General features: G+C 68.0%; 107 protein-coding genes, 1 tRNA gene and 3 pseudogenes (1 of these 111 running past the window's edge). 41 read left to right on the top strand and 70 right to left on the bottom strand.

The features are described 5' to 3' along the window. The 4 genes from ACZYX4_RS13345 to ACZYX4_RS13330 form a co-directional block, all read right to left on the bottom strand. On the bottom strand, positions 1-418 hold the 5' portion of the coding sequence (locus tag ACZYX4_RS13345; protein WP_463876616.1) for a glycoside hydrolase family 65 protein. The gene continues 1913 nt to the left of window position 1, outside the view; only the first 418 of its 2331 coding nucleotides appear in the window; the start codon lies at positions 416-418; its stop codon lies off the left edge, out of view. Between the two features lie 99 nt (positions 419-517). Further along, the gene (locus ACZYX4_RS13340; protein WP_463876614.1) at positions 518-1255 is read right to left on the bottom strand and encodes an HAD family hydrolase; all 738 of its coding nucleotides are present in this window, start codon (positions 1253-1255) and stop codon (positions 518-520) included. 492 nt (positions 1256-1747) lie between these two features. Continuing rightward, a complete protein-coding gene (locus tag ACZYX4_RS13335; RefSeq protein ID WP_463876612.1) occupies positions 1748-2380 on the bottom strand; it encodes an alpha/beta hydrolase in 633 nt (210 codons plus the stop codon). Between the two features lie 9 nt (positions 2381-2389). Beyond that, on the bottom strand, positions 2390-3610 hold the full coding sequence (locus tag ACZYX4_RS13330) for a beta-ketoacyl-[acyl-carrier-protein] synthase family protein (protein ID WP_463876610.1): 1221 nt from the start codon (positions 3608-3610) through the stop codon (positions 2390-2392). 371 nt (positions 3611-3981) lie between these two features. Between ACZYX4_RS13330 and ACZYX4_RS13325 the strand changes: the two genes are divergently transcribed. The 5 genes from ACZYX4_RS13325 to ACZYX4_RS13305 all read left to right on the top strand — a co-directional run bounded on the left by ACZYX4_RS13325 (position 3982) and on the right by ACZYX4_RS13305 (position 9123). Further along, complete coding sequence (locus tag ACZYX4_RS13325) at positions 3982-4245, top strand: DUF6458 family protein (protein ID WP_463876608.1); 264 nt, start codon at positions 3982-3984, stop codon at positions 4243-4245. Positions 4246-4923: 678 nt separating this feature from the next. Further along, positions 4924-5727 (top strand): DeoR/GlpR family DNA-binding transcription regulator, encoded by an 804-nt coding sequence (locus ACZYX4_RS13320; RefSeq protein WP_463876606.1) that lies wholly within the window; start codon positions 4924-4926, stop codon positions 5725-5727. Continuing rightward, positions 5724-6710, top strand: a complete 987-nt coding sequence (locus tag ACZYX4_RS13315) for a 1-phosphofructokinase family hexose kinase (RefSeq protein ID WP_463876604.1) — start codon at positions 5724-5726, stop codon at positions 6708-6710. Before ACZYX4_RS13320 ends, ACZYX4_RS13315 begins: the two co-directional genes overlap by 4 nt. Positions 6711-6712: 2 nt before the next feature. Next, positions 6713-8788, top strand: coding sequence for a PTS fructose transporter subunit IIABC (locus ACZYX4_RS13310; RefSeq protein ID WP_463876602.1), 2076 nt, complete (start codon positions 6713-6715; stop codon positions 8786-8788). Positions 8789-8844: 56 nt separating this feature from the next. After that, entirely contained in the window at positions 8845-9123 is a 279-nt protein-coding gene (locus tag ACZYX4_RS13305) for an HPr family phosphocarrier protein (RefSeq protein WP_463876600.1), read from the top strand. 433 nt (positions 9124-9556) lie between these two features. On the opposite strand, the gene ku is transcribed toward ACZYX4_RS13305, so the two are convergent. Further along, positions 9557-10549 carry a non-homologous end joining protein Ku gene (gene ku, locus ACZYX4_RS13300; protein WP_463876598.1) on the bottom strand — a complete coding sequence of 331 codons (993 nt, stop codon included), beginning with the start codon at positions 10547-10549 and terminating at the stop codon, positions 9557-9559. 40 nt (positions 10550-10589) lie between these two features. On the opposite strand from ku, the gene ACZYX4_RS13295 reads away from it, so the two are divergent. Further along, positions 10590-13148, top strand: coding sequence for an ATP-dependent DNA ligase (locus ACZYX4_RS13295; RefSeq protein ID WP_463876596.1), 2559 nt, complete (start codon positions 10590-10592; stop codon positions 13146-13148). Between the two features lie 102 nt (positions 13149-13250). Here the strand turns inward: ACZYX4_RS13295 and ACZYX4_RS13290 are convergent, their stop codons facing one another. After that, positions 13251-13508 (bottom strand): hypothetical protein, encoded by a 258-nt coding sequence (locus ACZYX4_RS13290; protein ID WP_463876594.1) that lies wholly within the window; start codon positions 13506-13508, stop codon positions 13251-13253. 96 nt (positions 13509-13604) lie between these two features. Continuing rightward, the gene (locus tag ACZYX4_RS13285) at positions 13605-13838 is read right to left on the bottom strand and encodes a hypothetical protein (protein ID WP_463876592.1); all 234 of its coding nucleotides are present in this window, start codon (positions 13836-13838) and stop codon (positions 13605-13607) included. A gap of 397 nt (positions 13839-14235) precedes the next feature. On the opposite strand from ACZYX4_RS13285, the gene ACZYX4_RS13280 reads away from it, so the two are divergent. Next, complete coding sequence (locus ACZYX4_RS13280) at positions 14236-15849, top strand: MFS transporter (protein WP_463876590.1); 1614 nt, start codon at positions 14236-14238, stop codon at positions 15847-15849. 213 nt (positions 15850-16062) lie between these two features. Here the strand turns inward: ACZYX4_RS13280 and ACZYX4_RS13275 are convergent, their stop codons facing one another. The 5 genes from ACZYX4_RS13275 to ACZYX4_RS13255 all read right to left on the bottom strand — a co-directional run bounded on the left by ACZYX4_RS13275 (position 16063) and on the right by ACZYX4_RS13255 (position 19848). Continuing rightward, the gene (locus ACZYX4_RS13275; protein WP_463876588.1) at positions 16063-16845 is read right to left on the bottom strand and encodes an SDR family NAD(P)-dependent oxidoreductase; all 783 of its coding nucleotides are present in this window, start codon (positions 16843-16845) and stop codon (positions 16063-16065) included. Positions 16846-16873: 28 nt separating this feature from the next. Further along, a complete protein-coding gene (locus ACZYX4_RS13270) occupies positions 16874-17404 on the bottom strand; it encodes a hypothetical protein (RefSeq protein WP_463876586.1) in 531 nt (176 codons plus the stop codon). Positions 17405-17524: 120 nt separating this feature from the next. Further along, complete coding sequence (locus ACZYX4_RS13265; protein ID WP_463876584.1) at positions 17525-17869, bottom strand: GNAT family N-acetyltransferase; 345 nt, start codon at positions 17867-17869, stop codon at positions 17525-17527. After that, positions 17866-19203: an acyltransferase family protein gene (locus tag ACZYX4_RS13260; protein ID WP_463876582.1), complete on the bottom strand. Its 1338-nt coding sequence runs from the start codon at positions 19201-19203 to the stop codon at positions 17866-17868. The genes ACZYX4_RS13265 and ACZYX4_RS13260 overlap by 4 nt, the downstream gene beginning before the upstream one ends. Positions 19204-19590: 387 nt before the next feature. Further along, positions 19591-19848 carry a metal-sensitive transcriptional regulator gene (locus ACZYX4_RS13255; protein ID WP_018774886.1) on the bottom strand — a complete coding sequence of 86 codons (258 nt, stop codon included), beginning with the start codon at positions 19846-19848 and terminating at the stop codon, positions 19591-19593. A 284-nt stretch (positions 19849-20132) separates the two neighbouring features. Between ACZYX4_RS13255 and ACZYX4_RS13250 the strand changes: the two genes are divergently transcribed. The 4 genes from ACZYX4_RS13250 (at position 20133) to ACZYX4_RS13235 (ending at position 22497) form a co-directional block, all read left to right on the top strand. Beyond that, the gene (locus tag ACZYX4_RS13250) at positions 20133-20876 is read left to right on the top strand and encodes an SGNH/GDSL hydrolase family protein (RefSeq protein ID WP_463876678.1); all 744 of its coding nucleotides are present in this window, start codon (positions 20133-20135) and stop codon (positions 20874-20876) included. A 96-nt stretch (positions 20877-20972) separates the two neighbouring features. Then, positions 20973-21182 carry a dodecin gene (locus tag ACZYX4_RS13245; protein WP_463876580.1) on the top strand — a complete coding sequence of 70 codons (210 nt, stop codon included), beginning with the start codon at positions 20973-20975 and terminating at the stop codon, positions 21180-21182. A 436-nt stretch (positions 21183-21618) separates the two neighbouring features. Next, positions 21619-21882 carry a GlsB/YeaQ/YmgE family stress response membrane protein gene (locus tag ACZYX4_RS13240; RefSeq protein WP_463876579.1) on the top strand — a complete coding sequence of 88 codons (264 nt, stop codon included), beginning with the start codon at positions 21619-21621 and terminating at the stop codon, positions 21880-21882. A 120-nt stretch (positions 21883-22002) separates the two neighbouring features. Next, a complete protein-coding gene (locus tag ACZYX4_RS13235) occupies positions 22003-22497 on the top strand; it encodes a hypothetical protein (RefSeq protein ID WP_463876577.1) in 495 nt (164 codons plus the stop codon). On the opposite strand, the gene ACZYX4_RS13230 is transcribed toward ACZYX4_RS13235, so the two are convergent. The 5 genes from ACZYX4_RS13230 to ACZYX4_RS13210 form a co-directional block, all read right to left on the bottom strand. Beyond that, the gene (locus ACZYX4_RS13230) at positions 22498-23328 is read right to left on the bottom strand and encodes a putative protein N(5)-glutamine methyltransferase (RefSeq protein WP_463876575.1); all 831 of its coding nucleotides are present in this window, start codon (positions 23326-23328) and stop codon (positions 22498-22500) included. A gap of 238 nt (positions 23329-23566) precedes the next feature. Continuing rightward, on the bottom strand, positions 23567-24589 hold the full coding sequence (locus ACZYX4_RS13225) for a PHP domain-containing protein (protein WP_463876573.1): 1023 nt from the start codon (positions 24587-24589) through the stop codon (positions 23567-23569). Between the two features lie 293 nt (positions 24590-24882). Beyond that, positions 24883-25143, bottom strand: coding sequence for a hypothetical protein (locus ACZYX4_RS13220; RefSeq protein ID WP_463876571.1), 261 nt, complete (start codon positions 25141-25143; stop codon positions 24883-24885). Positions 25144-25177: 34 nt separating this feature from the next. Then, positions 25178-25702 carry a MarR family winged helix-turn-helix transcriptional regulator gene (locus ACZYX4_RS13215; RefSeq protein WP_463876569.1) on the bottom strand — a complete coding sequence of 175 codons (525 nt, stop codon included), beginning with the start codon at positions 25700-25702 and terminating at the stop codon, positions 25178-25180. A gap of 934 nt (positions 25703-26636) precedes the next feature. Beyond that, a tRNA-Lys gene (locus ACZYX4_RS13210) sits at positions 26637-26709 on the bottom strand. Between the two features lie 235 nt (positions 26710-26944). Here ACZYX4_RS13210 and ACZYX4_RS13205 point away from each other — a divergent pair. The 3 genes from ACZYX4_RS13205 (at position 26945) to ACZYX4_RS13195 (ending at position 29625) form a co-directional block, all read left to right on the top strand. Continuing rightward, the gene (locus tag ACZYX4_RS13205) at positions 26945-27601 is read left to right on the top strand and encodes a hypothetical protein (RefSeq protein WP_463876567.1); all 657 of its coding nucleotides are present in this window, start codon (positions 26945-26947) and stop codon (positions 27599-27601) included. A 388-nt stretch (positions 27602-27989) separates the two neighbouring features. After that, entirely contained in the window at positions 27990-28607 is a 618-nt protein-coding gene (locus ACZYX4_RS13200; protein WP_463876565.1) for a DUF47 domain-containing protein, read from the top strand. A 4-nt stretch (positions 28608-28611) separates the two neighbouring features. Continuing rightward, positions 28612-29625: an anion permease gene (locus ACZYX4_RS13195; protein ID WP_463876676.1), complete on the top strand. Its 1014-nt coding sequence runs from the start codon at positions 28612-28614 to the stop codon at positions 29623-29625. A 31-nt stretch (positions 29626-29656) separates the two neighbouring features. Here ACZYX4_RS13195 and pstB read toward each other — a convergent pair whose 3' ends face one another. From pstB to pstS, 4 genes are all read right to left on the bottom strand, one after another. Continuing rightward, complete coding sequence (gene pstB / locus ACZYX4_RS13190) at positions 29657-30436, bottom strand: phosphate ABC transporter ATP-binding protein PstB (RefSeq protein ID WP_463876563.1); 780 nt, start codon at positions 30434-30436, stop codon at positions 29657-29659. Between the two features lie 55 nt (positions 30437-30491). Then, a complete protein-coding gene (pstA, locus tag ACZYX4_RS13185) occupies positions 30492-31601 on the bottom strand; it encodes a phosphate ABC transporter permease PstA (protein ID WP_463876561.1) in 1110 nt (369 codons plus the stop codon). Next, entirely contained in the window at positions 31602-32534 is a 933-nt protein-coding gene (gene pstC, locus ACZYX4_RS13180) for a phosphate ABC transporter permease subunit PstC (RefSeq protein WP_463876559.1), read from the bottom strand. 142 nt (positions 32535-32676) lie between these two features. Beyond that, positions 32677-33795 carry a phosphate ABC transporter substrate-binding protein PstS gene (gene pstS / locus ACZYX4_RS13175; protein WP_463876557.1) on the bottom strand — a complete coding sequence of 373 codons (1119 nt, stop codon included), beginning with the start codon at positions 33793-33795 and terminating at the stop codon, positions 32677-32679. Between the two features lie 255 nt (positions 33796-34050). Between pstS and ACZYX4_RS13170 the strand changes: the two genes are divergently transcribed. The 6 genes and pseudogenes from ACZYX4_RS13170 to ACZYX4_RS13145 all read left to right on the top strand — a co-directional run bounded on the left by ACZYX4_RS13170 (position 34051) and on the right by ACZYX4_RS13145 (position 40639). Next, positions 34051-35178, top strand: coding sequence for an FUSC family protein (locus tag ACZYX4_RS13170; RefSeq protein WP_463876555.1), 1128 nt, complete (start codon positions 34051-34053; stop codon positions 35176-35178). A 65-nt stretch (positions 35179-35243) separates the two neighbouring features. After that, positions 35244-36617 carry a DNA repair protein RadA gene (radA, locus tag ACZYX4_RS13165; RefSeq protein WP_463876553.1) on the top strand — a complete coding sequence of 458 codons (1374 nt, stop codon included), beginning with the start codon at positions 35244-35246 and terminating at the stop codon, positions 36615-36617. Between the two features lie 130 nt (positions 36618-36747). Next, positions 36748-37065 (top strand): SHOCT domain-containing protein, encoded by a 318-nt coding sequence (locus ACZYX4_RS13160; protein WP_463876551.1) that lies wholly within the window; start codon positions 36748-36750, stop codon positions 37063-37065. Then, on the top strand, positions 37065-38579 hold the full coding sequence (locus ACZYX4_RS13155) for a multicopper oxidase family protein (RefSeq protein WP_463876550.1): 1515 nt from the start codon (positions 37065-37067) through the stop codon (positions 38577-38579). Before ACZYX4_RS13160 ends, ACZYX4_RS13155 begins: the two co-directional genes overlap by 1 nt. A 128-nt stretch (positions 38580-38707) precedes the next feature. Further along, positions 38708-39998, top strand: a pseudogene (locus ACZYX4_RS13150) (HAD-IC family P-type ATPase); the annotation flags it as partial. 5 nt (positions 39999-40003) lie between these two features. Further along, the gene (locus ACZYX4_RS13145; protein ID WP_463876548.1) at positions 40004-40639 is read left to right on the top strand and encodes a class I SAM-dependent methyltransferase; all 636 of its coding nucleotides are present in this window, start codon (positions 40004-40006) and stop codon (positions 40637-40639) included. Positions 40640-40831: 192 nt separating this feature from the next. Here ACZYX4_RS13145 and ACZYX4_RS13140 read toward each other — a convergent pair whose 3' ends face one another. Beyond that, positions 40832-41602 carry a sigma-70 family RNA polymerase sigma factor gene (locus ACZYX4_RS13140; protein WP_463876546.1) on the bottom strand — a complete coding sequence of 257 codons (771 nt, stop codon included), beginning with the start codon at positions 41600-41602 and terminating at the stop codon, positions 40832-40834. Positions 41603-41678: 76 nt separating this feature from the next. Between ACZYX4_RS13140 and ACZYX4_RS13135 the strand changes: the two genes are divergently transcribed. The 3 genes and pseudogenes from ACZYX4_RS13135 to ACZYX4_RS13125 all read left to right on the top strand — a co-directional run. Then, positions 41679-41918, top strand: coding sequence for a YgaP family membrane protein (locus ACZYX4_RS13135; protein ID WP_463876544.1), 240 nt, complete (start codon positions 41679-41681; stop codon positions 41916-41918). 86 nt (positions 41919-42004) lie between these two features. Then, positions 42005-42589 carry a lactoylglutathione lyase family protein gene (locus ACZYX4_RS13130; RefSeq protein WP_463876674.1) on the top strand — a complete coding sequence of 195 codons (585 nt, stop codon included), beginning with the start codon at positions 42005-42007 and terminating at the stop codon, positions 42587-42589. A gap of 75 nt (positions 42590-42664) precedes the next feature. Beyond that, positions 42665-42897, top strand: a pseudogene (locus ACZYX4_RS13125) (AAA family ATPase); the annotation flags it as partial. 86 nt (positions 42898-42983) lie between these two features. Here ACZYX4_RS13125 and ACZYX4_RS13120 read toward each other — a convergent pair. Both ACZYX4_RS13120 and ACZYX4_RS13115 read right to left on the bottom strand, forming a co-directional pair. Then, a complete protein-coding gene (locus tag ACZYX4_RS13120; protein ID WP_463876542.1) occupies positions 42984-44171 on the bottom strand; it encodes a fatty acid desaturase family protein in 1188 nt (395 codons plus the stop codon). Between the two features lie 11 nt (positions 44172-44182). Beyond that, complete coding sequence (locus tag ACZYX4_RS13115; RefSeq protein ID WP_463876540.1) at positions 44183-45256, bottom strand: ferredoxin reductase; 1074 nt, start codon at positions 45254-45256, stop codon at positions 44183-44185. Positions 45257-45354: 98 nt separating this feature from the next. Between ACZYX4_RS13115 and ACZYX4_RS13110 the strand changes: the two genes are divergently transcribed. Further along, entirely contained in the window at positions 45355-46557 is a 1203-nt protein-coding gene (locus ACZYX4_RS13110; RefSeq protein ID WP_463876538.1) for a PucR family transcriptional regulator, read from the top strand. Here ACZYX4_RS13110 and ACZYX4_RS13105 read toward each other — a convergent pair. The 4 genes from ACZYX4_RS13105 to ACZYX4_RS13090 form a co-directional block, all read right to left on the bottom strand. Further along, positions 46554-47153, bottom strand: coding sequence for a hypothetical protein (locus tag ACZYX4_RS13105; protein WP_463876536.1), 600 nt, complete (start codon positions 47151-47153; stop codon positions 46554-46556). The two genes, ACZYX4_RS13110 and ACZYX4_RS13105, sit on opposite strands and share 4 nt — an antisense overlap. 114 nt (positions 47154-47267) lie before the next feature. Next, a complete protein-coding gene (locus ACZYX4_RS13100; RefSeq protein ID WP_463876534.1) occupies positions 47268-47516 on the bottom strand; it encodes a hypothetical protein in 249 nt (82 codons plus the stop codon). Positions 47517-47700: 184 nt separating this feature from the next. Further along, the gene (locus ACZYX4_RS13095) at positions 47701-49116 is read right to left on the bottom strand and encodes a protein kinase domain-containing protein (RefSeq protein WP_463876532.1); all 1416 of its coding nucleotides are present in this window, start codon (positions 49114-49116) and stop codon (positions 47701-47703) included. A 183-nt stretch (positions 49117-49299) separates the two neighbouring features. Next, positions 49300-50913 carry a peptide chain release factor 3 gene (locus ACZYX4_RS13090; protein WP_463876530.1) on the bottom strand — a complete coding sequence of 538 codons (1614 nt, stop codon included), beginning with the start codon at positions 50911-50913 and terminating at the stop codon, positions 49300-49302. 451 nt (positions 50914-51364) lie between these two features. Between ACZYX4_RS13090 and disA the strand changes: the two genes are divergently transcribed. Further along, the gene (gene disA, locus ACZYX4_RS13085; RefSeq protein WP_463876528.1) at positions 51365-52441 is read left to right on the top strand and encodes a DNA integrity scanning diadenylate cyclase DisA; all 1077 of its coding nucleotides are present in this window, start codon (positions 51365-51367) and stop codon (positions 52439-52441) included. A 51-nt stretch (positions 52442-52492) separates the two neighbouring features. On the opposite strand, the gene ACZYX4_RS13080 is transcribed toward disA, so the two are convergent. Next, the gene (locus ACZYX4_RS13080) at positions 52493-53140 is read right to left on the bottom strand and encodes a hypothetical protein (RefSeq protein ID WP_463876526.1); all 648 of its coding nucleotides are present in this window, start codon (positions 53138-53140) and stop codon (positions 52493-52495) included. Between the two features lie 318 nt (positions 53141-53458). Here ACZYX4_RS13080 and ACZYX4_RS13075 point away from each other — a divergent pair, with 318 nt between their 5' ends. Next, positions 53459-54295 (top strand): HhH-GPD family protein, encoded by an 837-nt coding sequence (locus ACZYX4_RS13075; RefSeq protein WP_463876672.1) that lies wholly within the window; start codon positions 53459-53461, stop codon positions 54293-54295. Positions 54296-54448: 153 nt separating this feature from the next. On the opposite strand, the gene ACZYX4_RS13070 is transcribed toward ACZYX4_RS13075, so the two are convergent. After that, positions 54449-56053 (bottom strand): HNH endonuclease signature motif containing protein, encoded by a 1605-nt coding sequence (locus tag ACZYX4_RS13070; RefSeq protein WP_463876524.1) that lies wholly within the window; start codon positions 56051-56053, stop codon positions 54449-54451. A gap of 242 nt (positions 56054-56295) precedes the next feature. Between ACZYX4_RS13070 and ACZYX4_RS13065 the strand changes: the two genes are divergently transcribed. Further along, positions 56296-56988, top strand: coding sequence for a hypothetical protein (locus ACZYX4_RS13065; RefSeq protein WP_463876522.1), 693 nt, complete (start codon positions 56296-56298; stop codon positions 56986-56988). 10 nt (positions 56989-56998) lie between these two features. On the opposite strand, the gene dhaM is transcribed toward ACZYX4_RS13065, so the two are convergent. From dhaM to ACZYX4_RS13035, 6 genes are all read right to left on the bottom strand, one after another. Continuing rightward, positions 56999-57673: a dihydroxyacetone kinase phosphoryl donor subunit DhaM gene (gene dhaM, locus ACZYX4_RS13060; protein WP_463876520.1), complete on the bottom strand. Its 675-nt coding sequence runs from the start codon at positions 57671-57673 to the stop codon at positions 56999-57001. After that, positions 57670-58296: a dihydroxyacetone kinase subunit DhaL gene (gene dhaL, locus ACZYX4_RS13055; protein ID WP_463876518.1), complete on the bottom strand. Its 627-nt coding sequence runs from the start codon at positions 58294-58296 to the stop codon at positions 57670-57672. The genes dhaM and dhaL overlap by 4 nt, the downstream gene beginning before the upstream one ends. A 2-nt stretch (positions 58297-58298) precedes the next feature. Beyond that, entirely contained in the window at positions 58299-59300 is a 1002-nt protein-coding gene (gene dhaK, locus ACZYX4_RS13050; protein ID WP_463876516.1) for a dihydroxyacetone kinase subunit DhaK, read from the bottom strand. A 144-nt stretch (positions 59301-59444) separates the two neighbouring features. Beyond that, the gene (locus tag ACZYX4_RS13045) at positions 59445-59639 is read right to left on the bottom strand and encodes a hypothetical protein (RefSeq protein WP_463876514.1); all 195 of its coding nucleotides are present in this window, start codon (positions 59637-59639) and stop codon (positions 59445-59447) included. A 147-nt stretch (positions 59640-59786) separates the two neighbouring features. Continuing rightward, entirely contained in the window at positions 59787-60296 is a 510-nt protein-coding gene (locus ACZYX4_RS13040) for an amino-acid N-acetyltransferase (RefSeq protein WP_463876512.1), read from the bottom strand. Between the two features lie 86 nt (positions 60297-60382). Beyond that, positions 60383-62518 carry a S9 family peptidase gene (locus ACZYX4_RS13035; protein WP_463876510.1) on the bottom strand — a complete coding sequence of 712 codons (2136 nt, stop codon included), beginning with the start codon at positions 62516-62518 and terminating at the stop codon, positions 60383-60385. Positions 62519-62643: 125 nt separating this feature from the next. Between ACZYX4_RS13035 and ACZYX4_RS13030 the strand changes: the two genes are divergently transcribed. After that, the gene (locus ACZYX4_RS13030; protein ID WP_463876508.1) at positions 62644-63090 is read left to right on the top strand and encodes a Rieske (2Fe-2S) protein; all 447 of its coding nucleotides are present in this window, start codon (positions 62644-62646) and stop codon (positions 63088-63090) included. Between the two features lie 93 nt (positions 63091-63183). On the opposite strand, the gene ACZYX4_RS13025 is transcribed toward ACZYX4_RS13030, so the two are convergent. The 4 genes from ACZYX4_RS13025 to lysS all read right to left on the bottom strand — a co-directional run bounded on the left by ACZYX4_RS13025 (position 63184) and on the right by lysS (position 68291). Continuing rightward, a complete protein-coding gene (locus tag ACZYX4_RS13025; RefSeq protein ID WP_463876506.1) occupies positions 63184-65676 on the bottom strand; it encodes an ATP-dependent Clp protease ATP-binding subunit in 2493 nt (830 codons plus the stop codon). 426 nt (positions 65677-66102) lie between these two features. Continuing rightward, positions 66103-66429: a histone-like nucleoid-structuring protein Lsr2 gene (locus ACZYX4_RS13020; protein WP_463876504.1), complete on the bottom strand. Its 327-nt coding sequence runs from the start codon at positions 66427-66429 to the stop codon at positions 66103-66105. A gap of 138 nt (positions 66430-66567) precedes the next feature. Further along, a complete protein-coding gene (locus ACZYX4_RS13015; RefSeq protein ID WP_463876502.1) occupies positions 66568-66756 on the bottom strand; it encodes a hypothetical protein in 189 nt (62 codons plus the stop codon). Positions 66757-66758: 2 nt separating this feature from the next. Beyond that, positions 66759-68291, bottom strand: a complete 1533-nt coding sequence (gene lysS / locus ACZYX4_RS13010; RefSeq protein ID WP_463876500.1) for a lysine--tRNA ligase — start codon at positions 68289-68291, stop codon at positions 66759-66761. Positions 68292-68656: 365 nt separating this feature from the next. Here lysS and ACZYX4_RS13005 point away from each other — a divergent pair, with 365 nt between their 5' ends. Further along, a complete protein-coding gene (locus tag ACZYX4_RS13005) occupies positions 68657-69283 on the top strand; it encodes a thymidine kinase (RefSeq protein ID WP_463876498.1) in 627 nt (208 codons plus the stop codon). 58 nt (positions 69284-69341) lie between these two features. Continuing rightward, positions 69342-70175, top strand: a complete 834-nt coding sequence (locus ACZYX4_RS13000) for an alpha/beta fold hydrolase (protein ID WP_463876496.1) — start codon at positions 69342-69344, stop codon at positions 70173-70175. A 104-nt stretch (positions 70176-70279) separates the two neighbouring features. Here ACZYX4_RS13000 and ACZYX4_RS12995 read toward each other — a convergent pair whose 3' ends face one another. From ACZYX4_RS12995 to dacB, 15 genes are all read right to left on the bottom strand, one after another. Then, positions 70280-71782 (bottom strand): DHA2 family efflux MFS transporter permease subunit, encoded by a 1503-nt coding sequence (locus ACZYX4_RS12995; RefSeq protein ID WP_463876494.1) that lies wholly within the window; start codon positions 71780-71782, stop codon positions 70280-70282. Between the two features lie 223 nt (positions 71783-72005). Further along, the gene (panC, locus tag ACZYX4_RS12990) at positions 72006-72905 is read right to left on the bottom strand and encodes a pantoate--beta-alanine ligase (protein WP_463876492.1); all 900 of its coding nucleotides are present in this window, start codon (positions 72903-72905) and stop codon (positions 72006-72008) included. Positions 72906-72920: 15 nt separating this feature from the next. Next, complete coding sequence (locus ACZYX4_RS12985) at positions 72921-73829, bottom strand: Rossmann-like and DUF2520 domain-containing protein (RefSeq protein ID WP_463876489.1); 909 nt, start codon at positions 73827-73829, stop codon at positions 72921-72923. Further along, on the bottom strand, positions 73822-75354 hold the full coding sequence (locus ACZYX4_RS12980; protein ID WP_463876487.1) for a PH domain-containing protein: 1533 nt from the start codon (positions 75352-75354) through the stop codon (positions 73822-73824). The genes ACZYX4_RS12985 and ACZYX4_RS12980 overlap by 8 nt, the downstream gene beginning before the upstream one ends. Before the next feature lie 36 nt (positions 75355-75390). Continuing rightward, positions 75391-75903: a PH domain-containing protein gene (locus ACZYX4_RS12975; protein WP_463876485.1), complete on the bottom strand. Its 513-nt coding sequence runs from the start codon at positions 75901-75903 to the stop codon at positions 75391-75393. Then, positions 75884-76405, bottom strand: coding sequence for a DUF3180 domain-containing protein (locus ACZYX4_RS12970; RefSeq protein WP_463876670.1), 522 nt, complete (start codon positions 76403-76405; stop codon positions 75884-75886). Before ACZYX4_RS12970 ends, ACZYX4_RS12975 begins: the two co-directional genes overlap by 20 nt. Continuing rightward, positions 76405-76932 (bottom strand): 2-amino-4-hydroxy-6-hydroxymethyldihydropteridine diphosphokinase, encoded by a 528-nt coding sequence (gene folK, locus ACZYX4_RS12965; protein ID WP_463876483.1) that lies wholly within the window; start codon positions 76930-76932, stop codon positions 76405-76407. Before folK ends, ACZYX4_RS12970 begins: the two co-directional genes overlap by 1 nt. Continuing rightward, entirely contained in the window at positions 76929-77297 is a 369-nt protein-coding gene (gene folB, locus ACZYX4_RS12960; RefSeq protein WP_463876481.1) for a dihydroneopterin aldolase, read from the bottom strand. Before folB ends, folK begins: the two co-directional genes overlap by 4 nt. A gap of 14 nt (positions 77298-77311) precedes the next feature. Continuing rightward, a complete protein-coding gene (gene folP / locus ACZYX4_RS12955; RefSeq protein ID WP_463876479.1) occupies positions 77312-78253 on the bottom strand; it encodes a dihydropteroate synthase in 942 nt (313 codons plus the stop codon). An 8-nt stretch (positions 78254-78261) separates the two neighbouring features. Beyond that, on the bottom strand, positions 78262-78903 hold the full coding sequence (folE, locus tag ACZYX4_RS12950) for a GTP cyclohydrolase I FolE (RefSeq protein WP_463876477.1): 642 nt from the start codon (positions 78901-78903) through the stop codon (positions 78262-78264). Between the two features lie 9 nt (positions 78904-78912). Further along, a complete protein-coding gene (gene ftsH / locus ACZYX4_RS12945) occupies positions 78913-80982 on the bottom strand; it encodes an ATP-dependent zinc metalloprotease FtsH (RefSeq protein WP_463876475.1) in 2070 nt (689 codons plus the stop codon). Positions 80983-81190: 208 nt separating this feature from the next. Then, positions 81191-81742 (bottom strand): hypoxanthine phosphoribosyltransferase, encoded by a 552-nt coding sequence (gene hpt / locus ACZYX4_RS12940; protein ID WP_463876473.1) that lies wholly within the window; start codon positions 81740-81742, stop codon positions 81191-81193. Between the two features lie 29 nt (positions 81743-81771). Next, positions 81772-82809, bottom strand: coding sequence for a tRNA lysidine(34) synthetase TilS (tilS, locus tag ACZYX4_RS12935; protein WP_463876668.1), 1038 nt, complete (start codon positions 82807-82809; stop codon positions 81772-81774). A gap of 119 nt (positions 82810-82928) precedes the next feature. Then, the gene (locus ACZYX4_RS12930; protein WP_463876471.1) at positions 82929-84047 is read right to left on the bottom strand and encodes a zinc-dependent metalloprotease; all 1119 of its coding nucleotides are present in this window, start codon (positions 84045-84047) and stop codon (positions 82929-82931) included. Between the two features lie 86 nt (positions 84048-84133). Beyond that, the gene (gene dacB / locus ACZYX4_RS12925) at positions 84134-85651 is read right to left on the bottom strand and encodes a D-alanyl-D-alanine carboxypeptidase/D-alanyl-D-alanine endopeptidase (protein WP_463876469.1); all 1518 of its coding nucleotides are present in this window, start codon (positions 85649-85651) and stop codon (positions 84134-84136) included. 153 nt (positions 85652-85804) lie between these two features. On the opposite strand from dacB, the gene ACZYX4_RS12920 reads away from it, so the two are divergent. The 3 genes and pseudogenes from ACZYX4_RS12920 (at position 85805) to ACZYX4_RS12910 (ending at position 88552) form a co-directional block, all read left to right on the top strand. Next, a complete protein-coding gene (locus ACZYX4_RS12920; protein ID WP_463876467.1) occupies positions 85805-86293 on the top strand; it encodes an inorganic diphosphatase in 489 nt (162 codons plus the stop codon). Between the two features lie 148 nt (positions 86294-86441). Next, positions 86442-87753 (top strand): annotated as a pseudogene (locus tag ACZYX4_RS12915) (carboxylesterase family protein). A 37-nt stretch (positions 87754-87790) separates the two neighbouring features. Continuing rightward, complete coding sequence (locus ACZYX4_RS12910) at positions 87791-88552, top strand: DUF429 domain-containing protein (protein ID WP_463876666.1); 762 nt, start codon at positions 87791-87793, stop codon at positions 88550-88552. 24 nt (positions 88553-88576) lie between these two features. Here ACZYX4_RS12910 and ACZYX4_RS12905 read toward each other — a convergent pair whose 3' ends face one another. Next, a complete protein-coding gene (locus ACZYX4_RS12905) occupies positions 88577-90994 on the bottom strand; it encodes a phosphoketolase family protein (protein WP_463876465.1) in 2418 nt (805 codons plus the stop codon). A 445-nt stretch (positions 90995-91439) separates the two neighbouring features. Here ACZYX4_RS12905 and ACZYX4_RS12900 point away from each other — a divergent pair, with 445 nt between their 5' ends. Together ACZYX4_RS12900 and ACZYX4_RS12895 are read left to right on the top strand one after the other, a co-directional pair. Continuing rightward, a complete protein-coding gene (locus ACZYX4_RS12900) occupies positions 91440-91691 on the top strand; it encodes a hypothetical protein (RefSeq protein WP_463876463.1) in 252 nt (83 codons plus the stop codon). Between the two features lie 523 nt (positions 91692-92214). After that, positions 92215-92814: a MarR family transcriptional regulator gene (locus ACZYX4_RS12895; protein WP_463876461.1), complete on the top strand. Its 600-nt coding sequence runs from the start codon at positions 92215-92217 to the stop codon at positions 92812-92814. 42 nt (positions 92815-92856) lie between these two features. Here ACZYX4_RS12895 and ACZYX4_RS12890 read toward each other — a convergent pair whose 3' ends face one another. Next, a complete protein-coding gene (locus ACZYX4_RS12890; RefSeq protein WP_463876459.1) occupies positions 92857-93729 on the bottom strand; it encodes an HAD family hydrolase in 873 nt (290 codons plus the stop codon). A 134-nt stretch (positions 93730-93863) separates the two neighbouring features. Then, positions 93864-95144 carry a serine--tRNA ligase gene (gene serS, locus ACZYX4_RS12885; protein WP_463876457.1) on the bottom strand — a complete coding sequence of 427 codons (1281 nt, stop codon included), beginning with the start codon at positions 95142-95144 and terminating at the stop codon, positions 93864-93866. 78 nt (positions 95145-95222) lie between these two features. Between serS and ACZYX4_RS12880 the strand changes: the two genes are divergently transcribed. Beyond that, positions 95223-96287, top strand: coding sequence for a diacylglycerol/lipid kinase family protein (locus tag ACZYX4_RS12880; protein ID WP_463876455.1), 1065 nt, complete (start codon positions 95223-95225; stop codon positions 96285-96287). Here ACZYX4_RS12880 and ACZYX4_RS12875 read toward each other — a convergent pair. The 3 genes from ACZYX4_RS12875 to ACZYX4_RS12865 form a co-directional block, all read right to left on the bottom strand. Next, the gene (locus tag ACZYX4_RS12875) at positions 96284-96520 is read right to left on the bottom strand and encodes a hypothetical protein (RefSeq protein WP_463876453.1); all 237 of its coding nucleotides are present in this window, start codon (positions 96518-96520) and stop codon (positions 96284-96286) included. The two genes, ACZYX4_RS12880 and ACZYX4_RS12875, sit on opposite strands and share 4 nt — an antisense overlap. Positions 96521-96613: 93 nt before the next feature. Further along, positions 96614-97594 carry a prephenate dehydratase gene (gene pheA / locus ACZYX4_RS12870; RefSeq protein WP_463876451.1) on the bottom strand — a complete coding sequence of 327 codons (981 nt, stop codon included), beginning with the start codon at positions 97592-97594 and terminating at the stop codon, positions 96614-96616. 18 nt (positions 97595-97612) lie between these two features. Next, complete coding sequence (locus ACZYX4_RS12865; protein WP_463876449.1) at positions 97613-97939, bottom strand: rhodanese-like domain-containing protein; 327 nt, start codon at positions 97937-97939, stop codon at positions 97613-97615. 279 nt (positions 97940-98218) lie between these two features. Between ACZYX4_RS12865 and ACZYX4_RS12860 the strand changes: the two genes are divergently transcribed. Both ACZYX4_RS12860 and ACZYX4_RS12855 read left to right on the top strand, forming a co-directional pair. Then, on the top strand, positions 98219-99658 hold the full coding sequence (locus ACZYX4_RS12860) for an amidase (RefSeq protein ID WP_463876447.1): 1440 nt from the start codon (positions 98219-98221) through the stop codon (positions 99656-99658). A gap of 113 nt (positions 99659-99771) precedes the next feature. Next, positions 99772-101241, top strand: coding sequence for a peptide MFS transporter (locus ACZYX4_RS12855; RefSeq protein ID WP_463876445.1), 1470 nt, complete (start codon positions 99772-99774; stop codon positions 101239-101241). Positions 101242-101334: 93 nt separating this feature from the next. On the opposite strand, the gene ACZYX4_RS12850 is transcribed toward ACZYX4_RS12855, so the two are convergent. Beyond that, positions 101335-101898: a DUF4190 domain-containing protein gene (locus tag ACZYX4_RS12850; RefSeq protein ID WP_463876443.1), complete on the bottom strand. Its 564-nt coding sequence runs from the start codon at positions 101896-101898 to the stop codon at positions 101335-101337. 135 nt (positions 101899-102033) lie between these two features. Between ACZYX4_RS12850 and pgm the strand changes: the two genes are divergently transcribed. After that, on the top strand, positions 102034-103695 hold the full coding sequence (pgm, locus tag ACZYX4_RS12845) for a phosphoglucomutase (alpha-D-glucose-1,6-bisphosphate-dependent) (protein WP_463876441.1): 1662 nt from the start codon (positions 102034-102036) through the stop codon (positions 103693-103695). A 25-nt stretch (positions 103696-103720) separates the two neighbouring features. Here the strand turns inward: pgm and ACZYX4_RS12840 are convergent, their stop codons facing one another. Continuing rightward, the gene (locus ACZYX4_RS12840) at positions 103721-104884 is read right to left on the bottom strand and encodes a GGDEF domain-containing protein (protein ID WP_463876439.1); all 1164 of its coding nucleotides are present in this window, start codon (positions 104882-104884) and stop codon (positions 103721-103723) included. 469 nt (positions 104885-105353) lie between these two features. Between ACZYX4_RS12840 and ACZYX4_RS12835 the strand changes: the two genes are divergently transcribed. Next, positions 105354-106691, top strand: coding sequence for a uracil-xanthine permease family protein (locus tag ACZYX4_RS12835; RefSeq protein ID WP_463876437.1), 1338 nt, complete (start codon positions 105354-105356; stop codon positions 106689-106691). A 92-nt stretch (positions 106692-106783) separates the two neighbouring features. On the opposite strand, the gene ACZYX4_RS12830 is transcribed toward ACZYX4_RS12835, so the two are convergent. Next, positions 106784-107302 (bottom strand): hypothetical protein, encoded by a 519-nt coding sequence (locus ACZYX4_RS12830; protein WP_463876435.1) that lies wholly within the window; start codon positions 107300-107302, stop codon positions 106784-106786. 70 nt (positions 107303-107372) lie between these two features. Continuing rightward, positions 107373-108272 (bottom strand): SDR family oxidoreductase, encoded by a 900-nt coding sequence (locus ACZYX4_RS12825; protein ID WP_463876433.1) that lies wholly within the window; start codon positions 108270-108272, stop codon positions 107373-107375. Positions 108273-108446: 174 nt separating this feature from the next. Here ACZYX4_RS12825 and ACZYX4_RS12820 point away from each other — a divergent pair, with 174 nt between their 5' ends. Next, on the top strand, positions 108447-109043 hold the full coding sequence (locus ACZYX4_RS12820) for a DUF6328 family protein (RefSeq protein ID WP_463876664.1): 597 nt from the start codon (positions 108447-108449) through the stop codon (positions 109041-109043). A 106-nt stretch (positions 109044-109149) separates the two neighbouring features. Here ACZYX4_RS12820 and ACZYX4_RS12815 read toward each other — a convergent pair whose 3' ends face one another. The 5 genes from ACZYX4_RS12815 to ACZYX4_RS12795 all read right to left on the bottom strand — a co-directional run. Beyond that, positions 109150-110274, bottom strand: coding sequence for a glycerate kinase (locus ACZYX4_RS12815; RefSeq protein WP_463876431.1), 1125 nt, complete (start codon positions 110272-110274; stop codon positions 109150-109152). A 63-nt stretch (positions 110275-110337) separates the two neighbouring features. Next, the gene (locus ACZYX4_RS12810) at positions 110338-111081 is read right to left on the bottom strand and encodes a glycerophosphodiester phosphodiesterase (RefSeq protein WP_463876662.1); all 744 of its coding nucleotides are present in this window, start codon (positions 111079-111081) and stop codon (positions 110338-110340) included. A 200-nt stretch (positions 111082-111281) separates the two neighbouring features. Beyond that, positions 111282-111530: a hypothetical protein gene (locus ACZYX4_RS12805; RefSeq protein ID WP_463876430.1), complete on the bottom strand. Its 249-nt coding sequence runs from the start codon at positions 111528-111530 to the stop codon at positions 111282-111284. Between the two features lie 172 nt (positions 111531-111702). Continuing rightward, entirely contained in the window at positions 111703-112521 is an 819-nt protein-coding gene (locus tag ACZYX4_RS12800) for an HAD family hydrolase (protein ID WP_463876428.1), read from the bottom strand. A 56-nt stretch (positions 112522-112577) separates the two neighbouring features. Then, a partial coding sequence (locus ACZYX4_RS12795) for a hypothetical protein (protein WP_463876426.1) occupies positions 112578-112760 on the bottom strand: 183 nt, incomplete at its 5' end.

Here is a 112760-nt window from a genome sequence, read left to right as displayed (position 1 = left end):
TCACGGTGGCGCCGGAACGGCACTGCCAGGTGATCCGGCATTCGTAGACACCGGTGGCGAAGTTAACGCTGCGCCGGTAGTCCAGCACGTTGGATTCGTCCAGGCTCAGGGTTTCGCCATCGATGACCACGGTGAAGTTGTTGGCGTCCGGGATGTACAGGATCCGCTGGCCGGTGCGGGCGAAACCGTAGGCGTTCTCGGCGTGTTTGATGTCCCAGATCTCGTGGAAGCCGTTGATAAAGCTGCCCGGCAGCTCGGCGTCAGCGGCAGCCCAGTGCGCACCGCGGATGCCGAGGTGGCCGTTGCCCAGACTAAAGAGCGTCTCCAGCGTGCCGGCGTTGCCGGGGAGGTGGACGGTCTCGACCAGCTGCCAGGGGTCGTTGGGGAACCGTGCGCGGTCCGAGGTGATGAGGGCCATGGTTTTTCCTTCAGGCGGTAAAGAATCAGGTGGTGAAAGACGGTGCGGGACCCTGCATCGCGGGAAACGTAGGGCGGAAACGGAGGGCGGAGGAGGTGGCTAGAGGAGCTCGTCGAGGTCGTTGACCACGAGCGTGGCGCCGGCCTCCAGCAGGGTCTGCCGGCCGGCACCGCGGTCCACGCCGATCACCGAGTGGAAGTTCCCCGCGTTCCCGGCCTGGACACCGGAGACGGCGTCCTCGACGACGACGCACTCCGCACTGGGCAGGCCCAGCAGCCGGGCGGCGTACTCGTAGGTTGCCGGGCTGGGCTTGCCGGGCAGGCCCTCGGCGACGGCGACGACGCCGTCAACCACCACGGGGAAGTAGTCGGAGAGCCCGGCGGCCTTGAGCACCGCCGGGGCGTTGCGGGAGGAGGAGACGACGGCGACCTTGAGCCCGCGGGCCAGCGCGGCGTCGATGAACTGCACGGAGCCTGTGTAGGGCTTGACGCCGCCGGCCTCAACGATGTCGTTGAAGACCTTGTTCTTGCGGTTGCCCAGGCCGTGGACGGTGTTGTTCGCCGGGTCGTCATCCAGCGGGCCTTCGGGCAGGACGATATTCCGGGAGGCCAGGAAGTCACGGACGCCGTTGAACCGCGGCTTGCCGTCGATGTGGTCGAAGTAGTCGCTTTCACGGTAGCCGGGCGCCTCGGGCACGGTCTTGAGGAAGCCGCCGAAGAGCTCCTGCCAGGCGCGTTCGTGCACGACCGCGGTGGGGGTCAGGACGCCGTCGAGGTCAAAGAGAATGGCGGAGGCCCCGGTCCAGCTCGATGGGGTGCTGTTGGAAAGCTCAGTCATGGATCGGTTGTCCTTTCAGACGGCAGTAGCAAAGTAAGTTGGGGCGCACCGGCGGAGAGGGCACCCCCGGAGGGGAAACCCCGGAGGTTTTCAAGCCGCGGGCGCCGGGCCGGGCGCTGTTCAACGACGGCGGAGGCTGTTCCGTCGGACAGCCTCTGTGGTCTCCGGCGAGTGGCTGGATGGGGGATTGACGAGCGGTGGAGACGTTCAATCAGCAGCTTCGCCGCGAACTCGCCCTGATCGGCGGCCGGCCGGGAGCTGTCCGGCAGGTTCCGGAGGACGGTGCAGCCGAAAAGTGCGGCGTCCGGGAGGGTGACACGCGGCGTCTCAGCACGCAGCACAGGGCTCAGCCCTTTCTTCCCCCTGAAGTAAATGGGCCGTGAACACGGCCAACGCTCATTCTAAGCGCTGACAAAATTGGCGCGCAAGTGGATAAATGAATGAAGGTCGTTTATCCCTGTTGCGCCGCAGCCCCGCGGGCCACGTGGGGCTCTACGCCGGGCCGTCCGGGCGCAGCACGTAGTGGCGGAGGAACGCACTGACGTCCACGAGTTCCGCCGCCGAGATCGAGTGGCCCATTCCGGGGTACGTCCGCGCCGTGAGCTGCGTATGCTCGTGGAGCCATGCCTCGGTGTGGTCCGTGGCGGCGTCGTTAATCACAAGGTCGTCCCGGTCCCGGCCCCAGAAGAAGGGCGGGCGGGCCTCGAACGATTGGCTCATCGCCAGGAGCTCGTTTTCCAGGACAAAACCGGACAGCCCGACGACGGCCCGGAACTGCGCTGGCCGCAGCCGCAGCAGGGTGGTGGCCATGGCCATGCCCTGGGAGTAGCCGAACAGGCTGACGCTGCTGTGCTGGGCTTTGACGGATTCGATCCAGCCGAAGACGGCATTGGTCGAGGAGATGACGTCGGCAAAGTCGTGGGTCAGGAAGTAGTCCAGCAGGAACCAGCCGTGGCCGTCCCCGATCTCCTTGGGGCCGCGCAGCGCGGCGCAGGTGAACCCGGACGGCAGGCTCTCAAAAAGCTTCGCCATCCGCGATTCGTCCCGGCCGTAGCCGTGCAGCATCACCAGCAGCGGCGTGCCGGCGCGTTCGTGTTCCGGTTTGGACCAGACGACTGTCTCCATCGGAACAGCCTAGCTTTCGGTGATCACCAGCGCGGCGCTGTGCCCGCCGAATCCGAATGCGTTGGCGATCCCGGCCCTGGCCGGCCGCCCAGCCACCGTTTCGCGGAGGAGATTGAGGTCGATCCCGTCGTCGGGCTGGTCCAGGTTGCCGGTCCCGGGGACGTCCCCGGTCTTCAGGGCCTGGATCATCACGATGGCTCCGAGCGCACCGGCGCCGCCGAGGAGGTGCCCGGTGAGGGATTTCGTGGAAGTGACGGGAACCTGGTTTCCGAGCACGGCCCTGATCGCCCCGGCTTCCAGGCGGTCGCCGACCGGTGTGGACGTCGCGTGCGCGTGGACGAGGCCGATGTCCCGGGGGCCAAGGCCGGCAGCGGCGATGGCCTTTTCCATCACCCGGCGCTGCATGGCCGGATCAGCAGCGACGATGTCGACGGCGTCGGACGTGACCGCGGTTCCGGCCACAACACCCAGGATTTCCGCCCCGCGGGCCCGGGCGTGGTCCTCACGTTCCAGGACCAGGATCGCGGCGCCTTCGGCCAGCACGAATCCGTCCCGGTCCCGGTCGAAGGGCCGCGATGCGGACTGCGGGTCCGCGTTGCGGGTGGACAAGGCACGGATTTGAGCGAAGCCGCTGATGATCAGGCCATTGATGCAGGAATCCACGCCGCCCGCAATCACCACGTCGGCCGCGCCGGCCCGGATCATGTCGGCGGCCTGGGAGATGGCTTCCGCCCCGGAAGCGCAGGCGCTCACCGGGGTGCGCGCCCCTCCTTTGGCACCGACGTCGATGGACACCCAGGCCGCGGGGGCGTTGGTCATGATCCGGGTGAGGGTATGCGGGGAAACCCTGCGCGGGCCGCTGGAATCCAGCGTCCGGGTCTGCTCAAGAGTGGTGTCGAGGCCGCCGTAGCCGGACCCGATCACCACCGCCAGGCGCTCCGGATCAGCCTCCGGGCGGCCCGCCTGCTCCCACGCTTCCCGGGCCGCGATCAGCGCCAGATGCCCGCACCGGTCCATCCTCTTGTATTCGGGGGTGGTGAGCAGCGAGGCGACGTCAACCTTCACCTGGCCGGCCATGCGGACGGGCAGCGCCTGCGCCCAGTCCTCCTCAAGCGCCACGATTCCGGAGCGCCCGGCCAGCAGCCCCGCCCGGGTCTCGGCGGCGGTCCCGCCTACAGGGGTCACGGCGCCCAGTCCGGTGACAACGACTCTGGGGGAAGCTTCAGGCATGGGTACCGGCATTTCTGTGAGAACCGCGAGGGGACCCGCGGCAGTGCGGGGCAGGTGGGCGGGCGTAGCGGGGTCAAGCGGGGGCGGCAGGCATGGGGCTGCAGCGATGCACCCTTTAAGAGTACGTGCGTTCCCCCGCCCCGGGCCGAGCCCGTTTCCCCACCGGGGATCCGCCACGGAAACGGACCACCGCACCCCGGCTCCGCGCCGCCTCTCTCCGGAACCGCCGGGGCGGGGCACGATGCCGCGCGAAAACCTGATCGGAGTGGCGCCGCGCGGATCGTTGAAACAGCACCCATCGGGCTGTAGCGTGACGCTGGACAGCATGCTTAGTAATACCAATCCGTCCCACCGGACACAAGGAGCAAGTCATGAGAATCGGTTCCTCCATCTTCCTCATTGCCCTCGGCGCCATTCTGGCCTGGGCCATCACCCCCGGGCTGATCCCCAACGTTGACCAGACCATGATCGGCTACATCCTGATGGCGGTAGGTGTCATCGGACTGATCGCCTCCCTGGTCCTGGCCTCCCCGGGCCGCAGCCGCACCCGCCGGGTCAGCGAAACCCGCTCCGTCGTCGACCCCAACACCGGCGAGACCATCACCCGCAATGAGAGCCGCGACGCCGCAATCTAGTCCCAGAGCACTACCGCGCACCCGGTGCGCCGCATGAACAACCCGCACGCCGGGCCGGACCCAAGGGTCTGGCCCGGCGTGCTGCGTTTTAGGCGCCCACTGCCCCTCCTCCCCGGGACATGCCCAGCCTGCGGGGCCAATGGTGGACATAGTCCCTATATGCCCCCTCCGCGGCACAAAGAGTGGACATGCCCCCCGGCCCGCGACCCCGGGCACGCGCTCCCCCGGGCCCGCCAACCGCCCGCGCGCACATGCCCAGCCTGCGGAGCCACCGATGGACATGGTGCCAATATGTCCACTCCTCACCGCGAAGAGTGGACATGTCCCGCGGCCCACTGACCGCCCCGCGCACTTGCCCAGCCTGCGGAGCCACCGATGGGCATCGTGCCAATATGCCCATCCCAGGGCGCGAAAATTGGGCATGTCCCGCGGCCCACTGACCGCCCCGCGCACATGCCCAGCCTGCGGAGCCACCGATGGGCATCGTGCCAATATGTCCATCCCAGGGCGCGAAAATTGGGCATGTCCGGCGGGGAGGTGGGGTGGGCATTCTGCGTTCATGTTGTTTTCCATTGACAAAGCCACAGATTCAAAGATAAAGTCAATCAACTCCACTGCCTGTGATGGCAATCACTGAAGTGGCGGGAAGGTCCGCAGTACTGACGCAAGGGAGAGCCCGTGTTCGCCGAAGAACGCCAACAGCTGATCGTGGGACTCATCACTGCCAGCGGCCGCGCCAGTGTCACGGACCTTGCCGAGCGTTTCAGCATCACCACCGAGACTGTCCGCCGGGACCTTGCCGCCCTCGAAGCAGCCGGCAGCCTCCGCCGGGTCCACGGCGGCGCGGTGTCCCCGGACCGCTTCAGCACCAACGAGGAAAGCATTCTGGTCCGCGCCGACCAGCGGCAGCCTGAAAAGACCCGGATCGCCGAGGCAGCCCTTGCGCTCATCCCGCGGGACCGCACCGGAAGCATCCTGATCGACGCCGGATCCACCACGGAGACCCTCGCGGAACTCCTGGCCGCCCGGACGGCAGCGAGCACGGCCATTTCAGGACCCGCAGCCGAACTCGTGGTCATCACCCACTCGCTGCCCGTCGCGGCAAAGCTGTCCGGGGAACCCGGCATCGCCCTGCACCTGCTGGGCGGAAAGGTCCGCGGAATCACGCAGGCCGCTGTTGGCCAGTCCACCGTGGAAGCCGCCCGCCGGATCCGCCCGGACATCGCCTTCATCGGCACCAACGGCATCCACGCAGCCTTCGGGCTGAGCACTCCCGATCCTGAAGAAGCCGCTGTCAAGGCCGCCTTCGTCCAATCAGCGCGCCGCATTGTGGTGCTGGCTGATGCCTCCAAGCTGGACGCCGAAACCCTGGTCCAGTTCGCCTCGTTGAAAGATCTGGACACCTTGATCACTGACACGAAACCCAGCCAGGACCTGGCCGACGCCCTCGCCGACGCCGGAGTCGAGGTGGTGGTCGCATGATTGTCACCCTGACCGCCAACCCGAGCCTGGACCGCACCGTGGCGTTGCCGGGCCCCCTACTCCGCGGCGAAGTGCAGCGGGCCATCTCCGTCCGGCAGGAATCCGGCGGCAAGGGAGTCAACGTCTCCCGCGCCCTCGTCGCCTCCGGCCTGACGACGGTGGCGGTGCTGCCCGGAGCTGAAGCGGACCCCGTCCTCGCCGGCCTCCGGGACGGCGACGTCCCGTTCGCCGCGCTCCCGATCGGCGAGCCGCTGCGCAGCAATGTGGCGCTCACCGAGCCGGGCGGCGTCACCACCAAGATCAACGAACCCGGCCCGGTGCTGAGTGCGGACCAGCAGGAGGCCCTGATCGGGCTGCTCCTGGACCACGCCCGCGGAGCCAGCTGGGTTGTCCTGGCCGGATCGCTCCCACCCGGGGTACCGGCCGACTTCTACGCCACCGCCACCCGGCGGCTGCGCTCCATGGATCACGGCAACGAGGCCCCCCTCATCGCCGTCGACTCCTCCGGCGAACCGCTCGCCGCCGCGGTCTCCGGCGACGCGCTGGGGAAGCCGGATCTCATCAAACCCAACGCCGAGGAACTGGTGGAGCTGGCTGCCGCAGCCGGGTTCGCCACGCACAAGTCCGCCGAGGAACTCGAAGCGGATCCGGAGGCTGCCGCGGTGGCCGCTTCCGCCGTCGTGCGCTCCGGGGTGGGGGCCGTGCTCGCAACGCTCGGCTCCAGGGGTGCGGTCCTCGTGACGGCCGACGGCGCGTGGCTGGCCACGCACCCGCCGGTCACCGCGGTGAGCACGGTAGGCGCAGGGGACTCCTCGCTTGCCGGCTACCTGCTCGCCTCCAGCCAGGGCGCTGCCCCGGCCGATTGCCTCCGTCAGGCTGTAGCCCATGGTGCCGCCGCCGCTTCGCTGCCGGGCTCCACGGTCCCGGCAGTCCACCAAACCACCCCTGATGCCGTAACCATCACGGCCCTGAAGAAGGATTGACAGTGACTCAGCTCATTACGACCGAACTGGTCGAGCTCGACCAGAACCTGGGCAGCACGCCCGAGGACGTGATCCGGCACCTGGCAGGCAAAGTTGCCGCCAACGGACGCGCCACCGAAGTGGAGGGCCTCTTTGCCGACGCCTTCGCCCGGGAACAGAAGACCGCCACCGGCGTGCCCGGCGGCATCGCCATCCCGCACTGCCGTTCGACGGCGGTCACCGAGCCGACGCTGGTCATGGCCCGGCTCTCCCAGCCGGTGGACTTCGGCGCCAAAGACGGCCCCGCGGACCTGATCTTCTTCATCGCGGCACCCGAAGGCGCGGACCAGGAGCACCTCAAGCTGCTCTCCAGGCTGGCCCGTTCCCTGATCAAGAAGGACTTCACCGCGTCCCTGCGTGCCGCCGGCTCGGAGACCGAGGTCGTCGAGCTCGTCGAGGGCGCCCTCGCGGACAAACCCGCAGCCGCAGCAGCCCCGGCAGCGGCCACGGCGGCCACGGCCGCTGCCGCCGGTTCAACCGTGGCCGGTTCAACCGCCGGGCCCGCAACCGCCGGGGCACCCCGGCCCAAGCGCCTCGTCGCTGTGACCGCCTGCCCCACCGGCATCGCCCACACCTACATGGCCGCCGATTCGCTCGTGGCCGCCGCCAAGGAAGCCGGCATCGACCTGCAGGTCGAGACGCAGGGCTCCTCCGGCGCCAAGGCCCTTGACCCGGCCGTGATCGCTGCCGCCGACGCCGTGATCTTCGCCGTGGACGTGGACGTGCGCGGCAAGGAGCGTTTCGCCGGCATGCCCGTCATCAACGCCCCGGTCAAGCGCGGCATTGACGAGCCGGACAAGATGGTCCAGGAGGCCCTCGCTGCCGCGGACAACCCGCACGCCCGCCGCGTCCCGCACTACGGTGAGGAGCAGGCCCAGCAGGGGGCCGAGGAAAAGGGCGAGCATTTCGGCACGAAGCTGAAAAAGGCCCTCCTCACGGGTGTCAGCTACATGATCCCGTTCGTGGCCGGCGGCGGTCTGCTGATAGCCCTTGGCTTCCTGGTGGGCGGCTACGACATCAAAGGCTTCGCAAACACGATCCTGGCTGAGAACAGCATCACTAATCTGCCGACCGAGTACCCGGAACTGGCCTGGGGCCCGCTGGGCGCCTACCTCGGCGCCGTGCTCTTCAAAATCGGCGAGCTCTCGCTGGGCTTCCTCGTCCCGGCACTGTCCGGCTACATCGCTTTCGCCCTGGCTGACCGGCCGGGCATCGCGCCGGGCTTCGTCGCCGGCGCCGTTGCCGGGTTCATGGGCGCGGGCTTCCTCGGGGGCATCGTCGGCGGTCTGCTGGCAGGCTACACGGCACACGCCATCGGCCAGATCAGCGTCCCCCGCTGGCTGCGCGGCCTGATGCCGGTGGTCATTATTCCGTTGGTGGCATCCCTCGTAGCGTCCGGCCTGATGTTCCTGGTCCTGGGCGGCCCGATCGCCGCAATCACCGTGGGCCTCAATGACTGGCTGTCCAGCCTCACCGGCGCCAGCGCCATCGCTCTCGGCGTCATCCTCGGTCTGATGATGTGCTTCGACCTCGGCGGACCCGTCAACAAGGTTGCCTACTCCTTCGCCGTCGCCGGCCTCGGTGCAGCAACCATCGACAACCAGGCACCGTGGCAGATCATGGCGGCCGTGATGGCCGCCGGCATGGTGCCGCCGCTGGCCATGGCCCTCGCCTCCACCGTGTTGAACAAGAGGCTCTTCAGCCTCGCCGAGCAGGAAAACGGCAAGGCGGCCTGGCTGCTGGGAGCCTCCTTCATCTCCGAAGGCGCCATCCCCTTCGCCGCCGCCGACCCGCTCCGCGTCATCCCCGCCAGCATGCTCGGCGGCGCCGTGACGGGTGCCATTTCGATGGCAGCCGCGGTGGGATCGAAGGCCCCGCACGGCGGCTTCTTCGTCTTCTTCGCCATCGACAACTTCCTGATGTTCGTCGTCGCCATCGCGGCCGGCACCGTCGTCACGGCCTTCGCCATCATCGGGCTCAAGCGCTGGGCAGTCAAGAAGCCGGTTGATACGGTGGAAAAGGTTCCCGTAGCCGCCTGAGCCGTCCAGCAAACCTTCCCTAGCTGACATTCCCCCTGCTGAACCAAGGAGCAACAATGACCGAACGTAACGCCACCATCGCCAGCCGCGTAGGGCTGCACGCCCGCCCGGCCGCGATCTTTGCCGAGGCTGCAGGCGAGTTCGAACTCGAAATCACCATTGCCCGTCTGGGCGAACCCGTTGACGAGGCCATGGATGCCGCCAGCATCCTTTCCCTCATGAGCCTGGGCGCGTCCCACGGCGAGGTTGTGGTCCTGCGCGCCGAGGGCGACGGCGCCGACGCCGCCCTCGAACGCCTGGTCCAGATCCTTGAAACGGACCACGACGCCGAATAGCGTTACCGCCCGGCGGTACCGCCGCCGCGTCCAACGCCCGGCCGCACCCCGAACAGGGGCGCGGCCGGGCTTTGGCGTTCCCGGGTCCGCCGGAAAGTCCCTCAGCGAACTTAGTAAATGCTTGTCACGGCCCGGCGGCGCCGCTAGCTTGGAATCCGCGGCACCACCCACTGTGGCCCGCCGCAGGACGATTTCCCGGCCGAAGGAGGCACCCCCGTGACAAACGTGCAGGAAAGCATCGAAGTGGCCGACGCCGCCGGCGAATCCGACGGCCAGCCGCCGAGGTAGCCATGCCGACGAAGCAGAATGCCGCCCGGAGCTCCAATGCCGCAGCCAGGAACGGCCGGCCAGCCGTGGGCCGCAAGAAAAGCGAGCTCATTTCCGCGCTCCGGGACTCCTGATCCCGATGGCCGCGGGCCGGACAGCCGTCCGCTCAGGCTTCCTTTCGCGCGCTCCGCGCGGCGGCCTTCGGGGCGGACGCCTTGGAAGCGGCGATCTTGGCCGGAGTCTTACCTGCGGTCTTACCTGCGGTCTTGCCGGCGGTCTTGGGCGCTGCCTTGGCGGCGGTCCGGGAAGCGGTCTTGGCCGCGGTCGACTTGGCGGCAGGCCTGGCGGGTCCGTCCGCGGATGCTGCCCCTCCCCCGCGCTTCTTCTCCAGGCTCCGTTTGAGTGCCTCCATCAGGTCGATCACCTCGCCGTCGCCGGCCTCGGCCGCCGGGGCGCCAAAGGTCTCCTCGGTGTCCAGCGATTCGCCCTTCTCCAGCTTCGCCTCGATGAGCTGGCGCAGCTGCAGCTGGTAGTCGTCGGTGAACTGGCCCGGTTCGAAGTCCGCCGCCATCGAATCGACCAGCGCGGCGGACATCTCACGCTCCTGGGCGGAGATGCGGACCGTTGTTTCGAGCGAGGGGAAGCTGGCCTCCCGCACCTCGTCGGCCCACAGCAAAGCCTGCAGCACCAGTACGTCGCCGCGGATCCGCAGGGCTCCCAGCCGGGTTTTGTCCCGCAGGGCGAACTGGACGATGGCCACCCGGTCGGTGTCCTCGAGCGCCCGGCGCAGCAGGACATAGGCCTTGGGCGACGTCGAGTCCGGCTCGAGGTAGTAGCTCTTCTCGAACATCATGGGGTCGAGCTGCTCGGCCGGCACAAACTGCACCACGTCGATCTCGTGGCTGTTCTCGGCCGGAATGGACTTGAGCTCCTCCCGGCTGAGGACCACCGTGCGGCCGTCGTCCTCGTAGGCCTTGTCGATGTCCTCGTAGTCCACGATCTTGCTGCAGACCTCGCAACGGCGCTGGTAGCGGATCCGTCCGCCGTCGGCATTGTGGACCTGGTGCAGGCTGATGTCGTGGTCCTCGGTCGCGCTGTAGACCTTGACAGGCACGTTGACCAGCCCGAACGCTATCGCGCCTTTCCAGATGGCTCTCATGGATCAAGTGAACATCACAGTGGCGTGGAGGTGAAGCCCCTTGGCTGAACGGACATCCGCCAGCAACAAGGAACGGGTCCTGGTTGGGGGCCGCGAACTGGTGGTCACCAACCTGGACAAGGTGATGTATCCGGAAACCGGCACCACCAAGGCCGATGTGCTGGCGTACTACGCTGCGGTGGCGTCCGTCCTGATCCCGGCCGCCGCTAACCGCCCGGCCACCCGGAAACGCTGGGTGCACGGCGTCGGGACGGCCGAGACCCCAGGCGAGATGTTCTTCCAGAAGAACCTGGACCATTCGACGCCGGGGTGGGTGCCGAGGGCCTCCATCGCGCACAAGGAACGCACCATCCAGTACCCGCTGGTCAACGACCCGGCCACGCTGGCCTGGCTCGCGCAGATCGCGGCCCTGGAGATCCATGTGCCGCAGTGGCGCGTCGACTCGAACGGGGACGCCCAGCCGCCGGACCGGCTGGTGCTGGACCTGGATCCCGGCGAGGGGGCAGGGCTGGCCGAGTGCGTTGAGGTCGCGAAGCTCGCCCGCGCCATCCTGCAGGATGTGGGCCTGGATCCCGTTCCTGTGACCAGCGGCAGCAAGGGCATCCACCTGTACGCCGCGCTCGACGGCACGCAGAGCTCCGAGCAGATCTCCGAGTTCGCCCACGAACTGGCACGATCGCTGGAAGCCGATCACCCGGAGCTGGCCGTGAGCGACATGAAGAAGACCCTGCGCACCGGCAAGGTCCTGGTGGACTGGAGCCAGAACAGCGCGGCAAAAACCACTATCGTCCCCTATTCCCTCCGCGGGCGGCTCCGGCCCACTGTGGCAGCGCCCCGAACCTGGCGCGAACTCAGCTCGCCGTCCCTTCACCAGCTCGACTACCAGGAGGTCCTGAAACGGGTGAAATCCGGCAAGGATCCTTTCGCCGTTATCTCCGGCAGGGGTCGGCCGGGCGCCCGGCCGGACGGCCATCCGGGCGACTGCGCCGGGGAAGCGCCCGGCGACGGCGGCGGCACCGACCCGCGGCTGGAGAAGTACCGTGCCAGGCGGGACGCGTCCTCGACCCCGGAGCCGTTTACGGCGGAACGGCACCGTTCGGGGGCAGCAAGCACGGGGGCAGCAAGCGGCACCCGCCGGGAGAAGTTCGTCATCCAGGAACACCACGCCAGCCGACTGCACTATGATTTCCGGCTGGAGCGCGACGGCGTGCTGGTGTCCTGGGCGCTGCCCAAGGGGGTCCCCACGTCCAAGACAACCAACCACCTGGCCGTCCAGACCGAGGACCACCCGATGGACTACGCGGACTTCGAAGGCACCATTCCCGGGGGCCAGTACGGCGCCGGGACCATCAGAATCTGGGACCACGGCTCCTACGAGTGCGAGAAGTGGATTGCAGGCAAAGAGGTCATTGCCACCCTCACCGGCCAGGACGACGGCGGTCTGGGCGGCGCCCGCCGGTTCGCGCTGATCCGCACCGGCCGGGACGACGACCAGTGGCTCATCCACCTCATGGACCCGCCGGGGGCGAAGAAGGGCCACGCGCCCCCGCCGGCGCTGGCGGCGGCGAAAGCGGCGGCGGCGGCGCCGGACCGGGACTCCGGCGCCGCGGCGCCGGAGAGTAGGCAGCCCGGGGCCCCGGGCCCGGCAGACTTCACGCCAATGCTCGCCAGCTCCGGAACCACCGCCGACTTGCCGGACAAGGACTGGCAGTTTGAACTCAAATGGGACGGGGTGCGTGCCCTGATCGCCGGGGACGCGGGGAGGATCCGCCTGATCAGCCGCAACGGCAACGACATGTCCGCAGCGTATCCGGAATTGACGGACCGCTCCTGCTGGCCGGAGCGGGATTTCATCGCCGACGGCGAGATCATCGCCGTCGGCCCCTCGGGGCGGCCGGACTTCGGGCTGCTGCAGGGGCGGATGAAACTCACCAAGGCCGCCGATATCACGGGGGCGCAGTCGACGACGCCCGTGCGGCTGATGCTGTTCGACCTCCTGTCCGAGAACGGCACCGACCTGCGCCGGCTCCCGCTCCGCAAGCGGCGCGGCCGGCTGGAAGCATTTTTCCGCACGTCCGGCTGCCCGGTGGAGCTCTCCCCGCTGATCGACGGCGACGTCCTGCACATCCTGGAAAGCGCCGAGGAGCTGGGGCTGGAGGGAGTGATGGCCAAACGCACGGACGGCCGCTACGTCGGGCAGCGCAGCAGGTCCTGGCTCAAGCTCAAGTTCGAACGCACCCAGGAGGTGGTGATCGGCGGCTGGAGGCCGGGCAAAGGCGAGCGCGGTCAATCCGTCGGCTCACTCCTGCTGGGTATCCCTGCCGGTTCCAAGCTGCGCTACGTCGGGCGGGTAGGCAGCGGATTCAGCGCCCGGGAGCTCACGGAACTGCGCCAGCAGCTCGACGCCCTGCCCCGGAAGACCTCTCCGTTCGAGGACGTGCCCGCGGCCGATGCGTCGGACGCGCACTGGGTGAGCGCCAAGCTCGTCGGGGAGGTCAGCTATGGGGAATGGACCGGCAGCGGCAGGCTCCGGCACCCGGTCTGGCGCGGCTGGCGGCTGGATAAGAGCCCGGCGGACGTGGTGATGGAGTCGGACTGAACCCAGTGGGAAGGCAGCGAAAAGCCCGGGCGGCCGTTGCGGGCCGTCCCGGGCTCCCTTGCCGCCGGCGCAGGGCGCCGGGCTTGGTTCAAAAGGCGTTGTTTAGGAGGAGTGCGGGGTGTCGGGCGGGGTGATCCGGTGGACCGCGTTCGCCGCGGCCTCGTGCCCCGGCCGGCCGTGCTGGACGTCGTGCTCCTTGGGATGGCGGTGTTTGCCGCTGCCGTCCGGCCACTGCTTACCCTCGGCTGCAGTGGGCGGGGCCGGCCGTTTCGTTTCCGGCCCCGGCGCCTCGTCTATGGACTCCGCCAGATGAGTGGCAACCTCAGGATCGATCTCGTCTCCGGACTGGTGTTCCGCCATTGCTCTTCCTTCCGCTGTCGAATTACGTCATCGAAATAAGCTGTGAAACGAATTGTCCAACCATCGTAGGTCGGCCGGCGTGCGATGTCTGCAGGGCTACCAGCGGACTTTCTTCTCCGCCGGACCCTGCTTGCCGCTGACGTGCGTGGGTTTGTGGCTGTGGCCGACACTCTGTGAGCCAGCGCCGCCCCGCGACTTGCTCGCGAGCATCTCCTTCTGGGCATCGGTGAGGCGCGACTTGATGCCCTTCCCCTGCCCCTGCGTGTCCTGGGACGTGTCGTCCCCCTCGGCCCCGCCGCTGCCGCTCTTCTTGGTCTCTTTGCCCGTCATGGACTGTTCTCCTTGTGTGGCTCGTCATTTGCACTGCGCTGATCTCAACCCTAAGCGCTTTCCGGATCCCTTGGGTACCCCTTTTTCACGGTGCGGCGGGACCGCGCGGCGGGTGGCCCGGGCCCGACCCAATGGTGCGATTCGGCCCGGATTCCGGCTGCTGGGGGCCCCGCGGGGAAAAAGTTTCCGCAGCCCCCGGTGGCGGCCGGGGTTTCCCTGCAATGGCGCGGTGAAACCGCGGAAAGAAACCCGCCGGCAAGGTCCCTATTGCGGTCGAAATATCGGATGATACGGCACCAAACTCGGAAACACCATAGAAATCGCGTAAAATTGAAGGTCTGCCCAGAGCGGGGCAGCTACAAGTCGCAAGCAAATGACCTCCCTAGGAGCGGCCCACATGCCCCAAAACCGAAGCACGATCGACTCTTCAGCAGGCGTGATGAACGCCGGCGGAACCTACCAGGCTGCACCCGGCGGTACGACAAAACCAAAGCTGCGGACGCGCCGTCGACTCAAAGAGTCCGACGTCAACGTCGTCAACAAGCCAATGCTTAAGAAAGCCCTCGGCGGCACCATCGTGGGTAACACCATGGAATGGTACGACGTCGGTGTGTTCGGCTACCTGATCACCACCATGGGACCGGTATTCCTGCCCGAAGCGGACAAGTCCGTGCAGACCCTGTTCCTGCTGGGCACCTTCGCCGCCACCTTCATTGCCCGCCCGCTGGGCGGAGTCATCTTCGGCTGGCTCGGCGACAAGATCGGCCGCCAAAAGGTCCTCGCCTGGACCCTGATGCTGATGGCTGCCAGCACGTTCGCCGTCGGACTGCTGCCCGGCTACGCCCAGATCGGCATGTGGGCTGCTGCCTTGTTGGTGCTGCTCAAGGTCGTCCAGGGCTTCTCCACCGGCGGCGAGTACGCCGGTGCCACGACCTTCGTGAGCGAATATTCCCCGGACAAGCGCCGCGGGTTCTTCGCCAGCTTCCTGGATATGGGCAGCTACCTCGGCTTCGCGGCCGGCGCCGCCCTCGTCTCCGTACTGCAGCTGACCCTGGGCCAGAGCGCCATGGAGGAGTGGGGCTGGCGGATCCCGTTCCTGCTTGCCGGCCCGCTGGGCCTGATCGCGGTCTACTTCCGTAACAAGATCGAGGAATCCCCCCAGTTCCAGGCCGCCCTGGACGCCCAGGAGGAAAACGCGATGGAGGCCACGTCCTCCGACGCCGCCGCTTCCAAGGGCCCTGTGGGCATCGTCAAGGCCTACTGGCGTTCACTCATCGTCGCCATGATCCTGGTGGCCGCCGCGAACACTGCAGGCTATGCCCTGACGTCCTACATGCCGACGTACCTCACCGAGTCCAAGGGCTACGATCCCGTGCACGGCACCCTGCTGACCATCCCCGTGCTGGTCATCATGAGCCTGTGCATTCCGCTGACCGGCAAGCTGTCCGACAGGATCGGCCGCCGTCCCGTGCTTTGGATCGGCGCGCTCAGTACCGTAGTCATGGCCACCCCGGCGTTTATGCTGATCGGCGTCGGAGAAATCTGGTCCACCCTCCTGGGTCTGGGCATGATCGCCTTCCCGGTGACCTTCTACGTGGCCAACCTGGCGTCGGCCCTGCCTGCGCAGTTCCCGACGGCGAGCCGTTACGGCGCCATGGGTATCGCGTACAACTTTTCCGTGGCCATCTTCGGCGGCACCACACCCTTCTTCGTTGCGGCCCTCATCGGCGCCACCGGCGATGACATGATGCCGGCCTACTACCTGATGGCCACCTCGGCGATCGGCGCCGTTGCGATCTTCTTCCTCAAGGAATCGGCCAACCGGCCGCTGCCGGGCTCCATGCCCAGCGTGGGCACCCAGGCCGAGGCCAGGGAACTCGTCGCGAACCAGGACGAGAACCCGCTGATCGACCTGGTGGAGATGGACATGCCGTTTACTTCGGCTCCGGCAGATTCAGTTGCCGGTTCGACGGCGGCCCGGGACACCGACAAGGTTCCGGCCGGAGCCTAAGCTTGCCCCTCTGGCAGCCCGGCCGGGTTCATCCTGAGCCCAGCCGGCTACTCCGGATTCTGTAGCAAAGTCCCGCCCGTTGAGGCCTGCCTTGCGTGATGACCCATCGGGGAATCACGCAGGGCGGGCCTTAGGCGTGTCCGGCGGCATGCCGCGTTTTGTCCCGTCCGCCCGCGGCAGGGCGCCAGCCGCCGGCGCGCCGCCGCCGCCCGGCTATTTGGCGCGGCGGGGTGGCCCGGCCAGGAGCCGGTCCGGGAGGAGACGCGCGGCGGCGATCAGCACCTTGTGGCGCTTGGTCGGGATGGACACGGCCTTGCCCTTGGCGTTGTCGGCGAGGCCTTCACGCACGACGCGCTCGGCCTGCAGCCAAAGCCAGGGTGGCGCCACCGACTTGTCCATGCCCATCCGGTCGTGGAATTCGGTGTGGGTGAGGCCGGGGCAGACCGCGGTCACGTTCACGCCCCGCGGGGAGTAGGCGAGGTTGGCCGAGCGGGAGAAGCTGAGAAGCCACGCCTTCGCCGCCGAGTAGCTTCCCCGGGGAAGAAACGCCGCCACACTGGCAACGTTGATGATCCTGCCGGAGCGCCGGCTGAGCATGCCCTGCAGCGCGGCGTGCGTCAACCGCATGGGGGTCTCGACGTGCAGCTTGAGGTGCCTGGCTTCCTCCGCGATGTCGTTTACCTCGAAGGGGTGCAGCAGGCCGATTCCGGCGTTGTTGACCAGGATGTCCACCGGACGGGCCGGATCCGCAAGCCGGGCGACGACGGCCGCCACTCCGGCGTCGTCCGCGAGATCGGCGGCGAGGACCTCGGTGCGCACGCCGTACTGATTCTTCAGTTCCTGCGCCCTGGCCTGCAGCCGGGCGGTGTCTCGGGCCACGAGGACCACGTTGTGGCCCTGACCGGCGAGCTGCCGGGCAAATTCCGCACCGATCCCGGCGGTTGCTCCGGTGATCAGTGCCGTGGTGCCAGCCGGCGTCGCGGCTCGTTCAGTCATGGCGCCAGCTTAGCCCGGCTCCCCGGCCTCAGGTCAGGGCCTGGCCCGCAGCCAGTTCGTCTTCCGCGGGGATCGCCCGCCCCGCCCGGATGGCGGCAGGGTCAAGGGTCCCCTCGGAGTATTCGGCGAGCTCCAGGCCGTTGATGGTGTTGAGCCCGGCGGGGATCGGGCCAAGCGGCGGTACCGTCGCGGGCTCCCCCTCGAAGCCGGCGAGGACCTCGCCTCCCGAGCCCACGTGCAGCAGGCAGATCGGCAGGTCCGCGGGTTCCGCCAGCGTGACCCGGAATTGTTCCGACCCGGCCGGGGCCCCGGCGCCGGTCCCGGCAGCAGACACGCTGGCGTCAGCGATGGACCGCAACTGCAGGAGGATCTCCGGGTCGAGGTGGGACGCACCGTGAAGGTTGATAAAGACATCGGTCCCTGCGCCGAGGCGTCCGGCCCGCCGCATGATGTGCAACAGTGAGGAAAAATCTGACTGGGTAAGGCAGCCGGTGACTTCGAGGGTCACGAGGCCGGGATCGGCGTCCACACGGACAAGCACACGCAGCTTATGGTTCACGGGGTACTCCAAAGGGACACGTCCAAGAGCCAACTGCATAACTCCGCTGACGACTTTATTAGCTTGTCGCCCCGGTCACAAAACTGGCCCCACCGTCCAGGCCCGCCGCCGGTCCGGGTTTCAGGCTCCGGCCGGGGGCTGCTCCGGCCAGTCGATGTACTGGTTGTACGAGTCGTGCCGGCGCAGGTAACGGTACATAAAGGGGCAGTTCGGGATGATCCTCTTGCCGGAGGCCACCACGTCGTCGAGCGCGAAGTGGGCCAGCACCTTGGCGAGTCCCTGGCCCTGGAATTGCTCCGCCGTATCAGTGTGGATGAAGTCGATATGGCCGGGCTCGTCGATGAAGCGGACCTGGACGGCCAGTTTCTCGCCGACGTGGAGCTCGTAGCGGTGGAGCTCATCATTCCGGATGGTGGTTACGTTCGGGCTGAACGTGTCTTCAGTGGCTGCCGAGTTCTCCGTCATGGTTCGACATTGGCACTTAAAGGCGGGCGTGGCAATGGCGGACCCGACCCGCCCGAGCCCGGATCGGCCACGAACCGGGCCGGGATCCGCCCCAGCAGCAGGACGGCGAACGCGAAGCACGCCGCGCCCCCGCCGAGTAGTCCCAGCGTGAGCCCGTTCAGTGCGGCGTCGGCTACCGGAATGTAGACGACGGCGGCGGCCAGCACCACGGCGGCCGCCGGGCGGGACCGGGCAGTGGCGGGCGCCGTCGGGCGTTCTTCGAGCCGTCCGAAGAGCACCAGCACCGGCAGCAGCAGGCCGATCAACGCCAGCAGCACGAGCGGACGCCCCCACCACCACCCGGCGGTTCCCCCCGCAGGCTGCGGAAAGTCGGTCAGCAGCAGGAGCCCGGACATCGCGGCGAGCACGGGCAAATGCCAGAGGTAGACGGTCACCGACCGCCTGCCGGCGACACCAATGAACCGCTGCACCCGTCCCCGGGACGCGAGTCTTGACATCACGGGCCGGACGAGCTGCAGGGCGGCGGCCTGCGAGACCCCCAGGAGCAACAGGGTCAGATTGGGCGGGTTAAGGTTCACCAGCATGTTCCCGGAGTACAGTCCCAGCCACACGAGCAGACCCAGGACCAGGTTGCTGCCCAGGATGATGAACACCAGGGCGAGGCGTCCGAGGGCCCGCGGTCCGCCGTCGTCGAGGATGAATCCAAGCTGCTGCACGGCGCACCACAGGAAGACCATGTTCAGGTACGCCAGCGCCGGCATCGTCCCGCGCAGGCAGTCCACCGCCACCACCAGCGAAGTCAGCCCTGCCAGGGTCAACCAGGGTGCCCGGGCATGCAGGCCTGCCAGCAGCGGCAGATTCAGCTGCGCCGCGAGATAGGCGGCCAGGAACCACAGCGGCATGCCCGCTCCGGAAACCAGCAGCTCGATGACCTGGGGGTCCACCCCGCCCAGACGTGCCGCCCAAAGACCGGTGAACATGATCGTGAGCAGGACGGCGGCAGGGCGCAGGAGCCGCAGCATCCGCGCCTGCATGAAGTCGAAAGTACAGCCGCCCCGGGCGCGCAGGCGGCGCCAGGACTGCACCCCGGTCACTCCCCCGACGACGAAAAAGAGCGGCATGACCTGCAGGACCCAGACCACGGGTTCAAACCAGCTCTCGTTTCCGAGGGTGTTGGAGGAGGTCACGGTGCCGTTCGGGTGCAGCACCGGGCTCACCATCATTGTGTGCGCCACCACCACGAGTGCAAGGCAGAAGAATCTGGCGAGATCAATCACCAGGTCGCGGTCCGGCCGGGGGGTTGGGCCGCCCCTTGCATGCTGCCGTGGAACCATGAAGCCCCCCTTGGGACCTGCCGACGCACCCGCCTGGGCTGATGAGCGTCGCCGCTGCCGTGTTTTGCCCCCATTGTCGGCCTTGTCCGGGCCGGCGGCCAGTGCCGTCGGTCCCGGCCTCCGCTTCCGGCCTGAACGTCCGGCGGGAACTAGCGCGAGAGCGTCACCAGGGCCGCGCCGCAAAAGTCCCGGCCGCATGCTGGATTCGGGCGCCCGCGAGCTCGCTGCGGCCCGGATCAGCGACGCAGACCTCAATACCCTTTACGGGGAGCTGGAATCTATGCGCGGGGCGCATGACAAGCACGATGTCGCCGCGTTTGTGGCGGCGGACGCAGGCGGTCAAGGTGCGCGAAATCCAGTCGCACGCGATCGGCCATCGCGGGCGGCTCAGGCGAGCGAGAGGAAGAGCTTCTCGAGTTCGGCCCGGTCCAGGCTGGGGTCTTCCTGCTGCATGCACTGCTGCAGGCCGGTGGCAATGATCGAGAAACCGGCCTTGTCCAGCGCACTGGATACCGCGGCCAGTTGGGTGACGACGCTCTTGCAGTCGCGGCCCTCCTCGATCATCCGCGTGACGGCGGCAAGCTGCCCCTGGGCGCGGCGAAGTCGATTGATGACGGGCTTCATGTCGGTGGGATCGAGTTCCATTTTGTTCCTCCGGTATCAACAGGGCGTCTTTCCATGATATACCCCCCTACGTATCAGGGATGCCCTGCAGGGTATGATCTCCCTCGCTTCCGGCTAGGGACCTAAGTACCTAGTGGAGCCTGCATTTTGGGCGTATTTCTGGGAGTGTGAACGCCGCCGGTTTCCTGGATTCTGGCGCCGGCCCAGCCGGCGCAGGTGGCCCCGCCCCGCGGCGCGGCCCGGACCGGGCCTTGGGCCCGGCTCCGGGGTCCTGGAACGCAGGACTGTGGAGCCGCTACGTCGCGATGGGGGACTCGTTTACCTCGGGGCTCGGGGATCCGGAACCGCTGAGTCCAGGCGGCATGCGGGGCTGGGCGGACCGGATCGCGGAGGAACTCAGCGAGGGAAGGCCTGATTTTCGGTACGCGAACCTCGCTGTCAGCGGCCTGCTCATGCGCGAAATCCTGGACCGGCAGCTCGGGCCGGCGATTGCGCTGCAGCCGGACCTGGTCACGCTCTCGGCTGGCGGAAACGACATTGTCTTCCGCCGGAGCGATCCCGACCGGCTTGCGGCCACTCTCGATGCCGCGGTGGGCACGCTCAGTGCCACCGGCGCCACCGTCGTCCTGTTCACCGGGCCCGACTGGGGCGACACACCGCTGCTGGGACATAATCGCGGGAGGGTCGCGGTCTTCAATGAGAACATCCGGACCATCGCCATGCGCCATCACGGTGTGATCGCTGATCTCTGGGCCTTGCGGCAGCTCTCGGACCCGCAGATGTGGGACCCGGACCGCCTGCACTTCTCGCCGATGGGGCACCACACCATCGCGGCGATGGTGCTCGAATCCCTGAGCGTCCCCCACAGCCTGAGCCCGCTGGTGCCCAAGCCCATGCCGGCCGGAAGCTGGCGGGAAAGCAAGGCCGGAGACCTTGCCTGGTTCACCACCTACCTGCTTCCCTGGATGGTCAAGCGGGTCAGGAAGCGCGCTGACGCCCCGCCGCTGGCGCCCAAGCGTCCCGAGCCGGGGCCGGTCTCCGGAACCTGATGCACGGCCTCCGGCCCCTAGTCCGGCTGCGATCTGTCGGCTAATCTGCAGGAACGGCCCACCGCCGGGTCTCGATGGCGATCACGAGGAGCGAAGTTGTCCAATCACACTTACAGCATTTCTGAAATTGTCGGGACGTCGAACGAAGGCGTTGACGCCGCCGTCCGCAACGGCATCGCCGAGGCGGCCAAGTCCCTGCGTAACCTTGATTGGTTTGAGGTCAAGGAAATCCGCGGACACCTCGAAAACGGCGCGGTCGCCGACTGGCAGGTAACCATCAAGATCGGGTTCCGGCTGGAGCGCTAAGCCGCGGAGGACGAACGCATGGCGTAGACACAGCTGGGCCATCCATTTCTTCGACACCGCGAACATCTACGCCGGCGCCGGCCAGCGAGCCGGCCAGGGAAACCAGGGACGTCGCGCCGGCCTGGCTACAGCACCAGCCCTCCGCGGCCGCACCGACGCCCGCGCGCTCCGGCAGCTGGACGGCATCTTCCCGGGGCACCGGACCGGACTGGAGAATTATGTGTGGTGACGGTCCGGGCACGGCTTGGACCTGCACCGACGGGTCCGGAGGGCCCGAGAAGGGTCGCCGCCGGATGCTCCCCCGCCCGAGGTGGCCCCTTTATGCTAAGTATGATTAGTAATTTTATGCTAAGCATGATTAGTATTAGAGCAGAAGGATGAAGCGCACTCGGCAACCCGGGTGTCTCCTCAACGAAAAGAAGAAGGAACGACAAAAATGGGTTTTCTCGCATTTCTGATTCTGGGCCTTATCGCCGGTGCAATCGCTAAGGCAATCCTCCCCGGCAGACAGGGCGGCGGCATTTTCATCACCCTGCTGCTCGGCGTCGTCGGCGCCCTCCTGGGCGGCTGGATTGGCGGACTGCTGTTCAACGCCGACATCAACGAGTTCTTCTCGCTGTCGACCTGGCTCTTGGCCATCGGCGGTGCGATCATCGTCCTGCTCGTTTACGGCATGATCACCAAGCGCTCGGCCCGCTAAAGCTGACGCGGCCGAAAACCGGTCCCGGGATTCTTCCCGGGGCCGGTTTTTTGGCAGACGCCTCACCACGTTTTAAACGACCACCACATTTTGAGCACCACCAAGGAGCAGGGGTACAGCATGAAAGGCAAAGTTCTTTTTGGAGCCGGAATCGCCGCAGGCTACGTTCTTGGGTCACGGTCCGGGCGGGCAGCCTACGAGAAGCTCAAGGCCCGCGCGGCGGCCCTCTGGGAAAGCCAGCCGGTCCAGGACAAAGTGACCGCGGCGACCGAAGCTGTGAAGGAAAAGGCACCCGAGGTGTCTGAACAGCTCGGCGAGGCTGCCCGGCGCGCCGGGACGGTCATCGGCTCAGCCGTACGCCGTGACGATGCCCCCACCGGAACTGCTGGCGTTGAAAAGTCGAACGACGACGCGGCAGCTGCCGGCATCCCCGCGCACAGCACTCATCCGGAGACCGTGAACCTGGGGACCTCTTCCGCAGCCGCTGCGTCCGCTGCTTCCGACGTGGAGTCCGACCCGGCGCTGAACGACCAGCACGGGCAGGACTGGTCCGACGAAGGCGGGGCCACCCCGGCCGGAGCCGCGACCAACGTCGATCCCGACAAGGTTTCCTAGCTACACCGGTCCAGCCGGCCCGGCCGTCGCGCCACTCGCTGTTCCGATCACCACCGTGGCGTCCAGCTCCCTGGCGCTGGACACCCGGGCCGTGAGTCCGTTGCGGAGGAACAGCTCGGCGGTCCTCGACGCCTGCCGCGGGCTTGTCTCGACCAGCAGGTGGCCGCCCGGCGCCAGCCATTGGGGCGCCGCGGCGGCCACCCGCTGCTGGACCTGCAGCCCGTCCGTGCCGCCGTCGAGGGAAACCCGCGGCTCGTGGAGACGGGCTTCCTGCGGCATGGTGCCGATTTCCCCTGACGGAACATACGGGGCGTTGACTGCGAGGATGTCGACCCGCCCGCGCAGCCGCGCCGGGAGAGGCTCGTAGAGGTCCCCCTCGTGGACGGCGCCGCCGAGCGGAACGATGTTCCGGACTGCGTAGCGCACCGCGGCGGGGTCGATGTCTGCGGCGTGAAGTTCCAGGGGTCCGGCCAGTGCCGCCAGCGCGGTTCCGACCGCCCCTGATCCGCAGCACATGTCGACGACGACGGGCGCGCGCCCCGTGCCGCCGGTGCCGGCCAGGAGCCGACCGGCCTGCTGGACCAGGAAACCGGTGCGGCGGCGCGGCACAAACACACCCGCGTCCATTTCGATCCGAAGCCCGCAGAACTCCGCCCAGCCCAGGATGTGCTCGAGCGGAAGCCCGGAAATGCGCCGCTCCACGAGGGCATCAAGCTGATCCGGCGTCGCGGCGGCAGCGGCCAGCAACCGGGATTCCTCCTCGGCGAAGACGCAGCCCGCAGCCCGCAGCCGCGTGATAACCGAGGGACAGGGCGCGGGAGAAGCCCTCATGCGCCCCCTGTCCGCTGATGGTGCCGGAATCCCATGCTATCGAAGTGGCAGGACGGCACCACCCCACGGATCACTGTACGAACTGACTCACTGTACGAACTGACGACGGCGGCATCCCGGCACGGTACGCGGCAGGGGACATGCCCCTCCCCTGCGCCGGACACTGGGCATAGAGGCACTATGTCCAGCCTTCCCCGCCCCCGGAGGGCATGTCCCCCGGGGAGGGCGGCGCCAGCAGTCAGCGCGTCGACGCGGCCCACTCCAGCAGGCGGTCCAGGGGCCAGGTGGTGACGATCCGCTCCGCCGGCACGCCGTTGCGTTCCGCGCGCTCGGCACCATACTGCAGGAAATCGAGCTGGCCCGGGGCGTGGGCATCGCTGTTGATGCTAAACAGACAGCCGGCGTCGAGGGCCACCTCAATGAGGGCTCCCGGCGGGTCCTGGCGCTCGGGCCGGGCATTGATTTCGACGGCGACGCTGTGCTCCGCGCAGGCGGCGAAGACCTCCTGCGCGTCGAACTCCGACGGCGGACGCGTTCCCCTCCCCCCTTGAATGAGACGGCCCGTGCAGTGGCCGAGCACGTTCATGTGCGGGTCCGTGATCGCGCCGAGCATTCGCCGGGTCATGGTGCGCCTGTCCGAGCGAAGCTTCGAGTGCACGCTGGCGACCACGACATCCAGCCGGTCCAACATCTCCGGGGTCTGGTCCAGGCTGCCGTCCTCGAGGATGTCGGCCTCGATGCCCCGCAGGAGGCGGAAACCGCCGTCGCTGCGGGCATTGATCTCCGCGACGATGTCGAGTTGTCCGGCCAGCCGCTCGGCACTGAGCCCATTGGCGATCCTGAGGTGGGGCGAATGATCGGTCAGCGCGAGGTACTCGCGGCCCAGCAGTCTGGCGGCGCCCACCATGGCCTCGATCGGGGATCCGCCGTCGGACCAGTCACTGTGACTGTGCAGGTCGCCCCGCAGCGAGGCAAGCAGCTCATGGCCTCCCGGCACCAGCGGCCGGGCTCCCCGGCTTCGCAGACCGCGCAGGTACTCGGGCACGTCGCCGTCGAGCGCCTCCCTGATGACCTGGTACGTCCGATCGCCGATCCCCCTGGTCCTCCTGAGCCGGCCGTCCCCGGCCCGGGCTGCCAGGTCCTCTGCCCCGAGCCCGGCAATGATTCCGGCGGCTTTTCGGAACGCCTGGATCTTGAAGGTCGGGGCAAGCTCGCGTTCGAGCCAGAAGGCAATCTCGTTGAGGGCGTCGACGGCATCCATGGCACCATCCTGCACCCCTCGCGGCCACCCGGGACCCCCTCCGACGCTCCGGTGTTGCACCGCTTCGGGCAGCGGGGGCCGCGTCCGGGGGGATGCTGCTGCTCGACCGGTCAACGATCAGGGTGGTCTTCGCCGTGACGGCGCAGACAATGCTGGTCCTTTGCCACGTCGATACCTACCCCAAGAGCCGAACTACGCCCGCCGGACCGAGGACCTACAGGAGTTGGCCTACCGTGACGGGCCGGCCGTCCGGCCGGCAGAGCCGTTCCGCCAGGGCCACAGCTGAGGGCGGGTCAACGGCTGAGCTTGGACAGGACGCTGGGCGTGCGCACGATTCCGTCGAGCTGGAAGCCGCAACCGCAGCGCCAGAGCGGCGGCAGCTCTGCCGCGGCATCGGCCGGCGCGAAGGAGTACACGGACATGGTGGCCGACATAGGCGACTTCCACTCCATTGGCATCCCGCAGTGGACCGGTGCGGCCAGGGACTGCACGGGACGCACGGAGGCGGGGCCCAGTTCAGCCATGGCGCCGCCGGAAAAACGAATATCAGCCATAGTTAGTAAGCATACATATAACTAGTCTGACTAGCTAGTTTGAGGGTGATTCCTCACTGCCGTGGTCAGGGGCCTGGGCGATGGCTTCACTCATCCGCCGCAGGAAACTGACCACGATCCTCGCCTCCTCGGAGCTCAGGCCCTCAGCGACAGCCATCATGTTGCGGTGCATGTCCCCCAGAGTGGCCCGCACCTCCGCATCTGTGGCCACCGTGGGAACAATCACCAGGGAGCGCCGGTCCGTGGGGTGGGGCTCGCGGCGGACGTGGCCGCTGCTCACGAGGCGGTCGATCAACGAGGTGGTGGAGGCCGTGGTGATGCCCAGGACGCGGCTGAGGTCCTTGGGTCCGACCTGCTCGCCATTGGTCTGGGCCCGCAGCAGGTACCTCAGCGCCAGCAGGTCCGTCTCGCCCATCCCCATGGAATCCCGTGTGGAGCGCCGCCGGGCGACTTCCACATTGCGGTATTCACGCAGCGCCTGGAGCACTGCGCCGGGCGGGTCGAGCCTGTCGTCGGGTCTATACCAGTACCCGGAACCGGAAGGGCTGTGCGCGTTCATCCGGTAATCCTAGCTGAACTGATTACTAGTCCAGCGTGGTTTGTGGCCTCCCCGCCACACGCGGGAGATGTCATTAACGGTGCCGGGATGCCGTGTGTTTAGGCAGCAGGCAGGGGGTCCATAGCAGTGCCGGGGACACGACGGTCATCCCGAGCAGGGCCGCCGCCACCCCTTCGGCCCCGGGCAAAGACCTCCACGGCGCAGGCCCCGCGCAGAGGCACAAGGAACAGCACCGCCGCAGGCAAGAGACGACGACCGAGGTCACCGCACCTACGGTGCCGATAAGTACGAGGCGACACAGCCGACCCTCCATCAGGGCGGAACCACACGTACGGCTCTGCCTCAGCAGGCCGCTCCCGGGTCCGTGGCGAAGGTGGCCACCACGTACTGGGTCCCTGCTGATGCGGCCATGACGGCCGAGGTTCAAGGAAAAGTGCAGGTCCCGTCCGTACCGTAACGCCGGGACGTGGCACTCATCGGTGACGGTGCCACACGGCACACCCCAGCGAGGTGCCGCTCCTGAGGCTGGCTCCACAATCCCCCCCATGAAAACTGGAGCCAGCCTGCGGCCAGAGCCGAACAATAGCCCGAAACCCAAAGGCCCGCCCCCGAAAAGGGCGGGGCCTTTGCGTGGGGAACTTAACCGGCCCTACCTGCCCCGGACCTGGAGGGTGTCTACTATCGGGGACCTCACGAGAAGCGGGCTCCTGATGCATCCCGGAGCAGAGGGGATGGCGGCAGATGAGAGGCTCTCTGAACCGCCGGACCCATTCGGCCAACCGGTCAAGGCCACCACTCCCGGCGAGCAGCTATTCGCCGAACCCTCAGTTGCACGCACCCCTTGGACGCCATCCAATTAGCTGGGTTTCCGTTGAGTGGCGGCCTTAAAACAGAAGCAGGTCAGAGGCAATATGCCTCTGACCTGCTCGGCGGGTGGGCCCTGTGGGGATCGAACCCACGACCCACGGATTAAAAGTCCGATGCTCTACCAACTGAGCTAAAGGCCCCAGCCGAAGCCCCGAAACAACGGATGAATCCGCTGTTCAAGGGCCGATCAGCCCAGTCCATTTCTGGACGTTAATACTGTACCCCAGACCGGGGCGGGTTTTTGCACCGGGTGGGGACGACGCCGTCGTGCGCCGTGGCGGAAGTCCGCCGCCGGCCCTGCGCCGTTACCGGGCCGCTGCGGCGCTGACGGTCCACACGCTCGATTCCCCGACAGCACTGGAGTAGCGTGGTGGCATGAGCGAGCAAGCAGGATCCAGCGCCCCCGGACCGCACCGGCACCACAAGCCGAAGCCCTTCGCCCCCATCGACTTTGAGCCCTTCGCGGGCGGGGCCGATCCTGCCCGCATCTCCGAAGCCGCCCATCTCGCCGCCCGCGCCCTCGTACGCCGCGGACGCGACAGCGACGACCCCGTCGTGACCAAACGGCTGGTGAAGCTTGCGGATGAACAGGGCCTGGAAGCCATCGCTGAGATGTGGGCCGAAAGCCCGGCACGCTCGCTCCCGGGGGCCCTCTGGCGCCTGTACGCCATCCGCGCCGCCACGATCCAGGATCCCGAGCGGATCTCCGTCTACTTCAAGGCCGGCAAGGACACCGCGCAGGTATCGCGTGTGGTGGCCGGCGCCGCCGAGCCGCCCGGAGCGGACGAGATGAAGTCGATGGCGGACGCCATCCTGTCCGGAGCGTTCGACGGCGAATTCGACGTCGCGCTGGAACGCTCCGCAGCCTTCTGCCGCGTGGTGGCACTGGGCCAGGCCACCCTCGCGGACGGCGCCGAGCACAGCAACGAGACCCACGCGAGCAAGCTCACCCGGAACTCGCACCTCCTGGTCAAGACCGCCGAGGACCTCGAACATGCTGCCAACGCCTGGCGCCGGGGCGAGCTCGACTGAATCACCCCGCACGCCCCGGAAACCCGATACGCATGCCACCCACGGACTGTCAATGTTGACTTGTGCCGCACCTCGTAGAAAACTAAAAGCGGTGCCGAACCGCGAAACCCCCGGGCTTCAACATCTAGCCGCCTAGAGCGGCCTACCGCCGAGAGGCGTATCCGGTTCGGCACCATTTTCATGCCCTTGCGCACCCCGCGGGCCGGCCGTCTCGGTGCCCCTGTTCCGGCCGTACCGGGCCCACTTCATATTACAAAGGCCGCCGGGGGCTCTTTTCCGGCGTTCTCAAGCCGAACGGTAAAGTAATTCTTATGCGCGGGTCACCACCACCTCAGAGACCCGGCAGCCACCACCCGTGCACCTCCCTCCCGAAGACCGGTAATCACACGTGAAGCTGCGCCTTTTCCCCCAGGAGCCCGCCGGGCTGAACCTCCTTGCCCAGCTGGCAAGCCAGATCGTGCTGGCCACGGGCACCCTTTCCGAGATCCTTGGCGCCCCGGCCAGTGAGAATGCCCGGCTGGTGGAGGACATGCACAACCATGAGGCGAAGGCCGCGGAGCTGCACTTCGCTCTGCTGACCCACATGCGGACCACCTTCGTGAGCCCGCTCCCCCGCGAAGACATGTACGCCCTCTCCCGGCATCTCAATGAAGCGATGGAAAAACTCGACGCCGCCGCCGAGATGGTGTCCCTCTACAACCTGGACCGTCTGCCCAAACGCGCCGCGGAACAGCTGGAAATCATCAGCAGGCAGGCCGAGCTCACCGTCGACGCCATGCGACGGCTGGACAACCTGGACGATCTCGAGGACTACTGGATCGAGGTCCTCCGGCTGGCCAAGCGCGCAGAGAGCTCCCACCGCGTCTGGGTGGCGGACATGCTCAACGAAATGAAGTCGGCGCGGTACGCCCGCACCCGCGACATCGCCGACCAGCTGGTCGACGTCACCCGGGACATGCGGAAGATCGCGACCCAGGTGGGCAGCATCATCGTCAAGGAATCCTGACGTGATGATCTTCCTGTTTGCCCTGGTGGTGGTCTTCGCCGGGGCATTCGCCTTCCTGAACGGCTTCAGGGACGCCTCGGCGGCGGTGGCACTGGCCGTCCGGACCCGGGCCCTCACCCCCACCGTCGCAGTACTGCTGGCCGGATTCTTCAACTTCATCGGCGCCGGGCTGAGCGCCGCCCTGGCCCTCGCGGTCAGCCAAACCTGGGTGCAGCTGCCCGCGGGGGCGAACGGGCTGACCATCCTGGTGGCGGGCCTGGTCAGCGCCGTTCTCTGGGGAACCTACGCCTGGTGGCGGGGCATCCCGTCGTCCTCGACACACGCCCTCGTTGGCGGGCTGGCCGGCGCAGGAATCGCGAGCGTAGCTGTCGGCGGGAACGCCGTCGGGGGCGTTGACACGTCCTTGCTCTTCCAGGTGGTGCTTCCGCTGCTGCTCTCGCCGCTGATTGCGTTCATGGGCGCCTACCTGCTGGTCTGGCCCGCGACGTGGGCCGCACGGTACACACCGCCGAGCGTGGTCAACGGCCGCTCGCGGAGGGCCCAGAGCATTGCAGTGGGCGCCGTGGCGCTGGCCCACGGACTGCAGGACGGCCAGCGCACCAGCGCCGTCCTGATCCTGGCGCTGATGGCGTCCGGGCTGTCCGACGGCAGCGAGATGCCAGTCTGGGTGGCGCTGTTCACCGCGGCACTGTTGACCGCCGGGACCCTGGCCGGCGGCTGGCGGATTTCCTACACCATCGGCTACCGGATGATCCGGATGGATCCTCTGCGCGGCTCCGTGGCGCAGCTGTTCAGCTCGGCCATTCTGCTGGTGGGCGCAGTCGGCCTACAGTGGCCCATCTCCACCTCGCACACGGTCACATCAGCCGTGCTGGGCGCCGGCACCAACCAGGGGTTCCCCGCCACCAACCGGAAAGTCGTGAGCCGCGTGCTGATGTTCTGGGTGATCACGCCGGCAGTCACCGCGGCAGTGGCGTTCGTGCTGGCGCTATCCCTGTCACCGCTCGCGGCACTCTAGCGCGCGGTCCGGTGGTCCCCCGTCGGAGCGCTTATCCGAAGCGGCCGGAAACGTAGTCCTCGGTGGACTTCTCGGTCGGGTTGCTGAACATGGTGTGGGTGTCACCGTACTCGATCAGCCGGCCCGGCTTTCCGGTGCCCGCGATATTGAAGAACGCCGTCTTGTTCGACACACGGGCAGCCTGCTGCATGTTGTGGGTCACGATCACCACGGTGTACTGGTCCTTGAGCTCGTTGATGAGGTCCTCGATGGCGAGCGTGGAGATCGGGTCCAGCGCGGAGCACGGCTCGTCCATCAGGATGACCTGCGGCTCCACGGCGATGGCGCGGGCGATGCAGAGCCGCTGCTGCTGGCCGCCGGACAGGCCGGAGCCGGGCCTGTCCAGCCGGTCCTTGACCTCGTTCCAGAGGTTGGCGCCCTGCAGGGAGCGCTCCACCAGCACGTCGGCCTCCCCCTTGGACATTTTCTGGTTGTTGAGCTTCACGCCGGCCAGTACGTTGTCTCGGACGGACATCGTGGGGAACGGGTTTGGCCGCTGGAACACCATGCCGATCTGCGAGCGGACAGTGACCGGGTCCACGCCGGGGCCGTACAGGTTGTCGCCATCGAGCAACACCTCACCCTCGACCCGGGCACCGGGGATCACCTCATGCATCCGGTTCAGGGAGCGAAGGAAGGTGGATTTGCCGCAGCCGGAGGGTCCAATGAAGGCGGTGACGGACTTGGGCTCGATATTGATGTTGACGTCTGCGACGGCCAGGAATTTGCCGTAGTAGATGTTCAGGTCCTTGACGTCGATGCGCTTAGACATGATGTTCCTTCACTTGCTGGAGGTACGGGCTGAAGTTTTGGTCCCCGGCGCCGGGCTAGCGGCCGGTCTTGGGGGCGAACGTGCGGGCAATAAGGCGGGCGCCGAGGTTGAGCAGCATCACCAGGATGATGAGGACCAGGGCGGCTCCCCAGGCGCGCTGGGAGGACGGATCCGGGTTGGATGGCGAGGTGGGGTTGAGGATCTGCGTGTAGATGAATGTGGGCAGCGAGGCCATCCAGCCGCTGAACACGTTGAAGTTGATCGAGGTGGCGAAGCCCGCGGTGACCAGGATCGGGGCTGTTTCGCCGATCACCCTGGCAATCGCGAGGGTGACGCCCGAGGCGATGCCGGAAATCGCCGTCGGGATGACCACCTTGAGGATGGTCCGCCACTTGCGGACGCCCAATGCGTAGGCCGCTTCGCGGAGTTCGTTCGGGACGATCTTGAGCATTTCCTCGCTGGAGCGGACTACAACGGGGATCATCAGCACGGAGAGCGCGACGGCGGCGACAGCACCGGTTTTGGTGCCCGGCCCGACGATTGCGAAGAAGAACGCCGCCGCGAACAGGCCCGCCACGATCGAGGGGATGCCGGTCATGACGTCCACGAAGAACGTAATGGCGCGGGCCAGCGGGCGGTCGTTGCCGTACTCCACCAGGTAGATGGCACTCAACAGGCCCACCGGCACCGAAATCACGGTCGCCATCGCTGTGATCAGCAGCGTGCCGGTCAGGGCGTGGAAAATGCCGCCGACCACCGGAGTGCCGTTTTCGACACTCTTGTTGTCAAAGGTGCCGGTGACGCCGTTCATCGAGGTGGAAAGGAAGCCGGGCTCCATGAGTCCCGGCAGGCCGTTGACCAGGACAGTCCAGATCACGGAGAACAGGGGCAGCAGCGCAACGAGGAACGCGCCCACTACAAGGCTGGTAGCCAGTTTGTCCTTGGCGCGGCGGGAGCCTTCCACTGCGGCGCTCCAGCCGACGAGGCCGACGGCGAAGATGATCGCCGAGACGATTCCCCAACCGAGGGCGTTGAAGCCGATCAAGGCCAGGACCGCCGCGCCGAGAACCAGGGCGATGCCGAGAACCAGATAGGGTGCCCACCTCGGGAGCTGGCCCTTGGTGAGGGCCGAGCGCTTCTTCACTGGGGTCAGGGTGGCGGTCATTTAGTTGGCTCCCGAGAATTCTTTGTGCCGGCTGATGATCCAGCGCGCGATCATGTTTACGGCGAGGGTGATGACGAACAGGACCAGGCCTGCGGCGATCAGCGTGTTGACCTTCAGGCCGCTGGCCTCGGGGAAGTTCAGCGCGATTTCAGCGGCGATGGTCTGGTTTCCGGACTGGATGAGGCTCGCTGTCAGTGCGCCGGAGGACAGTACGAGCGCGACGGCCATGGTCTCGCCGAGGGCTCGGCCCAGGCCCAGCATGACGGCACTGATGACTCCGGGGCGGCCGAAGGGAAGCACGGCCATCCGGATCATTTCCCAGCGGGTTGCCCCGAGGGCCAGCGCGGCCTCCTCGTGCAGCTTGGGGGTCTGCAGGAAGATTTCCCGGCTCAGCGAGGCGACGATGGGCAGGATCATGACGGACAGCACGATTCCCGCGGTCAGGATGGTCTTTCCCGTGGCCGAGGCCGGGCCCTGGAAGATCGGCAGCCAGCCCATGTTGTCGGCCAGCCAGTTGTAGGCAGGCGAGATCTCCTTGGCCAGGAACGCGGCGCCCCAGGCACCGTAGACCACGGAGGGGATCGCAGCCAGCAAGTCTACCACGTAGCCCAGGCCGGAGGCGAGCTTACGCGGGGCGAAGTGCGAGATGAAGAGCGCTACTCCGATCGCAACCGGCGTCGCGATCACGAGGGCGATGACGGCCGCGATAAGGGTGCCAATGACGATCGGCCAGATGTAGGCGAAAAAGCCTTTGCCACCCTGGATCTCATCCGGGGAGGCCACGAGGGCGGGGAACGCCTGGATGAGGAGAAAGAGCGCCACTCCGAAGAGCACGGCCAGGATCAGGCACCCAGCGGCCATGGTGGCTGCGGAAAAGACCTTATCTCCGGCGCGGCCTGCGCCCCGGGACTTGGTCATGGAGGTGGTGGTCACTTCACGATCCTTCAGATCTTTGTGTACGTCGGACAAACACGTTGGTTCCCTGCCCCGGCATGGCCGTCGATGACGGCCGGACCGGGACAGGGAACCAGAATCAGGCTGGCGTTTACACTAAGCCTGTCAGCGCCAGGAATCCCTAGGACTTGACCTTGATGGACTCAATGGACTTGAGGGCCTTGTCCTGCAGGTCCTTGGACAGCGGAGCGGACTTGGCGGCATCAGCGGCCGCGGTCTGACCGGCGTCGGAGACTACGTAGCTCTCGAAAGCCTTCACGAGGTCCACGGTCTTCTGGTCAGCGTAGGTGCTGCAGACGATGTGGAAGGAAACCAGCACGATCGGGTACGCGCCTTCGATGGTGGTGGCGCGGTCCAGCTTGATGGAGAGGTCGTTGGCGCTGCGGCCCGCAACCGGCTTGCCGGCGTCGACTGCCTTGGCTGCTGCCTCGGCGGAGATCTTCGTGTAGGACTCGCCCACCTTGATCAGCGCGACGCCCAGCTTGCCGCTCACGGCTGAGTCATCGGCGTAGGTCACGGCGCCCGGGGTGTCGGTGACGGTCTTGACCACACCGGAGGTGCCCTTGGCGTTCTCGCCCTGGAGGGTTGCCGGCCAGACACCGGAAGCCTTGTCGGTCCATGCTTCGGGGGCTGCGGCGGCCAGGTAGTCGGTGAAGTTGGACGTGGTGCCGGAGTCATCCGAGCGGTTCACCGGGGTGACCGCGAGGTCCGGCAGCGTGGCGTTCGGGTTCTGGGTGGCGATCGCGGGGTCGTTCCACTTGGCGATCTCGCCGCGGAAGATCTTGGCGACCGTGACGGCGTCGAGGTTCAGTTCCTTGACCTCGGGCAGGTTGAAGGCCACGGCGATCGGGGAGATGTAGACCGGGAGGTTGAGGGCGGCGTCGGGTCCGCACTGGGTGGTGGAGCTGGCGTACTCGTCGTCCTTGAGGTAGGCGTCGGAGCCGCCGAACTGGGCGGATCCGTCCAGGAGTGCCTTGCGGCCCGCACCGGAACCGTCCGGGGAGTACTGCACAGTGGCGCCCTGGTTCGCGGAGGCGAAGTTGGTCTTCCACGCGTCCATGGCAGCACCCTGAGCGGAGGAGCCGATGCCAGTCAGCGTGCCCGTCACCTGGGGACCGGAAGCGGCGGAGGTGGCGGGAGCGGTGCCCGTTGCGTTGTCCGAACCACAGGCGGTCAGCGCGAGAGCGCCGACTGAGATGACAGCGATAGCCGCGTTGCGGCCGAAGCGGAGTGCCTTCACTTAGATGTACCCCTTCCAGGGATTTTCTGAATGCGTGCCGGGCCGGAGAAGACCAGACAGGGATGCGTACGGTTTGTACCTTTATTGAAGGTAGGTGCCCCAGATGAAGAGAATGGCCGACCAAGATGAACGAAGGGTTAACGACGCCGGGACATTGGCTTACATCGGCCGGCCCCCGTTGCGTTAGCCGAGTCACAGCCGTAAGGGGGTTCCCGCGGACGGTCGGACGGCACACCGGCCAATAGACTGGAGCGCATGGCCCCCGCTATTGGATTTTCCGCAAGCGCCCGATTCCTGCGCGGCAGGGTCCGCACGGGTCTGGTCCGGAGCCGGAACTCCCTCGTGCCGGCCATCCAGATGACCGCCTGCGCCGTCGGCGCCTACGCGTTTGCCGAGAACGTGCTGGGCCACAGCGGCCCGCTCTTCGCTGCCACGTCCTCGCTCATTTCCCTGGGCTTTTCCCGGGACCCGCGGCTGCGCCGCGTGATCGAGGTCGGCCTGGGCTGCACCATCGGCATCGCGGTCGGGGACCTGCTGCTGCACTGGCTGGGCGCCGGGATGTGGCAGGCCGCCGTCGTGCTGCTGTTCTCGATCCTGCTGGCAAGGTTCCTGGACAGCGGCACGATTTTCACCACCCAGTTGGGGCTGCAGTCCCTGCTGGTGGTTCTTTTGCCGGCGCCGGCCGGGGGCCCGTTCACCCGCAGCATTGACGCCATTGTGGGCGGCGTGTTCGCCCTGCTCGTGACGGTCCTCATCCCGAAAGACCCGCGCCGCGAGCCCCGCAGCGACGTCAAAAAGCTCCTGCACGAACTCGCCGAGATGCTGCGCGAATGCGCCTCCGCGCTGAGCTACAGCGACTCCACCCAGGCCTGGCATGCGCTCATCCGCGGGCGGAACTGCCAGCCGCTCATCGATGCCATGCGCCAGTCCCTGCGGGCCTCCGGCGAGGTCGCCACCCTGGCGCCGGCCTACCGCCGGCACCGGGACGAGCTGGACCGGATGGAGCAGTCGCTGGACTACATCGACCTTGCCCTGCGTAACAGCCGCGTCTTTGCCCGCCGACTGACCAGCGCCATCAACCATGCGGCACTGTCCGACGACGCCACCCAGAACATCGCCGACGTCCTCCGGGACACGGCCGACGCCGTCGACGAACTCTCCCTGGGCCTGGCGGAAGTGCACGACGGCGCCCGCCGCGCGCACCTGCGGACGGCCCGGACTGAGCTGCGGGAGATCGCCGGCCGGCTGCACCCGCGGCTGCTGGACGTGCAGCGGCTGGAGGGCGAAGCGGTGGTCATGCTGTTCCGCCCGCTGATGGTGGACCTGCTGGAGGCAGCCGGCGTCGACTCCCGGGAAGCCCGGGACATCCTTCCGCCGCTGTAGCCGCCGCTGCGCGGAAGCGTGGGCACGGAAGCGTGCTTGTCGGCGTCCGCCGATAGGGTGGAGCAATGGCTACCAAGACTTCCCGGGCGACCAAAGCGCCGGGCTACAAATGCGCCGAATGCGGCTGGACCACGGCCAAGTGGGTGGGCCGCTGCGGCGAGTGCCAGGCCTGGGGCAGCGTGGAGGAAACCGGCGGCGCCGTAGCGCGCACAACGGCGGCCGCCACCGTGCTGGAGCCGGCCCGCCGGATCGCGGAGGTCGACGCCACCACTGCGGCTTTCCTGCCTACCGGCGTGGACGAACTGGACCGTGTCCTCGGCGGCGGGCTGGTCCCGGGTGCCGTGATCCTGCTGGCGGGCGAACCCGGGGTCGGCAAGTCCACCCTGCTGCTGGACGTCGCGGCCAAGTTTGCCCGCACCGCGCAGGACGTTCTCTACATCACGGGCGAGGAATCCGCCGCGCAGGTCAAGCTCCGCGCGGACCGGATCGACGCCGTCGCCGAATCCCTGTACCTCTCCGCCGAAACGGACCTCGGCCAGGCCCTGGGCCAGGTGGAGAAGCTTGAGCCGCGGCTGCTGATCGTGGACTCCGTGCAGACGCTGAGCAGCGCCGACGTGGAAGGCAGCGCCGGCGGTGTCTCGCAGGTCCGGGAGGTAGCTGCCTCCCTGATCGCCGCGGCCAAACGGCGCAACATGACCACCCTGCTGGTGGGGCACGTGACCAAGGACGGCTCCATCGCCGGTCCCCGGCTGCTCGAGCACCTGGTGGACGTGGTGTGCCAGTTCGAAGGCGAGCGCCACTCCCGGCTGCGGCTGCTGCGGGCGGTCAAGAACCGTTACGGCCCCACGGACGACGTCGGCTGCTTCGACCTGAACGAGGACGGCATTGTGGGCCTGGCCGATCCCAGCGGGCTGTTTGTCTCCCGGACCAAGGAGCCGGTCTCCGGTACCTGCATCACGGTGACCCTGGAGGGGCGCCGCCCACTGCTGGCCGAGGTGCAGTCCCTGCTGGCCGAAAGTTCCAGCTCGCAGCCGCGGCGGGCCACGAGCGGGCTGGACAGTTCCCGGGTGGCCATGCTGCTGGCCGTCCTCCAGCAGCGGGCCGGCTGCCTGCTGAACAAGGACGATTCCTACGTGGCAACCGTGGGCGGGGTGAAACTCAGCGAGCCCGCCACGGACCTCGCCGTCGCGCTGGCCGTGGCCTCGGCGAAGGCCAGGAAACCCCTGCCGGAGCGGCTGATCGCCTTTGGCGAAGTGGGGCTCGCCGGCGAGGTCCGCCCCGTGCCCGGCATCAACCAGCGGATCCACGAAGCCCACCGGCTGGGTTTCACCCATGCCGTGGTGCCCGCGAGCCCCAACGGCCCGGGCCCGGTGCCGGCGGGCTTCTCGGTGCGGGAAGTAGGGCACCTGACCGAAGCGCTGAGCCTGCTGATCAGCTGACGCTGCCCCGCCGCCCCCCGGTCCGGCGTTTCGCCCGAAAGGCGACCTAGGGCCCTATCACTTAACCGGTATCCGGCGGAAGATGGGAGCAGTGGGGGGTAGGGACGGTCACGGGCGAAGGGATCAGGCCATGATGGGTTACTACGGTAACGGCTTCGGCTGGATGTGGCTCTGGGGTCTGTTGTTGCTGGTAGGGATCGCGGTGCTGGTGCTGCTCGCGGTCCGCCTCTTCACCGGCGGAGCCAGCCGCGACCGGCCCGAACAGTACGGGCCCGCCGGGTCCTACGGCGCCCGGCCTTATGGCCCGCCGGGGACTCCCCCGGGTGGCCCGGGTTATCCGGGCGGCAAAAGCCAGGCCCGGCTGATTCTCGATGAACGATTCGCCAGGGGCGAGCTCACCGCTGAGCAGTACCGCGAGAATATGAAAGTACTCGGCGAGGAGCCGTAATGCGGCCGATCAGCCGCCGCGACGCCCTGATAGTGGGCGGCCTGGGCGCTGCGGCCACTGTGGCGGGCGGCGCCGGGCTGTGGTGGTCCTTGAATTCCACGCAGCAGCCCAACGGCGGCGGCAACAGCGGCGGCAACAGCGGGAGCGCTTCGCCCCCGCAGGGTGCCGAGCTGCGCGGTCCCGCCGAACTTCGCAGCGCAGACGGCCGGCTGGAGCTCACCCTTGACGCCGCCCCCGGACGGGTGGAGCTCGGCGGCCGCCAGGCCCGCGCACTCTGTTACAACGGCACCGTCCCGGGCCCCACCCTGCGCCTGCGGCCGGGCGATGAGCTCAACGTCAGGCTCGTCAACGGCCTCAGCGAACCGACGAACCTGCACGTCCATGGCCTCCATGTGTCCCCGCAGGCCGACGCGGACAATGTGTTTATAGCGGTCCTGCCCGGACAGGGCGTTGATTACCGTTACCGGCTGCCGCCGGACCACCCGCCGGGCGTGTACTGGTACCACCCGCATCACCACGGCATGGTCGCGGACCAGATCTTCGCCGGTCTTTTCGGGGCGATCATCGTCGAAGATCCGGAACCCATCCCGGTGAGCACAGAACGGGTTCTGCTTGTCTCGGACACCTCCCTGGACAGCGCCGGGAACATCGCCGCCGTGTCGCCGATGGAACGCATGGCGGGCCGGGAGGGTGGACTGCTCCTGCTCAACGGGCAGAGCGACCCGCTGTTCACTGCCCAGCCAGGCGCCCGGGAGCGGTGGCGGATCATCAACACCTCCGTGGCCCGCTATCTCCGGCTCCGGCTCGACGGCCAGCAACTGCAGCTGCTCGGCATGGACTCGGGACGGTCCCCCGAACCCGAAAGCGTCGACGAACTTCTGCTGGCCCCGGGCAACCGGGCGGACCTGCTGGTGACCGCCGCCGCCGGCGAAGCCGCGCTCCAGGCCCTCCCCTACGACCGTGGCGCCATGCCGGGGATGATGATGGGGCGGGGGGCGGTGCCCGCGCGCGGGGCGGGCACGCTGGCGACCTTCCGGGTCAGCGGCGCCGCCGCAGCCCCGCCCGGCGCCGTCACGTCCCGGCCGGCCCAAGAGGACCTGCGGACTGCCGCCGTCGCCGCACGCCGGCAGATCGTCCTGTCCATGGGTGCGGGACCGGGACGCCGGGGCGGGGGCGGGGGGATGGGCGGCATGGGTTTCACCATCAACGGCCGCGAATACGACGAGGCCCGCACGGACACGACCGTCGCGGCCGGCACCGTGGAGGAATGGACACTCGTCAACACCAGCCCCATGGACCACCCCTTCCACCTGCATGTGTGGCCGATGCAGCTCATCGACGACAACGGCCAGGCCGTCGGTTCTGTAGTGATGCGGGACGTGGTGAACGTGCGGGCGAACGGGCGCGCCACTGTCAGGATCGCGTTCCGCGACTTCAGCGGACGCTCGGTGTACCACTGCCACATCCTGGACCACGAGGACCTGGGCATGATGGGCGTGATCGAGGTCCGATGACCCGGAAACCCCTTGCCGAGTATACCCCCTAGGGGTATGGTAAAGCATGCCGGGCACAGCGTGGCGATGTTCAAAAACAGGTTCTGACTGACCCTGGTCCTGGCTGTACCCGTGGTTTTTTCAGCCCCATGTTCGGGCACCTGCTCGGCTACCAGGCACCGGTCTTTCCCGGCTCCGCGTGGATTCCGCCGGCGCTGGGCACTGCCATCTTCTTCTACGGCGGCGAGCCGTTCCTCAAGGGCGGCCTGACCATGAGCTGAAAAGCCGCAAACCGGGGATGATGCTGCTGATCGCCATGGCCATCACCGTCGCCTTCACCGCATCGTGGGTGACCACCCTGGGGATCGGCGGCTTCGACCTCGACTTCTGGTGGGAACTGGCCCTGCTCGTCGACATCATGCTGCTGGGGCACTGGATCGAAATGCGCGCCCTCGGCTCGGCCCAGGGCGCCCTGGATGCCCTCGCGGCGCTGCTGCCGGACGAGGCGGAACGCCGCACGGAGTCAGGAACCGAAACCGTCAGGGTGTCCGAGCTCAGGAGCGGCGACACCATCCTGGTCCGGTCCCCAGCGAGCACCCCCTGGCCCGCGAGATCGTGGCGGCCGCCCGAGGGCGCGGGCTCCCGGTCCCACAAGCGAGCGGTTTCACGTCCCTGACCGGCCGCGGCGTCCGCGCCACGATCGGCGGCAGGACGGTCCCGGTGGGCGGCCCGGCCCTGCTCCGGGAACTCGGCGCAGCGGAACCCCCAACGCTGGCCGCCGTCACGGCTGCCTGGCGGGACCGGGGCGCGGCGGTGCTCCACGTGGTGGACGGCACCACCGTGCTGGGTGCCGTGAGCCTGGAGGATGCGGTGCGCCCGGAATCCCGCCAGGCGGTCGCGGCCCTGCAGGACCGGGGAATCAAGGTTGCCATGATCACCGGCGACGCCCGGCAGGTGGCCCAGGCCGTGGCCACCGAGCTGAACATCGACGAGGTGTTCGCTGAGGTCCTCCCGGCGGACAAGGACAAGAAAGTCGCCGAACTCCAGTCCCGCGGCCTCAGGGTGGCCATGGTGGGCGACGGCGTGAACGACTCCCCCGCCCTGGCCCGGGCCGAGGTGGGGATCGCGATCGGCGGCGGAACCGACGTCGCGGTGGAGTCCGCCGGTGTGGTCCTCGCCGGGAACGACCCCTGGGCGGTGCTGTCGATGGTGGACCTGTCCCGGGCAAGCTACCGGAAGATGTGGCAGAACCTCGTCTGGGCCACGGGCTACAACATCGTGGCGGTGCCGCTGGCTGCCGGTGTCCTGGCCTTCGCCGGGGTGGTCCTCTCCCCCGCCGCCGGTGCTGTGCTGATGTCCGCCTCCACAATCGTGGTGGCGCTCAATGCCCAGCTGCTGCGGGGCCTGAAACTCAACCCCGCCGATGTCGGCGTAAAGTGACCCCTATGCCGGAGACCAGCCCCCGCCGTTCATCCTTCGGGCAATCCTTTGCCCGCGTCGGTCCGCGGATGGACGCCCGCGGGGCAGCGGAGCACCGCCGGCGCCTCCTGGAAGCGGCACACGGCTCCGTCGTCGAAATCGGGGCGGGCTACGGGGCCACCTTCCCGCTCTACCCCTCCGCGGTGACGGGCGTGCTGGCCCTCGAACCGGACCCCACGCTCCGGGAGCTGGCCCGGGCCGCCGCGGCCAGGGCGCCGGTGCCGGTCACCGTTGAAGACGGCGTGGCGGAGTCGCTGCCGGCGGTGGACGCCTCGGTCGACGTCGTTGTCTCCAGCCTGGTGCTGTGCAGCGTGGCGGACCAGTCTGTTGCCCTGGCGGAGGTGGTCCGGGTCCTGCGGCCGGGCGGCCTGCTGCTGTTCTATGAGCACGTCCGTTCGGCGCACCTCGTGCTGGGGGCCGCCGAGGACCTTCTCACACCGCTGTGGAGCCGGATCGCCGGCGGATGCCATCCGAACCGGAACACCGCCGCCGTGATCGCCGGAGCGGGGCTGACGGTGCAGACCCTGGAGCGCTTCGGCTTCTCGGTCCTTCCCGGCAACCCGCGGGTGGCCCACGTTCTCGGGGTGGCCGGCAAACCCTGAGCGCCCCTCCGCGCGGCATTCCCAGACCCGAAGCCTGGGCCGGGTACACCCCACCAACACCACCGAACTGGTGGAGCGCCTGAACGGTCCAGGACAGCGCAATTACGCGCACCAGGGATCACGGCAAGCCGGTCACGCTGCCCCCATCGCCTGCCGGGTCCGGGGTTTCGGGCCGGTGGACCATGACGAGGTTCAACGGCCATCTTGGTCCTGCAGGGAAGATGCTTCCAGGCGCAGCAGGCGAATGGCATCCGCCAACCCTGCCCCGGTTGCCGGTACTGGTGCGTCACGGGCCAGAGCTGCCCGCAGACCGACGAGGGCCTGGGCCAGCGGCGGGCAATCACGGCAACTTTGGAGGTGCTCGTCAACCGTTTCCATGATTCGGAGCTCCAGAGTCCCGTCAAAATACTGTCCAAGGTGCCCGCGCGCGTCACGGCATTCCTGGCTCTGCCCGTCGATGACGCCGGGCGTCTCGGACAGCGCCTGGATCAGGCGAAGCCTCGCCCGCTGAATCCTCTTATACACCGCAGCGGAAGACCACCCGCTTAATTGCGTGATTTGAGCCGCACTCCATCCTTCACCGTCGTGAAGAACGAGGACCATTTTGTCCTCGACGCCGAGCGTCGACATGGCCGCCCGGAGCCATTGCCGGTTCTCCGCTTTCTCAACGATCCCGGCCGGGTCGCCAACCGTCAGAGAAATCAGATTCAGACCATCCAGGGTTGCGGCCTGTGGAAGGCTTCGGGCCCCAAGATCGGTGGCTCTGTTCATCAGGATCCGGTGGAGCCACGTGGACAGGCGAGCGTCCCCACGAAAAACTTCCCTAGCGCGCCACGCCCGTTCGAGGACGTCTTGAACCAGGTCATCGGGTTCCATGCCCGCAGGAGCCATACGCGACGCCGCACGCCGCAGCCGGGGTAACTCTTCTTCCAGTCCTGCGACGAATTCTTCCGCACTCAGCATTAGCTCGCTCCTACATGTCCACTTCACCGGCCGGCGGCGTCTAACACAGTATCTACCCGAGAAACGGAGAAGGATCATGGAATTTGTAAGCTTCATGCGCGGCACTGCCGGCAGGGCCTTGCGGATAATAGCCGGGCTGGTGCTGGCTGCAGTAGGAATTCTGACCGTCGGCGGCCTATGGGGCACCCTGCTGGCTGTCCTCGGCGGGGTCATGATCGCTGCCGGAGTCTTCAACTTCTGTCTGCTGGCTCCACTCTTCCACGCCGACCTATGGGGCAAACCCAAGCGCACCGACCTCCGGGGCTCGGATTCGTGATCGATAACGACTTCGTCACCCGGCCTGCGACCCCCGGGGGCGCATCCGCTCACTAGCTTGACCTCGACCCGGGCTGTGGGACAGCGATCATCATCGGCTGTCCCACAGCCCACTACACCTCCCCTCACTACAAACCATTCAGAAAGAGGACAGCCAAAACGACCACCAACGCAACCTATCCCCGCTCGTTCTCCCACATCGGACTCAGTGTTCCCGACCTGAAAGCGGCAGTGAAGTTCTACTCCGAAGTCCTCGGCTGGCACGTCGTCATGGAACCGACCACGATCGAAGAAGACGACAGCCCCATCGGTGTTACGTGCACCGACGTCTTTGGCTCCGGATGGCAATCATTCAAAATCGCGCACCTGTCCACAGGCGACCGCGTCGGAGTGGAGATCTTCCAATTCAGGAACTCTGAGCGCCCGGAGAACAACTTCGAGTACTGGAAAACCAGCGTCTTCCAGTACTGCGTCCAGGACCCCGACGTCGAAGGACTGGCAGCAAAAATCGTTGCCGCCGGAGGAAAGCAGCGCATGCCCATCCGCTACTACTACTACACCGGCGAAAAGCCCTACCGCATGGTCTACTGCGAGGATCCCTTCGGAAACCTCATCGAGATCTACAGCCACAGCTATGAACTCACTTACTCGGCAGGCGCCTACGACGCCTGACAATTCCCGATCGCGCCCGAGAATCATGGGCGTGCTTCATCCGAACGAGACGGCCCCCTACCCCTCGATTTGGCTCAACGAGTCCGGCACTACCCGCAGCTTCACAGCCGCCTCGGCTTCTCCGACCGATACCGGGCCCACGGCCGTGAAGAGCTCTTGTTTGTCCTGGACCGCCACTGGAAACGCCTTGGCCGGTCACTGACCCCGAGGACTACACGGATGCCCAAGCGATCGCCGCGATAGAACGGATCACCCGCGGCAACTACCGGCTCCTCGAGCGGCTATTCCCCCAGATCCGGGCGTTCCTCCACGCGGCGTTCCCGCCCGGGCACGCAAAAAGGGCGCCTGCCGCAATGGCAGGCGCCCTTCAGTCAACCCAGTTGAGCCCCGGCGCTTAGGCCTTTTTGGGCGGCAGTGCCAGCTTGAAGACCTTGGCCCAGGTGGAGCCGACCTGCTTCCAGATCGGTCCGGTGGTGTACGGCAAGCCGTAACGCTTGCAGATCTCCTGCACCTTCGGCGCCACCTCGGCGTAGCGGTTGGACGGAATGTCCGGGAAGAGGTGGTGCTCGATCTGGTGCGACAGGTTGCCGGTCATCAGGTGCATGAACTTGGAGCCGGATATGTTGGCGGAGCCGATCATCTGCCGCACGTACCAGTCCCCGCGGGTCTCCCCTTCCACCATTTCCTCGGTGAAGGTGTCCGTCCCCTCGGGGAAGTGTCCGCAGAAGATCACCGCGTGCGCCCAGACATTGCGGACAGCATTCGCGGTCAGGGTGCCGTACAGCGCCTGCTTGCCGGAGCCGGTCAGCATGGCGACGGCGGGAGTGGCAGCGTAGTCCTTGGTGAACTGCGTGAGCGCCTTGCGGCCAAGGGCCTTGAGGTCCTTGGTGAGGGCTTCCTTGGACTTGTTGCCCTCCTTATAGTCGACCAGCTCGAGATCGTAGATCGCGATGCCCCACTCGAAGACCGGTGCCAGCAGGGCGTTGTAGAGCGGGTTTCCCAGGTTGAACGGCTTCCATTCCTGGTCCGCGTCCATCCGCAGCAGGTTGTATCCGACGTCGTTGTCCTTGCCGACGACGTTGGTCCAGCGGTGGTGCAGATCGTTGTGGGTGTGCTGCCAGGAGCGCGCCGGGGTAACGAAGTCCCATTCCCAGGTGGTGGAGTGGATGTCCGGGTCCCGCATCCAGTCCCACTGGCCGTGCAGGATGTTGTGCCCGAGCTCCATGTTTTCCAGGATCTTGGCGAAGCTGAGCAGGGTGGTCCCGGCAACCCAGGCCGCCTTGTGCTTGCTGACCAGAAGCGTGGCGCGCCCGGAAATCTCGAGTCCGCGCTGGATCTTGATCATGCGGCGGATGTAGGCGGCGTCGGACGCTCCGCGCTTGGCGAGGATGTCGTCCTTGATCGCGTCGAGTTCACGGCCCATCTCGGCGATCTGCTCGTCGGAGAGATGCGCGGCCGCCGGCGGCCGGAGGGTCGGGCTGCCCGTCTCGGCAAGGGCGCCGGGCCGCGTCTTCACGGCAGCGGGCGCTTTGCGCTGGGGAGCGTCCTCGGAAAGGTCAGGCTTGTCGGAAACAATCGTCATGCGGGTACTCCTCAGAGGTCGAGGTTAACGGGTCCGGCGGCTGCCGAAACACACGTCTGGATTAGTTGGCCGGGTTCGCCATGGACTTCGTCCGTGCGCAGGTCACGGACCTGGCCGGCCCGGAGGGGGATGAGACAACTGTGGCAGATGCCCATGCGGCAGCCGCTGGGCATCAGGACGCCGGCGTCCTCGCCGACGTCGAGCAGCGGGGTGTCGCCGCCGGCTTCGACTTCGCGGTCCGACGACTCGAACGTGACCAGACCGCCGTCGTGCCCTGCGCCGCCAGCCAGCTTGGTGCTGAAGCGTTCGATGGTAAGGGTGGCCTCCGAGGCGGGCTCGGCGGCTGCGGTCTCCGCCTCCCAAAGGGCCTCGGCGTCGTCCAGGAAGCTTTCCGGGCCGCAGGCGTAAGCGGCCCGCTGGCGCCAGTCCGGGCAAAGCTCTTCCAGCCCGGCAACGGAGCTGAAGTCAAGCCGCCCACGTTCCCCGGTGAACCAGTGGATGACGCGGAAGTTGGGGAACTGGTCCGCGAGTTCGGCCAGTTCCTCGCGGAAGATGGCGTCCGCGGGGGTCCGTGCCGTGTGGATGAGGACGACGTCGGAGTCCGGGCGGTGCGGGACGAGCGTGCGGATCATCGACATAACCGGGGTGATGCCGCTCCCGGCGGTGAGCATCAGCAGGGGCCGCGGGTGCTCCGGAAGGAGGAAGTCGCCCTGCGGCGGCGCGAGGAAGAGCACGTCACCTGGCTTCGTGTTGCGCACGAGCGTCCCGGAGACGGCCCCCATGTCACTGACAGTGATGGCCGGGTCTTGCCCGGCGGGGGCGCTGAGCGAGTAGGACCGCCAGTGGCGGACACCGTCGAGCTCGACGCCTATACGGGCCCACTGGCCGGCAAGGTGTGCTTGCCAGCCGCGGCCGGGACGGAAGAAAATGGTGGCGGAATCGGCCGTTTCTGGAACCACCCCTGTGACCACGCCGCGCAACTGGCGGGCGGAAAACACAGGATTGAACAGCGACAGAATGTCTTCTGGAGCCAGTGGGGTGGTTAATAGAGATGCGGCACGCGCCAGCTTACGGAGCCGGATCATTCATTAATCGTATGTCAGAAAAGGCCACAATTCTTCACTCAAGGCATACGATCGACGGGAAGAAACTATCTCCCCGCAACAACTTTGGAACCAGCCTCATGAACGCTTCCCCGACGGCGACGCCCGCCTCCCCCGCCTACGACCCCCCGTGGCTCGCCCTGCCCCGCGAGGTCAGCGACGTGCTCCGGCCGATGATGCCGGGCATCGTCGAAGCCATCATCGACGCCGTGCCGCAGCTCGTGCCGGCCTACGCCAGGCCGATCGAAGGCCGTTTCGGGCGGGGGCTGCGCCGGGGCGTGGCAGCCGCACTGGAGCGCTTCCTGCAGCTCCCGGGAACCCGGCTGCCCGCCCTTTCGGAGGAAAGCAGGCAACTCGTGGCAGGGCTGGGAAGCGGCGAATTCCGCCAGGGCCGAAGCATGGATGCGCTGCTGAGCGCCTACCGGACGGGCGCCCGCGTGACGTTCCGCGAGATGTCCCGGGTGTCCGTGGAACACCACCTTGGCCAGTCCGTGGTGGTGGACCTGGGCGAATCGATCCTGGCCTACATCGACGAACTGTCCGCGGTCAGCGCCGAGGCGTATGCCTTCGAACAGTCCGAACGGGCCGGCGCGGTGGACCGCCGGCGCACCGAACTGCTCGATCTGCTCCTGCTGGGGCAGGCCGACGAGGCGGCCCTGCGCCAGACGGCCGCCATGGCGGACTGGTCCCTGCCGCAGCGGATGATGGTGGTGACCCTGCCGGTGAACCGGTCCGCCGGGCTGCGGATCCGGCTGGGGGCGGGAACCCTGGTTATCGAACGCGAGACCGACGCCGTTGCACTGGTGCCGGCACGGCAGTCCGCGGCAGCGCGGGTGGACCTGGACCAGGCGCTGCGCGGCCGCGGGGCCGCGGTCGGGCCGGCCGGAAGCTGGGAAAAGGTCCCGGATTCGCTGCGCCTGGCAGTGCGCGCCGCCTCGGTGCTGCCGCCCCGGGACGGGCCGGAGGACCCTCCGATCTGGGCCGACGAGCATCTGGCCGAGGTGATTCTCGGGGCGGAGCCATCTGCCATCGCGGAACTGGCCAACCGCCGGCTGGCGCCCCTGGAGGGGCTGCGCCCGGCCCAGCGCGAGCGGCTCGCGGAGACGCTGTTGTCCTGGCTGCGGCACTGGGGCCAGCGCGCCCCGGTGGCGGCAGAGCTCGGCATCCACCCGCAGACCGTGGGTTACCGGGCAGCACAGCTGCGCGAACTGTTCGGAGACACCCTGGAGGACCCGAAGGCGCGGTTCGAGCTGGAACTGGCGCTCCACGCCGGCCGGCGTTAAGTCGCGTCCATGCCGCCCTGCTGATAGGCGAAGTGCTGCGAGCCGATGTCCGAGAAGATCTCCTTTTGCATTGAAAGGAACGTTTCCTCGTAGTAGGCAAGGTCCGACCCGCCCAGGGAAGCCAGGAGCGTGATCCAGCTTCGTTGCGCGGGGTCCGTGCCATCCAGCTGTTCTGACAGGTCCTGGCCGGCTGCGGCTGCCTTTCCGAGCACCGCCAGGTCCTCGAAGCCGGCGATGAAGGTTGGCCCCACCTGGTTGGCCATCCCGATCCACTCCATTCGGGGATCGTCCCTGTACAGCTCAGCGTAAAAGGCGTACACCTTGTAGATCTCGGCGCGGTTGTGGTCAACGCCCTTGGACGGATCCCACCGGCTGGAGTCGATCCCGGCCTCGCGCATGGCAGATTCGGTCCAGTACTGCTGGAGGAACTGGCCGTAGCCGTTCTTGTTCCCCCGTGCGTCCGAAGGGGCCATGGCACCAGTGTCCACGAGGCCGTCCAGAACGGTCTTTGCCGCATCGGCGCGGGACTGGCTCTGCCGGACCCACAGTTGGAATTCCTCGGACTTCAGGTAGGCATCGCGTTGTTCAGGGGTCATGCCGCTGAGCTTGTCCGTCAGTTCCTGGGCGGCGACGGCCGGTGAAGTGCTGCCCCCGCCGCTGCCGGGTCCTCCCGGGCCTGCACCCGTGGAACCGATGCTGGCCCGGTCCTGTTAATCGGCCTTCTGCAGCAATGCCTTGGATGCGCTTGGGATGCCGGCGGCCGCCGCCCGGAGCACCCTGGCGTGGGTGCCGTTCCAGTCGCTGCGGAAACGTTCGCCATCCAGGCCCTTCCAGGGGCTCGAAGCGATGGAACTGCCCACCTGCTGCCCCAGTTGGTCCAGCCGGTTGGCATCGTTCGCCAGATCCTGCGCGAGCCGGCGCAGCTGAGCGACGTCCGCGCCGTAAAAGTTCACCGCCAATTTTCCCCCTGTTTGAAGTCCACGGTCAGCCTAACGTCTTGGGCGGCGGGCAGCGATGGGGAGAAGTCCCGCCCGGGTGCTTCCTCAGGCGCAGCAGCCCTGTATAGCTCTGAGTTCTTCGCTAAACGCCTGACCCTATCCAAGGGTCATTGGCGGGTCACGGCTGGGCGCCACCGGATTGCTTCTACCCGGCGATCGCTTCCCTGCTCTGCAGCCGCAGCTCAAGGTCGTTCATCACAATCGCGGCCAGGTCCTGCAGCGCCCGGGTGTCGTCGGCGCTGAACTCCCGCGGTTCCCGGTCCAGGATGCAGAACGTGCCCAGGTTGTAACCGTCCGGGGTGCGCAGCGGGACCCCGGCGTAAAACAGCAGGCCGAATTCGCCTGCCACCAGCGGGTTGGCGAGGGTGCGGGGATCCCTGGCAGCGTCCGTAATGATCCATGTGTCATCCTGCAGGATCGCGGAGGCGCACAGCCCCGGGTCGCGGCCGATCTGCGTGACCTCGGTACCGTGGTGGGCCTTGAACCAGATCCGGTCATGGTCGACCACGCTGACGATCGCCACGGGGACCGAGAACATCCGCGCCGCGAGGCCCGCTATCCGGTCGAAGGCGCCGTCCGCCGGGGTGTCAAGGATCCGGTAGCGCTCTACTGCGCGCATCCGGCCTTCCTCGTCCGTGGGCGCCGGGGCCGGGTCCATGCGGTGGCGCGCGGCGCTGTTGATGACTTCCCGGCGCAGGGCCAGCGACACTTCCCGGGCCGGCGGGCGCTGCGCCGGGTCGCGGGCCAGCATGGAGGACAGCAGCGCAAACCACATGGGCGCGAGCTCCTCAGGGATCTGCGGGTCGTTGAGCAGCCGCGCGACGGCGGACTGGATGGGCGCGCCAGGGTACGCCCTCTTACCGGTCAGTCCCTCGAGCAGCACCAGGCCGAGAGAATACACGTCGCTGAGCGGGCCGACCGGTTCGCCGGCCGCCTGTTCGGGGCTGAGGTAGGCCGGTGTTCCGGAGGTCCCGCCCTCATCCGGCACCGGGCCGCTGCGGGTGAAGACGGCGACGCCGAAATCGGTGAGCTTGGCCCGCGGGCGCCGGTCATCGTTGCTGTAGTCCACGAGCAGGATGTTCGCGGGCTTGACGTCCCGGTGCACAATGCCGTGGTGATGGATATAGGAAAGCCCGTCCGCCAGGTCATAGCCGATGTGGGCCATGTGCGCCGCCGAGAGCGGGCCCTGGGCACCACGGTGTCGCAGGTCCTGCCCGCGTACCAGTTCCATCACCAGATAGGTGAGCCGGCCGGCCGGGTCGCTCAGGTCGGCGCCCGCGTCGAAGAGCGTCACGAGGGCGTGGTGGCTCATGCCGGCCAGGATGCGGATTTCCTCGCCCTGACGGCGGGTTTGCTCAAGATCGTCCGGGTCGTTGCGGAAGAGCTTGACCGCCACCTCGCGCTGCAGGAGTTCGTCGTAGGCCCGGAACACGGTGGATTGGCTGCCCCGGCCGATCAGGTCTGCGACCCGGTACCGGCCGCTGAGCAGATACCCGGGTTCCATACGCCGCTTCGGGGTGGCCGGCGTGACACGTGCCGGTTGTGAAATGAGCTCAGTCAAGGAGTGTGCGTTGTCCCTTATAGCGGGGTCCGCCGATGGCGCCAGGCAGATCAGTCCAATACCGGCTTGAGAGAAAGTCCGGCACCCTCATAATTAGCAAGGTTACTTATGATACCGCGGTTTCCTGACTCAGGAAGACCTGCAGACTGTCCCTTTTCTCCGCCCGCGAGCGGGCGCCGGCCGCTACTTGGCGGGGTTGTGTGTGCCGATCGGCAGCAGGGTCAGGTCAGGGTGGTTCTTCTCGATCCGGCGCAGCGCCCACACATCATTGAACAGGGCGAGGTATTCGCCGTCGGAGCGCAGCAGCACCTCGGCGCCGGGCACGTTGGCCAGCGCCGGCATGGCGTCCGCCGTCGAAATCCTGGCGATGGAGTACGGCAGCCGCTCCAGGCGCATCGGCGCGCTGAAATCGTGGGCCATGCGGTCTTCGACCACTTCGAACTGCATGGGTCCGACGGCGGCCAGCACCGGGGCCTGGTCGCCGCGGACGTCCGAGCGGAGCACCTGGATGACGCCCTCGTGCTCGAGCTGCTCGATGCCACGGCGGAACTGCTTGAAACGGCTGGGGTCCTTGGAGCGTGCCACCTGGAAATGTTCCGGCGCGAACAGCGGGATGGCGGGGAACTCCACCGGCTCCTCAAAGAAGAGGCTGTCGCCCACCCGCAGCGAGGAGGCATTGACGAGACCCACAACGTCCCCGGGGAAGGCCTCGTCGATGACCTCGCGCTCCCGGCCGAAGACCTGCTGGGCGTACTTGGTGGCGAAGGACTTGCCGGTGCGGCCCTGCGTCACCACCATCCCGCGTTCGAAGATGCCGGAGCAGACCCGGATGAAGGCAACGTGGTCGCGGTGCGCCTTGTTCATGCCGGCCTGGACCTTGAAGACGAATCCTGAGAAGGGCGCATCGACGGGCCGCGGGGCGCCGTCGACGTCGGGCCGGGGGGCGGCCGGCGGGGCGAAGTCCACGAGGGCGTCGAGGATCTCCTTGACGCCGAAGTTCAGCGCGGCGGAGCTGAAGAGGACCGGTGTCGCCTTGCCGGCGTGGAAGGCGTCGACGTCGAACTCGAGGTTGGACTCGATGACCAGCCCGGCCTCGTCGACGGCGTTGGTCCAGTCCTCGCCCTGGCTGGCGGCGGCCTGTTCCGGGGTGAAGTATTCGGTGAGGGCGATGTTGGCACCGGCGTTGTTGCGCTTGAACTGGGCGAAGCGGTCATTGCGCAGGTCCCAGACGCCGCGGAAGTCACCGGAGATGCCAACGGCCCAGGTCAGCGGCATCGGCTGGAGCCCGGTGCGCTCGGTGAGCTCGTCCATGAGGGCCAGTGCGTCCAGGCCCGGCCTGTCCCACTTGTTGATCACTGTGATGATGGGCAGGTTGCGCTGCTTGCAGACCTCGAAGAGCTTCATGGTCTGGGTTTCCAGGCCCTTGGCGGCGTCGACGAGCATCACGGCGCAGTCGACGGCGGCCAGCACACGGTAGGTGTCCTCGGAGAAGTCCGCGTGGCCGGGGGTGTCCAGCAGGTTGATCACGGTGTCCCGGTAGGAGAACTGCAGGGCCGCGGAGCTGATCGAGATCCCGCGGTCCTTTTCCATCTGCATCCAGTCCGAAACCGTGTCCTTGCGGTTGGACTTGCCGCTGGAGGCGCCGGCGGTGCCGATCACCTTCGCGTGCAGCGCGAGCGCTTCGGTCAGCGTGGACTTGCCGGCGTCGGGGTGTGAAATGACCGCGAAAGTCCGACGCCGGGCCGCCTGCTTGTGAATCTCCTGGACTCGGGCGGGGCTAAGGACTTCTTGGGACACGGTGCTACTTTCGCTGCGGCGTTGATATGGTTGCGCTCCCGGGTCGGCGGGAATCCGGCTGGCCCGGTGGAAGCGCGGGTTGTTCTGCGTGGTGGCTGTGCGGGACTGCTGTGAAGGATTGCTGGGGCGCGGCGACAGGCAGCCGACGGAACACCCAAGGCTCCCAGTTTATCGCAGCCCGCCCCGCCCCCGCGAAGCGGGAGCAATGCCGGCGCGAAGCGGGACAGCGGCTCCTCGAAAGTATGCGTCCGGGCATCCGTCTGCAGGGCCTTTCCGGCGGCGCTCCCGCGGACGTCCTGATGGACCACTTTGGGGCTTGTCCGTGCGGAAGTTGGCCCGCTTTACCTCTACTATGGGGAGAGCGGGAAACCGAGTACTTTTGATCCTGCCGGCAATCACTGGAAACCGGCGCACTTGCGGGCTGAGGCCTGCACCTTTGAAGGGAACGTCTATGGCCCGGAGCCCTGAAGATTCACTCAAGGCGACCCTGGGCAGAGTGGCACCGGGCACCCCGCTCCGCGACGGCTTGGAGCGCATCCTTCGGGGACGAACCGGCGCACTGATCGTCCTGGGCATCGACCGGACCATCGAATCCATCTGTTCCGGCGGCTTCGACATCGGAATCGACTTCTCCCCCACCCGCCTGCGGGAACTGGCCAAAATGGACGGCGCCATCATCTGCGACAAGGACGCCAGCAACATCCTGCGCGCGGCCGTCCAGCTGGTCCCCGACTCCAGCATCGAGACCCAGGAGTCCGGCACCCGGCACCGGACCGCGGAGCGTGTCGCCATCCAGACGGGCGTTCCCGTCATCTCGGTCAGCCAGTCGATGCAGATCATCGCCCTCTACGTGAACGGGCTGCGGCACGTTCTGGAGGGCTCGGAGAAGGTCCTGGCCCGCGCCAACCAGGCGTTGGCAACCCTTGAACGCTACCGGTCGCGCCTGGACCAGGTAACGAGTTCCCTCTCGGCCCTGGAAATCGAGGCCATGGTGACGGTCCGCGATGTCGCCGTCACCCTGCAGCGCCAGGAGATGGTCCGCCGGATTTCCGAGGAAATCTCGCAGTACGTGCTCGAACTCGGCGAGGACGGGCGGCTGCTTTCCCTCCAGCTGGACGAACTGACCGTGGGCCGCGGCCCCGGCAGCGACGTCATTATCCGCGATTACTCGGGTCCCGACGCGACCGCCGACGACATCGACAAGGCCGTCAAGGCACTCGTGAACCTGGGCCCCACCGAGCTGATCGATCTGGGCAGGATCGCCGGCATCGTCGGCTTCTCCGGCGGGGAGGCCAACCTTGACGCCGTCGTCCAGCCGCGCGGCTACCGGCTGCTGTCCGGGTTGAAGGCCGTGCCGAAGGCCGTCGCGGACCGCCTGGTGGACCACTTCGGCGGTTTGCAGTTCCTGATGGCGGCCACCATCGATGACCTCATGACGGTGGACGGCATCGGCGACCAGCGCGCCCGGACCGTCCGTGAGGGCCTGAGCCGGATGGCCGAGGCAAGCCTGCTGGACCGCTTCCTCTAACCACCGCCGAGCACCCCCGTCGAGCAGTGAAGGGGGATTGGTCGATGGGGATCAGTTGAGCTGGAACACGGCTTTGGGGCTGGTCTTGTTCGCCAGCCGTGCGGTGAAGACGTAGTACGCGCCGCCCGCCCCCGGGTTGGCCTCGACCGGGGCGCAGCCCTGGACTGTGCGGTTGCGCTGCCAGGGGAAGTTCGCCGACTCGCTTTGCCCCGGAGCGATGGTCTTCACGAGATCGGTGGAGTCGGTCTGGCAGTCAGTGGACGAAAAGATCCGGTCCGAGCCGCTGGTGATCAGGAATTCCATCTGCGACGTCCCGATGTTGACCTTGCACGGCACCTTGTTGCCGTTGGTCACCTTGAGTATAAGCAGCGGGTTCTCGCCGGCCGGGTAGGTGGCTTTGTCCGTGGTCGCCGTGACGGTCAGAAGGTTCTGCTCGCAGCCGTTGCCCGTCGGAGTAGCCGTAGGGGCAGCCGTGGTTTCCGGGCCGGCGGCCGGTCCTGTTTCCTGTCCCGACGGCGACGATCCCCCGCCGGAGGCGGACTGCCCGGCGTTGACAACGCTGGAGACGGCGGCGAGACCGCCGAAGGCGACGGCGATCACGAGCAGGAGGGCGGCGCCCACGAACAGCCGGCGGCGGCGGTAAACGGGGCTGGTATTCCGGGCAGCCTTGCTGGCGGGCTTGCGCGCAGGCTTGCGCACGGATTGGCGTGCTGAATTGCGTCCGGTAGTGCGTTCGGAACCGTGAGTTCCTGAATTGTCATGCCTGCCCATCCCTCTAGGCTAGAGAACCGCGCCGGGTATGGGGCCCTCCCACGCCGCAGGCGCACTGTGGCCCTCATCTATTACGCTGAATCCATCAAAGCTCTAGCCGATTCCCTCACCGCCCCTGCCGCCGCGCGCCCGGCCGACCTTCCCACGGCCGCGCCGCTGACCGCCCTCCATGACGCTCTCGACACCTGGTTCGGGGCGAACGCCCGGGAGCTGCCGTGGCGGGCGCGTGAATGTACGCCGTGGGGCGTGCTGGTCAGCGAGATCATGCTGCAGCAGACGCCGGTGGTGCGAGTGCTGCCGGTCTGGGAGGAATGGCTGCGGCGCTGGCCTGCGCCTGCCGATCTGGCCCGGGAGCCCGCCGGCGAAGCGGTCCGGGCCTGGGGAAGGCTGGGCTATCCGCGGAGGGCCCTGCGGCTGCACGCGGCCGCCGTCGCCATCGGCGCCAACCACGGCGGAAAGGTTCCCGGCACGTACCCGGAACTGCTGGAGCTGCCCGGAGTGGGCAGCTACACCGCGGCGGCCGTCGGCGCCTTCGCCTTCGGGCACCGCGAAACCGTGGTGGACACCAACATCCGCCGCGTGCACGCTCGCCTGTTTTCCGGCGCGGCCCTGCCTTCGCCAACGCTCACCGCCGCAGAGATGCGGCTTGCCGCGCAGGCACTGCCCGACGACGCCGGCCCCTCCGTCCGCTGGAATGCCTCCGTGATGGAGCTGGGGGCGCTGGTGTGCACGGCGCGGTCGCCGAAGTGCGGGGAATGTCCGGTCAGCGGCTCCTGCGCCTGGCTCGCAGCCGGCGAGCCGCCGCCGACGTACACGCCAAAGGGTCAGTCGTGGCACGGAACGGACCGTCAGGTGCGGGGAGCGGTGATGGCGGTGCTCCGCACAGCCGAGTTGCCGGTGGCAGCGGAACTGTTCCACCGGGCCCCGGCGGACCTTGGCTTCGAACCGGCCGGGATCGGAATTCCACTGGCCGCCCTGCACCGGCTCAACTGCGGCCCGGAACAGCTGGAACGCGCGCTGGCCGGGCTGCTGAGCGACGGGCTGGCCGAGCTGCATCCCGCAGGTTTCCGGCTGCCCGCCTGACCCCCGCCGGGTAAGGGCCCCTGGGCGTCTGGAGACGATAGCTGCTGCCAACTTTTCCAGCCGGGGGATCAATCCAATCGGGAGAATCGCCGCATTGCCCGTGCGCCGCCAACCCGGCGGGATCACCGCACGGAATCTGCACGGACCAGCCGATCAGGCACATTGGAGCGGGGGGTAATCCGGGGGGTCCGGGCCGTCGTCCGCGGGCAGGCCGTGGCCCGTGCCTGCGTCCGCGGGCAGCCCCGGGTCAGTAAGTGTGCCGGTGGCCGGGAAGTGGTGCGGCCAGTCGGGTGGTTCCCAGTCCTGCTGTTCGCTGGGATAGTACCGCCCGGACGGGGAGATCCACCCGGGCGGCTTGTGTTTGCTGGCCCCGGCCGGTGTCCAGGCCGAGCCGTGTTTGAGCCGGTGGTGTTTCGGGCACGGCTGTCCGAGGTTGGAGATCCCGGTGGTGCCTCCGTCGGCCCAGGCCAGGAGATGGTCCGCGTCGTTGTCCAACGAGTGGTTGTTACACCCGGGGAAGGGACATCGACCGTCGCGCAGGCTCAGCCAGCGTCGCTGGGCCGTGGTGAGGCGGTAGCTGGTCCGGCCGATTTCCAGCGGCGCCCCGTCGCGGGGGTCGACAAGGACCCGGTAAAAGGACCCGGCGCCGCCGGCGACCAGGGCCCGGGCCATGGACGGCGGGATCGGCCCGTACCCGTCCAGGACCGCCGGTTCCTCCCCGGCCCCGAGCAGCGACATCACCGGGACGGTGATCAGGACCTGCGCCCGCGGCGACGGCACACCCCCGCACACGCCACCACCCATCCCAACGCCGCTGCCGGCCGTTCCGCCCGAAGTGACGGTACCGGTGCCGGTCCCACTGGTGAGGAGCCAGGTGGCGGCGATGTCGGCGCGGAGCTGGGACAGGGTCCTGGCCTCGTCCGGGCCCTGAAGGGCGCGGGCGGCGGCGGTGCTCCGCTCCCAGATCCCCGCCGCGGTGCCGGCCGGGAGGTAGGTGTTGAGCCAGGCCATGCCGTCCCGGTCCGGGACGTACTCAACCCGCCGGTCCGCGGCACACTTGGTGTGGCGGGTTTCGATACTGACCGGGTGATGGCGTTCGCGCCAGGTGCGTGCCTTGGTGCGGAACCGTCCCGGGACGAGGTCCCCGGCCGGGCACCCGCGGGCCGGGTTCGGTGCGCCGGGGTCCAGGAAGTGCGCTTCGAGTCCGGCCGCCCCGGCCGGATCCAGGCCGGCGGTTTCGTCCACGATGATCCGGGCGTGGGCCCAGGAGATCGTCCCGGCCTGCAGGGCCGCCAGGGTCAGCGGCAGCGAAGTCGTCAGTGCCTGGCACTCGCACAGCAGGGCGCTGGCGGTGCGTTCGCTGACGGTCAGGACACAGGCGACCTCCGCGGTCACGGCCAGCTCCTGGACCGTGGCGTCCTGCGCGGAGACTGCCGGCGGCACCAGTGCCGTCGTTGCCTGCACGTACTCGGCGGCGAGCCGCACCTTCAGTGCCGCGGTCCGGGCCTCCAGCCGCGCCACCCCGGCGAGCCCGTCCAGGCAAGCATCCGCCAAATCCCGCAACGGATCAGCCCACAGCGGACCAACAACCCGGAACGGATCGCCGTCCCGAATCGGATCGGCGCCGGACGGACCAGCGCCGGGTGGATCAGCGTGGTTCCCGCCGGCGCCGGTGAAGGAAGCCAGCGCTGCAGCGGCCGTGGCAACGGCCTCCGCCGCTTCCCGGCTCTCCGCACTCCAGGCTGCCCTGTTATCCATGCCTCTATCGTCTCTCGGGGCTCTGACAATAAAACGAATCCTGCCAAGGTGCAGGCGTGACGCTTGCACGGAAGTCCTGAGGAAACACGAACTGGACGCAATTGACATAGCCGCCGTCCAAAAACGCCCGTTGGAATTAGACCTAGCCCGGCCGGGCTGCCGGAACTACCCTGAAACATGCGCAGCCGGATGATGACGGCCCCGCGCAGGCCGGCCAGCCCGCGCGGAGAAAGGTGGACACAGTGAACTCGCAAAACATCGGCCACTGGATCCGGGCCGGGCTGTGGGCACTTCCGGTCTCGTGGCTCGTCACTGCCTGGTCCACGCTGGAGCCGCAGCCGGACCAGGAGAAGGATCCGGATGCCTGGGCGCGGTTTGTCAGCTCCGACTCCTACCAGTTCAGCCACCTGTTCGGCAGCACCCTGGGCACCATCCTGGCAATCTTCGGCGTCTTCGCTCTGGGCTGCTGCCTGGCGAACAGCCGGGTGGGGCCCCTGGCGCTGGCAGCAATGGTCACCGCGGCCGCGGGCACGGCCTTGCTGCTGGTGCCCGCCGTGATTTCCACCTTTGCCGCTCCCGCCATCGGAAAGGCCTACCTGGTCGGAAACCAGGAGGTGATGCAGCTGGAATTCCCGGGCTCCATGACAGCGGCGTTCCTGGTTGGCCTCCTGCTCGCGTTCCTCGGCAACATCCTGCTGGGGGTTGCGGTGTGGCGTTCCCACGTTCTGCCGCGCTGGGCCGGGGCACTCTGGGCCGCTGGCGCCGTCGTGTTTTATCTTCTGGGCGTCGTCCTGGGGCAGGCGACGACGGGGAGCAGCCTGCCCACCCAGGCCGCCGGTGCCGTGCTGATGGCCGTCGCCGGAGGGTGGATCGCCTGGCGCGGATACCGGCCGGCCACGGCAGCAGCAGACCTGACCGCGGCCGGGGCGGTCTGAGACCAGTCCGCTAGGGTTCGCCGAAGCCCGCTGTGATCAGTCCGCGCAGATAGTCCACGGCTTTGCCCGCATCAGGGCCGCTGGCTTCGATGTGCAGTACCGTTCCCTTCACCGCGCCGAGCATCATGAGCTCCGTCATCGATGCGCCGTCCGCGCCGTTCACGGTTACCTCGGCGTCCATGCCGGACAGCCCGCCGGCAATCTTCGCGGCCGGACGGGCGTGCATTCCGGCCTGGTTGGTGAGTTCAAAGTCCCCTGACGCCTCCGGCGGCCGGTGCTCGCGGACGTGCTGTGCCGCGGCCGGGGGACGGTAGACGGCTTCCGCTGCTTCCTTCACGCCTTTGGAATCCGCTCCGGCCTGGGCAGCCACGGCGGCCGCGACAAGACCTTCAACCAGGGGCGCATCCGCCAGCAGCACGGAGGAGGGATCAGCCAGGAATTCCACCGCTGACTCGGCCGTCATCACGGCTGAGCCCAGATCCGTCAGGACGACGATGCCGTCGCTGTTGGCGTCCCCCGCCTGCTCCAGCGCCGCCATAACCCGCTCAAGGCTGGTGCCGATCCGGCCGTCATCGGTGCCGCCGGCGGGGAGGATCAGGACGTCAGGCGCCATTTGGGCGGCTAGCTCCACGGCGCCGTCGGCAATCTTTTCGCTGTGGGAGACGACGACGAGATTGACCGTCATTCAGCTGCTCCGACGGCGGCGCGCAGGATGAGAGCGCTGGAGACGGCGCCCGGATCCCGGTGGCCGATGCTGCGCTCCCCCAGATAGCTGGCGCGTCCCTTGCGGGCGAGCATCGGGTCAGTGGAGACGGCCCCGGCCTCTGCCGCCTCTGCGGCGGCCACCAGTACCTTGAGCACATCGCTGTCCCCGGCCGCGGCGGCGGCTGCGTCAACCGCCGGGGTCCAGGCGTCAACCATCGTCTTGTCGCCTGATTGAGCCTTCCCGCGGGCCACGATCCCGTCCCTGGCGGCCCGGAACGCCGAGGCGAGGGTGGCGGCGTCGATGTCGGACGCCTCACCGAGCGCCGTGGCCGCGCGGAGGAAGGCCGTGCCGTAGAGCGGGCCGGCGGCCCCGCCGACCTTGGACATCAGGGTCATGGCGGTCAGTTTCAGGGCCGCGCCTGCCGTTTCCGGCGGGACCTCGGCGATCTTCACCATCACCGCTTTGAAGCCGCGGTCCATGTTCTCTCCGTGGTCCGAATCGCCGATGGGCCTGTCCAGTTCGATGAGTTCTTCCCGGTGCTCCGCCATGGCCTGGGCCGAGAGGGTCAGCCACCGCAGTGCCCAGTTGACGTCCAGGCCCACGGTCAGACGCCCCAGCGCAGGGCCGGGGTGTGGACTGGCGCATCCCAGAGGGCTGTCATTTCATCGTCGAGGCGAAGGACGGTAATGGAGCAGCCCTGCATTTCGAGGGAGGTGATGTAGTTGCCCACCAGTGACCGTGCCACAGTGACGCCCTGCGCGGCCAGCTGCTGCGCGGCGCGGCGGTAGACGATGTAGAGCTCGCTCTGCGGGGTGCCGCCCATGCCGTTAACGAACAGGAGTGCTTTGTCACCGGATGCCAGGCCGAGGTCGCTGACGACCGGGTCGAGCAGGCGGTCGGTGATGCCGTCGGCGTTTTCCATCGGAATGCGGTGCCGTCCGGGCTCGCCATGGATGCCGATGCCGATCTCGATTTCGTTTTCCTCGAGCACAAAGCTGGGCGACCCCGCGTGCGGGACGGTGCAGGCAGTCAGTGCGACGCCCATGCTGCGCACGTTTTGGTTGACCCGGTCGCCGATCGCGGCGACGGCGTCGAGGTTGTCTCCGCGTTCGGCGGCGGCACCGGCGATCTTTTCCACCAGCACTGTTCCGCCCACGCCGCGCCGCCCAGCCGTGTACAACGAGTCCTCCACCGCAACGTCGTCGTTGACGAGCACAGTGCGGACCTCGATACCCTCCGCTTGGGCCAGTTCCGCAGCGGTCTCAAAATTGAGGACGTCGCCGGTGTAGTTCTTCACGATGTGCACGACGCCGGCGCCTGAGTTCACGGCGACAGTGGCCGGAAGGATCTGGTCGGGTGTCGGCGAGGTGAAAACGGCGCCCGGCACCGCGGCGTCGAGCATTCCCATGCCGACATAGCCGCCGTGCAGGGGCTCGTGACCGCTGCCGCCGCCGGAGACCAGCCCGACTTTTCCTGCCACCGGCGCGTCTTTGCGCACGATGTACTTGGGGTCCGCAAAGACGGTCACGAGGTCGGCATGGGCAAGCCCGAAGCCTTCCACTGACTCGTCAACCACGGCGCGGGGATCATTGATGAGCTTCTTCATGGCTGTGCTCCCTGGATGGTGTCCTGGCTGCTTGGTTAGACCCTACTACCGGGGCCCCTGCCAGCGGTAGGCTCCGGTTACACAACCTCTGGAGCGGAACCGGGGTGCTGCCGGACGGCCGCTCTCCCCGGATCCGCGGGTGTATCAGCTCGGTTTGGCCTGCCACAACGCGAAGTTCGGCCAGGCGTCGCTGCCAAGCCAGGAGAAGGGCGGCGCGTTGAGCCGCCCCCGATCGGCCCCGGGCCCCGGGCCGGACGCGAGGTCCGGGTCCGGGCCCGGCTCTTCCTGGGCGCCCGGGTCCGTGGTGGGGTGTGGCGTGGCCCCGTCGGCGATAGTCATTTGGAGTGCGGAGAGATCTGGAAAATTCGCGCGATCGTGCAATTTCGTGCCTCCGAAAGTCGGTTGGTCCACCCCCTGGACCGGGATCAGTTTATCCATCAAATTTATAGATGGGAAGACCCCTCCTGATGCCCGCCGGGCGCCCGCTTACAGGGTTTTAATCATCCGGGTGTTGCCGAGCGTATTGGGCTTCACCCGGGCGAGGTCCAGGAACTCGGCTACGCCTTCGTCGTGGGAGCGCAGCAATTCCGAATACACCACGGGGTCGACGGCGGTCTGGTCGGCCATGACTTCGAAGCCGTGCTTCTCGAAGAAATCCACTTCGAAGGTCAGGCAGAACACGCGGGATACGCCCAGTGCGCGTGCGTCCTCCAGCAGGCGCTCAACCAGCAGGTGGCCCACGCCCTTCCCCCGCCAGGCATCCGAGGCCGTGAGGGTGCGCACTTCGGCGAGGTCCTCCCACATAACGTGCAGCGCGCCGCAGCCGATCACTTCGCCGTCCGGCGACTCGGCGATCCGGAATTCCTGCAGACTCTCGTAGTAGGCCACGGTTTCCTTGGCCATGAGGATCCGTTGCACGGCCAGGGGCGCCACGAGCGTCTTGATCGCCCCGACATCGCTGGTGCGGGCAAGGCGGATGCGGATTGTCTCAGTCACAGCCCAATCCTACGGGGGCTGGCTTCCGTGTCTTGTTTTGCGGCTTGAGGAACGCACAAGGCGACGGAGGCCCGGACGCTATCAGCCTAGAGACCCAGTTCTGCGGGCACTGGCAGATCCTTGTCCAGCAGGTTCCTGGCGAGGAAGTGCTCGACCACGCCGTACCAGACCTTGGCGTGCTGCGGCTGCAGGATCCAGTGGTTTTCGTCCGGGAAGTAGAGAAAACGGTGCTCAGTCTCGCCGTTCTCGTCGGCCGCGAGCCTGGACTTGGAGAGGAGCTCGTACCAGAGGCGCAGGCCCTCGCCGATCGGGACGCGGTAGTCCTTGTCGCCGTGGATGACGAGCATGGGGGTGCTGATGTTCTCCACATGCAGGTGCGGGGAGTTCTCCAGCGCCATCTCGGCCGTCATCTCCTTGAGCCAGTATTGCGCGGCGTCCGTGGTGGGACCGAACTGGTCCAGCGCCCAGAGGCTGGCGTGGGTGACGATCGCCTTGAACCGGCCTGTCTGGCCGGCCACCCAGTTGGCCATGTAGCCGCCGAAGGAGCCGCCCATGGCGGCGGTGCGGGTCTCGTCGATGTCCGGCCGCTGCACCACGGCGTCGGTGATGGCCATCAGGTCGGTGAACGGAGCCTTGCCCCACGCGCCCCAGCCGCGCTGGATGTGGTGCTGGCCGTACCCGGTGGAGAGCGCAGGGTCCGGCAGCAGCACAGCATACCCCCGGGCCACCAGCAGCCAAGGGTTCCAGCGCCACGTCCACGCGTTCCAGGATCCGAGCGGGCCGCCATGGATCCAGAGCAGCAGGGGCGCGGGGCTGCCGGCCGAGGCCCCTTCAGGGAGCGCGAGGTACGCGGGCACGCGGGTGCCGTCTGCCGCCGTCGTCTCCACCCGCTCCAGCAGGCCCTTGTACGTCGGGCGCTCAGCGGGGGCAGGGAGCCGGACGGCTTCCCCGCTGGCGAGGTCGATGCGGACCGCTTCCGGCGGAAATTCGTAGGAGCTGCGCAGCGCATAGGCAGCGCGGCCGTCCGGGGCGACCACGACGTCGGTGTAGGCGGCGGTGTCGGCGGTCAGGCGCACGATCTGGCCGGCTGTGTCGTCGCCGCTCACGCTGATCCGGAAGACCGGCGAGGCGCCGTCCTCATCGGCAGTGACGAGCAGGGCTGATCCGTCCGGCAGCCAGGCGGCGGGCCGTGGCCAGCGGTCCCAGCCGCCCGCCAGCGGCGTCAGCGCGGCGTCGCGCGCCGCTTCAGTTGCGGACGCAGTGCCGGAGAGGTCGAGCAGGTGCAGCTTGACCTGCGGGGCCGCCCCGGCCGTGGTGTCGCTTTCGCTGAGCACCACAAGGGTCCGGTTGTCAGGGCTCACCGGGCCGGGGAAATAGCTCATTCCCTCGGTGTCCAGCACGACGGTTCGGGTGCCGCTGGCAACGTCAATCGCGACGAGGACGGACCGGGAATTGGCGTGCGCGAGCGGCTTTGCGAAGCTGCTGTAGATGGTCTTGCCGTCCGGGCTGACGACTGACTCTGCATCGCGAAGGCCGGCACCGGCGTCGGGCGTCAGGTTGCGGAGCTTCAGCGGCGCCGCGGCGTCAACGGTCGTGGGCCTGCCCGGTTCCCTTACCTCGCCGGGTTCGACGGCGAAGAGCCTCGGCTGGGCGGGCCCCAGGTCGGCGTCCCAGTAACGCACGGGATAGCCGCTGTGCAGGATGGCGGCGACTTTGTTGTCCTTGCGCACCTTGCGGCGTTCCTCGTCGCCGTCCTCATCCGCGGACCCTGCCAGGACGGAGGCGTTGACAAAAAGGGCCCCCGATTCCTTCGCAGCCAGCAGCGCGCTGACTCCGCCGGCCCGGGTGAGCACGACGCGGGCCTCGCCGCCGTCCGCGGGCAGCATCCACAGGGCGTTGACGGGGTCCGCGTCGGGGGTTTCCGGGTCCGGACGCGCGGAGCTGAAGTACAGCTCGCCGCTGGCGGCGAAGACGGCGCCTGCCTCGCCCTTGGCGCTGCGGGTGATGCGGCGGGCGTGCTTCTGTCCCGCGGGATCCAGTTCCCACAGGGCGGTGCCGTATTCGGTGCCTTTGGCGTTGAGCGTGGCCACGGTGGTGACCAGCCGCGTGCCGTCCGGGCTCAACGCCAGTCCCGCCACCCTCGGGATCGCAAGGTAATGGTCAAGGTCGTGGAAGGGTGTCTCGGGTTGTTCGCTCGGGGACTGCGTGTCAGGAGAAGCCATGCCCCCGATTCAACACCCCCTGCAGGCCAGATCACACCCCGTTCACTCAGAGTGAAACACTACTTTCACATTGAAATGTCCCGGAATCGCTGGGGGCTATCAGCGACTGCTGGCATGATGAAGCCATGAACCCTGAAAAGTCCCTGCCTCGACGTTCCCTCTTGCGCGGTGCCGGTGCCATGGGCGGCAGCGCCCTGGCCCTCTCGTCCTGCGCCGCTTCCACGACCGACACCCCGGCTTCCACTGCCGCAGCCGGCACCTCTGCCCCGGCCGGCACCGCGGTCAGGCTCGGCAAGCTCAGCGACGTGAAGGTGGGCGGCACAGCCACCGGAAAAATGGACGGCAAGACGGTGGTGATCTTCCGTAAGGATGAGCAGACTGTCCTGGCGTACGACGCGACTTGCACGCATGCCGGCTGTCCGGTGGCTCCTGCCGGAGAAGACTTCGAATGCCCTTGCCACGGTTCCTCCTTCAAGGGATCCGACGGCAGCGTGGCCAACGGTCCGGCACAGGCGCCACTGGCCAAGCTGAAAGCGGCCATCGACGGCGAATGGATCACCGTCAGCGTCTGACACCGCCATTCCGCGCTAGCGCCAAAAGGCCCCGGCCGCTTCCTTGAAGGAAGCGGCCGGGGCCTTTTGGCGTGGCGCCCTGGCGGTTGATGCCTAGACGCTCGGAGCGATCTCCGGGATGCGTGGCTTCGTGTTGCCGGCGAAGGTGAACTTGGCGTCGTCGCCTTCGCCGTCCACATCCACTACAACAATGTCGCCGGCATGGATTTCGCCGAAGAGGATCTTCTCGGAGAGTTGGTCCTCGATCTCGCGCTGGATGGTCCGGCGCAGCGGCCGGGCACCCATCGCGGGGTCGTAGCCGCGGGTTGCCAGCAGGATCTTGGCCGCGGGCGTGAGCTCGATGCCCATGTCCTTGTCCTTGAGGCGCTTCTCCAGCCGGCCGACGAACATGTCCACGATCTCGATGATCTCGTCCTGGGTCAGCTGCGGGAAGACCACAACGTCGTCAACACGGTTCAGGAACTCGGGACGGAAGTGCTGCTTGAGCTCCTCCGTGACGCGGGCCCGCATCCGGTTGTAGCCGGTCTGCGTGTCCGTGCCGGACTGGAAACCGGTGGCAACGCTCTTGGAGATGTCCCGGGTGCCGAGGTTGGTGGTCATGATGATCACGGTGTTCTTGAAGTCCACAACGCGGCCCTGGGAGTCGGTCAGTCGGCCGTCTTCCAGGATCTGCAGCAGCGAGTTGAAGAGGTCGGCGTGCGCCTTCTCCACTTCGTCGAACAGGACCACGGAGAACGGACGACGGCGGACCTTCTCAGTCAGCTGCCCGCCCTCCTCGTAGCCCACGTAGCCCGGAGGGGCACCGAAGAGACGCGACACCGTGTGCTTCTCCGAGTACTCGGACATGTCGAGGGTGATCAGGGCGTCCTCCTCGCCGAAGAGGAATTCGGCCAGGGCCTTGGCGAGCTCGGTCTTGCCGACGCCGGTGGGACCGGCGAAGATGAACGAACCGCCCGGACGCTTCGGGTCCTTCAGGCCAGCACGGGTGCGGCGGATCGCCTGGGACAGGGACTTGATGGCCTCGTCCTGGCCGACAACGCGCTTGTGCAGCTCGTCTTCCATCTTCAGCAGTCGCGAAGACTCTTCCTCGGTCAGCTTGAAGACCGGAATGCCGGTGGAGTTCGCCAGAACCTCAGCGATCAGGTCCTCATCAACTTCGGAGACGTCGTCCATGCCGCCGGTCTTCCACTGGCGTTCCTTCTCGGCACGCTCGGCAATGAGCTTCTGTTCCTTGTCGCGCAGCGAGGCGGCACCTTCGAAGTCCTGCGCGTCTATCGCGGATTCCTTCTCCAGCTTCATGGCGGCGATCTTCTCGTCCATGACCTTGAGTTCCGGCGGGGCCGTCATCCGGCGAATGCGCAGCCGCGCACCGGCCTCATCGATCAGGTCGATCGCCTTGTCGGGCAGGAAACGGTCCGAGATGTAGCGCTCGGAAAGGCTCGCTGCCGCGGCGAGGGCGCCGTCGGTGATGGTGACACGGTGGTGAGCCTCGTAGCGGTCGCGAAGTCCCTTGAGGATCTCGACCGCGTGAGCGACAGAGGGCTCCTTGACCTGGATCGGCTGGAAACGGCGTTCCAGCGCGGCGTCCTTCTCGATGTGCTTGCGGTACTCGTCCAGCGTGGTGGCACCGATGGTCTGGAGCTCGCCGCGGGCCAGCATGGGCTTCAGGATCGAGGCCGCATCGATGGCTCCCTCGGCGGCGCCGGCACCCACCAGGGTGTGGATCTCATCGATGAAGAGGATGATGTCGCCCCGGGTGCGGATTTCCTTGAGGACCTTCTTGAGGCGCTCTTCAAAGTCACCGCGGTAACGGGAACCGGCCACAAGGGACCCGAGGTCCAGCGTGTACAGCTGCTTGTCCTTGATGGTCTCCGGAACGTCGCCGCGAACAATCGCCTGGGCAAGGCCTTCGACGACGGCGGTCTTGCCGACGCCGGGCTCACCGATCAGCACGGGGTTGTTCTTGGTGCGGCGGGACAGGACCTGCATCACGCGTTCCATTTCGGATTCGCGCCCGATGACGGGGTCCAGCTTGTTCTCGCGCGCAGCCTGGGTCAGGTTGCGGCCGAACTGGTCCAGGACGACGGAACCGGCAGGAGTGCCTTCGGCCAGGCCCGGGCCAGCACCGGTACCGGTGGTTTCCTTGCCCTGGTAGCCCGAGAGCAACTGGATGACCTGCTGGCGGACGCGGTTGAGGTCCGCACCGAGCTTGACAAGCACCTGGGCGGCAACACCTTCACCCTCGCGGATGAGGCCGAGCAGGATGTGCTCCGTGCCGATGTAGTTGTGTCCCAGCTGCAGGGCCTCGCGGAGCGAGAGTTCCAGGACCTTCTTGGCGCGGGGGGTGAAGGGGATGTGTCCGGACGGGGCCTGCTGGCCCTGGCCGATGATCTCCTGTACCTGCTCGCGGACGCCGTCGAGCGAAATGCTCAAGGACTCAAGGGCTTTGGCAGCAACACCTTCACCTTCATGGATCAGACCCAAGAGGATGTGTTCAGTACCAATGTAATTGTGGTTCAGCATGCGTGCCTCTTCTTGGGCAAGCACAACCACGCGACGGGCACGGTCAGTAAATCGCTCAAACATTTCGCCACACTCCTAGCTACGACGTACTTTGATGCTACGTGGCCCGGTTCAAAATTTGGGGCTTGTTCGCCACAGGGGAAACCGGAGCGCCGCAGACGCGTCACATCGGGGCGCAAACGCCGGCCCGCCGGAGCCGGCGACGGCACCGGCTGGCCTTGCCCTGCGGCGGCGAGTGCCCGACCGTCTGCCTGCGTGATCAAATCCGGGCCCGGCGCGCTCCTGCCCAGTTACTTCCGCCGAAACCCAGAATGATCGGCGCGCCCGCGCGTCCCGCCCCCTTCTTTGACCGGCAACTGGGCTGGAACGTACGGAGGCGGCTCCAGCACTTGCGGGCACACACGACAATGCCCCCGACCAAAGCGGGGGCAAAGTCATCGGTATTGCGCCGCCGCGCCGTGTCCACGACGAGAGGTTCTTCCTTGACAGCTAGGAATTCGCCTTTTGGTAGGCTTCCTGAATTTCAGCCTGGATGCGTCCGCGGCTGTTTACCGCATAGCCGTTATCGCGGGCCCATTGACGGATCTGGGCGGAGTCCTGGTTCCGGCCGGACGATATTTTGCTGCGGGTTGCGCGGCCGCTCGACGTCTTGCGTGCGTGGGTGACAAACCGCTCAACTGCAGAGCGCAACTCGGAAGCGTTCTCCGCCGACAGGTCGATTTCGTAGCTGACTCCGTCGAGGCCGAACCGGACGGTTTCGTCCGCGGATCCGCCATCTAGATCATCAACGAGGATGATTTTTACTTTCTGTGCCATTAAAGACTCTCTTTCCAAAAGGGATGAGTATTTAGGAAAAGCAGGATTTACCTGCCTAAAAGTATCCTCCGCTTTATGGCAACGAGTCAAAGTGAAAAAGAGTTTCCGAAGGAAAACCCAAGGTCGAATAGCCCGCTATTAGTTCGGGCCGTTGGAATGGCCTTCGTTGCGGAGCGTATCGGGCGCCTGGGCCATTTCGTCAGCTTCCGCCTGGGCCCGCGCTTCGGCCTGGCGTTCGGATTTGTCGGCATTGAAAATCGATTTCATGGCGAACCAGAAAATCAGGCCGACGACCACGGAGGGAAGCAATACGGCGATGTACTCCATGGTCAGTGTCCTTCGGGCTTCAGCAGAGGGAACAATATTGTCTCGCGGATGCCGGCCCCGGTGAAGAGCATCACGAGCCGGTCGATGCCCAGCCCGATGCCGCCCATTGGCGGGGCACCGTATTCCAGGGCCCGCAGGAAGTCCTCATCCAGCTGCATGGCCTCCACGTCGCCGGCGGCGGAGCGGCGGGACTGCTCGGTGAGCCGTTCGCGCTGGATCACCGGGTCAATGAGCTCGGAGAACGCCGTGCCGCGCTCCATGCCGCCGATGATGAGGTCCCAGGCCTCGATCAGCCGGTCGTCCTCGCGGTGCTGGCGGGCCAGCGGCTGGGCGGAGGGCGGGTAGTCGTAAACGAAGGTCGGGTTCAGCAGCGTCGGTTCGACGAGTTCACCGAAGAGTTCCACCACGAGCTTTTCGGCATCCCAGCTGGCGTCGACCTTGACCTCATGCCTGGCGGCGAGCGCCAGCAGTTCCGACGCCGGGGTCTCCGGGGTGATTTCCTGGCCCACGGTTTCGGAGAGCCCCGGGTAGACCGCCATCCAGGCCCAGTCGCCGTCGAGGTTGATCTCCCCGGCCTCGGTCTGCAGGACGCGGCCCACGCCGGCGGCGTCGGCGGCCTCGAGGATGAGTTCCTTGATCCGGTCCGCCATGACGAACTGGTCGGCCCACGCCTCGTAGCTTTCCAGGGTGGTGAATTCCGGGCTGTGGGTGGAGTCCACGCCCTCATTGCGGAAGACGCGGCCCATGTCGTAGACCCGGTCGATCCCGCCGACAACGGTGCGCTTGAGGTACAGCTCGGTGGCGATCCGCAGCGTCATCTTCTGGTCGAACGCGTTCATGTGCGTCTCGAACGGACGGGCCGTGGCGCCGCCGTGGACCAGCTGCAACATGGGGGTTTCCACCTCGACGTAGCCCTGGCGGTGCAGTGTCTCGCGGATGGAACGGGTGATCGCGGCCCGGGTGTAGACCATTTGGCGGGCTTCGTCGCGGACAATGAGGTCCACGTAGCGCTGGCGGACGCGGGTCTCCTCGTTGAGCTCGGCGTGCAGGACGGGCAGCGGGCGCAGCGCCTTGGACGCCATCGACCAGGACCCGGCCATGACTGAGAGCTCACCGCGCCGCGAGGAAATGACCTCGCCCTTGATGAAGACGTGGTCACCCAGGTCCACCAGGGCCTTCCAGTCTGCGAGCGCGTCCTCGCCGATGTTGGCCAGGCTCAGCATGACCTGAAGCCGCACGGCCTTGCCGTCCACGCCGCCCTCCTGGAGCGTGGCGAAGCAGAGCTTGCCGGTGTTGCGGATGAAGACGATGCGGCCGGTCACGCCGACGACGTCGCCGGTGGTTTCGTCGGCCTGGAGGTGCGCGTACTTCTCCCGGATTTCACCCAGCGAATGGGTGCGCTCAACACCCACCGGATATGCCTCGACGCCGCGCTCGATCAGCTTGGCGCGCTTCTCCATGCGGATGCGGGTCTGCTCGCTGGCTTCATGGGAATCGGCGGCGGTATTCGGGGCTGCGGTGTTTTGGGAAGTCACAATCCCCAAGTTTACCGGGGATTCTGATCGGACCGGTCCCGTTCGGCCATGGACTCGGGGCTGTGGAGACGCGGACCATCGGCACCGGCGACGGCGAGGGGCACCTCGGGCTGCGTTCCTTCCGGCCAGGGGCGGGCCCGGTAACCGCCGCAACCGCGGCCCCCGCCGCTCCGCCCGGATCCCATCCCGGACAAGCGACCTGGGCAGCGCCGGGGCCGGGAATCGTCGTCGTGCACGGCGGCACGCTTCCTGCTCGCCGGCGAATGGAGCCCGCGGCCCCTCCCGGCGCGCAGGCGACGGCTCAAGCTGGGCCGCTGAGCGGCGCGCCTTTACAATCGGTGGGCGACCCTCTCGAAAGGACCCCCTTGGCCAAGCTTTACTTCCGCTACGGCGCAATGAACTCCGGCAAGTCCACGGGGCTGCTGCAGGCCGCCTTCAACTATGAGGAGCGCGGCCAGCGGGTCCTGCTGGCCAAGCCGGACGTGGACACCAAGGGCGACGCCGACGTCGTGTCGCGCCTGGGCATGACCCGGTCGGTGGACTTCCTGATCCCGGCCGGGTCGTCCGCCCGCGAGGTGTTCACCGCCCACGCCCACGGGGACGACCCCGACGCACTTCTGGAGCACGTCGACACGCAGCCGGTGGCCTGCCTGCTGGTGGACGAGGCGCAGTTCCTCGAACCGGCCCAGGTGGACGACCTGTTCCGGATTGCCGTCCTGGACAACGTTCCCGTGCTGGCCTACGGCATCCGCACGGACTTCCGCACCCGGGCGTTCCCGGGATCGCTGCGGCTCCTGGAAATCGCGCACACCCTCGAGGAACTCAAGACCATCTGCCGCTGCGGACGCAAAGCCATCTTCAACACCCGCCGGGCCGGAGACCGGGTGGTCTTCGACGGCGACCAGGTCGCGATCGACGGCCAGGACGTCTGGTACGAGTCGCTGTGCGGCTCCTGCTACCTCGAGGTCTCCGGCGGGCGGCTGGGCGGTTAGCCCCCGGCGTCCAGGAACCCTACTACGCCGTAGCGGCAGCCTCGGCTAGGCTCTGACCATGACCCGCGAGAACATCAGAACCCCCGACGGCGGAACGATCGAGCTTTTCAGCACGGGTGCCGAACTGGCCTCGGCGGGCTCCGGCGTCGTCGTCGTAGCGGCCTCAATGGTGACTGCTGCCGACTACACCCGCTTCGCCCAGAAGCTCAGCGCGGCCCTGGGGCGCCCGGTGCACACCTTCAACCGGCGCGGCCGCGGCTCCTCGTCGCCGCAGCCGGAGGACTACACCCTCGATGTGGATATCAAAGACCTCGACGCGGTGATGAAGCACACCTCCAGCACAGACATTTTCGGGCACAGCTTCGGCGGCGCGGTGGCGCTGCACGCCGCCCGCACCCTGCCGGTGGAGCGCCTCGCCGTGTACGACCCGGCCGTCTCCGTGAACCACAGCGTCACCGCGGACTGGACCACCGAATATGAGAAGGCGACGGCGGCCGGCGACGACGACCGCGCCCTCGCCGTCCTGCTCCGGGGCCTCGAAACCGGCAGCGCCCTGTCCCGGATGCCGCTGTCCATGCTGACCCTGGCGAACAAACTGGCCGCCGGCACCCCGCTCGGCAAGCAGATGCGCGAGCTGATGACGACCGGGGTCCGGGAGATCAAGGCCATCATCGCCGCCGATATGCCGGCCGAGCCGTTCCTGGAGCTGCCGCTGGAAACGCTGATCATTGTCGGCGAGAGGAGCCCGGCGTACTTCGGCGTGGCCTGCGCCCAGATCCACGATGTCCTCTCCGGCTCCAGCTACACGGTCCTGCCGGGCATGGGCCACGACGGCGTCAACAAGGCACCGGACAAGCTCATCTCCGAACTCAGCGAGTTCTTCGCAAGCTAGCTCCTACGCCGCACCAACCCAACGCGGGGTCACTTCGCGTCCCTTCCGGGCGGCCGGATGGGCGCTAGGTGACCCCGCGTTGGGTTGGGCGGGCCTGGACCGGATTAGCGTGAGGCGGCGGCGGGTTGGTCCACTGCTGCGGGGTGGTCCACGGCTGCGGGGTGGTCCACGGCGGGGGTCTTGCGCATCATCGCGGACAGGACGACGGCGGCGACGGCGATGACCGATGCCGTCAGGAACGCGGCGTGCATTCCCGCGACCATTCCCGCGCTGGCGGACACCACCGCGTAAATCGAGACGAGCAGCGCCGTTCCGGCGGCCCCGGCAACCTGCTGCAGGGTGCCCATGATGGCCGAGCCGTGGGAATACAGGTGCGGCGGCAGCGGGTTCAGCCCGGTGGTGAAAGCCGGTGTGAAGATCAGAGCCAGCCCCAGGCTGAGGCCCACGTGCAGCGTGACGATCCACCCGACCGGCGTGCCCGCATCGAGCAGGGAGAACTGAAACAGGGCCACCACGAGCAGGGAGGAGCCGGTGACAGTCAGCGGCAGCGGGCCGACCTTGTCAAAGAGCCGCCCGATGAACGGGCCCAGCAGGCCCATCGCGAGGCCTCCGGGCAGCAGTGCCAGCCCGGTTTCCAGCGACGTCAGACCGCGGATCTCCTGCAGGTACAAAGGCAGGAGGATCACGGAGCCGAACAGCGCGATCATGGCCACGACGAGCAGCAGCACGGACACCGTGAACATCCGGAAGGTGAACGCCCGCAGGTCCAGCAGGGGCGCCTCGGACTTCTGCAGCCGCAGCTGGCGGAGAACAAACACCACCATGGCAATGACGCCCACGGCCAGGGCAACGATGGCAGGCGAGCCGCCCTCGCCGCCGATCTGGCTCAGGCCGTAAACGATCCCGCCGAATGCGGGGACGGTCAACAGTACGGACAGGACGTCAAGCCGCGTCTTTTCCTTTTCGCCGATATTGGTCAGGTACCGGCCGCCGATGGCGAAAGCGGCCAGCGCGATCGGCAGGACAAAGACAAACAAGAAGCGCCAGGAGAAGTGCTCAAGGATCAGTCCGGACACGGTGGGGCCCATGGCCGGCGCCACCGAGATGGCGATGCTCACGTTGCCCATCACGAAGCCGCGGCGTGACACGGGGACCAGGGTGAGGATAGTGGTCATCAGCAAGGGGATCATGATGGCCGTGCCCGCGGCCTGGACGATCCGTGCGAGCAGGAGGATTTCGAATCCGGGAGCCAGCGCCGCGAGCAGCGTGCCGCTGGAGAACAGCCCCATGGCCAGCATAAAAACAGCGCGGGTGGACAGCCGCTGCAGGATGAAGCCCGTCGTGGGGATCACGATGGCCATCGTGAGCATAAAACCGGTCGACAGCCACTGCACGGTAGGGGCGGTGACGCCAAGATCCACCATCAGGCGCTGCAGTGCGACATTCATGATGGTTTCGTTCAGGATCACCACGAACGTGGCGACCAGGAGGGTGGCGATGACGGTGACCGATTCCCGGGACATCTTTGCCGGCGGCGCGGCGGCCTCCGCGGCGGCCTGGGCCTGCGCGGGATCGCCGGGGGGCTTTGAAGAGACGTCAGTAGGCATAGGGATTTCCCTCAGGGAGTTTTGAAGTGGGGTCGGCGAGCGTCGCCGCTACAACAGGTGCCAACCTGCGATGCACCACGGTAATTCCCCGCGGTGGAGATAATTTCCGCGCCCGGACTGCAACGCGGGGTCAGATATGGTCCATGGACGGCCTCGGCATGGGCCGTATCTGACCCCGCGTTGCTTGGTGGTGGTGGTGGTGGTGGTGGTGGTGGGTGTTAGGTCAGGAATCCAGCGGGACGTTGTCGATCAGCCGGACCGGACCGACCGTGGCCGCGATGATTGCCAGGCCCTCGCCGCGGAACGGGGTCTCCCGGCAGTTCTCGGCCAGCGGTTCCAGGGTGCGGGGATCCACCACCTCGAAGTAGTCCAGGTCCACGAGCGGCTGGGACTCCACGAGCGCCCGCGCGGATTCAAGGTCCAGGGGCTGGTGGGCGTTGGCCCGTTCCTCGACCAGCCGCAGCGCCCGCGAGAGCACCAGCGCCGCCTGGCGTTCCCCGGCGGAGAGGAAGCGGTTGCGGCTGGAAAGCGCGAGGCCGTCGGCGGAGCGCACGATCGGCACAGGGACGATCTCCACCGGGAAGTTCAGATCCTCCACCATGCGCTGGACCAGGGCCAGTTGCTGGGCATCCTTTTGGCCGAAGTACGCCCGGTAGGCCGGCAGTTCCGGACCCGCGGCCGCGCCGGGCGTCCCGTAGTGCAGCAGTTTGGCCACCACGGTCAGTGCGCCGTCGAAGTGCCCGGGGCGAGACGCACCCTCCCACTTCTCGGCCACCGGGCCGGCGCTGATCCGGACGCGGGGTGCCCCGCCCGGGTAGACCTCGTCCACGTCCGGAGCGAACACCAGGTCCACCCCCACCGCGTCCAGCAGCGCCAGGTCCGCCTCGAGGGTCCGGGGGTACCGGTCCAGGTCCCCAGCCTCGCCAAACTGCAGCGGGTTCACGAAGATACTCACCACCACGACGTCGTTCTGCTCGACGGCGGTGCGCGCCAGCTCGGCGTGCCCCTCGTGCAGGGCGCCCATGGTGGGCACCAGGCCCTGCGAGGTGCCGCCCCTTTCCTTGAGCAGACGGGCGCTTGCATCCCGGAGCCGGGCAGCCGTGGTCACGAGTTGGATCGCCAAAGTCAGGGACCTTCCTTAGGTTTGCGGGCCGTCGAGGTCCGGGCCCTCGAGCGCCTGCGTGATGTCGCCGAGTTGCTCCGGCTTCAGCAGTCCCCGGCGTTCTGCCCGGCGGGCCGTCGCCCGGGCCAAGGCCAGGTACGCCTCCAGAATATCGCCGCCGGAGCCGCCGTCGTGTTCCCGCAGGGACTCGGCGTGCGCGGCAACGGTGCCTACATCGCCGCGGGCCACCGGCCCGGTCAGAGCCGATTCGCCCGAGGCCAGCGCGTTCTCCAGGGTCGCCCGCAGCAGCGGTCCCAGCATGCGTTCGGGGGCGTCGACGCCGACTTCCCGGAGCAGCTGCGAGGCCTGCGCCACCAGGGTGACGAGATGGTTTGAGCCGTGCGCGAGGGCCGCGTGATAGAGCGTGCGGTCGGCCTCGGCAATCGCGACCGGCTCCGCGCCCATCTCCACCACAAGGGCCTGGGCAATCGGCAGCATCGCGGCGTCCGCGGTGACGCCGAAGGTGCAGTCCAGCAGCCGGGTCAGGTCCAGGCTCATCCCGGTGAAGGTCATCGCAGGGTGCAGCGCCAGCGGGACGGCGCCGGCGGCGCGGACAGGATGCAGGATCCCGACGCCGAAGCGGCCGGACGTATGTGCCACGAGCTGGCCGGGCTGCCAGGCGCCAAGCTTCGCCAGGCCCTCGATGAGCGGGCCGAGCGCGTCGTCGGGGACGGCCAGGAGCACCAGCTCGGCGCGCTCGACGATGTCCTGCACGTCCAGCACCGGGACGCCCGGAAGCAGCGTCTCCGCGCGTTCGCGGCTGGCGTCCGAGACCGCGGAGACCCCGATGATGGCATGCTCCGCGCCGCGCAGCGCCGCCCCCAGGACGGCGCCGACCTTGCCGGCGCCGATGATTCCGATGCCGAGTCGTCCTGGTTTAGCCATGCTGCCGGTCTTCCTGACTGTTGGGTTCTTCGGTGCGGGAGGATCCGGCCATGAGCGGGCGGACCTGGTCCAGCCAGTGCTCGCTGGTCTGGCGTTTGCGCGCGGCCCGGGCCCGGGCCGCCTGTGCATCCAGCAGTGCACGGCCCTCGTCGAGGCCGGCCTGGATCAGCCGCGGGGACACCGGCCCGGCGGTGGTGTGCAGCACCAGGTCCACCACCCGGAAGCGCCGGGCCAGGGGTCCCTGCTCCATTGCCATGGATTGGGTGCGCTGGTGCGGGACCACCACGAGGTGCCGCCACCAACGGCCCGAGCGGATCAGCAGGGCCGTGTCAGTGGCGGTGAATCCGTTGCGCCGCCAGCCCAGCGGGGCCAGCAGCCGGGCGCGACGCGGGGTGGTGACGAAGCCGCCGTCGTCCGCCCCGGAACCCGCCGGCCCGGAACCCGCCACCCCGGCGGTGAAGATACGCTCCGGGTCCGGGGTGCCCGGATCGGGCAGGACCAGGGAGATCATGGTGAGCACGTCGGGGAAGGTCCCCACCGGCAGGAGCGTGGTCCGGGATGAGGTCTCGCCATCGCTTCCCGCCGCGCCGTAGCCGGCCACATTGACCTGGATCCGGTACCAGCCGAAGATCCGCCACAGCGGCGGCTGGCTGACCCGCAGGGCCTGGATCCGGCCCGGCGGCAGGGTCTGCGCCTGGGTGTCCAGCAGCCCGTAGCGCAGCCGGATGCCGTCCGGGGAAATGGCCGCGGTGAAGTTGTAGCCCCTGTTAATGGAGTTCCAGTAGGCGGCCACCATGCCCAGCACGGCCGGGATCAGGAACAAATAGAAGCTGCGGTTCTCGGTGACGGCGGAGAGCGCCACCGAGGCCAGCCCGCCGATGACGACGACGACGCTCTGCTCGCTTAGGAGCAAGGATCCGATAAGGAGCCCGGGCGGGACGGTGAGCACGGCATGTTCGGGCGCCTCCGCTGCGGCGGCCCCCTGCTGCGCGGGGTCCGGCACCACACCGGAGGCGCGGGCCAGAATCGTGGCCCGGAGCTGCCGCGCTTCGTCCATGCGGAGGTAGGCGAGCCGCACCGCGGACTCGCCGGCGTCGGCGACCTCGAACTTAAGCTCGGCCAGCCCGAAGATCCGAGCGAGCAGCGGCTGCACGATGTCGATCGCCTGGACCCTGTCCAGCCGGGCCTGCCGCTGCTGTTTAAAAAGGAATCCGGTGTTGATCCGGACATAGCCTTCCGCCACCTGGTAGCGGGTGAAGTACCAGCTCAGGACGTAGCCCGCCCCGGTGAGCAGCAGCAGCACCCCGCCGCCGAGCAGCAGCCACGGGGCCCGACCTGCGAGCTGCTCATCGACGAGGGGGCCGCCCTGGAGCATCCGCTCGAAGGTATCCCGGAAGAAGAAGAAGACAATTGCGGCCAGCGCAAGCCAGCCGCGCACGAACGGTGAGGCCGGGTGCACGCGCAGCCACGCGCCGTCGGGGGTTCCCGCGCCGGCGGACGCGTCCGGGGCCACGTCCGGCTTCACGGTGTTCCCCTCACGGAAGACCTCACAACGGACCCGTCACAGTCCGGCCAGCCGGGCTTCACCACGGGCGGAGAGCTGCTCGCGGAGCCGCGCGCCCTCCGCGGCGGGCAGGCCCGGGATTTCCGCGTTGGTGCCGGCGGAGGCGGTGTGCAGTTTCAGCGTGCACAGGCCCACGCCGCGTTCCACCGGACCGGCGCCGATGTCCACGTACTGCATCCGGCCGTAGGGGACCACGAGGGTGCGCTGGAAGAAGATGCCGCGGCGGATGAGCAGGTCATCTTCACGCTCGGCGTAGCCGATGGAACGCACCTGGCGGGGAATGAGCAGGAGCCGCCACAGCGCCAGGACCAGCATCACGGCCGGGATCGCGACGGCCAGCCAGAGCGGGAAGGTTTCCCACCGGCCGTTGACGACGAGAACCAGGGGAACGCACAGCAGCCCCACGACGACGAGGTTGGCCAGCGCCCAGCTGGCGAGCCGCACCGTGACGTATTTTGGCGAGACACGCAGCCATGTGATGCCAGGGGGATCAATCGCCTCGGTACGCATATTCGCCTTCCGCTTTGGGTTTGCGCTTTTCCGCCCGGCCCGGGGCCGTTTCGCCGTCGCCCTCCTCGGGCGGTATCCGGCAGAAACGTTCCACCATCAGGCCAGCCCCGATCATGGCCAGGCCGCCGCCGGCCATGGCGAGGGCCTGCCAGGCGATGGTCTGGTCACTGCGCAGGTTCCAGAGGCGCAGCTGGTCAACGAAGATCCCGGCATGCCAGCCCAGCAGCAAACTGCCGGTGTAGGCACAGGCCTGGGCGAGGACGAGGGTCAAGGCGGCCAGGATCGGGTTGAGCATTTTTTTCTTTTTGCCGTTCCGCCAGCGGAGGACCCGGATGCCCAGCACGAGGGTGAGCACCACAATCACGCCCATCGTGATGAGTCCGGTGAGGGGCAGCACAGGGGTGCTCAGCCCGTAGCGGGTGCTCAGCACGGCGGCCAGCCAGCCCAGGATCGCCACGGCCACGCTGATCGCCAGCAGCACCAGGGGGCTGGTCAGCTTCATCACGCGAGATCTCCGGACGCGCCGTGGAGGTTTTCGAAGCCGTCGAAGGGCACGAGGTCGGCGAAGTCGGCGGCCCTGGCGGCGAGCTCGCCGACGCGTTCGCCGTTGAGCTCGGCGCCGGGGTCGATGAGCGACCACGGGTAGAGCACGAACGCCCGCTGGGCCGCGCGCGGGTGGGGCAGGGTCAGCTCCGGGTCGGAACTGGCCAGCTCCCCGTAGGTGATGATGTCCACGTCGAGGGTGCGCGGGCCCCAGTGCTCGCCGCGGACGCGGAGATGTTTCCGCTCCACCGCGTGGCAGTGCTGCAGCAGCTCACGGGGCGCCAGCGTGGTCTCCACGGCGATCACCATGTTGAGGAAGTCCGGCTGGCCGGCCGGCCCGCCGACGGCTTTGGTCTGCACGATCGGCGAGATGGCCAGGAGGCGGACCTCGGGCGGGTCGACGATGTCCGCGACGGCCGCCGAGAGGGTGTCGTTGCGCGCCCCCAGGTTGCTGCCGAGCGCGAGCACGGCCCGGGTGTAGCTCATGGCTGTTCCTCCCGGGTCCGCCGCACGCTGACGGAGACGTCGCCGAATTCGACTTCGATCGGGGCCTTGGGTTTGTGCACGGTGATGTCCACGGCGGCCACGGGGAACTTCGCCAGCACGTCCCCGGCGATCCGCACGGCCAGCGCTTCGATCAGGTTCAGCGGCTCCCCCGTGATCCAGCCCCTGATGCATTCGGCCACTTCACCGTAGTGCGCGGTGTCGAGCACGTCGTCGGAGGCGGCGGCGCGGCTGAAGTCCAGGTGCAGTACGGCATCAACCACGAACGGCTGGCCGTTGCGCCGCTCGAAATCCAACACTCCGTGGTGGCCGACGGCGGTGACGCCGCTCAGCGTGATCTGGTCCATGGTGGCCTGTCGGTTCAGTTGTCGCCGGCGGCCGGCGCAGCTGGTGGCTGCGCCGGGGTCATGCGGGCGGCGACCTTGACGGCGTCGAGGCTGGGGCCGACGTCGTGCACGCGGACCGCCCAGGCGCCCCGGTGGGCGCTGATGGCGGAGACAGCGGCGGTGGCGGCGTCGCGTTCGGCGGGCGGGGCAGCCTTGCCGGCCACGGTCAGGAGGCTGCCGAGGAAGCGCTTGCGGGAGGCCGCAACGAGCACCCTGTGGCCCATGGCCTGCAGGACGTCGAGGCGGCGGAGCAGTTCCCAGTTCTGCTCCTCGTTCTTGGAGAAGCCCAGTCCCGGATCCACGATGACCTGTTCCGGTGCGACGCCGGCCGCGTACAGCTTGTCGCGGACGCCGGCAAGTTCCGCGGCCACGTCTTCCGCAACGTTCCCGTACTCGGTCAGGGAGTCCATCGTGCTGGCGTTGCCGCGGCGGTGCGTGAGGATGTACGGGGCTTTGCTGCGGGCCACCAGTTCGGCCATCGCGGGCTCCAGGCTCAGCCCTGAGACATCATTGATGATGGCGGCGCCGGCGTCCAGCGCCGCTGCGGCGGTGGCGGCGTGCGTGGTGTCGATGCTGACCAGGGCCCCGGCCTTCACCAGCGCCTGGATCACGGGCAGCACCCGGCGCTGCTCCTCCTCGACGCCGACCTCGGCCGCTCCCGGGCGGGTGGATTCACCGCCGACGTCGATGATGTCGGCACCGCCGTAGAACATCCGCAGGCCGGCGGCGATGGCGGTGTCCGCGGCGGCGTACTTGCCGCCGTCGCTGAAGGAGTCCGGGGTGACGTTCAGGATCCCCATCACGAGCGTCCGGTCCGTGGGGAGGTTACCGAATGTGGCGGCCGGGCGGGACTTGCGCAGGACGGGAAGGGGCGAAGTCGCCGGTCCGGTTCCGGGGGTTGCGGCTAGGGAGTCCATCTGTGTTCTTACCTTCCGATGATGAGGCTCATGGCTTCGGCACGGGTGGCCGGGTCATGGAGTTGCCCGCGTACCGCGCTGGTGACGGTTTTGGCGCCGGGCTTGCGGATGCCGCGCATGGACATGCAGAGGTGCTCGCATTCGACGACGACGATTGCGCCGCGCGGCTTGAGGTGGGTGACGAGGGCTTCGACAATCTGGGTGGTGAGGCGTTCCTGGACCTGGGGGCGGCGGGCGAACATGTCCACCAGCCGCGCCAGTTTGCTCAGGCCGGTCACTTTCCCGTCATGCGAGGGAATGTAGCCCACATGGGCGACCCCGTGGAACGGCACGAGGTGGTGCTCGCAGGTGGAGTAGAACGGGATGTCCTTGACCAGGACGAGTTCCTCGTGGTCCAGGTCGAAGGTGGTGCCCAGGATTTCCGCCGGATCGTGGTGGAGCCCGGCGAACATCTCGGTGTACGCCTTGGCGACCCGCCTGGGGGTGTCCAGGAGGCCGCTGCGGTCCGGGTCCTCGCCGATGGCCAGCAGGATCTCACGGACAGCCGCCTCGATCCGGGGCTGGTCCACGGCGGGGCCGGGGACGGGCGCTCCCGCCGCCACAGGACCGGTGGCGGGAGCGTCGTCGTCGTCGTTGAAGAAAGAAGTCACGGAAGAAGCCTAGCCGGGATGGCCATCAGGCCCGAGATCCGTAACACCGCCTTGGAACGACTCCTGTCCGGAGACTCCGTGGGCGTGCGGCGGGAACGTGTCCAGCGGTTCCTTGAGGCGGGCTTCCTTGGCTTCTTCCTGCGCTTCGCGTTCGGCCTTCTCCCGGCGGGACTCCACCGGGCCGACGTCCTGGATCGGACGGGTTTCCTTGGAGAGCCAGATCTCGCGGAAATCCCGCTTGCGGATGTTGGTGAAGACCTCCGCGATTTCGGCCTGGTTCAGCGTTTCGCGTTCCAGCAGTTCGAGTGCCAGTTCATCCAGGACGTCGCGGTTCTCAACGAGGATGGCGTAAGCCTCGTCGTGGGCACCCTCGATGAGGCGGCGCACTTCCTCGTCGACGATGTAGGCGATCTGGTCGGAGTAGTTGCGCTCGTGGCCGGCGTCGCGGCCCAGGAAGGGCTCGCCGCCGCCCTGGCCGAGGCGCACGGCGCCGACGCGTTCGCTCATGCCGAACTCGGTGACCATCTTGCGGGCGATCCCGGTGGCCTTCTCAATGTCGTTGGACGCGCCCGTGGACGGGTCGTGGAAGACCAGCTCTTCAGCGACACGGCCGCCCATGGCGTAGGCCATCTGGTCGAGCAGTTCGTTGCGCGTGATGGAGTACTTGTCGTTCTCCGGAACCACCATGGTGTAGCCCAGGGCGCGGCCGCGGGGCAGGATCGTGATTTTGGTGACCGGAGCCGAGTTCCGCAGGGCCGCGGCTACGAGGGCGTGCCCGCCTTCGTGGTACGCGGTGACCTTGCGTTCCTGCTCCTTCATGACGCGGCTGCGCTTCTGCGGGCCGGCCATCACCCGGTCTATGGCCTCGTCGAGGGCGCGGTCGTCGATCAGGTTGGCGTTGGAGCGCGCGGTCAGCAGGGCCGCCTCGTTGAGGACGTTGGCCAGGTCCGCGCCGGTGTAGCCGGGGGTCTTCTTGGCCACGGCCTTCAGGTCGACCCCGGGAGCCATCGGCTTGCCCTTGGCATGGACCTTCAGGATCTGGTCGCGGCCGATCAGGTCGGGGGCCTCGACGGAGATCTGGCGGTCGAAGCGGCCGGGGCGCAAGAGTGCCGGGTCAAGCACGTCCGGGCGGTTGGTGGCGGCGATCAGGATGACGTTGGTCTTGACGTCGAAGCCGTCCATTTCGACCAGCAGCTGGTTGAGGGTCTGCTCGCGTTCGTCATTGCCGCCGCCGATGCCGGCACCACGGTGGCGGCCGACGGCGTCGATCTCGTCCACGAAGATGATGGCGGGAGCGTTCTGCTTGGCCTGCTCGAACAGGTCGCGGACACGGGAGGCGCCCACGCCGACGAACATTTCGACGAAGTCGGAACCGGAGATGGAGAAGAAGGGAACGCCGGCCTCGCCGGCGACGGCGCGGGCCAGCAGGGTCTTGCCGGTGCCGGGAGGACCGTAGAGCAGCACGCCCTTGGGGATCTTGGCCCCCACGGCCTGGAACTTCGCCGGTTCCTGGAGGAATTCCTTGATTTCTTCGAGTTCCTCGACGGCTTCATCGGCTCCGGCGACGTCGCTGAAGGTGACCTGGGGCATGTCCTTGTTGACCAGCTTGGCCTTGGACTTGCCGAACTGCATGACCTTGGAGCCGCCGCCCTGCATCCGGGAGAGCAGGAACCAGAAGAGGACACCAAGCAGGAGGACCGGGATCAGAAGGGAGAACAGTCCGGCGAAGAAGTTGTTCTCGACCGGCTGGTCGGTGTAGCCGCTCGGGGGCCGGGAGTCCGTGACGGCTTTGACGACGTCATCCGCGCGGGCGTTGACGTAGTAGAACTGGATGTCCTTACCTTTGTCCTGGCCGTCAATCTGCAGATTTTCCTTCAGGACCAGGTCCACGCGGTTTTCCGCGTCGAAGATCTTTGCCTGTTCAACCTTGCCGCCGGCGTCGGTCAGCAGAGCGAGACCCTTGTCCGTATCGATCCGGGTTGAGCCGCCCGGGGACAGGGTGGCAAAGGCGAGCAGGAGCATGCCAACAACAACGATGATCCAGATGCCCGGGCCCTTGAAGAAACTCTTAACTTTCATCTGTTCGGGGCAGGCCCCGTCCCTCCTGGTAGTGCTGCACGGCGACCGTTCTGCGCGCGTGTGGTGCTGCGTCAGTGTCTAGCTATACACCGTCGCAGTAGCTCACGCACGGTGAAGTCCAAAAGTTCCCTGAGGGCGTAGCGGGGCCGGGCGGGACCAGCCCCCAGCAGGTCCGCGCCGGGCCTGTCCTGCCGGACGCGGCGGCGCGCTACTCGTAGACGTGCGGCGCCAGGGTGCCGACGAAGTCCAGGTTGCGGTACTTCTCGGCGTAGTCCAGGCCGTAGCCCACCACGAACTCGTTGGGGATGTCGTAGCCGACGTACTTGACGTCGAGCTGGACCTTCAAGGCTGTGGGCTTGCGGAACGCGGTGCAGATTTCCACCGAGGCCGTGCCGCGGGATTCCAGGTTTGTTTTGAGCCAGGACAGGGTCAGTCCGGAGTCAATGATGTCCTCGACGATCAGGACATCCTTGCCCATGAGGTCCGTGTCGAGGTCCTTGAGGATGCGGACCACGCCCGAGGACTGCGTGCCGGACCCGTAGGACGAGACGGCCATCCAGTCCATGGAAACGTGGCTGTGAAGGGCACGGGCGAGGTCGGCCATGACCATCACAGCGCCCTTGAGCACGCCGACGATCAACAGATCGCGGCCCTCGTAGTCCTTGTCGATCTGGGCAGCGAGTTCGGTGATCCGTGACTGGATCTGCTCCTTGGAGTAAAGAACGTGCTTGAGATCTGCCTGGACGTCGTTTGAATCCACCAATAACTCCTGTGTAGATGCGGGGGCAACTATATTCTGGGCGGTTTTTGAGGCCGGAATACAAGCTTCCCACAGCGGGCCGCTTCGCGGGGAACACCGCCGGGGCCGGACTGCCCTTCGGCCACGAGCTGGGCGAGCGAGAGCCGGTAGACACTGACCCCGCCGGGAAGCTCCACCGGGCCCGCCGATCCCTGCCGGCGCAGCAGTGCTTCCGCGGCGAGCAACCGCTGGTAACTGGGCTGGACGCCTCCTACGGCGGCCGCGGCCTTGGCGATGACCCGGAACCTTACTGCCGGTGCCAGCCCGCGCAGGGCCTCCTCCGGGAGGCTGATGGTGGCGCCGGAGGGTTCCCGCAGCCGGTCGAAGGTGTCCTTGGCCACGTCCTCGAGGTAATCGGCGTCCAGCTGCAGGATCGCCGCAGTACGCGCAAGCGATTCGGCCACCCCCGGGCCCAGCTTCTCCTCGAGCAGCGGCAGCACCTCGACGCGGGTCCGGGACCGCGCAAACGCCGGATCCGCGTTGCTGGGATCGTGCCAGGGGTCAAGGCCCTCGACCTCGCAGATCTCAAGGGTGTCCGCGCGGCGCAGTCCCAGGAAGGGCCGCAGCAGGCGGCCGCGGGCGGGCCGCATGCCCGCCAGGGAACGGGTTCCGGAGCCGCGGGCCAGCCCCAGCAGCACCTGTTCGGCCTGGTCATCAAGGGTGTGGCCGAGCAGGATGGCCCGGGCGCCGGTGCCGTCCGCGGCGGCTTCCAGGGCGGCGTGCCGGGCGTCCCGGGCAGCCGCCTCCGGCCCCATCCCGGTGGAGGCAACCTCGACCGTCCTGACCTGCACGGGCGAGAGCCCCAGGTCCCGCAGCGTCACCGCGGTGGCGGCGGCGACATCGGCGGAACCGGGCTGCAGCTGGTGGTCCACGACGGCGGCGCCCACGGAGACGGGGTGGCCGTCCACGTGCCCGCGGCGGGCGAAGTAGGCGGCGACGGCGGCGAGGGCCAGTGAGTCGGGTCCGCCGCTGCAGGCGACCAGGATCCGTTCCGGGTAACCCGCTCCGGCCAGCGCGTCCTGCAGCATCTTGCGCGCCGTGCCGACGACGGGCGCCAGCCGGCCGGGCCGGCGTCGTCCGCTGGAGAGCCGTCCGCCGGAATCGGGACTGGAACCGGGACTGGAAGCGGGACTGGACGTCACGGGGGCTAGTGCCCCATCCGCTCGAGCCAGAGCCGGGAATTGTGGATTTCGGCCTCGGTCGGCAGGTGGTCCGCGGACTCCCAGACCCTGTTGAAGCCCTCCATCCCGGCCACGTCCACGACTTCGCGGACAAACTTGGAGCCGTCGGTGTACTGGCGCATCTTGGCGTCCAGGCCGAGCAGGGTGCGGATGAACTTCTCGATCACGCCGCGGTCCTTGGCCCGGGAGTTGAAGCGCTGCCGGATGGTCTTCACGGAGGGCACAATGCTGGAGTCGACCGCGTCCATGACCACGTTGGCGTGCCCTTCGAGCAGGCTCATGAGGGCGGTCAGGCGCGAGATCGCCGCCTTTTCCTCGGGGTTCTGCAGCAGGTCGAGGACGGCGCCCCGGCTGGGGGCGGACCCGGACGCGGAGCGGTCCTTGAGCGATTTCGCGGCAGCTGAGGCCCGTTCCATCAGGGAGTCGACGTTGCCGAGCAGCTGCCCGCTGAGGCTGTCGATCTCCGCCAGCATGTGGTGCCGCAGCCAGGGTGCCGCGGCGAACTGCACACGGTGGGTCTGTTCATGGAGGCAGACCCAGAGCCGGAAGTCTTCGGGTTCGACGTTGATTTCCCGCTCGACGGAGATGATGTTCGGCGCCACGAGGAGCAGGCGGCCGCCGGCGGGGGCAGTGGAGTTCTCGGCAAGGGCCGAGAAGGGGTCGTACTGGCCCAGGACCTTGCTGGAGAGGAAGGCGAGGATGGCGCCGAGCTGGCTGCCTGTGATGGCGCCGCTGACGCTGGCCGCGCCGGGGTTCAGGGTGCCGCTGCGGCCATCGAGCATCTTTTCCATCGCTGGTTGGAGCATCACGGCGAAGCTCTGCGTGTTGGCCTTGGACCAGGAGGCGCGGTCCACCACAAGGACCGTGGAATCCCGCAGGTCGCGGGCGGCCTCCAGACCGGTGATGTCGTGGACGTGCGGCACGGAAAGGTCCGCCATCAGCCGCAGGCTGTCGACGGCGGCGCCGATTTCCGCCGATCCCAGGGTGGGGCCGGCCGGCGTCAGGCGGGCGGCAGTGGAGGCGGCAAGCTCCCAGTTGATCAGGGCTTGGGCTTGGGCTGATGTCTCGCGGGCAGAGGACTCCATAGGCTCCATCAGATCACAGGGGACTGACATTGTGGCTGAAATTCGTCGGGCGGCGAACGGCCGCCCACGGCCGGCACCCGCAGCAGTCAGCGGCAGCCGCAGCCGGCGAGGACGGTGGCGGTGCGGTCCAGCGCGGCTTTGTTCCCCGCCCCCGGGGTCAAACCGTTGCCGATGAAGGAAAACACCAGGAGCCGGCCGTCGGCGTCCACGACGTAGCCGCTCAGGGCGATCACCGTGTTCAGCGTGCCGGTCTTGGCCCGGACCAGACCTGCACCGGCCGCCGTCGCCGCGTCGTCCAGGTACCGGTCCCCCAGGGTTCCGGTGAGCCCGGCGACCGGGAACCCGGCCAGGCCGGCGCGCAGCCGGGTGTCCGTGCCCGACGTCATGGTCCGGACCACTTCGGAGAGCTGCCGGGCGGAGACCCGGTTGGCCAGCGCCAGCCCGGAAACGTCGGCGGCGCGCAGCTTGGCGGCGGGGATTTTCAGCTCTTCGAGCTGCTGCAGCACGGTGGCGACGGCGCCGTCGTTGCTGCCGGGCTGTCCGGCCGCGAGCGCCGCCATGCGGCCGATCACCTCGGTCAGGTAGTTGTCCGAGGTGCGCAGCAGCAGGTCGACCTGCTGGCCCACCGTGGCGGACTGGACTTCGGCCAGGACCCGGGTGCCGCCGTCGTCCGTTCCGGCGGGGACCCGCGCGACGCCCGGCGCCACCGTCAGCCCGGCCGCGCCGGCCGCCGCCGCGAGCTGGGCGGAAAACGCTTCGGCGGCGCTCATCGCGGCATCCTGGGGGCGTGGCCCGGGGGTCCCGGCCGGGTCGGAGCGGGCCGAATTCAGTGCCAGCGGGAACAGCGGGGCCACCTCGCCGGCCGCCACATCCGCCAGGTTCCAGGCCGGGTTCAGCGCGGGGCCGGTGAACAGGGAGTCGTCCAGCAGGACCGTCACGGGGACGGAGACGCCGTCGTCCTGCAGGGCCCGGACGGTCGACTGCGCCAGGCTGGCCAGGCCGGCATGGCCCAGCACGGCGCCGGGCACCGATTCGCCGGCGCCGAGGAGCACGTCCCCGCCACCGGTCAGCACGACTGACCCGGGGGCCGCCCCGGCCACGGCCCTAGTGCTGAAGCGGCGTTCCGGGCCGAGGGTGCGCAGGGCCACGGCGGCCGTGAGGAGCTTCATGTTGGAGGCGGGAACCCGGGCCTCGTCGCCGGACCGGTCGAAGAGAACCTCCCCGGTGAGGGCGTCCTGCACCACGCCGGTAAAGTTCCCGGGGCCGTCGGTCGTGAGGGTTTCGTTGAGCTGGGCCGCGAGCGGACCGGGTTGCGGGACGGGGGCGTCGGCTGTGAGCGGTTCGATGCCGTCCGGGGTGGTGCCCGCCGCCGGGCCGGCCGCCGTGCCGTCGCGGGCGGCCAGTGTGCCCGGGGCCTGGTGCCAGGGCGGGGTGGACTGTGCGGCGGTTCCGGAGTGGCCGGGGCCGAGGAAGGCGGGGGCGACGGCAACGCCGGCGGGAAGAGCGAGCACCGCGACGAGCAGGGTCTGCAGCACCAGCAGCAGGTTCCGCCGCAGCGTCCCGGTCACCGGGTCAGCGCCCGGGCGGCTCGTTCTGCGTTTCATGCTGCTGCCGGTCCTTAAGTCCTGAAATGTCCCCATTAGTTCCGGAAACGTGGGCCTCTCGCTATATCCTCAATAGTAGTCGGCGGTACCGGCGCTGCTTTTTGTGGATGCCACGGGTGCCGCGAACCCCCTGAATTCGTCGAGGAGTATTCCATGAAGCATGACGTGACCATCGAGATCCCCAAGGGATCACGCGTTAAGTACGAAATCGACCACGAAACGGGCCGCGTCCGTCTGGACCGCGTCCTGTTCACCTCGATGCAGTACCCCACGCACTACGGGTTCTTCGAGAACACCCTGGGCGAAGACGGCGATCCGCTGGACGCCCTGGTGCTGCTGCAGGACTTCGACCTGCACCCCGGCGTCATTGTTGAGTCCCGCCCCATCGGCGTGTTCAACATGACCGACGACGGCGGCGGAGACGCCAAGGTGCTTTGCGTGCCGGTCGACGCGCGCTTCGATCACATCAACGAGATCAGCGACGTCAGCGAATTCCTGATCAAGGAAATCGAGCACTTCTTCTCCCGTTACAAGGACCTGGAACCGGGCAAGTGGGTCAAGGCCGAGGGCTGGGGCGACCGCGCGGCCGCCGAGGCTGAGCTCGAGGCGTCCATCAAGCGTTACGTTCCCCCCACGCACTAACGTTCCCCAACTCCAACGCGGGGTCACTTACCGCCCATCCGGCCCCCGGATATGGGCCGCAAGTGACCCCGCGTTGCTGTTTAAGGCGCTGCCCAGGGCGATGGGCCGCTGTCAGTGACGGGTAAGGAATGTGTGAAATCGTAGGCTTATGAACGCCGAGCCTGCCTTTAGTCCTCCCTCCGGTCCGGTCACGGGCTGGCATGACGGTGACGTCGTGCGGGCCACCGGAATCCCCTATGCCGCCGCAGGACGTTTCCGGGCCCCGGTGAGTGCGCCGGACCGGGCCGAAGTCCTCGCGGCCACCTCGCTGTCACCGGCATGCCCGCAGGCCCCGGTGCCGTTCCTGGACGACATCCTCGGGACCCGCTACGGGGAGCTCCCCGGAAGTGAGGACTGCCAGCGGCTCTCCATCACCATGCCGGCCGGCCTCACCGCGGACGACAGGGTCCCCGTGATGGTGTGGCTTCACGGCGGGTCCTACACCTCCGGCTCCGGCGACCTGGCCATTTTCGACCCCAAGGCCCTCGTCGCCGAAAACCGGGTCATCGTGGTGTCCGTGACGTACCGGCTGGGCCTGTTCGGCTACCTCGCTACCGGCACGGGCCGGCCCGCGAACCTCGGCCTGCTGGACCAGCTTGAGGCGTTCCGCTGGGTCCGGCGCAACATCAGCGCCTTCGGCGGCGACCCGGGACGGGTCACCGCGTTCGGGCAGTCCGCCGGAGGCGACGCCGGAGGCCCCCACCCTCTTCCAGCGCGCCATCATTCAAAGCGCGCCCCTGGGCATTACCCGCGGCCGGGAAAAGATGAGCACCGCGATGGGCATCGCGGCGGAGCACGTCACCGAAGACACCCCGGCGATGGACGTCGTGGAGATTGAAGGGCACGTGTCGCAGGTGGCCCGGAAGTTCGGGCTGATCGCGGCCATGCCGTTCGGCACCCAGTACGGGCACTCCCCCTTGCCGCCGGAATCCGGCATTGAGGACGCCTGGGACGCCACCGCCCCCGGGATCGAGGTCCTGATCGGACACACCTCCGGGGAAGCCCGGCTGTTCCTGCCGCGCAACCCCGTCGTCGGCCGGGTGGCCAAGGTTCCGGTGCTCGGGACCGCCGTCGTCAAAACCATCAACTGGGCCGTGACTGAGGCGGTGTACGGCCGGGCCGCCAGGAGGTTCGCCCGGCGGCACGCCCAGGCCGGCGGCACGGCTTACAGCTACGTGCTCTCCTGGGCGGCGCCGGGCAACGTCTACGGGGCCGCGCACACCGTCGACCTGCCGCTGCTGTTCGGCGACAAACAGACCTGGGAAGGTGCCGGGCTGCTCAAGGGCGCCAGCTGGGAGGAAATCAACGCCCAGGGCCGGGCCCTCCGCGCCGTGTGGGCCCGCTTCGCCGCCGGGGACGGCCTGGACAGCCGGGGCGGACTTCCCGGCGCCCTCCGGTACCGCGCGGTCCGGGCCGGATGACGTGCAGGCTTCCGGAAGCCGACCCGGGCAGACCGCGGTGAGGACCCTCGGCGTCGACCTCGCCGCAGCCACCCGGAAGACCGCAGCCGCCGTGCTCGAATGGGACAGCGGTTCAGCCCGCCTGGCGCATCTGGCCCTCGACGTCGGCGACGAGGAGATTGTGCAGCTCTTCGGCGCCAGCGACATGACCGGGATCGACTGTCCCGTGGGCTGGCCGGACGCCTTCCTGCCCTTCCTGGCCGGGCATCTGGCCTTCGAACAGCACCCCGTGCTGGACTATGACGGAATCGAAGGACGCCGGCTGCTGGCCTACCGGGACACCGACCGTTTCGTCACCGCCCGCACCGGGCTGATCCCGCTCAGCGTTTCCGCCGACCGTCTGGCCCACCCGGCGATGCGCTGCGCCGTCATCCAGGCCAAAATCTCCCGGGACCACGGCCCGCAGGCCCGGGACGGCAGCGGCCGGCTCGCCGAAGTCTACCCGGCGGCGTCGCTGAAATCCTGGGGCCTGCCGGCCCGGGGCTACAAGGGCCGCGGCGGCGCTGAATCCGAACGGCTGGCCGTGCTTCTTGACGGGCTGCAGCAGGCAGCACCCTGGCTGGACCTGGCCGGACACGGGGACCGGCTGGCGGGCTCCGATGACATGTTCGACGCGCTCATCGCCTCCCTCACCGCGCGGGCCGTGGCCCTCGGCGGAACTCTCCGCCCCGACGCCGCCCATGCCGGCGCCGCTTTGACCGAGGGCTGGATCCACCTGCCCACCGGCGGGCTGGACGGGCTCAACGGCGTCCGGCCCTAGCCGCGGCGGCTGCTGGTAGCGGGGCTACTCCCGGCCGAGGGTCCAGCCGCTGATTTCCGCCGAGTCCTCGCCGTGGTCCCGGGTGTGGTTGTGCGCCCGGATCCGGCTGTCCTGCAGCGCCTGCCGCAGCAGTGAATGCTTTTCCGCCAGGCCCGGCACCCGGTCGATCGCGTCGATGGCGAGCTGGAAACGGTCAATCCCGTTGAGCATGGCCATATCGAAGGCCGTCGTGGTGGTGCCCTCCTCCTTGTAGCCGCGGACGTGCAGGCCCTCCCGGTTGGTCCGCCGGTACGCCAGCTGGTGGATCAGGGACGGATAGCCGTGGTAGGCGAAAATGATGGGCTTGTCCGCCGTGAAGATCCCGTCGAAGTCCCGGGACGTCAGGCCGTGCGGGTGTTCGCTGGCGTCCTGGAGCCGCATCAGGTCCACCACGTTGACCACCCGGATCTTCAGTCCCGGGGCACCGGCCTTCAGCAGTTCCGCGGCGGCGACCGTCTCGACCGTGGGCACGTCCCCGGCGCAGGCCAGCACGACGTCGGGTTCCTCGCCGGGGACTTCGGAGCCGGCGAACTCCCAGATTCCCAGGCCGCGCTGGCAGTGGTGCGCGGCGTCGGCGGGGCCCAGCCAGGTCGGCGAGGGCTGCTTGCCGCTGACCACGATGTTGACGTAGTCCCGGGAATCGAGGCAATGCTCCATCACGGAGAGCAGCGTGTTCGCGTCCGGAGGCAGGTAGACGCGGATGACCTCGGCCTTTTTGTTCACGGCGTGGTCGATGAAGCCGGGATCCTGGTGTGAGAAGCCGTTGTGGTCCTGCTGCCAGACATGCGAGGACAGCAGGTAGTTCAGCGAGGCGACCGGCTGCCGCCAGGGAAGTTCACGGTGCACCTTGAGCCATTTGGCGTGCTGGTTGAACATGGAATCGACGATGTGGATGAACGCCTCGTAGCAGCTGAACACGCCGTGCCGGCCGGTCAGCAGGTACCCCTCCAGCCAGCCCTGGCAGAGGTGTTCGCTGAGGACCTCCATGACCCGTCCGGCGCGGGCCAGATGCTCATCGAGTTCCTCGATCCGGTACTGCCACACCTTGTCCGTGACCTCGTAGACGTCCTGCAGGCGGTTGGATGCCGTCTCGTCCGGGCCGAACAGCCTGAACGTCTCCGGGTTCTGGGCGATCACGTCGCGGAGCCAGGGTCCCAGCGTGATCATGGCGCTGACCCGCTCGACTCCCGGCTGCGCCACCGGGACAGCATGGTCCTCGTAGTCCGGCAGCTTCAAGTCGCGCAGCAGCACGCCGCCGTTCGAGTACGGGGTGGCGCTCATCCGGAGTGCGCCGCCGGGGGCGTTCGCCGCGACGTCGGGCCGCAGGCGCCCGGCGTCGTCGAAGAGCTCGTCGGGCCGGTACGATTCGAGCCACTCCCCCAGCTGCGCCAAATGCTGCGGATTGGTGCGCACTTCGGACAGCGGCACCTGATGGCTCCGCCACGTTCCTTCCACCTGCAGTCCGTCGACTATCCTGGGCCCGGTCCAGCCCTTCGGCGACCGCAGCACGATCATGGGCCAGCGCGCGGCCGGGGCGTCCCCCGCCGGTCCATCGTCTGCCGGTCCGCCCCGGCGGGTGGCCTGGATGGACCGGATCTCCGTGAGGCACTCGTCCAGGACTGCGGCGAAGTCCCGGTGCGCGGCTGCCGTGTCGTCCGGATGGCCCACGGTCACAAAGTGCGGCTCGTGCCCGTAACCGCGGAGCAGCTGTTCCAGCTGTGATTCGGGCATGCGGGCCAGGATGGTGGGGTTGGCGATCTTGTAGCCATTCAGGTGCAGGATGGGCAGCACCGCGCCGTCATGGACCGGGTCCAGGAAGTTGTGCGAGTGCCAGCTCGCGGCCAGCGGCCCGGTTTCGGCCTCGCCGTCGCCGATCACGACGGCGGTGATCAGGTCCGGATTGTCGAACACGGAGCCGTAGGCGTGCGCCAGGGAATAGCCGAGCTCTCCGCCCTCGCTGATGGAGCCCGGGGTTTCGGGGGCGGCGTGGCTGGGGATTCCGCCCGGGTAGGAGAACTGCCGGAAGAGTTCCGCCATGCCCTGGACGTCGTCGCCGACATTGCTGTAGATCTCGGAGTAGGTGCCCTCAAGCCAGGCGTTCGCCACCACTGCGGGCCCGCCGTGGCCGGGCCCGGCAATAAACAGCATGCTCTGGTTGTCCCGGCGGATGACCCGGTTCAGGTGGGCGTAGACGAAGTTCAGGCCCGGGGTGGTGCCCCAGTGGCCCAGCAGCCTGGACTTGGTGTTGCCGGCGCTCAGAGGTTCCCGCAGCAGGGGGTTGGAACGGAGATAGATCTGCCCCACGGACAGGTAGTTGGCGGCCCGCCACCAGCGGTCCACGAGCTCCAGTTCGGTGTCGCCGGGCCGGGCGCCATTCGCGTCACGTCTCACTGCAGTCCTCATCTCATTCGGGCCCCGCCGGTGGCGCAGCCTCCATCGCAACATCCCTGCGCAGTTGAGGCTACCAGCCCGGTCCACGCTGGCATGGGCACGTGTCCCCATCGTGGAACAACGGGCTCCCCGTCCGCCGGCACACGGCGTCCGACGCCTTGTACGTGCCAAAACCGGGATGGGCCCACTTCTGGGGCCGCAGCCTGGATGCGCTGGTGGCTATGGTGGCGGCCGGGGTCCTGATGGCGGTGCTGAATTCGCTGGTCCAGAACCTGGCACTCGGCCCGCTGTCCTTCGCCCTCCTGGACAGCGCGGGCCTCTTCGCCGCGGCACTGGCGGCGGTCTGGTTCGCCGTCCTCTTCGCCTACGGGATGGTCTGGGGGTCCTTGGGCAGCGTCGGTGACGCCGCCGCCGGCATGCGGTCCGTCCGCATCAGCGACGGCACAACGTCGGGCGCGTGGCTGGCGGCTGGCGTGCTGTCTGCTGGTCCTTTGCACCCCTCTATCTGTTCCTGTCGATTGCCGCAGCGTTCAGCGGCGGAGGCGGGGACAGTTTCTCCGCAAATTTCGTCTCCATTGATTGCCGTTCCGGGGTGGCCGGAGGCGCCGCGCCCGTGCCGGATCCCAAAGTTGCGGCGCTGCAGCAGGCCGCAGAACTGGAGCACCACCGGCTGCCCGGGCTCTATGGCCACGGGAACCAGGGTGGGTGAGAAGGGCAGGACCTGGCTCGTCCGGCACCGGACTGATCTGGTGGTCCATGACGTTGTTGTGGAGTTTCCGCCGGCTGCTGGTGTTCGACCGCGGCCTGTTGTACGGCTGTGCCCAGAATCATACGGCCAGGGCCTTCTACTGGCAGGACATCGTGCCCGGCTCCCCCCGGGCCGTCGAAGCCCCGCCCGGGACCGAGGCGGACGCTCTGCTGCAGACCCTCGAGCGCAGCGGGAAGACTTCCCTGGGCGTGCACGGACGGTATGCGGTGGTGTTCCGGGGAACGGACGCCGCGCTCAGCCCGGGGCAGGCTGCCGGAAACATCCAGCCCGCTTCTTCACCTTCGGCACCAGGGAATCCCCGGCGGGCCTGGTCGGGGCCATTGAGCAGGCGGTGTCCGATGCCGGTCTCCCGCCGGCCGGCGGGACGTCCGATTCTGCGTTGCCACCGGCCCCCGTCAGCCAAAATACGAGGCTGGACTAAGACATTTGCCACGAAACTACCACCGGGTAGTGTGGATCCAGAATGTTCACCCTGACCATCAACCAGACAGACAGCCGGCGCGACGGCGACTGCGTGCCGCAGCTCCTCAAGGACCTGCGGCACATCCCGGCGCGCCTCGATTTCGACCGCTCGGTTGAGGACGAGGTCCAGGGCATTGTGGACTCTCCTCGGCAGGCCGTCGAAGCGGCGATGATCGCGTTGCGGACCGGCAGCTGGTACGTCGGCATCGGTGTCGGGCCCGTCAATGAACCCCTCCCGAACCAGATCAAGGACGCCTCCGGCCACGGGCTGATTTACGCCCGCCGGGCCGTCGACCGGCTGCGCAACGGCAAGGACCGGATCCCGGTGGCCGTGGAGGGCCCGCTGGCCGACCTCGCCGCGGAGTCCGAGGCCGTGCTCCGGCTGCTGGGGCACATCGTGCACGACCGCAGCCCCGCGGAATGGCGGGTCCTGGACCTGCTGACCCCCGGGGTCCGCGGACAGCAGAAGGCCGTGGCCGAGGAACTCGGGATCACCACCCAGGCGGTCAGCAAGGCCGTGGCCCGGTCACAGTGGAACGAGGAACACGCGGCGCGGCCCGCCGCGGCCAGGCTCCTGGGCCTCATCCTCGAGGTGCGCTGACAGCAGGCCCGTTGTAGGCCAGCCCCCCGGCGTCGTCGGAGCCTAGAGCAGCAGGCTGCGCAGCACGTGCGCGGCGCCGTCGTCGAAAACGGAGTGGGTGACCTCGTTCGCGGCGGCGATGACTTCCGCGGGCGACTGGCCCATGGCCACCCCGCGGGCGGCCCAGGTGAGCATTTCAATGTCATTGCGGCCGTCGCCGACGGCGACGGTGCGGTGCGCCTCGATCTCCAGCCGGCCGCGGAGGCGCTCCAGGGCGCTGGCCTTGGTCACGCCGGCGGCGGCGATGTCCAGCCACGCCGTCCACCCCACCGAGTAGGTAACCCCGGCCAGGCCGATGTGCCGGATGGCGGTGTTGAACTCCTCGGGCGTGTTCTCGGCGCTGAAGACCACCACGCGGACCGCGGTGGCTTCCAGCAGGGTCTGGAAGTCGACGCCGATCGCCTCCACCCCGAAGCTCATGTCCTGGAAGCGCTCGGTGGAGAGGAAGTTGCCGTCCTCATCCTCAAGCGCGTACTTGGCGTTGGGCAGCCGCTTGCGCAGTGCCCGGAGCGCGGGGCCCGGGTCGAAGGTGGCCTTGTGCACGATCTCGTAGCCGTCCGCCAGGTTCGTATCCAGCCGCAGGGTGACCCCGCCGTTGGAGCACACGGCATAGCCGCTATCGATGCCGATGTGCTCAATGATGGGCAGGGTCGCGTTCAGTGAGCGGCCGGTCGCGATCGTGACGTGGTGGCCGGCGGCCACGACGTCCTGGGCCGCTTCGCGGACGGGAACGGACATGTGGCCGTCGTGGTCCACGAGGGTGCCGTCGACGTCGAGCGCCACCATCAGCTTGTGGGCCGTGGCGGTGAGGTTGTTCCGGTTGTTCTCTCGCCGGTCATCGTTGCCGGCGACTGAGGTTTCAGTCAATGTTGTCATCTCACAAGTAGAGCAGACACCCCCGACAGCCGCTAGGACGCAGGCCACAGCGTCCGGTGAACCCGGGGTGAACAGCTGTTCACGCCCCATGGCCCCGCGCGGCTCCGCGGGGTCATGGGCGGGGAAACGGCGGCTCAGATAACGGGGAACACCGTCATGCCGCCGAGGTACTTCTGCAGGGCCTGCGGGACGTTGACGGAGCCGTCGGGGTTCTGGTGGTGCTCCAGGATGGCGACGATCCAGCGGGTGGTGGCCAGGGTGCCGTTGAGCGTGGCGACGGCCCGGGTGCCCTTGGGGGCCCCGTCCTCGTTCAGCACACGTTCGCGGATGTTGAGCCGGCGCGCCTGGAAAGTCGTGCAGTTGGAGGTCGAGGTCAGCTCGCGGTAGGCGCCCTGCGTCGGAACCCAGGCCTCGCAGTCGAACTTGCGGGCAGCGGAGTTGCCGAGGTCCCCGGCAGCGGTGTCAATGACCCGGTAGGACAGTTCGCACTTGGCCAGCATCTCCTCTTCCCAGGCCAGCAGCCGGGCGTGCTCGGCCGCGGCCTCCTCGACCGTGGTGTAGATAAACATCTCCACCTTGTTGAACTGGTGGACCCGGATAATGCCGCGGGTGTCCTTGCCGTGCGAGCCGGCCTCGCGGCGGTAGCAGGAGCTCTGCCCGGCGAAGCGGATCGGGCCGGCGGACAGGTCAAGGATCTCGTCCGCGTGGTAACCGGCCAGGGCCACTTCCGAGGTGCCCACGAGGTAGAGGTCGTCCTCGGCGAGCCGATAGATCTCGGCGTCGTGCAAGACGTCGAAACCGGTGCCCTGCATGGTCTCCGGGCGCACCAGGGTGGGGGTGATCATCGGCACGAAGCCGGCGTCGATCGCCTGCTCCATGGCCATCTGCAGCAGCGCCATTTCCAGCCGGGCGCCGACGCCGCGCAGGAAGTAGAACCGTGAACCGGAGACCTTGGCGCCGCGCTCCATATCGATGGCGCCGATCAGCTCACCGATTTCCAGGTGGTCTCTGGGCTCGAAGTCGGGGAATTCGCGCGGGGCGCCGACGGTCTTGACCACGATGTAGTCGTCTTCGCCACCCGCGGGAACGCCGTCCTCGATGAGGTTGGGGATGGCCCTCAGCAGTTCCTCGTGGGCGGCCTGCGCGACGTCGGCCCCGGCGGAAGCGGTCTTGACCTGGCCGGCGAGGACCTTGACCTCGGCCAGCAGGGCCTGCTTTTCCTCGCCCTTGGCCTGGGCCACCTTCTTGCCGAAGGCATTCTGCTCGGCCCTCAGGTTTTCGAAGCGGATCAGGGCGGCACGCCGGGCCGAGTCCGCGGCGATGATCGCGTCCACCACGGATTCGTCGGCGCCGCGGGCGCGCTGGCTGGCCCGGAACTTGTCCGGATTTTCGCTGAGGTCTTTTACGTCGATCACCTGACAAGAGTATCCAATCCGGCCGCCCTTACCGGGCAATCAGGCCTCCGGCGGCCAGCGGGATAGTGTTGGAGCACAATGCGCGACTGGCTGCCCTACCTCGTCATCGCTGGAGTCCTGGCGTTTGCCGTCTCCAGCTGGTGGGGAGTGCGCAAGCTCCAGGCCCGGCACATACGCAGCGCCGTGTGGGAGCAAACGCACAGTCCGGGCCTGGGCCATCAGAAGGTCGCCGTGGTGATGAACCCGATCAAGGCCAAGTCGGAGGAGGCCCGCACCCTGATCGAGAGTGCGTGCGACGCGGCCGGCTGGGTGCCGCCGCGGTTTTTCGACACCACCGCCGAAGACCCCGGATCCTCGCAGGCGCGGGCCGCCGTCGACTATGGCGCCGACGTCGTCCTGGTGGGCGGCGGTGACGGCACGGTGCGGGTGGTGGCGGACATCCTTGCCGGCACGGACATTGCCATGGGCCTGATCCCGCTCGGCACCGGCAACCTGCTGGCACGCAATATCCACCTCGATCTGGGCGACCTGCACGGCAGTGTCCAGACCGCGCTGTTCGGCCACCAGCGCTTCATCGATACAGCGCGGATAAGGGTGGAGAACTCACGCACCAAGGAGGTCTCGGAGCACACGTTCCTGGTGATTGCCGGCATTGGCATGGACGCAGAGGTGGTGGGCGACACCAGCGCCGGGCTCAAGAAGGCTGTGGGCTGGCTGGCCTACACCGAAGCGGGAGTGCGGCACCTCCCTGGCAGGCGCAAGAAGGTGTCCATCTCCCTGGACGACCAGCCCGAACAGAGCCGGAAGATCCGCAGCGTCCTGTTCGCGAACTGCGGCCTGATCCCCGGCGGGATTGATTTCATCCCCCAGGCCATGATCGATGACGGGATGCTGGACGTCGTGGTGATGAGTCCGCGCAGCGCGATCGGCTGGCTGTCGATGTACTGGAAGATCGTGCTGAAGCACAAGAGAAACCTGCCAGTGATGACGTATTACCGTTCCGGGAAGATCGTCATCAGCTGCGCGGAGCCGATGCCCACGCAGGTCGACGGCGATCCGTCCGGTGACGCCACGAAGGTCACAGTGCAGGTTGCCCCCGGCTCGTTGCTCGTCCGGGTCCAGGCCGGCACCGAGGCAGACTAGGCGCTGGCTTCCTTCGTGGCGGCTGCCTTGTGCGCATCTGCGATCTCTTTCGCTTCCGCGGCGGCCTTGGCGGCGCGCGCTTCGGACTGCTCGCGGATCAGCGCCTGCTCCTCTTCGAAGCGCAGCCGGTCTGCGCGGTCGGCGTCGTCGCCGTCCCAGTCCTGGTTGTCAGCGGTCGGTTTGGGATTCACGATCATTCCCTGGCCGTCATTTTCAAGGCTGGTGTCTGCCATGTCCTGCTCCCTCGGTAGGGGACTTCCCCAATATGGATCAGGCAAGCATACGCACAGTTTCCGCGGTGCGGAAGTGCCTGATGTGGCATTTGTCTACGCTGTGGGCGAAGCCTTGGACATATATTCCGGCACCACTGATGCACCGGACAGGATGTCTTTGACCCAGGCATGCGCCGCCCGGAAGGCCTGGTCGGAGGTGTGCGGCTCCACGAGGGTCCGGTGCCCGTCGGCGCGGCTGTAGGAACCCAGGAAGCGGGTGGCCGGGCTGATCCGGTGCAGGCCGGCCAGGGCATCCGCCACGCGGGCATCGGCCACATGGCCATCGGCGTCAATGCTGAAGAAGTAATGGCCCAGGTACTGGCCGGTGGGCCGTGACTCGATCCGGCTGAGGTTCACGCCGCGGGTCGCGAACTGGTCGAGGATCTCCATCAGCGCGCCGGGGCGGTCTTCCGGCAGCGGAACGACGACGGTGGTCTTGTCCGCACCGGTGGGTTCCGGCAGCGCGCCGGGCCGGCCCACCAGCACAAAGCGTGTGACTGCACCCGGGTTGTCTCCGATGTTCTCCGCCAGCACTGCGAGCCCGGGCTGTTCGGTGGCCACGATCGGGGCGCAGATGGCCGCGTCGTAGAGGGTGTCGCCCGCCAGGAGCCCCATGGCCGCCGCAGCCGTCGAGGACCCCGGGATATATTCTGCATTCGGAATATTATTCCCGGCCCACAGCCGGCACTGCGCCCAGGCATGGCCGTGGGTGGAGATCCGGTGGATGTCCTCGATCCGGGTTCCGGGCCGGGCCACCAGCACGAAACTGATCGGCACGAGGGCCTCGCGCAGGATCCGCAGTTCCTGGCCGGTGGCAATTGCGTCCAGGGTGGCAGTGACGCCGCCCTCCACGGAGTTCTCGATCGGCACCATGGCCGCGTCCGCCGAGCCGTCGCGGACCTTGTCCAGCGCCGTGTTGACATTCGTCGACGGAACCCGGATCGCGTCCGCCGCGCCGGGAACCTGCATCAGGGCTGCCTCGGTGAAGGTGCCCGCGGGTCCGAGGAAGGTGTACGTCACAGGTGATGCGGGCATCGGCGCTTCTTTCTTCAACTACAGGATGACGGGCTTGAGTCCGTTGTCGGACACCAGGGGCATTCCGGTTTCCAGCCACTGGTCCATGCCGCCGGCCACGTTCAGGGCGGAATATCCCTGACCGGAGAGCCACTGGGCCGCCCGGAATGAGCGTCCCCCGGTGCGGCAGATAACGTAGAGGTCCTCGTCGGGATCGAGCTCCTCGATCCGGGCCGGGAGCTGGTCCAAAGGGATGTGCCGCGCACCGGCGGCGTGGCCCGCGACCCACTCGTAGTCCTCGCGGACGTCAAGGATCCTGGCCCCTTCAGGGATGTCGGACACGGTCACGGTGTCAAAGTCGCTCATGGTCGTCCCTCCGCAGAATGCATGGTCAGCCTCCAGCGTATCGCCAGCCACCAGTGACGCACCCCTGCCCGGCTGCAGGTTACGCTTCTGGGATGGCGCACAGGAGATCCCCGGCATCTCACCGTGGCAGCATTCCGGCTGCCCGCCCCCGGCCTTCGCGGACATGCCCTCCCCTGGCCACGAAGACTGGGCACAATGCCACCATGTCCTCCCGCCGGCGCCAGCACTGGGCATGTCCCCCGGAGCGACAGGCGGGAAACCTCCTGGAGCCCTGGCGCCGTGGCTGAAATCCACGAGCTCTCCGCCGTGGACCTCCGCGACGCCCTCCGCTCCGGCGAGCTGTCCTCGCGGCAGGCCACGGGGCATTTCCTGGACCGCATCGCCGTCGAAAATCCGCACCTCGGCGCGTTCATCACCGTCACCGCCGACCAGGCGATGGTCGACGCAGCCGCAGCGGACGAGTCCCACGCCCGGGCCGCCCTGGACGGGACCGAGCTGGCGCTGCTGCACGGCATGCCGGTGGCCTTCAAGGACCTGACGGACGTCGCCGGAGTTGTCACAACCCACGGCAGCGCTGCCCTGGACCACAAGCCGGCACGGACCGACGGCGCCCTCGTCGCGAGGCTCAAGAGCGCAGGTGTGCTCTCGCTGGGCAAGACGCAGGTTCCGGAGTTCGGACTGACCTCGTACAGCGAGAACCGGATCGCACCGCCCTCGCGGAACCCGTACGCGCTCAGCCGCAGTTCGGGGGGATCCACCGGCGGCAGCGCTGCGGCGGTGGCCGCCGGGCTGGTTCCCTTTGCGCCCGGGTCCGACGGCGGCGGATCGGTCCGGATTCCGGCCGCCGCATGCGGGCTCGTGGGCCTGAAGCCCGGCCGCGGGCTGGTTCCGGCGGGTGAAAGCACCGGTGATCCTGCCGGCCTGGTCGTGTCCGGGCCGCTGGCCCGCTCGGCGGCGGACGCGGCCCTGCTGCTCGATGCGATGGTGGCCGGCCCCGCAGGGACCTCCGTCAAGCCTGCTCCCAGCCACCTGGAACGCGCCGCCCAGGACCCGCCCAGGCTGCGGATCGGGGTGAGCCTGGACAGCCCCTGGCAGACGATCTTCCCGTTCACCCCGGATCCGGAGGCGCTCGACGCCCTGGCCGAAGGCATCCGGCTGCTGGAGGCGGCCGGCCACGAAACCGCGGACGCCTCCATCCGCTACGACAACCGCTACCCGGCCGCCTTCACCACGGCCTGGACCGCCGCCGTCGGGGATGCCCGGATCGTTCCCCAGCGAGAGGCGCTCCTGACCCCGCTGACACGCACGTTCCGGCGCCGCGCGCAGCAGCGCGGGCCCGCGAAACTCGCCGAATCCCTCGGGTTTTTACGCCAGTTCCAGCGGGACACCGTTGCCCAGTACGCCGCGTGGGACCTGATACTCATGCCGGCGTTGGCGCAGACGCCCCGCCCGGTGGGCTGGTTCACCGGCGCGGCCCACGGCGACGGCTACTGGCCGGCGGCCAACTGGACGGGGGATGCCGACGGCGACTACCGGAAGCAGTGCGAGTTCGCGCCCTGGTCGTCCATGGTGAATGTGTGCGGGCTGCCCGCGGTCAGCATTCCGGTGCACTGGACCGGCGGCGCCACGGGTGCCGGACTGCCGATGGGCATCCAGCTGATCGGGCCGATGGGTTCCGAGGCGCTGCTGCTGCAACTGGCCGCGCAGCTGGGGTTTTAGCATGGGGCAGCCCCCCGTCCAGACGCCGCAGCGGACGCAGCCGCCGGACGGTTAGCTTGCCCCGGGCCGCCGCGAATGTGACAATCGCGCGTCACACTGTCAGCATTAAGTAAATGAGCACTACTCATTTATCCCAGCCCACCGCGACAACGCCGGGCGACACGTCCTTTTTCGGCCACCCAAAGATGCTGGCCAGCCTCTTCTCCGTAGAAATGTGGGAGCGCTTCTCGTTCTACGGAATGCAGGGCATCCTGCTCTACTACATGTACTTCACAGCCGCCGAGGGCGGTCTGGGAATTGAGCAGGGCATGGCCGCCGGCCTCGTCGGCGCCTACGGCGGCGGCGTCTACCTCTCCACCATCCTGGGTGCCTGGCTCGCGGACCGGCTCTTCGGTTCCGAAAAGGTGCTGTTCGGCTCCGCCATCCTGATCATGGCCGGCCACATCGCCCTCGCCTTCGTCCCGGGCATTCCCGGCCTGATGGCGGGCCTGGTGCTGGTCGGCGTCGGCTCCGGCGGCCTGAAAGCCAACGCCACCGCCCTGGTGGGAGGCCTCTACCGGGAGAAGGACGAACGCCGCGACGCCGGATTCTCCATCTTCTACATGGGCATCAACGCGGGCGCACTGATCGGCCCGCTGGTGACCGGCTGGCTGCAGGAAAGCCACGGGTTCCACTGGGGCTTCGGCGCCGCCGCCGTCGGCATGGCCGTGGGCCTGGTCATCTACGCGCTGGGCCGCAAAAACGTGCCCGCGGAGGCGCTCCGGGTGCACAACCCGCTGCCCGCCGCCGAGCGCACCAGGTACGGCCTGCGCTTCGCCGCAATCGCCGCCGTGATCGCCGTGCTGCTGGCCACCGGCATCGTCAATGCCGGGAACCTGGCCATGTCCATGGCCTACGCGGCCATCGGCGCGTCCGTGCTCTACTTCGCCCTGATCTTCAGAAGCAAGAAGGTCAGCGGCACCGAACGCCGCCGGGTGGCAGCATTCATCCCGCTGTACCTCGCCTCGGCCGCGTTCTGGGCGCTGTTCCAGCAGCAGTTCACCTTCATCGCCGTGTACTCGGTGGAGAAGCTGGACCGGAACCTGTTCGGCTGGGAAATGCCGGCCGCCTGGGTCCAGTCCATCAACCCGGTGTTCATCATCATCTTCGCGGGCGTCATGGCTGCCCTCTGGACCCGCCTGGGCCGCAAGCAGCCCGGCTCGGCGCTGAAGTTTTCGATCGGCCTGTTTGTGATGGGCCTGGCGTTCCTGGCGTTCATCCCGCTCGCCGGGGACGGCAAGACCCCGCTGCTGGCACTGGTGGGGATCCTGTTCCTCTTCACGCTCGCGGAACTGTTCCTGTCCCCCATCGGCTTGTCCGTGACCACCAAACTGGCTCCGGCGGCCTTCCGCACCCAGATGGTGGCGCTGTTCTTCCTTTCGGTGTCGCTGGGCACCACGCTGGCCGGCATCCTGGCCGGCCTGTACAACCCGGAGGACGAGCTGCCGTACTTCATCGGCATCGGCGGAACCGCGATGCTGCTGGCTGTTGGCCTGGCCGCGGCCTCGCCGGCGATCAAGAAGCTCATGGGCGGCGTACGCTGAGCCGATGAGTTCCCGGCACCCCGGCGACTGGCTCGAGGCCAGCGCCGGGCGGGTGCTGGCGGCGCCTGCCGGGTGACCGGTGACCGGAGGAGCCTAAGCCCCGACGCCCCGGTAGCTTGAGGAGCCGATCGCCAGCCCCACCGCGATCATCACGAAGAACAGCAGGGCGAGCGCGATCCCCACGTAACCGAGCACCAGGCCGGCAATGGCCATGCCTTTGCCCGACGGCTCGCGCCTGAGGGCCAGGTGCCCGAGGATGACGGCCGCGAGTTGCGGCAGGAGGAAGAAGCCCAGCCCAATGAAGGCGGCGATGCCGCAGCAGAGGCTGGCGATGCTCAGGCCCTTGGACTCCGGGGGTACGCCGTAATAGGCCGGCTGGCCGTAGGCGTTGAACGGGCTGCCCGGCTGGCCATACTGGACCGGCGCACCGTACGGCTGCTGGGCGTACGGCGGCTGGGCCTGGGGGCCCTCAGGCTGCTGCCCGTCGGGCTGCTGGTTATAGGGCTGCTGCGGTGCCGCGCCGTACGGCTCCGTGGGCTGGCTGTAGTCGGGGCCGGGCTGGCGGTTCTGATCGCCGGAGTCCTGGCCAGGAATATACGACGGCGGCCGGTAGCCCTCCGGTATCCCGTCTTGCTCCGGTTTTGGCTGGTCAGTCATGGTTTTCCCCTTTGGACGTCTCTGGGTTCAGCCTACCGCCGTCCCGTGGCGAAGAGCAGGATATTTCTTGCGTCACAGGGGCCGTAATGCGCCCAAATCATGTCCCCTGCCACACCGGTCTGGCATGCTGGTGCAATGGCTAGCCGCGCGGGCACTGTTGCCCAACCCCAAGACCTTGTTGAACTCACTGCGCTCCTGGATGCGTACTACGACGTTGCCCCGGATCTTGGCGATCCCGGCCAACGGGTGGCCTTCGGCACTTCCGGGCACCGGGGTTCGAGCCTGAAAGCCTCCTTCAACGAGCCCCATATCCTCGCCATCACCCAGGCGATCGTGGAATACCGGGCAGGCCAAGGCATCACCGGGCCGCTGTACCTGGCCAAAGACACCCACGCCCTGAGCGAACCAGCCCAGAATTCCGCCCTCGAAGTCCTTGCGGCCAACGGCGTCACCGTGCTGATCGACGCCCGCCACGGCTACACCCCAACGCCGTCGCTGAGCCACGCCATCCTCACGCACAACAACAACTCCCCCGCAGGGGCTCCGCAGGCAGACGGGATCGTGGTGACCCCCAGCCATAACCCGCCCGGCGACGGCGGCTTCAAGTACAACCCCCCGCACGGCGGCCCCGCTGACTCGGACGCGACCGGCTGGATCGCCAACCGCGCCAACGAGCTGCTGGAGAATGGCCTGCGCGCGGTCAAGCGGATTCCCATCGCCGAGGCCCTCAGCGCCGGCAGCACGGGCAAGTTCGACTTCCTCAGCAGCTACGTGGACGATCTTCCCTCTGTCCTGGACCTCAATGCCATCCGCGACGCCGGCGTCCGGATCGGCGCCGACCCGATGGGCGGAGCGTCGGTGGACTACTGGGGCGAGATCGGCGAGCGCCACCACCTGAACCTCACGGTGGTGAACCCCACCGTCGATCCGCAGTGGGCCTTCATGACCCTGGACTGGGACGAGAAGATCCGGATGGATTGTTCCTCCCCGTCGGCAATGGCCTCGCTGATCAACCGCATGTCCAGTGGCGCGAATTTTGACATCGCCACCGGCAACGACGCCGACGCCGACCGGCACGGCATCGTGACCCCGTTTGTCGATGGACAGGGGGGCCTGATGAACCCGAACCACTACCTCGCCGTCGCCATTGACTATCTGTACCGCCACCGGACCGGGTGGAACCCGCAGTCCGTGATCGGCAAGACCCTCGTCTCGTCCTCGATCATCGACCGTGTGGCCGAAAGCCTGGGCCGCAAGCTCGTTGAGGTGCCGGTTGGCTTCAAGTGGTTCGTTCCCGGGCTGCTGTCCGGTGAAGGGGCGTTCGGCGGCGAGGAATCCGCCGGCGCCTCGTTCAACAAGATGGACGGCAGCGTGTGGACCACGGACAAGGACGGCATCCTGCTGGCGCTGCTGGCCTCGGAGATCACAGCCGTCACAGGCAAGTCGCCGTCACAGCTCTACAAGGGGCTCACCGATCAGTTCGGCGATCCCGTTTACGCGCGGATTGACGCCGCGGCCACGCGCGAGCAGAAGGCGGCGCTGGCCAAGCTCTCGCCGTCGGACGTCACCGCCACCGAGCTTGCGGGTGAGACCATCACCGCCAAGCTGACCGAAGCGCCGGGCAACGGCGCGGCAATCGGCGGGCTCAAGGTGGTCACCGAGAACGCCTGGTTCGCGGCCCGCCCCTCCGGCACCGAGGACGTCTACAAGATCTACGCCGAGTCCTTCAAGGGAGCAGAGCACCTCAAGCAGGTCCAGGCCGAGGCAAAAGCGCTGGTGGACGGGGTCATTTCCTAACCCCCGCCGGGGCCCGCTGCCCCGTTCAGGCCGGCTCTTCCTCGAGGCCGCCGGCAAGGACGGAGCGGTCCCGGCCCAGGGTCTTGGCGCGGTAGAGCGCGGCGTCCGCGGAGGCGATCATCGCGCCAAGGTCCACGCGGCCGGGAGCGGTCGAGGCGATTCCATAACTGGAGGTCGGCAGACGCGGGATCACCGGTGACGTCGAGGCCTGCATCCGGGCGCTGATTTCCGAGGCGATTTTCCCGGCCCTTTCGGGCCTCACTCCCGGCAGGAGGATGATGAACTCCTCGCCGCCGTAGCGGCCCACGAGGTCGGTGGAGCGGACTGTTGATGTGCAGGCGTCGGCGAACGCCTGCAGTGCGACGTCGCCGGCCGAGTGGCCGTACTCGTCGTTGATGGCCTTGAAGTGGTCCAGGTCCGCCAGGATCAGGGACGCCATGGTCTTGGACCGGCTGAGGCGGCGCAGTTCGTTCTCGGCAAGGTCCAGGAACGCCGTGCGGTTCAACAGCCTGGTGAGCCCGTCCACGGTGGCGCGGGCGCGGAGGTCCTGGGTCTGCTGCTCGTAGCTCAGCTCCGCCATGGTGAAGGACGCCACCACCATGATCACGGCCGAACAGACTGTCATCGGAACGGATCCAAAGAAGGTCAGGAATACTGTCCCGTCGCGGCCCTCCAGCATAAACGCGGCGAAGCGGCCCAGATAGAACGCGGCCAGGAGGCCGGCACCCACGGCCAGGATGAGGTGAACGCGCGAAAAGTGCCGGTCCAGCAGGAACAGTTCCCGGCAGCCAAGGCCGATCAGCAGGCCCATGAATCCGAGATAGGCCGGGGCCCCGGACCACACATTGGTGGCCGGCTGGTCCAGCACCGACGCCACGGCGGTGATGGCAGGCCCGGTGGCGAGGTACCAGACCTTCGGAACCGTAGCCCGCAGCGAACGGGCTCCCGCCCAGATGCTCGCCGCGGCCGCCACGAGAAACACGTTCCCGAGCGGGTTGGCCCAGATCTGGTGCGGTGTGCCGTCCAGCAGGTACGCCGCGTTGCCGGACACGAAAAGCAGCAGGGCCAGACACCACCAGCCGCTGTAGGCCGAACGCGTCCGGCGGAAAGTGATGAAGTAGAAAAGCAGCAGCAGGGTCAGATCGACCACCGCCAAGGCGACACGCAAGGTTGCGATGTCAAGCATCATGTAATGGCCCCCCGGTCCGCTCGCAGTAGCCCGATTTGCGTCGACTCCGCGCCGCAGGTGACCCTAAGTATTGCACTCCGCGGCAAGGAAGTGTGACCGCGGTCTCGGATGCGATATGAGCGGGCCGGACCGGGCTTCCATCAAAGTCCGCCGGCCCTGTGTTTACGGCCGCAAAGCGGACTAAACTGGGAAGCGGCCCCGGATGCGGCCTTGCGCTCACCCGCAGAATAGCGTCCCGAGTGCCTCCGGCCTGTCCCCCATGGTGCCGGAGGCACCTCCGCGTCAACTCAGCGCAGGCTGAGCGGACCCCGCGTCAGCGAAACATTCCGGTCAGACCGTGCGGGCGACGTCCCCGTGACTTCCGGCACAGCGGCGCCGCCGGCGACGCATGCCGGAAACACGGGCGCGGTAAAGTTGCTCCGGAAGATTCCTTCCCGACCCGCCACACATTCTCTGAAAGGCCCCGGCAATGAGCATGTTCGGTACCAAATGGAAGCTCCACGGCAACGGCAAGTCCATCCGCCCGGGCGAGGTCGTGAAGCCGGATGAGCGCCTTGCCTGGCCGCTGACCATTGGCATCGGGATGCAGCATGTTGTCGCCATGTTCGGCGCCACCTTCCTGGTCCCGATCATCACCGGCATGCCGCCGGCCACCACCCTCTTCTTCTCCGGCATCGGCACGCTGCTGTTCCTGGTCATCACCAAGGGCCAGGTGCCGAGCTACCTCGGGTCCAGCTTCGCGTTTATCGCACCGATCATGGCCTCGCAGCAGCAGTACGGCGTCGCCGGCGCACTCGGCGGCGTGGTGCTGGCCGGCGTCGGGCTGGCGATCATCGGTGCGGTGGTGCAGAAGTTCGGGGCCGGCTGGATCAACCGCCTGATGCCGCCGATCGTCACCGGTGCCATTGTGGGGCTGATCGGCCTCAACCTCGCACCCGCGGCGAAGAACAACTTTGTCGCGGCCCCGATCACGGCCCTCATCACCCTGGCCACGATCATCGTGGTCAGCGTCTTCTTCCGCGGCATCCTGGGCCGGCTGAGTATCCTGGTCGGCGTGGTGGTGGGCTACATCGTGGCGATGATCCGGGGCGAAGTGGACTACGCCAAGATGGACGCCGCCGCCTGGGTGGGTCTGCCGTTCTTCCAGACCCCGGAATTCCACCTGGGTGTCGTTGGACTGTTCCTGCCCGTGGTGCTGGTGCTCGTGGCGGAGAACATCGGACACGTGAAGTCCGTGTCCGCCATGACCGGCCAGAACCTCGACGGCGTCTCCGGGCGCGCGCTGATGGCCGACGGCGCGGCCACTGTGCTGGCCGGCATGGGCGGCGGCTCCGGCACCACCACCTACGCGGAGAACATCGGCGTGATGGCCGCCACCAAGGTCTATTCGACGGCGGCCTACTGGGTGGCCGGTGTCTTCGCCGTGGTGCTGAGCTTCTCGCCGAAGTTCGGCGAACTCATCGCCACCGTCCCGGCCGGCGTGCTGGGCGGCGCGGCCACGATGCTCTACGGCATGATCGGTGTCCTCGGCGTCAAGATCTGGGTGCAGAACAAGGTCAACTTCTCCAACCCGATCAACCTGACCACCGCCGCGGTCGCGCTGATTGTCGGCATCGCCGATTACACCTGGACCATCGGCGACCTGGTGTTCACCGGCATCGCCCTGGGCTCGGCGGCGGCCCTGGTGATCTACCACGGCATGAAGGCGATCGCGAAGGTCCGCGGCACGGTTGCGGAGCCGGAAACGGAAGGCCCCGTGGCCGCAGCCACCGGCGCCGCGAAGCGCCCTCCGAAGAAACGCCGCTAACCGCCGCGGCGCTCCCGCGCTCCAGCCGAAAGGCCGGGGCCCGGACACCACGAAAGGTGTTCGGGCCCCGGCCTTCGCTGGTTGGTGGCGGCTTAGCCGGCGTCGAAGGCTTCCTCGTCGTCGTCGCGGTCCTTGGGGGCCTTGTCATCGGGCAGGTCCGTTCCCGATCCGTCCGGCAGGCCGGCCGCGTCCTGGCCGGGCTCCGAGGAGAACGGCCGGCCGGTGTCGGGCTCTTCGGTGTTGGACTCGTCCATCTCCGCCTCCGAGGACGGCATGGCTGCCTCGGAATTCTCCGAGGCGTCGGCGTCGTAGCCGGGGGTTGTACTGGCGTTTTCCGAACTCATTTGTTCCTCCGTTCCTCCGAAGCGTCCTGCTCCGGGTTCTCCTGCACTGTCCTGGTCCTCGGCGCCGAACTGGCTCAGGTCCGGGACGCCAGCCGGGTAGGTTTCCCCGTCCGGGCTGTCCTGGCTGAGCCCTGCGGCGTCGAAAGCTTCTTCCTCGCGGGGCTGGGCGAACTTCCTGGTGTCCCCCCCGGGCAGCTCCTGCTCCGCCGTCGGCGTTCCGTAGCCGCCGGCTTCCTCGCTCGGATCCTGCTGTTTCTGCTGGGTCATGCTGTTCCTCCCGTGCTGGATTCGTGAACTGCGTGGTTCCTGGATCTGACGGAATCTGCCTTGCAGGGCCTCAGAGGCCTTTGCCGCCCGTGACTGGCAGGACGGCGCCGGAAATGTAGGAGCCCTGGTCGGAGGCCAGGAGCACGTAGGCCGGCGCGAGTTCCGCCGGCTGTCCCGCCCGCTGCAGCGGGGTGTCCTGGCCGAAGGACGGCAGTTTCTCCGGCCACTCGGTCGCCGGGATCAGGGGCGTCCAGATGGGACCCGGGGCCACGGCGTTGACGCGGATTCCCTTCGGGCCGAGCTCCTGGGCCAGCGCCTTGGTGAAGGCGACCTGCGCGGCCTTGGTCATGGCGTAATCGATGAGCTCGGGCGAGGGATTGAATGCCTGGATCGAGGCTGTCGTGGTGATCGACGCGCCCGCCTTCAAATGCGGCACCGCCGCCCGTGCGGTCCACATCAGCGAGTAAAGGTTGGTCTGGAAGACGCGGTCGAACTCCTCGGTGGGCAGGGACTCGAAGCTGTCGCGGTTCTTCTGGTACCCCGCGTTCAGCACGACGACGTCCAGGCGGCCGAACTCGGAGAGCGTGTCGTCCACGATCCTGGTGGCGAAATCCTCACGGCGTCCGTCGCCGGCGATCAGCAGCGCCTGGCGGCCTGCTTTGCGGATCCACGCTGCGGTGTCCTGGGCGTCAGCTTCCTCTTCCGGCAGGTAGGAGATGGCGACGTCGGCCCCCTCGCGGGCGAAGGCGATGGCCACCGCCTTGCCGATCCCGGAGTCCCCGCCGGTGATCAGCGCGGCCTTGCCGTTGAGAGCGCCGCTGCCCTGGTAGCTCTCCTCGCCGTGGTCCGGCTGGGGGTCCATGGGCGCGGTGAGGCCCGGCTGTTCCTGCACCTGCTCCGGGAAGGAACCGGAGTAGTAGCCGCCCCGGGGGTCGCGCGGCTGGTCCTGCTGCTTGTTTGAATCACTCATAGTCCACCTGCCCAACGTGTCGGTTTTGCGGGGCCAGCTCCCGGGCCGCGGGCGCTGACCCGGACCTGAGAAACTGTCCCTGCGAAGTAAATAATTCCACCCTACCCGGAAATTCATCAGCAACCTTAGTAACGGCTTGAATTTCCTCCAGCTCAAGCCTAGGTTGTGTGTTAACTGCCACCGCAGCCTCATCCGCATTTCCCCGGAGGCGAACGAGTGTCCGATCGAGAGTCTGCGTCCGCTCCACGAGAGTCCGCTCCACTAGAGTCCGCTCCGCAAGGGCGCGCCGCGGATGGGTTCGGGCCGGAACGCAACGAGACCCCGGTCGAAAAACTGGACCGGAACTGGTTGGAGTTGCTGCAGGAACTGCGGGTGCTGCAGACCGGCGTGCAAATTCTGGCGGGGTTCCTGCTGACCCTGCCCTTCCAGTCGAGGTTCGAGACGCTGGACGATTTCCAGACCACTCTTTACCTTGCCAACGTGGCACTGGCCGCCTTCACCACGGCCCTGATCCTGCTGCCCGTGAGCGTGCACCGCCGTCTGTTCCGCCTGCATCTCCGCGCAGCCCTTGTGTCCAGCGCGGACAGGATCGCGAAGGTCGCCCTGGCCGGCATCGGACTCCTCAGCGTCGGCACGTCCGCGCTGGTTTTCGACGTCACGGCGGGCCGTGCGGCGGGCTTGATTGCCGGGGCGGTGTTGCTGGCGGTGCTGCTGATCCTGCTGGTCCATGTGCCGGGCAGGCTGCGCCGGCAGGCCGAAAAAGGGAACTGACACGCCGGGTAGGACGGTGCTGGAGCACCCGGCACCAGGGCGTTCCTCGGGGCGGCGTGCGGGACACCGGCCGCGTAGCCGCACGATGAAACCGGCGCCTCAGCGCTCAGGCCCCCTCGAGCACCTGGCTGGTGGCCCAGGTGAGGTACCTGGCGGCGTTGGCGACTGCGTCGTCCGGGCTCCCGGCCAGGTCCAGCAGCTGCGCCGCGGCCACCACGCCGTGTTTGGCCAGGTCCTCCGGGGTGACCAGGATCCGTCCCGCGACCACAATGACGGGAATGCCCAGGCTCTGGGCGGCTTCGGCGAGCGCGATCGGCGCCTTGCCGGTCAGCGACTGCGAATCCAGCGAGCCCTCACCGGTGATCACGAGATCCGCCTGCGCGAGTTTGTCGGCCAGCCCCGTGAGCCCGGCCACCAGCTCGAAGCCGCCTTCCAGCGCCGCGTTGCCGAAGGCCAGGAACGACGCCGGGAAGCCGCCGGCCGCCCCGGCCCCGGGGACGTTGACGTCCCGGCCGGTGAATTGGCGCAGCACCGAGGCCCAGTTGCGCAGTCCCGCGTCGAGCAGTTCCACGGCGTCCTCGTCGGCGCCTTTCTGCGGGCCGAACACGTGGGCTGCGCCGTCGCCGCCAACGAGCGGGTTCTGCACGTCGACGGCGATCCGGAACGTGACCGAGCCCAGCCGCGGGTCGAGGCCGCTGGCATCGAGCTGTGCCACCTCGGTGAGCGATCCGCCGCCGAGGGGCACCACGTTGCCCGCGGCGTCGAGCGGTTTGAGACCCAGCGCGCGCAGGGCGCCGCTGCCGCCGTCGGTCATGGCCGAGCCGCCCAGGCCCAGAACGATCTCCGTCGCGCCGGCGTCGAGGGCCGCAGCGATCAGCTGGCCGCAGCCGTAGCTGTGCGCGCGCAGGGCGTTGGCCGGGGTGGGCTCCATGTGCGCCAGCCCGGAGGCCTGGGCGGTTTCAATCACGGCAGTGGCCCCGCCGAACGCGTTCTTCCGGATGGCCCAGGCGGCGCCCACCGGCGCCAGGATCGGGCCCACGACGGCGTTGAGCCGCTCCTCATACCCGGCGGCGACGGCCGCCTCAAGGGTTCCTTCGCCGCCGTCGGCCACCGGAAACTGGATGGCCTCGGCGTCGGGATAGACGCGCAAGGCACCTTCGGCGATGGCGGCGGCGGCTTCGGCGGCGGTCAGGGAGCCCTTGAATTTGTCCGGGGCGATCAGGATGCGCATGCTTCCATCCTGCCAGTCGCGGCCCGGGCCGCCGGACCGCCCCGCACAGCTGCACGTCCGGGGTCAGCCGCTCCAGTCGCCGCGTTCCTGCAAGACTTCCTTGAGCAGGTCCGCGCGGTCGGTGACGATCCCGTCCACGCCGAGGTCCAGCAGCCGGCGCATTTCCGCCGGGTCGTTGACGGTCCAGACGTGCACCTGCAGCCCGTGCCGGTGGGCACGACGGACGAACCTGGGGGTCACCACGGTCACGGCGCCGTAGCGGACCGGAACCTGCAGGGCGTCGACGCCGCGGAGCGCACGACCCGCCGTGAGGCGCAGCAGGGGTGCGGGGAGGACCGGTCCGAGCAGGACGAAGAGGGCGTTGGACACAATGCCGGCCGAGCTCGCGGCGGGGCGGCTCAGCTGCTTCAGCACGGCCCGGCGCCGGCGGTCCGAGAAGCTGGCAATCAGTACACGGTCATGCAGGCCGAACCGTTCGATCGCCGCGGCCACGGTATCCACCGAGTTCCAGTCCTTGACGTCGAGGTTGAACCGGACGTCCGGGAAGGCCGTGGCGAGTTCCTCAAACAGCGGGATGGGTTCCGCGCCGCCGATCCTCGCCCGCGCGACGGTCTCCGCGGAGAGTTCCGAGATCCGGCCGCGTCCGTCCGTGACACGGTCCAGGGTTTCGTCGTGGAACAGCAGCAGCACACCGTCCGCCGTGGTGTGCACGTCCGTCTCCAGGTGCCGGAAACCCAGGTCGACGGCGGAGCGGAACGCTGCCATGGAGTTCTCCAGGCCGTCCCGGGAGAAGCCCCGGTGCGCCATGGCCACGGGACGTACCGGACCGTCACCGGAGGTAAAAAAGGGGTGCGGGGTGCTCACTCCTGAAGCCTATCGGAGCCCTGCGGAACGCGGCTGCGATAGGGCACGGCGAGGAACAGCACGGGACGGCACGGCGAGGATCTGCGCAGTCCGGCCGGTGGGGCGGTGACAGCTGGCAGGGCCGGATCCGGTGGCGGGTTGGATCAGCTGGCGGGCAGGAGGATCTCCACGCCGTCGCTGCAGTGCAGGAGCGTGCGGCCCCGCCCGCCGTCGAGGTCCACCCAGACCGCGGTGTGGTCCGCCGTGACGGCATCCACCCGGCCCCCGGTTTCGTAGCCGGGCGCCAGCCGGACACTGACGCGGTCGCCCTGTTGCAGGCTCTTCCAGTGCGCGTCCGGCGCCGCCGGGCGCAGGGGCGTGTCGTCCATGTTCTTCGTGCGGTACTTGGCCATGATTTCCCACCGTCAGTCAGCTGATCCGTCGTGAGATTCCAGCGTAGGACGCCAAGGTGAACGCCAGTTGACCGTCAGCTGGGAGTCCGGTGTCTGCGCGGGCCGGGATGGCGGGGGCGGGGGCTCTGGCGGCTGAAGGGCGCCGGTCAAGGGCGCCGGTCAGGGCGCCGAGTCAGGGCAGCCGGACGCCCAGGGCTGCGAGCTTGGCCTCGAGGATCTGGGCGACGCCGTCGTCGTCAAAGTGCGGGGCCTGCTGCCCGGCGGCGAGGATGGCCTCCGGGTGGCCGCTGGCCATCGCGTAGCCGTCGCCGGCCCAGCGCAGCATCTCGATGTCGTTGGGCATGTCCCCGAACGCCACGACGTCGGCCGCGCCGATGCCCCGGGCGGCCGCGTATTCGGCGAGCGTGACGGCCTTGTTCACACCGGGCAAGGACAGCTCCAGGAGGGCCATGTTCGGCGCCGAATGCGTCGCTGCGGCCAGGTGGGCGACGGCGGGGGTCACCTCGGCCAGGAACTCATCGGCCGTGCCCTCCCGGACGATGGCCATGAGCTTCACTACGGAGTCTTCGGCCGTGAGCGTGCTGTGCAGCGGCGCGGGGGTGAGCTCGGCCAGCAACGGGCTGCTGCCGGTGTTGAGGAACCCCGGTTCCAGATGGAAGCCGGTCAGGGTCTCGGCGGCGAAAACGGCGGAGGGGCGCAGCCGGTGGATGATGCGGCGCGCCTCGAAGACGGCGTCGAGCTGCAGGCCCCGGGCCGAAACGAGCCGGTCCGCCTCAAGGTCCCAGACGACGGCGCCGTTGGAGCAAATCACTGTTCCCGTGTGCCCCAGTTGGTCCTGCAGCGGGTGAAGCCAACGCGGGGGACGGCCCGTGACGAAGACCAGTTCGACGCCGGCTTCCCGGCACGCGTGGAACGCCCGGACGGTCCGGTCACTGATTCTGCCGTCGTGGCCGAGGATCGTTCCGTCAATGTCACTCGCTACCAGCCGCATGCTGCCAGTCTACGTTGGCGGTGCCGGGGCGTTTTCCGGTGTGCCCGAGGCCGCCCCTAGCGGCCCGCGCCGGTGCACGCCGGTGCACGCCGGTGCACGCCGACGCCGAATTCGTGGGAGCCATGCCCGGTCGCCGGAAGGTTACGGCGAGCGGGCAGGCCACCGGCGAATTCGGCGGCCGGGGCGGGGGCGGCCGGGGCGGGGGCGGCCGGGGCGGGGTCGGCCGGGGCGGGGTCGGC

It is taken from the genome of Pseudarthrobacter leeuwenhoeki, from assembly GCF_055412885.1.
The sequence above is the reverse complement of the archived record's forward strand: the minus strand, read 5'-3'. Positions and strand labels throughout refer to the sequence as shown.

Bases quoted from the DNA above. Each gene is read 5' to 3' on its own strand.
- ACZYX4_RS13155 (WP_463876550.1), top strand. From the start codon at position 37,065: ATGCGGCCGATCAGCCGCCGCGACGCCCTGATAGTGGGCGGCCTGGGC.
- ACZYX4_RS12985 (WP_463876489.1), bottom strand. From the start codon at position 73,829: ATGGCTAAACCAGGACGACTCGGCATCGGAATCATCGGCGCCGGCAAG.
- ACZYX4_RS12825 (WP_463876433.1), bottom strand. From the start codon at position 108,272: ATGAGTGATTCAAACAAGCAGCAGGACCAGCCGCGCGACCCCCGGGGC.
- ACZYX4_RS12855 (WP_463876445.1), top strand. From the start codon at position 99,772: ATGAGCACTACTCATTTATCCCAGCCCACCGCGACAACGCCGGGCGAC.
- ACZYX4_RS13140 (WP_463876546.1), bottom strand. From the start codon at position 41,602: ATGCTGAGTGCGGAAGAATTCGTCGCAGGACTGGAAGAAGAGTTACCC.
- ACZYX4_RS13135 (WP_463876544.1), top strand. From the start codon at position 41,679: ATGGAATTTGTAAGCTTCATGCGCGGCACTGCCGGCAGGGCCTTGCGG.
- ACZYX4_RS13230 (WP_463876575.1), bottom strand. From the start codon at position 23,328: ATGAGGGCTTCTCCCGCGCCCTGTCCCTCGGTTATCACGCGGCTGCGG.
- ACZYX4_RS13070 (WP_463876524.1), bottom strand. From the start codon at position 56,053: ATGGATAACAGGGCAGCCTGGAGTGCGGAGAGCCGGGAAGCGGCGGAG.
- dacB (WP_463876469.1), bottom strand. From the start codon at position 85,651: ATGAAACGCAGAACGAGCCGCCCGGGCGCTGACCCGGTGACCGGGACG.
- pstA (WP_463876561.1), bottom strand. From the start codon at position 31,601: ATGACCGCCACCCTGACCCCAGTGAAGAAGCGCTCGGCCCTCACCAAG.
- ACZYX4_RS12835 (WP_463876437.1), top strand. From the start codon at position 105,354: ATGAGCATGTTCGGTACCAAATGGAAGCTCCACGGCAACGGCAAGTCC.
- ACZYX4_RS13000 (WP_463876496.1), top strand. From the start codon at position 69,342: ATGACCCGCGAGAACATCAGAACCCCCGACGGCGGAACGATCGAGCTT.
- dhaK (WP_463876516.1), bottom strand. From the start codon at position 59,300: ATGAAGAAGCTCATCAATGATCCCCGCGCCGTGGTTGACGAGTCAGTG.
- ACZYX4_RS12875 (WP_463876453.1), bottom strand. From the start codon at position 96,520: ATGGCAGACACCAGCCTTGAAAATGACGGCCAGGGAATGATCGTGAAT.
- ACZYX4_RS13115 (WP_463876540.1), bottom strand. From the start codon at position 45,256: ATGATCCGGCTCCGTAAGCTGGCGCGTGCCGCATCTCTATTAACCACC.
- pstB (WP_463876563.1), bottom strand. From the start codon at position 30,436: ATGTCTAAGCGCATCGACGTCAAGGACCTGAACATCTACTACGGCAAA.
- folP (WP_463876479.1), bottom strand. From the start codon at position 78,253: ATGGACTCCCTAGCCGCAACCCCCGGAACCGGACCGGCGACTTCGCCC.
- ACZYX4_RS13280 (WP_463876590.1), top strand. From the start codon at position 14,236: ATGCCCCAAAACCGAAGCACGATCGACTCTTCAGCAGGCGTGATGAAC.
- pheA (WP_463876451.1), bottom strand. From the start codon at position 97,594: ATGCCCGCATCACCTGTGACGTACACCTTCCTCGGACCCGCGGGCACC.
- ACZYX4_RS12805 (WP_463876430.1), bottom strand. From the start codon at position 111,530: ATGGCCAAGTACCGCACGAAGAACATGGACGACACGCCCCTGCGCCCG.
- ACZYX4_RS13145 (WP_463876548.1), top strand. From the start codon at position 40,004: ATGCCGGAGACCAGCCCCCGCCGTTCATCCTTCGGGCAATCCTTTGCC.
- ACZYX4_RS13215 (WP_463876569.1), bottom strand. From the start codon at position 25,702: ATGAACGCGCACAGCCCTTCCGGTTCCGGGTACTGGTATAGACCCGAC.
- ACZYX4_RS12930 (WP_463876471.1), bottom strand. From the start codon at position 84,047: ATGGAGTCCTCTGCCCGCGAGACATCAGCCCAAGCCCAAGCCCTGATC.
- ACZYX4_RS13170 (WP_463876555.1), top strand. From the start codon at position 34,051: ATGGCCCCCGCTATTGGATTTTCCGCAAGCGCCCGATTCCTGCGCGGC.
- ACZYX4_RS13110 (WP_463876538.1), top strand. From the start codon at position 45,355: ATGAACGCTTCCCCGACGGCGACGCCCGCCTCCCCCGCCTACGACCCC.
- ACZYX4_RS13225 (WP_463876573.1), bottom strand. From the start codon at position 24,589: ATGGATGCCGTCGACGCCCTCAACGAGATTGCCTTCTGGCTCGAACGC.
- ACZYX4_RS13315 (WP_463876604.1), top strand. From the start codon at position 5,724: ATGATTGTCACCCTGACCGCCAACCCGAGCCTGGACCGCACCGTGGCG.
- radA (WP_463876553.1), top strand. From the start codon at position 35,244: ATGGCTACCAAGACTTCCCGGGCGACCAAAGCGCCGGGCTACAAATGC.
- ACZYX4_RS12975 (WP_463876485.1), bottom strand. From the start codon at position 75,903: ATGCGTACCGAGGCGATTGATCCCCCTGGCATCACATGGCTGCGTGTC.
- ACZYX4_RS13220 (WP_463876571.1), bottom strand. From the start codon at position 25,143: ATGGCTGATATTCGTTTTTCCGGCGGCGCCATGGCTGAACTGGGCCCC.
- ACZYX4_RS12865 (WP_463876449.1), bottom strand. From the start codon at position 97,939: ATGAGCGACTTTGACACCGTGACCGTGTCCGACATCCCTGAAGGGGCC.
- ku (WP_463876598.1), bottom strand. From the start codon at position 10,549: ATGAGAGCCATCTGGAAAGGCGCGATAGCGTTCGGGCTGGTCAACGTG.
- ACZYX4_RS13240 (WP_463876579.1), top strand. From the start codon at position 21,619: ATGGGTTTTCTCGCATTTCTGATTCTGGGCCTTATCGCCGGTGCAATC.
- ACZYX4_RS13265 (WP_463876584.1), bottom strand. From the start codon at position 17,869: ATGACGGAGAACTCGGCAGCCACTGAAGACACGTTCAGCCCGAACGTA.
- ACZYX4_RS13255 (WP_018774886.1), bottom strand. From the start codon at position 19,848: ATGGAACTCGATCCCACCGACATGAAGCCCGTCATCAATCGACTTCGC.
- ACZYX4_RS12840 (WP_463876439.1), bottom strand. From the start codon at position 104,884: ATGATGCTTGACATCGCAACCTTGCGTGTCGCCTTGGCGGTGGTCGAT.
- ACZYX4_RS12810 (WP_463876662.1), bottom strand. From the start codon at position 111,081: ATGGCGCACCGGGGCTTCTCCCGGGACGGCCTGGAGAACTCCATGGCA.
- ACZYX4_RS13020 (WP_463876504.1), bottom strand. From the start codon at position 66,429: ATGGCACAGAAAGTAAAAATCATCCTCGTTGATGATCTAGATGGCGGA.
- ACZYX4_RS12830 (WP_463876435.1), bottom strand. From the start codon at position 107,302: ATGACCCAGCAGAAACAGCAGGATCCGAGCGAGGAAGCCGGCGGCTAC.
- disA (WP_463876528.1), top strand. From the start codon at position 51,365: ATGGCCCGGAGCCCTGAAGATTCACTCAAGGCGACCCTGGGCAGAGTG.
- ACZYX4_RS12800 (WP_463876428.1), bottom strand. From the start codon at position 112,521: ATGCGGCTGGTAGCGAGTGACATTGACGGAACGATCCTCGGCCACGAC.
- ACZYX4_RS13260 (WP_463876582.1), bottom strand. From the start codon at position 19,203: ATGGTTCCACGGCAGCATGCAAGGGGCGGCCCAACCCCCCGGCCGGAC.
- ACZYX4_RS13275 (WP_463876588.1), bottom strand. From the start codon at position 16,845: ATGACTGAACGAGCCGCGACGCCGGCTGGCACCACGGCACTGATCACC.
- ftsH (WP_463876475.1), bottom strand. From the start codon at position 80,982: ATGAAAGTTAAGAGTTTCTTCAAGGGCCCGGGCATCTGGATCATCGTT.
- ACZYX4_RS13340 (WP_463876614.1), bottom strand. From the start codon at position 1,255: ATGACTGAGCTTTCCAACAGCACCCCATCGAGCTGGACCGGGGCCTCC.
- ACZYX4_RS13045 (WP_463876514.1), bottom strand. From the start codon at position 59,639: ATGACTATCGCCGACGGGGCCACGCCACACCCCACCACGGACCCGGGC.
- ACZYX4_RS12850 (WP_463876443.1), bottom strand. From the start codon at position 101,898: ATGACTGACCAGCCAAAACCGGAGCAAGACGGGATACCGGAGGGCTAC.
- ACZYX4_RS13030 (WP_463876508.1), top strand. From the start codon at position 62,644: ATGAACCCTGAAAAGTCCCTGCCTCGACGTTCCCTCTTGCGCGGTGCC.
- ACZYX4_RS12815 (WP_463876431.1), bottom strand. From the start codon at position 110,274: ATGCGCATCCTGATCGCCCCGGACAAATTCAAGGGCTCCCTGACCGCC.
- ACZYX4_RS13120 (WP_463876542.1), bottom strand. From the start codon at position 44,171: ATGACGATTGTTTCCGACAAGCCTGACCTTTCCGAGGACGCTCCCCAG.
- pgm (WP_463876441.1), top strand. From the start codon at position 102,034: ATGGCTAGCCGCGCGGGCACTGTTGCCCAACCCCAAGACCTTGTTGAA.
- ACZYX4_RS13105 (WP_463876536.1), bottom strand. From the start codon at position 47,153: ATGACCCCTGAACAACGCGATGCCTACCTGAAGTCCGAGGAATTCCAA.
- ACZYX4_RS13205 (WP_463876567.1), top strand. From the start codon at position 26,945: ATGAGCGAGCAAGCAGGATCCAGCGCCCCCGGACCGCACCGGCACCAC.
- dhaM (WP_463876520.1), bottom strand. From the start codon at position 57,673: ATGACGGTCAATCTCGTCGTCGTCTCCCACAGCGAAAAGATTGCCGAC.
- ACZYX4_RS13325 (WP_463876608.1), top strand. From the start codon at position 3,982: ATGAGAATCGGTTCCTCCATCTTCCTCATTGCCCTCGGCGCCATTCTG.
- ACZYX4_RS12890 (WP_463876459.1), bottom strand. From the start codon at position 93,729: ATGACAACATTGACTGAAACCTCAGTCGCCGGCAACGATGACCGGCGA.
- ACZYX4_RS13305 (WP_463876600.1), top strand. From the start codon at position 8,845: ATGACCGAACGTAACGCCACCATCGCCAGCCGCGTAGGGCTGCACGCC.
- ACZYX4_RS13235 (WP_463876577.1), top strand. From the start codon at position 22,003: ATGAAAGGCAAAGTTCTTTTTGGAGCCGGAATCGCCGCAGGCTACGTT.
- tilS (WP_463876668.1), bottom strand. From the start codon at position 82,809: ATGCTGCAGGACGCGCTGGCCGGAGCGGGTTACCCGGAACGGATCCTG.
- ACZYX4_RS13015 (WP_463876502.1), bottom strand. From the start codon at position 66,756: ATGGAGTACATCGCCGTATTGCTTCCCTCCGTGGTCGTCGGCCTGATT.
- ACZYX4_RS12895 (WP_463876461.1), top strand. From the start codon at position 92,215: ATGTTCACCCTGACCATCAACCAGACAGACAGCCGGCGCGACGGCGAC.
- ACZYX4_RS13195 (WP_463876676.1), top strand. From the start codon at position 28,612: ATGATCTTCCTGTTTGCCCTGGTGGTGGTCTTCGCCGGGGCATTCGCC.
- ACZYX4_RS13025 (WP_463876506.1), bottom strand. From the start codon at position 65,676: ATGTTTGAGCGATTTACTGACCGTGCCCGTCGCGTGGTTGTGCTTGCC.
- ACZYX4_RS12995 (WP_463876494.1), bottom strand. From the start codon at position 71,782: ATGCCTACTGACGTCTCTTCAAAGCCCCCCGGCGATCCCGCGCAGGCC.
- ACZYX4_RS13330 (WP_463876610.1), bottom strand. From the start codon at position 3,610: ATGCCTGAAGCTTCCCCCAGAGTCGTTGTCACCGGACTGGGCGCCGTG.
- ACZYX4_RS13160 (WP_463876551.1), top strand. From the start codon at position 36,748: ATGATGGGTTACTACGGTAACGGCTTCGGCTGGATGTGGCTCTGGGGT.
- ACZYX4_RS13290 (WP_463876594.1), bottom strand. From the start codon at position 13,508: ATGGCGGAACACCAGTCCGGAGACGAGATCGATCCTGAGGTTGCCACT.
- ACZYX4_RS13285 (WP_463876592.1), bottom strand. From the start codon at position 13,838: ATGACGGGCAAAGAGACCAAGAAGAGCGGCAGCGGCGGGGCCGAGGGG.
- folB (WP_463876481.1), bottom strand. From the start codon at position 77,297: ATGGACCAGATCACGCTGAGCGGCGTCACCGCCGTCGGCCACCACGGA.
- ACZYX4_RS12920 (WP_463876467.1), top strand. From the start codon at position 85,805: ATGAAGCATGACGTGACCATCGAGATCCCCAAGGGATCACGCGTTAAG.
- ACZYX4_RS12880 (WP_463876455.1), top strand. From the start codon at position 95,223: ATGCGCGACTGGCTGCCCTACCTCGTCATCGCTGGAGTCCTGGCGTTT.
- ACZYX4_RS13035 (WP_463876510.1), bottom strand. From the start codon at position 62,518: ATGGCTTCTCCTGACACGCAGTCCCCGAGCGAACAACCCGAGACACCC.
- ACZYX4_RS13250 (WP_463876678.1), top strand. From the start codon at position 20,133: ATGGGGGACTCGTTTACCTCGGGGCTCGGGGATCCGGAACCGCTGAGT.
- folK (WP_463876483.1), bottom strand. From the start codon at position 76,932: ATGAGCTACACCCGGGCCGTGCTCGCGCTCGGCAGCAACCTGGGGGCG.
- ACZYX4_RS13335 (WP_463876612.1), bottom strand. From the start codon at position 2,380: ATGGAGACAGTCGTCTGGTCCAAACCGGAACACGAACGCGCCGGCACG.
- ACZYX4_RS12970 (WP_463876670.1), bottom strand. From the start codon at position 76,405: ATGAAGCTGACCAGCCCCCTGGTGCTGCTGGCGATCAGCGTGGCCGTG.
- ACZYX4_RS12905 (WP_463876465.1), bottom strand. From the start codon at position 90,994: ATGAGGACTGCAGTGAGACGTGACGCGAATGGCGCCCGGCCCGGCGAC.